The organism is Rubellimicrobium aerolatum, assembly GCF_017872975.1.
Taxonomy (GTDB): domain Bacteria; phylum Pseudomonadota; class Alphaproteobacteria; order Rhodobacterales; family Rhodobacteraceae; genus Rubellimicrobium; species Rubellimicrobium aerolatum.
Genome location: NZ_JAGGJP010000005.1, coordinates 162,808 through 254,161, shown reverse-complemented (window position 1 = coordinate 254,161; position 91,354 = coordinate 162,808). Strand labels below are relative to the sequence as shown.

Here is a 91,354-nt window from a genome sequence, read left to right as displayed (position 1 = left end):
GAGCTCACAGATCGGTCAGCGGCTCATGGCCCGCCCTGATCGGCAGACCCCCCGGGAGAGGCCAGCCGGGTGGTCCAGACTCGGGTAGCAGCTCATCGCCCAGCATCGCCCTAACGGCGCTTGGGCCAGGTTTCGGGCTCGGGCCCCCGGATGATGGAGCCAGCGCCATAGTCGGTGAACAATTCGATCAGCACGGCGTTGGGCAGGCGGCCGTCGAGGATCACCACCGCCTTCACCCCGGCCTCGATGGCGGCGAGTGCGGTCTCGACCTTGGGGATCATGCCGCCCTTGACGACGCCGCTCTCGATCATGCCGCGCAACCGTTCCGCGCCGAGCTGGGTCACGACCTCGCCGTTCTCGTCCTTGACGCCCGCCACGTCGGTCAGCAGGAGCAGCCGGTCGGCCTTGAGCGCGCCGGCGATGGCCCCGGCGGCGGTGTCGCCGTTGACGTTGAAGGTCTCGTTATCGGCCATGCCGGTCGCGACGGGGGCGACGACAGGGATGATCCCCGCCTCGTAGAGGTCGCGGAGCACCTGCACGTTCATCTCCACCGGGCGGCCGACGAAGCCCAACTCCGGGTCGTCGGCGACGCAGACCATCAGGTCGTCGTCCTTGCCCGACAGTCCCACCGCGCGCCCGCCGGCGTCGTTGATCGCCTGCACGATCCGCTTGTTGACGAGGCCCGAGAGGATCATCTCCACCACCTCGACGGTGGGCTTGTCGGTGACGCGCTTGCCGCGGACGAAGTGCGACTCGATTCCCAGCTTGTCGAGCATGGCGTTGATCATCGGCCCGCCGCCATGCACCACGACAGGATGGATGCCGACCATCCGCAGCAGGACCATGTCGCGGGCGAACTGGGCCATGGCCTCGTCGTCGCCCATGGCGTTGCCGCCGAACTTCACCACGACGACGGCATCGGCATATTTCTGGAGGTAGGGCAGGGCCTCGCTGAGCGTGCGGGCGGTGGCGATCCAGTCGCGCTTCATGGGGCTTGGTCCTCTGGCGTCAGCCGATCCCGGCGATGATGGCGCGGAGCGTGGCGATGCCGTCCCCGGTCTCCGAGGAGGTCAGCACCAGTTCCGGGAAGGCGGCGGGGTGCTTCTGGAGCGCGGCGCGCACCTGATCCAGCACCTTCTCGCGCTCGCGGGCGCCGATCTTGTCGGCCTTGGTCAGCACCGCCTGGAAGGTCACGGCCGACTTGTCGAGGAGGGACAGGATTTCCTCGTCCACCGACTTGATGCCGTGCCGCGCGTCGATCAGCACGAAGGCCCGGCGCAGCGTCGGACGGCCTTGGAGGTAGCTTTTCAGCAGCGCCTGCCACTTGGCGACGACGGCGATTGGCGCCTCGGCGTAGCCATAGCCGGGCAGGTCCACGAGATAGTGGCTCTCGCCGAGGGTGAAGTAGTTCACCTCCTGCGTCCGCCCCGGCGTGTTGGACGCCCGCGCCAGCGCCTTGCGGCCCGTCAACGCATTGATGAGGCTCGATTTGCCGACATTGGAGCGGCCCGCGAAGCAGACCTCGGCCCGGTCCGCCGGGGGCAGGCCCTGCATGGCGACGACGCCCTTGAGGAAGTCCACCGGCCCCGCGAACAGGAGCCGGCCGGCCTCCTGCGCGGCCTCGTCGGGGGGCGCGGCCTCGGGGAAGGGCAGGACCATCACTTGCCCTTGGGCGACGCGTCGGAGCCCGCGGCCTTGGGCGTCTTCCGCAGGATGTCCTTCATGTTGCCGAACACGTTGGGCGTCACGCCGTGGCTCCGCATGATGATGTACTGCTGCGCGAAGGTGATCGTGTTGTTCGCGATCCAGTAGAGCACGAGGCCCGACGCGAAGCCGCCCAGCGTGAACATGAAGATCCAGGGCATCCAGGCGAAGATCATCTTCTGCGTCGGGTCCGGCGGGGCGGGGTTCAGCCGCTGCTGGAGCCACATGGAGATGCCGAGAAGGATCGGCAGAACGCCCAGCGAGACGATGTAGAAGATCGATCCCGGCTCGGGCGTGGCCCAGGGCAGCAGCCCGAAGAGGTTCAGGATCGAGGACGGGTCGGGGGCCGACAGGTCACGGATCCAGCCGAAGAACGGCGCGTGCCGCAGCTCGATGGTGACGAAGATCACCTTGTAGAGCGAGAAGAAGATCGGGATCTGGATCAGCACCGGCAGGCAGCCCGCCGCCGGATTCACCTTGTTGTCCCGGTAGAGCTTCATCATCCCCTGCTGGAGCGCCATGCGGTCGTCGCCGGCCTTCTCCTTGAGCTTCTCCATCTCGGGCTGGAGTTCGCGCATCCGCGCCATCGAGGCGTAGGACTTCCAGGCCAGCGGCAGCACCAGCGCCTTGATGACCAGCGTCAGCGCGATGATGGCGACGCCCATGTTGCCCAGCAGCTCGTGCAGGTGGTGCAGGAGCCAGAACATCGGCTTGGTCAGGAAGAAGAACCAACCCCAGTCGATGGAGTCGACGAAGCGGTCCACGCCGCCCTGCTGGTAGGCGCGGATGGTCTCCCATTCCTTCGCGCCGGCGAAGACGCGGCTCTCGTTGGTGATGCTCTGCCCGGCCGCGACGGTCTGCGCCTCCTCGCGCGCCAGCGTCTGGAACACCTCGCCGCCCGGAAGGTAGCGCGCGACCGAGTCGAAGGGCGTGCCCGGCTCGGGGATCAGCGTGGTCATCCAGTACTTGTCGGTGAAGCCGATCCAGCCGTTCTGGGCGACCTCGATGGCCTCCTGGGCCGAGCCGTCGGCGGCCTGCTCCAGATCGGGCATGTCGGGGTAGTCGATCTCCTGCAGCTCGCCGTCCGACATCCGCACCACGCCCTCGTGGAGGATGTAGTTGCCGGGCACGTCCTCGCGGCCATCGCGGGCGATGAAGCTGTAGGGCGACAGCGTCGCGGCGGCCTCGCCGGTGTTGGCGACGGTGTCGGTGACCGTGAACATGAACTTGTCGTCCACGGCGATGACGCGCGTGAACAGGAGGTCCGCGCCATTGTCCCAGGTCAGGGTCACGGGCGAGTCGGGCGTCAGCGTGGCGACGGTCGGCTCGGCTTCGCCTTCGGCCGCCTCCGGGGCCGCCGCGCCTTCGGCCAGCGTCCACACGGTGTCGGGGCCGGGCACGGCGTCGGCCGAGAGCCCCGCGCCCGCCGACCAGCCGGCCACGACGTAGTAGGGGAAGGCCGAGCCCTGCGGCGTCAGCAGCTTGACGAGGTCGGGGCTGTCGAGCGTCACCCGGTAGCCCTTGAGCGACAGGTCGTCGAAGCGCGCGCCCTGAAGGGACAGGGAGCCCGTGACGGACGGCGTGTCGATGGCGATGCGCGGGGCCTGCGCCGCCGTGGCGACCGTCTCCTCGGCGGCATCGGCAGCGATGGCTCCGGCCTCGCCCGCGTCGGGAGCGGCCACGGATTCCGGCACGGTCTGGGAGGTCACCGACGCCGGATCGGGCGAGGGGGCCTGCTCGGGCGGCGGAAACAGCAGGAACCAGACCAGGATGACGACGAAGCTGAGCGCCGTCGCCAGGATGAGGTTCTTGTTCTGATCGTCCATGGGTGGTCCCCGCCGTGACACGCTTGGGGGCTTCAAGACTCGGGTGGGGGAAAGGTCAAGCGGTTTTCCCTGCGCGGCAGGGCCGCAGGACGCGTCCGCCCGCCCTAGCCCTCAGCGCAACAGGGGCGGGACGGAGCGCGGCTCCCCATCCGGTGCCAGACCCGTGAAGTCGAAGAGGTCGGGGTCGAGCAGATGCGACGGCCGCACAGTCGTCAGCGCCCGGAACATCTTGGTCCGTCGCCCCGGGCTCCGCCGCTCCCATTCGTCCAGCATCGCCTTGATCTGCACCCGCTGGAGCCCCTCCTGGCTGCCGCAGAGATCGCAGGGGATGATCGGGTAGCTCATCCCCTTCGCGAACCGCTCGCAATCCGCCTCGGCCGCATGGGCGAGGGGGCGCAGCACGAGGAGGTCGCCCTCCTCGTTCAGCAGCTTCGGCGGCATCGTGGCGAGCCGCCCGCCGTGGAAGAGGTTGAGGAAGAAGGTTTCGAGGATGTCGTCCCGGTGGTGCCCCAGCACGACCGCCGAGCATCCCTCCTCCCGTGCGATGCGATACAGGTTCCCGCGCCGCAACCGCGAGCACAGGGAGCAGTAGGTCTTGCCCTCCGGGATCTTGGAGGTGACGACCGAATAGGTGTCCTGATACTCGATCCGGTGCGGCACCCCCATGCGCTCCAGGAACGCCGGCAGCACCGTCGCCGGGAATCCCGGCTGCCCCTGGTCGAGGTTGCAGGCCAGCAGATCGACCGGCAGCAGCCCCCGCCATTGCAACTCGTGCAGGATGGCGAGAAGCGTGTAGCTGTCCTTGCCGCCCGACAGGCACACGAGCCAGCGCGCGCCGGGCGTCACCATGCCGTAGCGGTCGATGGCCTCTCGCACGTCCTGCACGAGGCGCTTCCGCAGCTTGCGGAACTCCGTGCTCTTGGGGGCTCCCGCGAACAGTGGGTGGATGTCGTCGGGGGCGTCGGCGTCGTCGAGCATGGCGATCTCCGGGGGACGGGACCGGTCCTAGACCTACTTGGGCACGTCGTCCACGCCCCAGCCGCCCCAGGGATGGCAGCGCCCGATCCGGCGTAGCGCCAGCCAGCCACCCCGCAGTGCGCCGTGACGCTCAAGCGCCTCCAGCGCATAGGCCGAGCAGGTGGGCGTGAACCGGCAGTTGTGCCCGACATGGGGGGACAGGAGCAGGCGATAGGCCCGTACGGGCAGCGCGAGGAGCCAAGCCCCAGGCGTCATGGCTCCGGATGCACGCGCGACAGCGCGCGCGACAGGTCGGACAGGAGCTGCGCGAAGGGCAGGGAGGCCGTGGCCTCGGGCCGGCCGATCAGCACATAGTCCCAGCCGGGCCGCCCGCCCTCGGACAGGACGGCGCGCGCCACCTCGCGCAGCCGGCGCTTGGCGCGGTTGCGGGCGACGGCGTTGCCGACCTTCTTGGAGCAGGTGAAGCCCACCCGCACCCCCTCGGCCTCGCCCTCGGCCCGCTGGCGGGCCTGGAGCGTGAAGCCGGGCGTGGAGGCGCGCAGGGCGGACGAGGCGCGCACGAAGTCGGCGCGCTTCGTGAGGACCCGCGCGGAACCGATCAGGCGCAGAGGACCTTGCGGCCGCGGGCGCGGCGGCGGTTCAGCACGGCGCGGCCATTCTTGGTGGCCATGCGGGCGCGGAAGCCGTGACGGGCCTTGCGGACGCGGTTCGAGGGTTGGAAGGTGCGTTTCATGTCGCGAACTCCTGCAGCGCGCGACAGGGCCTCCGGGACCCGCGCGCAATATCCGAAGCCCGTCCCATAGTGGCCGGTCCCCCCCGTGTCAACGCGCCCCGCGCGAACGCGGGACCCATGATCCCTTTGCGGGGTTGTGCCCGAACGGCCTACACGAAATCGCGAGGCCACCCTACATGGCGGAACGGAAGAACGAGGCCCGGGCCATGCTGAACTCCCTTTCCGGGAGATTCCTGATCCTGACGGCCGCCTTCGTCATGTTGGCGGAGGTGCTGATCTTCGTACCCTCCGTGGCCCGGTCGCGCGTGGACTACCTCGACCTGCGGCTCGAGGCCGCGCAGATCGCCTCCCTCGCGCTCCTCGCCGACGACTCCCTCGACGAATCGCTGGAGCGCGAGCTCCTGCGGAACGCCGGCGTCTACAACGTCGTCCTGCGCCGCAACGAGCTGCGCCAGCTCGCGCTCTCCTCACCCATCCCCGAGCCGATCCACGCCACCTATGACCTGCGCGAGGCGACGGCGGCCACCTTGATCCGCGACGCGCTGGCGACCCTGGCCGATCCCGAGGACCGCATCATCCGCGTCATCGGCAGCCCGGTGCAGGAGGGCGGCCTCCTCATCGAGATCACCCTTGACCAGGGCCCGCTGCGCCGCGCGATGATCGAGGACGGGTTGCGCGTGCTGGCGCTGTCGGCGGTCATCACCATCGTCACGGCGGCGCTCCTGTTCCTCGCGGTTCGCGTCCTCCTCCTGCGGCCCATCGACCGCGTGGTGGGCCATATGCGCGCCTACGCCGCCGCGCCCGAGGACGCGCGCCAGATCATCGACCCCACCGCCTCCGTGACCGAGCTGCGCGAGGCCGAGGAGGCGCTGCGCGGGATGCAGACCCAGCTCACCGGCGCGCTGCGGCAGCGGGCGCGGCTCGCGCAGCTCGGCAGCGCGGTGGCCAAGGTCAGCCACGACCTCCGCAACATCCTCGCCTCGGCCCAGCTCTTCGCCGACCGGCTGGAGGAGACCGAGGACCCGCTGGTGCGTCGCATGGCACCCAAGATCGTGGCCTCCCTGTCCCGCGCCATCTCCCTGTGCGAATCGACCCTCGCCTTCGGCCGCGTCGAGGAGCCGCCGCCCCGCCTGTCCCGCGTGCCGCTGGCCTCGGTGGTGGCCGAGGTCGTGGACGGGGAGCGGCTGGCGGCGGGGGACGCCGACATCTCCTTCTCGGAGAACATCCCCGCCGGAATGACGGTCCGCGCCGACGGCGAGCAGCTCTACCGGGTGATCCTCAACCTCGTCCGCAACGCCCGGCAAGCCATCACCGCGAGCGGCAAGCCGGGCGAGATCGGCCTGTCCGCCGAGGAGGACGACGAAGCCTGGTGGATCGTGGCCAGCGACACCGGCCCCGGCCTGCCCCCCAAGGCGCGCGAGCACCTGTTCCAGGCCTTCCAGGGGGGCGTCAGCAAGGGCGGCACCGGCCTGGGCCTCGCCATCGCCGACGAGATCGTGCGCGGCCACGGCGGCCGGCTGGAGCTGCGCCGCACCGGCCCCGGCGGCACCGAGTTCGCCATCCGCCTGCCCAAGGAGACGACCCGGCTGGCCCCCCTCTCGCGCCCGGACGAGACCGGAGGAGGGACCGACCCCGAGCCGCCGCTCGCCGGGCGCTACCAGGGCGGCACCGAGGCCGCCGAATGATCGGGGCTCCCGCCCGACCTTGCGGCCCGACCTTGCGGCAAGTGCGCCGCCCTCCTTGGAATGGCCCTTGCCAACCCCGGTGGCCACGGTTACATCGCCCTCACTCTGCCGCGCGCTGGTAGCTCAGTTGGATAGAGTACTTGACTACGAATCAAGGGGTCGGGGGTTCGAATCCTCCCCAGCGCGCCAGAGTCCTCCAGCAGATGAAGTTATCTTCAGGCATGGCCTTGACCTGATCCATCAAGGTCAGCCGCTCGGCTCCATGCCTACGCTCACCCGACCCCCCAAGGCCCTGAACGCTGCCTCGTCGCGGCCGACTTGAACGCCGCGTCTTGAATCAGGACGACGCTTCACCTGCCGCTTCCGCAGGCCCGCCTCCCACGCCAGATCGGCCTGCGACAGATCGCGGACGCGCAAGGCCCAGATCAGTTCGACCTTACGCGAGCGATAGGCGGAGCGGGACCGTAGGACGATGGCTGCTGCTCGGGCGGGGGATCGGCTCGCCGTGCGCCAGCCAGCCTGCCACGGCTACCGCGTTCTCCGCGTGGTGCAAGGCTTCGGCGACCATCCCTCCAAAGCTCGTGACCTCGGGAAGATCCGGGCAGGTGACCCGCAGAGTCCCGTCGTCCGGATCGAGCGCGATCGGATGGTGGATCCGGGACGCCGCGCCCTCAGCCCTCGGCCCTGACCTTCTCGCAGGTGGCGGTGATCTCGGACCCGCTCTCGATGCTCAGCGTCTCGTAGCGGATCGTGCCGGACAGCCGGGCCGAGGCGTGGATGCGGACCGCACCCCCGGCGATGTGGCCGGTGAAGGTGCCCTTCACGCCCACCGCTGCCGCCTGCACCTCGCCGTTGACGGTGCCGCGCTCCTCGATGACGACCGAATCCGCCATCACCCGCCCCTCGACCTGGCCCTGGATCTCCAGGAGCCCCGGCGCGCTGATGTCGCCCACGATCCGCGTCCCCGCGACGAGGTGCGACCGTCCGCCCTGCGCCCCGTAGCCCGCGCCCGGATTGGCGGCGGCGCCGCTGCTCATGGCCATGATCCAATCTCCCCTTCGGCCCCCGGGGCCGGCCTTCGCCGCATCAAGCCCAAGACGGGCCGGCGAGACAAGGGCCCCCGCGCCGAACGCCCCGACGCTGCGTCAGAACCGCACCGCCACTCCCGGCAGCCCCAGCGCCCGCACCAGCTCGCGCAGCTCCTGCCGCGCGGCGACGTTGGACATCGACAGGCTGCTGACGCCGATATCCTTCAGATCAAGGAGCGTGAGTCCCCGCGGGAACAGCTCCCGGAACACCACCCGTTCGGAGAACCCCGGCCCGACGCGGAACCCGATCCGCTTGGCGAGCCGCGCCAGCGCCGCCTCCATCCGCTGCTTGTTCAGCATCGCCTGGCTGCCCAGCCGGTTCCGCAGGACGATCCAGTCTATGGGCGCGAGCCCCGCCTGCGCCCGCAACTGCCGCGCGCTCCAGACCATCTCCGCATAGACCGACGGCCCCAGGATCTTCTCCCCGTCCGTGTCGATCCGCGCCAGGAGGTCGAAGTCCACGAAGCTGTCGTTCAGCGGCGTCACCAGCGTATCCGCCATCGAATGCGCCACCTGCGCGAGCCGGGTGTGGCTGCCGGGGCAGTCGATGACGATGAACTCCGACTCCGCCTCCAGCGCCGCCACGGCGCGGCCGAGGCGGAGATCCTGCGCGTTCTTGCCCTCCGGCACCTCCGCCTCGTCGATCTCCGGCAGGAGGAGGTCGCGCGGCGTCGGCAGGTCCAGCCCCTCCTTGGCCAGGAACCGCGTCCGGTTCTCAATGTAGCGCCCGAGCGAGCGCTGCCGGACATCGAGGTCGATGCACCCCACCCGATGCCCCATCCGCGCGAGCGCCGAGGCGACGTGCATGGCGACGGTGGACTTGCCCGCGCCGCCCTTCTCGTTGCCCACGACGATGATGTGCGCCACGGCTTCCCCCCTTGCATCCGGCAGCGGTATAATGGCGCAAGATGGCGAGGAAAAGGCGAGCGGTCCTTGACTCGGGGCCCGCCGAGGCCCATGTGCCACTCACCCGCCGGTCCTGCCGCGTGAGCAGGGCGCATCTTGATGCGCGAGATCGCCGGGCACAAGGTTCCCACCTTTCACGCAGGGGAAGCCGCGCCGTGACGGTCCCAGGGCAATGCCGCCCGGGGGTCAGCGCATCGGCTGCCACCCCTCGCTGCCCGGACCCCGCTGGGCCGGGACGGGGACCCATTCGGGCCTGCGGGCCCCTGACAGGACATCCATGCAATTCGACACGCTGGGGCTCTCGCCCCGCCTCATCACCGCCCTGAACGACCAGGGCATCACCGACCCAACGCCGATCCAGACCCAGGCCATCCCGCACGCCATGGCGGGCCGCGACGTCATGGGCCTCGCCCAGACCGGATCGGGCAAGACCGCCGCCTTCGGCCTGCCGATGCTCGACGCGCTCATGAAGAACGGCCGCAAGGCCGAGCCCAAGACCCCCCGCGCCCTGATCCTCGCCCCCACGCGGGAGCTCGCGCGGCAGATCCACGACACGCTCTCGGCCTTCGCCCAAGGGTCGCACCTCAAGCTCGCGCTCATCACCGGCGGGGTGGGCTTCACCCCGCAGATCGAGCGGATGTCCCGCGGCGTGGCGATCCTGGTGGCGACGCCCGGCCGCCTCGTGGATCTCCTCGACCGTCGTGCCGTGGACCTTTCCAAGACCGAGTTCCTGGTGCTGGACGAGGCCGACCAGATGCTCGACCTCGGCTTCATCCACTCGCTGCGCCGCATCGCCGGGCTCCTGCCCAAGCAGCGCCAGACCATGCTCTTCTCCGCCACCATGCCCAAGCTGATGGAGGAGATCGCCGGGGCCTTCCTGACCGATCCCGTCCGCGTGCAGGTCAACCCGCCCGGTCAGGCCGTCGCCAAGATCGACCAGTGGCTCCACTATGTCGCCAAGGGCGCCAAGACCGACCTGCTGATCGAGCTTCTCGACAAGCACCGGGACGAGCTCGCCATCGTCTTCGGCCGCACCAAGCACGGCAGCGACAAGCTCGCCAGGCAGCTCGAAGCCGCCGGTTACGCCGTCGCGGCGATCCACGGCAACAAGAGCCAGGGCCAGCGCGACCGCGCCATCGCCGCCTTCCGCGAGGGCGAGGTGCGGGTGCTGGTGGCGACCGACGTGGCGGCGCGGGGGCTCGACATCCCCGGCATCCGGCACGTCTACAACTACGACCTGCCCAACGTGCCCGAGAACTACGTCCACCGCATCGGCCGCACCGCGCGCGCCGGGGCGGACGGGACGGCGGTGGCCCTCTGCTCCCCCGACGAGATGGGCGAGCTCCGGGACATCGAAAAGGCGATGAAGGCCAAGATCCCCGTCGCCTCGGGCGCCCCGTGGGAGGGCGTGTCCGAGCCCGCCGCGCGTCCCGGCGCGAACCGGGGCGGCAAGCCGCGCCAAGGCCAGGGGCAAGGCCGTCCTGCGGGGCAGGGCCGTCCGGGCGGGCCGTCGGCCGGCCAGCAGCCTTCGCGCCGCCCGGCGCAGGTCGGAGCGCCCGGCGGCAAGCCCGCCGGCCAGAAGCCGCGCCGCCCGGCCGCCGCGCCGCGCCGCCGCACCACGGCAGCCTGAGCCGGCCGCCGCCGACCCACTGACCCACTCCAGCTGGCGCGGCCGCCCGCCGCCGCGCCAGCCCCTTCTTTGTGTCCCGGGCCGCCTGCGGACCGACGACCCCTGGACGGCCGCCAAGCCGTGACGAGGCCCGGGTCCGTTCACCCCGCCACGAGGCTTCACGCCGGTCGAGGCCCGGTCCGGGCGGTGATCGGCCCCCGTCCGCGCCGTCGCAGATCGACCCATCATGGGCGCAGGCTGCCAAGCCGAGGTTCCCGGTTCTTGTTGTCTCGCCTCCGGTCCCTTGACCGAGCAGAGCCGGGGCCGGGCGCTAGCGGTCTGTCCGCCCCTTCGCGCCCCGGTTACGGCAGCTCGTCAAAGCCCGTCGCTGGACAGCGCCGTCCCGCCCGCCCGCTCGTGCTCCCAGGCCGCCGGGCCGACGCTCCCGGTCCCCCGATCCTGTCACCAAGCAGGGAAGGGACTGGGCTTCACTCGCCTGTCCGGCCCTTCCCGCCACGATGCCAATGGCTCGCCGAAGCCAGCCGCCCGACGGTGGCCTCGCCGCCCGACCCATCGCGGCCCCAGGCCGCTGGGCCAAAGTCCCGGATTCTCCCTGTCTCGATCAGGACACCGAGCCGCGCAGAGGCCGAGGGTCACCAGCGCGATCGAGCTTCCGGTCCCGTCAGGAGTGGCGAAGCCCACCGCATAGTGCCTCGCCGGCCGACGCATCGCGGTGGCAGGCCGCTGCGCCGAAGCCCGTCGGCCTCCTCTCTCGCCCCGGCATGGAGAACGGAATCGGCCGAGGCTCGCCTGCCTGACCGGGACGTTGGCGCAATGCGCCCCGGTTACGGCAGCTTGGCAGGTCTCGCCGTCGGAGAATGAGGTTGCAGAGCCGCGCGCCCCGCCATGATGCCTGAAGCCGGCTGTCCAGTCGGGGCAGTGGCCGGCCGTCGTCACCGCAACCGATCCGGTCCGAAGCCAGCGGTCCCATCCAAGATCCGGCTGCGCTGGCACTGGACGGCGGCGACCCATGGGCGGCTTCCCGACACGCCCGAGGGCGGGTGCCGTCTGGGTCCGGCGACGACAGCCTGACATTGGCATGGCCGCGCCGCGAATCGGGCCAACAAGGCATCCCGGTCGTCTCAGGCCGGAGAGGGCGGCAGCCGCCGTCCGGGTTCACGACGTGCCTTGGCCCGCGTGTCGCCGGTCCGACCGGGCCCGCGGCGATCCCATCGAGGCGGCTATCCCCGAACCGTCTCCGTCCCTCGCCCCTCCACCCGCGTCGCCCCTGCCGGGCCGGGGAACCACGTCCGCCCCGCGTCACGCCACCGACCGCGCCGGGCCCTGGCACGGGGCCATGAGGTCCCCGAGCGCCATGGGCCGGCCGAGGTGATAGCCCTGCGCCAGGTCGCAGCCCAGCTCGCGCACGATCCGGAGGTCGTCCTCCGCCTCCACCCCCTCGCAGACCACCTCCAGCCCCAGTGCGTGGGCCAGCTCGATCATCGCGTTGAGCAGCGCCTGCCTCTCGATGCGGTCGTGCAGGTCGGCGACGTAGCTGCGGTCGATCTTCAGCGTGTCGAAGCCCATCTGCCGCAGGTAGCCGATCGAGGAGTAGCCGGTGCCGAAGTCGTCCAGCGCGATCGGGAAGCCGGCCGCCCGCAGTTCCTCCAGCCGCTCGGCCGCGAGGCGCGGGTCGTCCACCAGCACCCGCTCGGTCAGCTCCACCTCCAGGCGGCGCGGGTCGATGCCGCGCCGGCCAAGCTCGCCGATCAGGTCGGGCACGAAGGTCGGCGCGAGGAGCTGGAGCGGCGAGACGTTGAAGCAGGCCACCAGGTCGGCGTGCCGCTCCAGGTCGTCGCAGAGCAGCAGGAACAGCCGCCAGCCCAGGTCCACGATCAGGCCCGACTGCTCGGCCACGGCGATGAAGCGGTCGGGCCGCACCGGGCCGAGCTGGGGCGAGGTCCAGCGCGCCAGCGCCTCGGCCTTGGCGAGCCGCCCCGTCCGGGGGTCGCGGATCGGCTGGTAGACCAGCGACAGCTCGCCCGGGCGGTCCAGCGCCTCGCGCAGCGCCCGCTCCATGATGCGGGCCTCGCGGTCGGCGGTCTCGATCATGTCGCCGAAGGCGACCGGCCCGCGGTCGCGGTGCCGCTTGGCCTCGTACATGGCGAGGTCGGCGTGCCGCACCAGGTCCTCGGCGGTCGAGCCGGCCTTGCCCTGCACCGCGTAGCCCACCGAGGCCCCGATCCGCAGCCGGTGGCCCGGCACCTCCAGCGGCGACCGGAGCGCCGCGCCGACGGCGGCGGCGAGGTCGCGGGCGCGGGCCCCGGCGTCGGGGCCGTCGAGGATGAACACGAACTCGTCGCCGCCGACCCGGGCCAGGAGGCAGCCGGGGCCGGCCAGGTCGGACAGCCGCTCGCCCAGGTGGGCGATCACGGAGTCGCCGGCGGCGTGGCCGATGGCATCGTTGATCCGCTTGAACCCGTCCACGTCGAGGTAGAGGATCGCGCGCTCCCCCTCCCGCGCGGGGGTGGCCAGCGCTTCGTTGAAGGCGGTCCGGTTCATCAGGCCCGTCAGGGGGTCGGTCCGCGCCGCCAGGGCCGACCGCCGCTCGGCCGCGATCAGGTGATCGGCGCTGCGCCGCACCAGCGTCATGCCGACGGCCACCAGCCCCGCCGTCAGCGCCATCACCACCACGAGGAGCGGCAGCATCCGCCGCAGCAGGTCCGAGCCGGGATGCGGCGGCTCCCAGGAGATGAAGGCCACCGGCGCGCCCTGCGCGTCGAGAAGCGGCAGCGACGGCCGGTCCTGCGGGGGGCGGCGCACCAGGGCCACCTCGCTCAGCAGGAGGTCGTCGCGCATCGCGCCCACCGTCGCCGCGCCGATCCGCTGGCCCATGACGAGCCGCCCCAGCCGGTCGTCGGGCAGCACGCCGCCCCCACGCTCCGTCAGGTGCTCCACCCGCGCGGCGGCGAGCACGTAGAGATGCCCGGCGCTCCAGGCGAAGAACTCCGTCCCGTCGTAGGTGTCGAGCGGCACGAGCGCGAGCCGGCTTTCGGCGAGGCCGAGGAGCAGGGGGTCGAGCAGGCCCTCGCGCGGCTCGGCGGGGCCGCCGATGGTCCAGCCGAGGTCCCGCTCCAGCGGGCCGCCCCAGAGCATGGCGATCTGGAACGCCTCCCCGGCGATGGCGGTGGCGCCGATCTTGTCGCGCATCCAGTCGGTGTCGCCCGCCGTGACGTGGGTCGCCGTATCCTCCCACTTGGCGTAGTCGAGGGCGAGGAGCCGCGCCCGTTCCACCATGCCGTCGCGGGCGTCGAGGATCCGCGCCTCGGCCTGGCGGCGGGCCTGGTCGTCCAGCGCCCGCGTCATCCACAGCACCGAGCCGCTGACCGTCAGGACGAGGACCAGGATGGTCCCGACCATGACGGCCGCGATGCGGGCCGGAAGTCGATGAAGTCGCGGCATTCGTCCCCCCCCCTCGCATGGTCGGTTGCGTCCTTCCGCCCAGTCTGCCCGACAATGGTGAGGATTTCCTTAACGCCGCGCCGGAAAACGCGCCGGCCGATCCGGGGGTCGCAGGGGCCCGTAACGCGGAACGCCGCGCCCCGGGGGAGGGCGCGGCGTCCTGATGGCGTCGTCGGCGGAGGCCCAGGGCCCCCGGGGAGGGGCTCAGAAGCCCAGGCCGGCGTACTTGTTCTTGAACTTGGAGACGCGGCCGCCGGTGTCCATGAGGCGCGTGCCGCCGCCCGTCCAGGCGGGGTGGGACAGCGGGTCGATCTCCAGGTTCATCGTGTCGCCTTCCTTGCCCCAGGTGGTCTTCATCTGGATCATGGTGCCATCGGTCATGCGGACGTCGATGAGATGATATTCGGGATGGATGCCGGACCTCACTTGGAGTCCTCCTTCGCCTTGTAGTTGGTGACCTCGGCGATGCGGGCCGACTTGCCGCGACGATCGCGCAGGTAATAGAGCTTGGCGCGGCGGACCTTGCCGCGACGGACCACGGTGATCGAGTCGATGTTGGTGGAGTAGAGGGGGAACACCCGCTCCACGCCCTCGCCGAACGAGATCTTGCGGACGGTGAACGAGCCCGCGATCCCGGCGCCGTGCTTGCGGGCGATGCAGACGCCTTCGTACATCTGCACGCGCGAGCGGGTGCCTTCGGTCACCTTGTAGCCGACGCGGATGGTGTCGCCGGCCTTGAAGTCGGGAATGTCCTTCCCGAGGGAGGCGATCTGTTCCGCCTCCAGTTGCGCGATGAGGTCCATGGGACCCTCCTCTGGTTGCCCGGGGCGAACCCCCGGAGGTCTCTCGCGGCCTCAGAGCTCTCGGTCTTCCTCCGGGAGCCCCTGCGATGCAAGGTGGTCCCGCCAGAGATCAGGTCGCCGTTCCTTGGTCAGCCTTTCGGCCATCTCCTGCCGCCAGGAGGTGATTCGCGCGTGATGCCCCGACAGAAGCACTTCGGGGATCGCGCGCCCTTCCCAGACGGCCGGCTTCGTGTACTGCGGGTATTCCAGCAGGCCGGAGGAAAAGGATTCCTCCTCGGCCGAATGATGATTCCCGAGCACGCGGGGCATAAGCCTTACCGTCGCGTCGATCAAGGCCTGAGCCGCGATCTCGCCCCCGGTCAGGACGAAATCCCCGAGCGAGACCTCCTGGAGCCCGAAGCCCTCGATCAGCCGCTCGTCCACGCCCTCGAAGCGGCCGCAGAACAGGATCGCACCGTCGCGGCCCGCAAGGTCGCGGGCCATCGCCTGATCGAAGCGCCGCCCGCGCGGGGACAGCAGCAGGCGCGGCACGTCGCCCCGCGCGCGCGAGATCGCCTCCTCCAGCGCCCGCGCGCCCACGTCGGCGCGCAGCACCATGCCCGCGCCGCCGCCGGCGGGGGTGTCGTCCACGTTGCGGTGCCGCCCGTCGCCGAACTGCCGCAGGTCGATGGTCCGGAGCGCCCAGAGCCCCTCGCGCAGGGCCTTGCCGGTCAGCGACAGGCCCAGGACGCCGGGGAAGGCCTCGGGCAGCAGGGTGACGACCTGCGCGGTCCAGACGCCGGCCAGCTCCTCCTCGGCCATGAGGTCGCGGGGCGTGGCGGAGGGACGGATGGACTTGCGGCCGATGGCGCGGAAGGGGGTGTCGGACATGGGCCCGCCTCATAGGGCAGGGCGGGCCGGAAGGGAACCGCCGCCGGGAGCCGCGCGGTCAGGGCCCCGCGCCGGTCATCGGGCCGGGCTTGGACCGGTCGTTGCCGTCGGTGGGGTCGTCGTTGTCGTCGCGGTCGCCGAAGCTCTCGCTGCCATCGAAGCGGGTCTCGGGCTCGGCGGCCCGCCGCGGGGACGCCGCCGCCGAGTCGTCCGGCGAGTCGTCGGGCGCGGCAGGCTGGGACTGGGCGCCCGCCCCGGTGTCGGCCGGGCCAGTCCCGGAGCCAGTCCCGGAGCCAGTCCCGGAGCCAGCCCCGGAGCCAGTCCCTTGCCCCGCCGCCGTGCGGGGCCCGAACTCGCGCCGGAGCGTGTCCGCCACCTCCTCGACGATCCGGGTCACGCCGCGCACCGCCTCGCCGGCCGCGCCCGCGACCAGCGCGCCGATGTCGGCGACCCCCTCGGCGGGCTTGGCTGTCGGGCCGGACTCCTTCGGCCCATCCTGCCTCGCCTTGTCGTCCCCGGCCGGGGCGAAGCCGAACCGGGCCGCCTTGTCGCCCAGGGTCTTGCGGGCCAGCGCCATCCCGATGGCGAGCAGCGCCCCGGAGGCCATCTCGGCGGTCCGGGGGTTCGACAGGGCCTTGTTGACGGTCTTGCGGAGCCGCTTGGGCACCTTCACGTTGCCGATGCGCTTCGGCACGATCTTCCTGGCCCTCTGGCCCATCGTCCTCGTCCTTCCGGTCGTTGCCGGGACGAACGCGGGCCGTGGCCGGGCCGTTCCTAGAGCGCGCCCTCGGGCGGGTCGGCGACGATGCGCCGGGCGGCGAGGTCCACCAGCGGCACCGCCGCCAGGGTGAAGGGGATGAGCGCGGTGGCCCCGCCGGGCCGCGCGATCTCCAGGATGTCGCCCGCGCCGTGGTTCAGCACGGCCCGCACGGTGCCCAGCCGGTTGCCGCCCGCGTCATGGACCGGCAGCCCGATCAGGTCGGCGTGGTAGTATTCGTCGTCCGGCAGCGCGGGGAGCCGCGCCCGGTCGGCCAGCAGGGGCACGCCGCGCAGGGCGTCGGCCTCCTCCTTGGAGGCGATCCCCTCGACCCGGGCGATCAGCGCGCCCTGCGTCTGGCCCAGGATCTCGATGGACCCGAAGGCCCGCCCGTCCGGGGACCGGAGGGGCACGTAACCCGCGATGTCGGCGGGCTCGGCGCAGAAGCTTTTCAGGCGCACCTCGCCGCGGACCCCGAAGGCCCCGGCGAGGCTGCCCACGACGATCTTGTCGTCGCTCATGTCGCTGGCTTACTCGGTCGCCACGGCGCGGGCGGCCTTCTTCTCGGCGCGGTCCTTGGACGCCTTGCCCGGCTCGCCCTTCTGGGGGTTGCTGCGCTCGGTCCTGGGCAGGACGCCGGCGGCTTCCAGCATCCGCTGGACGCGGTCGGTGGGCTGCGCGCCCTGGGACAGCCAGTGCTGCACGCGCTCCAGGTTCATCTTCACGCGCTCCTCGCTGTCCTTGGGCAGGAGGGGGGCGTAGGTGCCCAGCTTCTCGATGAAGCGGCCGTCGCGGGGCATCCGCGCGTCGGCGGCGACGATCGAGTAGAAGGGGCGCTTCTTGGAGCCGCCGCGGGCGAGCCGGATCTTCATGGCCATGATGTCTGTTCCTTCAGCTTTGATGGCGTTCGTGGTGCTTGATGACTTCCTGGATGACGAAGGCCAGGAACTTCTGGGCGAACTCGGGATCGAGATCGGCCTTCTCGGACAATTCCACCAGGCGGGCGATCTGCTGCGCCTCCCGCGTGGGGTCCGAAGGGGGGAGCCCGTGGGCGGCCTTGAGTCGGCCCACGGCCTGCGTGTGCTTGAACCGCTCGGCGAGCGTGAAGACCAGGATCGCGTCGAGCCGGTCGATGCTCTCCCGGTGCTCGCGCAGGACCTGCGCGGCGCGGAGCGTGTCGTCCATCTGGTTCATCCTGCAAGCTCCGGCCGGGGATGGCGATAGACGGCGACGCCGTCGTCCGGCGTCCCCGCATAGGAGGCCTCGGCCTCCGGGTCGCGCCGGGCGCCCAGCCGTTCCGCGAGGCGCACCGAGCGCAGGTTCTCGGGATCGACGTAGCTCACGAGCGACGGGAGCCCCTGCGCCCAGGCCCAGTCGCGGGCCGCCGCGCAGGCCTCGGTGGCATAGCCCCGGCCCTCGGCCGCCGCGCGCAGGAAGAACCCCAGTTCCGGCTCGCGGTCCGACGGCTCCAGGTTGACGCCGGCAAAGCCCAGCACCTCGCCGCCCTCGCGCGCCTCCACGGCCCAGAAGCCGACGCCGCGCAGCATCCAGCCGCCGGCCGAGGCCGCCAGTTCCGTGAAGGCGTCGTTGCGGCTCATCGGCCCGTCCATCCACCGCGCGCGGTCGGTGCAGAGGATCTCGGCCCAGGCGTCCATGTCCGACAGGCGAGGCGCGCGCAGCCGCGTCCGCGCCGTCTCGAGGGTCGGCACGAGAGACGACAGATGCCGTGCGAGGGCCGCCGGCGCGCCGGGGAGGACCATCTCATGCGCCGCGATCACGACAGCTCCTCCGGCCGGGGGTGGCGGTAGACGAGGATGCGCTTGCCCGGCGCCTCGGGCGCGGCGGCCCCGGGGTCCAGCCGCGCGCCCAGCCGCTCGGCCAGCGCCGCCGACCGGGCGTTGCCCTCGGCGACGTAGCTCACCACCGTGTCCCAGCGCAGGTCGCGCCAGATATGCCCCAGCGCGCCCTCGGCCGCCTCGCGGGCGATGCCCCGGCCCTCGGCGCCCTCGTCCAGCACCATCCAGCCGATCTCGCGCTCGGGCCAGTCGGGCGGGTTCCAGGGGCCGACCAGCGCCACGGCGCGATCCTCGCCCCGCCGCGTCACCGCGAACATCCCGAAGCCGAAGATCTCCCAATGGCCCAGCTCCGCCGCGAAGGACCGGAACGCCTTGCCGAGGTTCCGATGGCTGCCGAACTCCTGCGCCCGCTCCGACATCATGAAGTCGCGGAACGGCTCCCAGTCGCCAGGGACGGGCTGGCGGAGCGTCAGCCGCTCGGTGTGGAGGACCGGCGCGCTCACGTCACCTCTTCCTCATCAGCCCCGACAGGCCCTGCGGCAGCCCGCCGCCCGCGCCGCCGAACGGGTTCTGGCCACCGAAGCCCTTGGGCAACTGCATCCCGCCCGGCATCTGCGGCATCTTCCCCGACTGCATGGCGGCCTGCGCGGCGGCGATCTCCTCGGGCGACGGGCCGGCCTTGCCGAACATCCGCTGGACGGCCTGCTTCAGCATCCCGCCCTTCCCCATGGCCCCGAGCTTCTTCATCATGTCGGCCATCTGCCGGTGCTGCTTGAGCAGCTTGTTCAGCTCCTGCACCTCCAGCCCCGCGCCCGCGGCGATCCGCTTCTTCCGCGACGCCTGGAGGAGGTCCGGGTTCGCCCGCTCCTTCCTGGTCATCGAGTTGATGAGGGCGATCTGCCGCCGGATCATGCGGTCGTCCAGCCCCGCCTCGGCGGCCTGCTTCTGCATCTTGCCCATGCCGGGCATCATGCCCATCACGGCCTCGACGCCGCCCATCTTCTGCATCTGCTCCAGCTGCATCCGCAGGTCGTTCATGTTGAAGAGTCCCTTCTGGAACCGCTTCATCATGCGCTCGGCCTGCTCGGCCTCGAAGGTCGCTTGGGCCCGCTCCACCAGCGCGACGATGTCGCCCATCCCGAGGATGCGCCCGGCGATCCGGCCGGGATCGAAGGTCTCCAGCGCGTCCAGCTTCTCGCCCAGGCCCACGAAGCGGATCGGCTTGCCGGTGACGGCGCGCATCGACAGCGCCGCGCCGCCGCGCCCATCGCCGTCCATCCGCGTCAGCACCACGCCCGACACGCCGATCTTGTCGTCGAACTCCTGCGCGACCTCGACCGCGACCTGCCCCGTGAGGCCGTCCACGACCAGCAGCGTCTCGCGCGGGCGCACCGCGTCGCGCACCTCGGCCGCCTGCCGGATCAGCGCCTCGTCGATGTGCAGCCGCCCGGCGGTGTCGAGCAGGTAGACGTCGTAGCCGCCCAGGGCCGCCTGCGTCCTGGCCCGCCGCGCGATCGCCACCGGGTCCTCGCCCGCGACGATCGGCAGGGTATCGACGCCGATCTGCGCGCCGAGGATGGCCAGTTGCTCCATCGCCGCCGGCCGGTTGGTGTCCAGGGACGCCATGAGGACCTTCTTGCCCTCGCGCTCCTTGAGCCGCTTGGCGAGCTTGGCCGTCGTCGTCGTCTTGCCGCCGCCCTGCAGGCCGACCATCAGGATCGGGGCCGGCGGGTTGTCGATCTTGAGGGAGCCCGCGTCCTCCTCGCCGCCCAGCACGCGCACCAGCTCGTCATGGACGATCTTGACGACCTGCTGCCCCGGCGTGACCGACTTGGTGACGGCCTGCCCCGTGGCCTTGCGCTCCACGGCCTTCACGAAGTCCCGCGCGACGGGCAGGCTCACGTCCGCTTCCAGAAGCGCCGTCCGCACCTCGCGCAGGGCGGTCTGCACGTCGGCCTCGCTCAGCGCGCCCTGGCGCGTCAGCCGGTCGAAGACTCCGCCCAGGCGGTCCGCGAGGTTCTCGAACATGGCCGTCCTCTCCTTCATGTCCCGCCCCGCAGATAGGCAGGCCCGCCCGAATTCCAAAACTCGCCGCGCGCGGCGAAATCCCCAACACCAGTCGCGCCCGTGGGCGCATCTGCGCTGACGGGCGGCGATCCCCCATGGATGGGGGACCGGACGACGCGAAGGTGTCCGGTGATCGGTGGCGGATACGCCCTCGCGGGGGCGGCGTCAAGCGGAACGCAGCCCATTGCCCCGGCCACCGTCCCTTGCCACAACCACCCCATGACGAGCTGGGACGAGATCCGCACCGCCTTCCAGGTCGCCCGCCTGGGCACCGTCTCGGCCGCCGCCGAGGCGCTGGGCGTCCACCACGCCACCGTGATCCGCCACGTGGACGCGCTCGAGTCCCGCCTCGGCGCCCGGCTGTTCCAGCGCCACGCGCGCGGCTACACCCCGACCGAGGCCGGGCGCGACCTCCTCCGCGTCGCCGAGGAGGCCGAGGACCGCTTCGCCCAGCTCGTGGGCCGCATCCGCGACCAGTCCGGCGGCGTCAGCGGCGAGCTGGTGGTCACCTCGCTGGCCGCCTTCTCGCCCTACCTCACGCCGCTCCTGACCGAGTTCCAGGCCGCCCATCCCGGCCTCGTCGTGCGCTACCTCGCCGACGGGCGGCTGTTCCGGCTCGAATACGGCGAGGCGCACGTCGCCATCCGCGCCGGCCTCGCGCCGCCCTCGCAGCCCGACAACGTCGTGCAGCCCCTCCTGCGGATGCGCTACGCCCTCGTCGCCGCGCCCGCCTACCTCGACCGCCACGGCACCCCCGCCACGCCCGAGGACCTCGCGCGCCACGCCTACGTGGGCCTCGACGCCCTCGACGGCCGGGCGCCCTTCAACCGCTGGCTGGCCGAGCTCGCCCCGCGCGAGCGGGTCATCTACCGCGTGGCCGAGGACGCCTCCCTGATCGAGGCCATCGCGGCGGGCGCGGGCCTGGGCTTCGTCTCCACCCTCGACCGCCGCGCCCGCCCGAACCTCGTCGAGGTGCTTCCGCCGCGCGAAGGCTGGGAGGTGCCGGTCTGGCTGGTGACCCACGTGGACCTGCACCGCACGCCCAAGGTCCAAGCCGTCCTGTCGCTGCTCAAGGAGCGCGCGAAGGCCTGGGACGCATGACATCCACCCAGGGCCCGACGCGGCCCCGCACCCTGCAAAGCCCGACGCGGCTCGGGCCGCAGGGGCAGGGCCACCTCGCCATGCTCCTCTTCTCGGCGCTGGTCGCGGGGTCCTTCTCGCTCGGCGCGCGGGTGGCCGACCTCGTGGACCCCGTCGCCTTTACGGCCCTGCGCTTTTGGGTCGCCGCACTGGTGATCGGCGCGGGCCTCGCGGCCACAGGCGGGCTCCGCCGCCCCCGCGCGCCCTGGCGGCAGGGGGTGCTGGGCGTCCTCTACGCGCTCTACTTCGTCCTGATGTTCGAGGGGCTGAAGACCGCGCCCCCCGTCGCGGCCTCCGCCGTGTTCACGCTGACCCCGCTGATGGCGGCGGGCTTCGGCTGGTGGCTCCTGCGGCAACGGTTCTCGGGCCGCATCGCCGCCGCGCTGGCGCTGGGCGCGGCGGGCGCGCTCTGGGTGATCTTCCGCGCCGACCTCCGGGCCCTCCTCGCGCTCGACCTCGGGCGGGGCGAGGCCATCTACTTCGTCGGCTGCGTCGCCCACGCGCTCTATACGCCGCTCGTCGCCCGCCTGAACCGGGGCGAGGGCGCGGCCGACTTCTCGCTCGGCGTCGTCCTCGCCGGCGCGCTCCTCCTGACCGTCCTGGGCTTCCCCCGCCTCCTCGCCACCGACTGGGCGGCGCTGCCTCCGCTCGTCTGGATCACGCTCCTCTACGTCGCGATCTTCGCCTCGGCGGCGACGATGGTCCTCCTCCAGTTCGCCGCCCTGCGCCTGCCCTCGTCCAAGGTCATGGCCTACACCTATCTCGTCCCCGCCTGGGTGCTGCTGTGGGAGGAGGCGCTGGGCGCCGGCGCCCCCGCCCCGCTGGTCCTCGTCGGCGTGGCGCTGACCGGGGCCGCGCTCCTCCTGCTCCTCCGCCCCGACCCGCACTAGGCCCCCTTGCCGCGCCGCCCGCGCGCCCGACCTTCCCCGGACAGGCAACCCCGGAGGCCCCCCTGTCCGACCTCGACTTCAGCTCCTGGCAGAGCCTCCTCATCACGCTGGCCAGCCTCGCCCTCGTCACCCTCGTCGGCGTGGGCCTGCGCCTCCTCGCCATGGTCGCCATCCAGCAGCGGCGCGAGCGGGCGAACCGCCAGATCAACGAACGGCTCCGCACGCTGATCGCCGCCTACAAGACGCTCGGCGGCTCCTTCACCGGCGACCTGTCGGTGGACCCCACCCACCTGCGCGACCTGCGCGGCCGGGCGCTGCCGCCCGAGCCCGGCGCGGAAGCGACCCCCGAGGCCGCCGAGCGCCGCCGCCGCATCCGCGACGCCGCCGAGGCCGCGCTCTCCGACATCATCCTGCTCGGGACCGCCGATCAGGTCCGCCTCGCCGCCCGCGCCGCGCGCGAGATGGCGGCGGGCCGCCCCGTCCACACCGCCGACCTCGTGGCGAGCTTGCGCGACTTCATCCGCGACACGCTCGACCTCGACCCGGTGCCCGACGACGCGCAGATCCCGGCGCAAGGCCCCGCCCGCCCCGCCCCCTCGGGCGGTGGCAAGGGCCGGGGCGAGGGCGGCGGTGGGGGAGGGGGCGGCGGAGGCGGCATGATGGGAATGGGGATGGGCGCCGGCGGGGCAGGGGACCACCGCGCCCCCGCCGCCGACGATCCCGACCCCACGCCCGCCCGCTAGGTCGTCATCGCACCCGCTTGGATCGGCGTAGGGCGGGCTTCAGCCCGCCATCTGCGACCGGCGCCCGAATGGCGGGCTGAAGCCCGCCCTACGCCCCCGCCTCCCCGTCCCGCAACTCCCCCTCCAGGAACCGCTCGAAGGCGTCGAGGTCCAGCGCCTCCATCATCCCGAAGCCCTGCATCCACACGCTCGCCTCGCGCAGCGCGTCCGGCTCCAGCTTGCACCAGGTGATCCGCCCGCGCTTCTCCTGCGCGATCAGCCCCGCCTCGGCCAGCACCTGCAAATGCCGCGACACCGCCGCCAGCGACACGGGGAACGCGCTCGCCACGTCCGACACCGCCATGTCGTCCTCCAGCAGCATCGACAGGATCGCCCGCCGCGTGGGATCGGCAAGCGCCGCGAAGACGGTGTCGAGCGTGGGGGCCATGCCCCGCCCTCGCCCGCCCGCCCGCCCGCCGTCAAGGCCCCGCCGTCAAAGCTCGACGGCCACGCTCAACCGATCCGTTGAACGACGCCCGCGCCGCCCCCGGCCGACGATTCCCGCGCCGCCCTATAAGGATCAACCACTTAGCCGCCCAGACGCCGCCTTGACACCCGCCCCCCCAGGCCCTAGCAGTCCCCGGACTTCCGAAGGGGGGCCGATGTCCGATCCCGACGACCGTTCCGAGCAGGCGCGCCTCGACGCGCTGGAGGAGCGGCTCGCCAAGGCGAGGCGCGAGCCCGAGAAATCCCACACGGAGTCGCACTATTCGCAGGCGAACCTCGCCTGGCGCATGGTGATCGAGCTTGTGGCCGGTCTGATGATCGGCGCCAGCATCGGATACGGCCTCGACACCCTCCTGGGGACGATGCCGATCTTCCTGGTGCTGTTCCTGTTCCTGGGCCTGGCGGCCGGCGTCAAGACGATGCTCCGCTCGGCCCGCGAGATGCAACTGAAGGGCGAGGCCGCCGCGGCCCGCGACAAGGAGGGCGAGGATGGAAGAAACGGCGCATGAGGCGGTGGGCCTGACCTTCCACCCCCTCGACCAGTTCCAGCTCACGCCCCTGTTCGGGACGGGCGGCGCGGACTACAACCCGTCGTTCTTCGCGCTCACCAACGCGACGCTCTGGATGGCGATCTCCGTCCTCGCGATCTTCCTGCTGTTCGTCCTCTCCACCGGCTCGCGCTCGGTCATCCCCGGCCGCGCCCAGTCGGTCGCCGAGCTGATCTATTCCTTCATCCGCAAGATGGTGGACGACGTGGCGGGCCACGACGCGGGCCGCTTCTTCCCGCTGATCCTGACGCTCTTCCTCTTCATCCTGTTCACGAACTTCTTCGGCCTGCTGCCGCTCTCGTTCACCGCGACCTCGCACATCGCGGTCACGGCGCTTCTCGGCTTCGGCGTGTTCCTGTTCGTGACGGTCCTGGGCTTCGTCCTGAACGGCAAGAAGTTCCTGGGCCTGTTCTGGATGACCGACGCGCCGCTGTTCCTGCGCCCGATCATCGCGGTGATCGAGCTCATCTCCTACTTCGTGCGCCCCGTCAGCCACTCCATCCGTCTCGCCGGCAACATCATGGCGGGCCACACGGTCATCAAGGTCTTCGCGGGCTTCGCGCAGGTGGCGGCGATCAGCCCCCTCGCGGTCCTCGGCGTCGCCGCCATCTACGGGATCGAGATCCTGGTGGCCGGCATCCAGGCCTACGTCTTCACCATCCTCACGTGCGTCTACCTCAAGGACGCGCTGCATCCGGGCCACTGACGGCTTCGGTTTAACCCTTCCCACTCAAGGAGAACGAAATGGAAGGCAATATCGGCGAACTCGGCCAGTTCATGGGCGCTGGCCTCGCGGCGATCGGCTCGGGCCTCGCGGCGATCGGGGTGGGCAACGTGGCCGCCAACTACCTCGGCGGCGCGCTCCGCAACCCGTCGGCCGCCGCCTCGCAGACCGCGACGCTCTTCATCGGCCTCGCCTTCGCCGAAGCCCTCGGCATCTTCGCCTTCCTCGTGGCGCTCCTGCTGCTGTTCGCGGTCTGATCCCCGTCCCTCAGTCCTGAACGGCGGCGGGGTCACGATCCCGCCGCCTTCGCTTGCGCCACGAGGAGTCACCGATGGAGCACGACGCCACAGCCGAGCTCACGCATGGCACGGCCGTCCCGACCGAGGGGCCGATCCCCCTCCTGCAGCCGGCCTATTTCGACAACCTGATCTTCTGGGCGGTGGTCGCGCTGGTCGCGATCTACTTCATCCTGTCCCGGATGGCCCTGCCGCGCATCGGCTCCACCCTCGCCACCCGCGAGGGGACGATCGCCAGCGACCTGTCCGCCGCCGAGGCGCTGCGCGCCCAGGCCCGCGACGCCCAGGCCGCCTATGACAAGGCCGTGGCCGAGGCCCGCGCCGAATCCAACCGCATCGCCCAGGCGACCCGCGACGCCATCAAGGCCGACCTCGACGCCGCGCTGGCCCAGGCCGACGCCCAGATCGAGGCCCGCGCCGCCGAAGGCGCCCGCGCCGTCGCCGAGATCCAGTCGCAGGCCCAGGGCTCCGTGGCCGAGGTCGCCCGCGACACCGCGCGCGAGATCCTGCGCGTCCTTGGCGGGCAGGTCGATGAAACCGCCGTGGACCGGGCCGTCTCCGCCCGCGTGGGAGGCTGACATGAGGAAGCTCGCGACCCTGGCGCTCACGCTCGCCGCCTCGCCCGCCTTCGCGGCGACGGAATACGGGTTCTTCTCGCTCCACAACACGAACTTCATCGTGCTGCTGGCCTTCCTGCTGGTCGTCGGGCTCCTGGTCTACTTCGGCGTGCCCGGAAAGCTGACGGCGCTCCTCGACCAGCGGGCCGACGGCATCCGCCGCGACCTCGCCGAGGCCCGCGCCCTGCGCGAGGAGGCCCAGACCCTCGTCGCCTCCTTCGACCGCAAGCGGCAGGAGATGGCCGCCCAGGCCGAGCGCATCGTGGCCGACGCCCGCGCGGAGGCCGAGCGCGCCGCCGCCCAGGCCCGCGCCGACGCCGCCCAGGCCGTCCAGCGCCGCATCGCCGGCGCGGAGGAGCAGATCGCCGCCGCCCAGGCCAAGGCCCTGCGCGAGGTGCGCGACCGCGCCATCACCGTCGCCATCGCCGCCGCCCAGGAGGTGCTGGCCCGGCAGATGACGCCCACGGACCGCGCCCGCCTCGTGGACCAGTCCATCGCCACCGTGGCCCAGCGCCTGAACTGACCGCCCCTCGGGGGCCAACGGAAAAGGGCCGCCGGGCGAACCGGCGGCCCTTCCTGTTTCCGCCCTCGCGCCGTCAGGCGTTGGGCGTGATGATGATCTCCACGCGCCGGTTCTGCTGGCGCCCCTCGGGGGTCAGGTTCGACGCGATGGGCGCGTCCTCGCCCCGCCCGACGATGTTGATGCGCCCGGGGTTGACGCCCGACCCGCGCAGCACCGCCGCCACCGCGCTCGCGCGCCGCTCCGACAGGTCCTGGTTGTAGGCGGCGTCGCCCGTGCTGTCGGTGTGCCCGACCACGTTCACCGTCGTCGCCGGATAGTTGTTGAGCGAGGTCGCCACCGCCCGCAGGTCGCCCTGCGACTGGAGCGACACCGAGGCCGAATCGGTCCCGAACAGGATGTCCTGCGGCAGCGTCACCACCAGCTGGCTCCCGGTGTTCGTCACCGTGCCCGACCCCAGTTGCGACCGCAGCTCGGCCTCCTGCCGGTCCAGCAGCGTGCCCACGCCGGCGCCCGCCGCGCCCAGCACCGCCGCGCCGATGGCGGCGTTGCGAACCCGCTCCTCCGGGTTGTCGCCGGTCAGCGCTCCGGCCAGCGCCCCCACGCCCGCGCCGATGGCGGCGGCGTTGCGCGTCTGGCTGACATCCTGCCCCGGCGCCGGGGCCTGGCAGGCCGCAAGGACCAGCACCGACCCGGCGGCGAGCGAAAGGGTGAGTCGTTGGAAAACCATGTCTTCGTTCCTTCAAGGCGGGCGCGGACGCGCCCCAGCCCGACCCGTCTGGCCGGGGCTCCACTGATAAGCGATAACGGCGCGGCGATAACTATGTTCCCGCCGCCTCGGCAGGGCTCCGCTCACCGGCCCGCTTCGCTTCCCGGCCCTCGGCCTGCCCCTCGGCCCTGGCCGACTCCCAGCCCAGCATGGCCCGCTTGACCGGCAGCCCCCAGCGGTAGCCGCCCAGCTCCCCCGTCCCCCGGATGGCGCGGTGGCAGGGGATCAGCCAGCCGACCGGGTTGCGCCCGACCGCCGTCCCCACCGCCCGCACCGCGCCCGGATGCCCGATGGCCCGCGCGATCTCGCCGTAGGTCGCGACCGACCCCTCGGGGATCGCCAGAAGCGCCTCCCAGACCTTGATCTGGAACGGCCCGCCCCTGACGTGCAGCGCCGCCCCCCGCCCGCCGAAGGCCCCATCGACCCACCCCGCCAGCGCCGCGCGGTCCTCCACCACCCGCGCCCCCGGCCAGCGTGCCCCCAGGTCCGCCCGCACCGCGTCCTCGCCCTGCTCCCCCGCGAACCCCAGCCCGCAGAGCCCCCGCCCGGTCCCCATCGCCACCACCGGCCCGAAGGGCGAATCGAACACGCCCGCCCGCAGCTCCACCCCCTCCGCGCCGCGCGCGAACTCCCCCGGAGTCATCGCCTCCCACCGCAGGAACAGGTCGTGCAGCCGCGACCCCCCCGACAGCCCCACGGCGTCCGCCACCTCCAGCACCGCCCGCCTTTCGCGCAGCAGCGCCTTCGCCCGCCCGAGCGCGAGGTGCTGCTGGTACCGCTTCGGCGACACCCCCGCCCAGGCCGAGAACACCCGCTGGAAATGCGCCCCGCTCATCCCCATCGCCGCCGCCAGCTCCTCCAGCGACAGCGGAGCCTCGGCCCCATCCATCAGCTCGATGGCCCGCCGCATCACGCCGTAATGGTAGCCCTGATCCATGATCCCCTCCGCGCCGGTCCCGAAAGGGTAGGGGACCACGCGCCCCGCCGCGACCCGGAACTTGCGGGAACCGCGCCGCCCCGCTAACCCCGCCCCATGTCCCGCCAACTCACCTACGCCGAGCAGGTCGAGGTCTTCACGCGCCTGCGCGACCTCGACCCCCATCCCAAGGGCGAGCTGGAGCACCTCAACGCCTTCACGCTCCTCGTCGCCGTCGCCCTTTCGGCGCAGGCCACCGACGCCAGCGTGAACAAGGCCACCCGCGACCTCTTCCCCCTCGCCGACACGCCGCAGAAGATGCTGGCCCTGGGCGAGGAGGGCCTGATCCCCTACATCAAGACGATCGGCCTTTACCGCAACAAGGCCAAGAACGTCATCCGCCTGTCCGAGCTCCTCGTCCAGACCTACGGCGGCGAGGTGCCCTCCTCCCGCGCCGCGCTCGAATCCCTCCCCGGCGTGGGGCGCAAGACGGCGAACGTCGTCCTCAACATGTGGTGGGGCTTCCCCTCCCAGCCCGTGGACACCCACGTCTTCCGCGTCGGCAACCGCACCGGCGTCGCCCTGGGCGCGGACGTGGTGGCCGTGGAACGCGCCCTGGAGAACCACGTCCCCGTGGAGTTCCAGAAGCTGTCCCACCACTGGCTGATCCTGCACGGCCGCTACACCTGCGTCGCCCGCAAGCCCAAGTGCCCCATCTGCCCGATCCGCGACCTGTGCACCTTTGAGGAGAAGACCCCCGCATGACCCGCTACCACGCCGTCGGCATCGGCAACGCCATCGTGGACGTCCTCACCCAGGCCGACGAGTCCTTCCTCGACCTCATGGGCATCCAGAAGGGCATCATGCAGCTCGTGGAGCGCGAGCGGGGCGAGATCCTCTACGCCGCCATGCGCGACCGCCGCCAGATCCCCGGCGGCTCCGTCGCCAACACCATCGCGGGCCTGGGCAACCTCGGGCTGAGGACCGCCTTCATCGGCCGGGTGAACGACGACGCGCTGGGCCGCTTCTACGCTGCCTCGCTGGCCGAGGAGGGCTCGGACTTCCCCAACCCGCCCGTCGCCGACGGCGACCTGCCCACCTCCCGCTCGATGATCTTCGTCTCCCCCGACGGCGAGCGGTCGATGAACACCTATCTCGGCATCTCCTCGGAACTCTCCCCCGCCGACGTGCCCGAACAGGTCGCCGCCAGCGCCGACATCCTGTTCCTCGAAGGCTACCTCTACGACAAGCCCACCGGAAAGCAGGCCTTCGAGACCGCCGCCCGCCTCACCCATCAGGGCGGCGGGCAGGCCGGCATCGCGCTCTCCGACCCCTTCTGCGTGGACCGCCACCGCGCCGACTTCCGCCGTCTCGTCCGCGACCTCGATTACGTCATCGGCAACCAGCACGAATGGGAATCGCTCTACCAGACCGACCTCGATGCCGCGCTCCGGCAGGCCGCCGCCGACTGCGGCCTGATCGTCTGCACCCGCTCCGGCGACGAGGTGATCCTCATCCGCGGCGAGGAGCGGACGACCGTCCCCGTCCGCCGCGTCACCCCCGTGGACGCCACCGGCGCGGGCGACCTCTTCGCCGCCGGTTTCCTCTACGGCCTCGCGACGGGGCAGGGGCTCGACGTGGCCGGCCGCATGGGCTGCGCCGCCGCCGCCGAGGTCATCTCCCACTTCGGCGCGCGCCCCGAGGCCGACCTCCGCGCGCTGTTCCGCGACGCCGGCCTCCTCTGATTCGCCCGTCTCGGGGGGGTGTTGCGCGAATCGGGGCCTGACCGTTCGTTGCTGTCACTCGCCGTCAACGCATCGCGGTGCATAACGTCCTCAAGACGCGCACCCGATGAACCCCCGAGAGGAGACCCCATGCAAGCCGGCCCCCACATGGCCCGAGAGATCGCCGAGGCCGCCCCCGCCTTCCGGGCGGCGGCGCTGCGCCCCGCGCCCGCCGTGCCCCCCTCCTGGCGGGCCGCCTACACCGTCGCGCGCGGCTCCTCCGACGCCGCCGCGCTGCTCCTCTGCCTCCTCTACCCCGTGGTCCACGCCGCCGCGCTGGCCCTCGGCCACGACCCCGACGCCCCCGAAACCCTGTCCAAGGTCACGCGCACCCGATGAGCCTCCAGCACACCGCGACCTGGCGCGAGATCCAGGGCCAGCCCGACCTCTGGGACGCCCTGTCCCGTAGCCCCGCCCTGCGCGACGCCCGCGACTGGATCGCCATGCTCGCCGCCAAGGAGGTCTGGCTCTGCGGCGCCGGCAGCTCGGCGCTGCTGGGCGAGATCGTGGCGACCGCCCTCGACGGCGTGATCCACCCGCGCCTGCGCGCCCTCCCCACGACCGACCTCGTGGCCCGCCCGCGCGCCTTTCTCCCCACCAAGGCGCTGGTGATCCAGTTCAGCCGCTCCGGCGACACCGCCGAGAGCGTCGCCACCCTCGACGCCCTCGACGCCCTGTCGCCCGAGACCGCGCGCCTCCACGTCACCTGCAACGCGGCGGGCACCCTCGCCACCCGCGCGCCCAAGACCCACCCCGACCCGCGCCTCCGCCCCGCCCCGTTCCACGTCCTGACCCTGCCCGAGGCCGCCCATGACGCGGGCTTCGCCATGACCGGCAGCTTCACGGCCATGCTCCTGACCGCGCTCGCGCTCCTCGCCCCCGAAGGCGCGCAGCCGATCCCCGAGCACGCGGCCCACCTCCGCCGCCTCCTTCCCCTCTACGAGGACGCCGCCCGCGCCGCCCGCACGCCCGAGCGTCTGGTCTTCCTCGGCACCGGCCCCCTCCAGCCCGCCGCCCGCGAATGCGCGCTCAAGGTCACGGAACTGACCGCCGGGATGATCCCCGCCGTCTGGGACACCCCCCTCGGCTTCCGCCACGGCCCCCGCGCGGCCTTGCGCGGCGCGGCCGACGTGGTGCTCCTGCGCTCCCCCGACCGCCATGCCGCCCTCTACGAGGACGACCTCGCCGCCGAGCTGCGCGCGACGCATCCCGAGACCCGCGTCCTCACCCTCGGCCCTGGCGGCGACCTCGACGTGCCCATGCCCGACGGCGCGGAATGGGGCGCGGCGCTGGTCGTGCCCTTCGCCCAGGTCCTTGCCGCCACCCTCGCCGACCGCCTCGGCCTCCCCGTGGACGACCCCTTCGCGGGCCAGGGCACGCTCACCCGCGTCGTCCAGGGCCTCCGCCTGCACAAGGTGAAACCGTGAGCCTCCTCCTCGACATCATCGCCCGCAACCGCGCCGGCGAGCCCGCCGCCATCCCCTCCGTCTGCTCCGCCCACCCCGAGGTGCTGGAGGCGTCCCTCCGCCTCGCGCGCCAGCTCGGCCGCCCGCTGGTGGTCGAGGCCACGTCCAACCAGGTGAACCAGGACGGCGGCTACACCGGCCAGCGCCCCGCCGACTTCGTGGCGACGGTCCACGGGATCGCCGACCGCGTGGGCCTCGACCGCGCGCAGGCCGTCTTGGGGGGCGACCACCTCGGGCCCCAGGCTTGGCGCCACCTCCCGCCCGCCGAGGCCATGGCCCGCGCCGAAACCATGATCCGCGCCTATGTCCGCGCGGGCTTCTCCAAGATCCACCTCGACTGCTCCGAAGGCTGCTTGGGCGAGCCCGCCCAGCTCCCCGACGCCGTGACCGTCCCCCGCGCCGCGACCCTCGCCCGTGCGGCGGTGGGGGAAGCCCCCGACCTCCTGTTCGTCGTCGGCACCGAGGTTCCGCCCCCCGGCGGCGCGCGGGCGGGCGAGCACGGCATCGTCCCCACCACGCCGCAGGCCGCCCGCGCCACGCTCGACGCCCACGTGGACGCCCTCCGGGGCCTCGGCCGCATCGGCGCCCTCGTCGTCCAGCCCGGCGTGGAGTTCGGCGCGTTGGAGGTCCACCGCCTTCCCCTGACCCGCGACCCCGGCCTCCGGCAGGCCGTCGCCCACCATGACGGCGTGGTGCTGGAGGCCCATTCCACCGACTACCAGCACGCGCAGGCCTTCCCCCGTCTCGCCGCCCTCGGCTTCGCCTTCCAGAAGGTCGGCCCCGCGCTCACCTTCGCGTGGCGCGAGGCGGTCTATGGCCTCGACGCCCTCGCGCGCCTCGCCGGATGGGACGCGGGCGACCTCCCCGGCACGATGGAGCGGCTGATGCTCGCCGACCCCCGCCACTGGCAGAAGCACCTCGACCCCTGGGCCGCCGACCTCCGCCTCCAGCGGCACACCTCCTACGCCGACCGCATCCGCTACTACTGGCCCCAGCCCGAGGCCCAGGCCGCCCTGTCGCGCCTCCGCGCGGCCTTCGAGGGCCGGACCCTCCCCGACCCCTTCCTCCTCCAGGCCTTCGCCCCCGCCACCCTCGACCGCGCCGAAGGGCTCTCCGACCTCCCCCGCGCGCAGGCCCTGATCCAGGCCTCCGTGCAGGAGGCGCTGGCCCCCTACCTCTTCGGCCCCGCATGACCTGGCTCGCCCCCGCCCGCCTCTTCGACGGCGAGCGCCTGCGCGAGAGCCTTGCCCTGCGCTTTGAGGAGGGCCGGGTGGCGGACCTCGCCCCCCTCGACGCGCGAATGAACGCCCACCCGCTCCCCGGCACCGTCACGCCCGGCTACGTGGACCTCCAGGTGAACGGCGGGGGAGGGGTGCTCCTCAACGCCGATCCCACCGTCGCGGGGATGGAGGCCATCGCGGCCGCGCATCGCCGTCTCGGCACCGTCGCCCTCCTCCCCACCGTCATCACCGACGCGCCCGAGGTGCTCGACCGCGCCGCCGAGGCCGCCCTCGCCGCCAAGGGGAAACCGGGCCTCCTCGGCCTCCACATCGAGGGGCCCCACATCGCCCCCGCCCGGCGCGGCACCCACGCCGCCCGCTTCATCCGCCCTCTGGACGACCGGACCCTGACCCTCGTCCGCCGCCTTCGCGAAGGCGGCGTCCCCGTCCTCCTCACCCTCGCCCCCGAGGCCACGACCCCCGGCCAGATCGCCGCCCTCGCCGCGATGGGCACCGTCGTCTCCCTCGGCCACTCCGACGCCACCGCCGCCCAGGCCCGCGCCGCCTTGGCCGAGGGCGCCCGCGCCGTCACCCACCTTTTCAACGCCATGTCGCCGCTGACCCACCGCGAGCCCGGCCTGGTCGGCGCGGCGCTGAACTCCACCGTCCCCGCCGGGATCATCGCCGACGGCCACCACGTCGCCTTCGAGGTCCTGGCCCTGGCGCTGCGCGCCCGCCTCGCCCCCGACCTCCTGTTCCTCGTCTCCGACGCCATGCCCACCGTCGGCGGCCCCGACCGCTTCCGCCTCTACGACATGGACCTCCACGTGCAGGACGGCCGCCTCCTCAACCCCGAGGGGAACCTCGCCGGCGCGCACACGACGATGGCCGAGGGCGTCGCCAACCTCGTCGCCCAGGCGGGCGTCCCGCCCGAGGCCGCGCTCCGCATGGCGGTCACGATCCCCGCCCGCCTGATCGGCCGCCCCGGCCTCGCGACCCTCGAAGGCCGGCCCGCCGCCGACCTCCTCCGCCTCGACGCCGCCCTCCGGCCCCTCGGCCCGCCCGGGGAAACCTTGGTGGACCTCGGGCCGCCGATCCAGTAAGCACGGGCCGTCCGCGCGCGGCGGGCGTCAACGGAGTGTTTCGGATGAAGATCGCGATCCTGGGCGGCGACGGCTTCGTGGGCTGGCCCACCTGCCTGCACCTGTCGAACGCGGGCCACGAGATCCACATCGTGGACAACCTCAGCCGCCGCTGGATCGACACCGAGCTCGGCGTCCAGTCGCTCACCCCCATGGACTCGATCCAGGAGCGCTGCCGCATCTGGCGCGAGGTGACGGGCCGCAGCCTGCGCTTCCACCTCCTCGACGTGGCCGACGAATACGAGCGGCTCAAGCAATGGCTCTCCGAGCACCGCCCCGAGGCCGTGATCCACTTCGCCGAGCAGCGGGCCGCGCCCTATTCGATGAAGACCGACCGCCACAAGGTCTACACGGTCAACAACAACGTCAACGCGACGCACAACGTCCTCGCCGCCCTGGTGGAAACGGGCATCGACGCCCACCTCGTCCACCTCGGGACCATGGGCGTCTACGGCTACTCCTCGGTCGGCGCCCCGATCCCCGAGGGCTATCTCGACATCGAGATCGACACGCCCACCGGCAAGAAGCCGCAGCAGATCCTCTACCCGACCCGTCCCGGCTCGGTCTACCACATGACCAAGAGCCTCGATCAGATCCTCTTCCAGTTCTACGCCCAGAACGACGGCCTGCGGATCACCGACCTGCACCAGGGCATCGTCTGGGGCACCCACACCGACCAGACCCGCCGCCACGACCAGCTCGTGAACCGCTTCGATTACGACGGCGACTACGGCACGGTGCTCAACCGCTTCCTGATCCAGGCCGCCATCGGCCACCCGCTGACCGTCCACGGCACCGGCGGCCAGACCCGCGCCTTCATCCACATCCAGGACTCGGTCCGCTGCATCGAGCTGGCGCTCGCCGACGCCCCCAGGCGCGGCGAGCGCGTCCGCATCTTCAACCAGATGACGGAAACCCACCGCGTCCGCGACCTGGCCGAGCTGGTGGCCCGCCTGACGGGCGCGAAGGTCGCTTACCTCCCCAACCCCCGCAAGGAGGCCGAGGAGAACGACCTCATCGTCCGCAACGACCAGTTCCTCGCCCTCGGCCTGAACCCCACGCGATTGGAGGACGGCCTTCTCGCCGAGGTGGTGGACGTGGCCCGCAAGTTCGCTCACCGCATCGACCGGAGCCGCGTCCCCGCCGTCTCCGCCTGGACCAAGGAGCTCGCCGCCCAGGTGGACCGCGACCCCGAGCGCAAGGCCCTGCGTCCCGCGTCGTGATCCCGGCCCGCTTCGCACCCGTCCTCTTCGGCCTGCTCCTGTCGGGGTTCATGTCGATGATCGTGTCCGGCATCGCCACGGCGCGGGCGCTCGGCCTCGCGCCGGGCTTCCTCGGCGGATGGGGGATCTCCTGGCTCACGAGCTGGGCCGTCGCCTTCCCGACCGTCCTCGTGGTGGCCCCGATCACCCGCGCCCTCGTGGCCCGGCTGACCGCGCCGCGATGACCACCCGCGCCTTCGTCACCCTCGTCACCAACGCCGACTTCGCCCTCGGCGCGGCGGCGCTCCTGCGCTCCCTCGCCCTCACCGGCACCACCGCCGACCGCGTGGTGATGCACACCGGCGGAGTCCCGCCTTCGTCGCTCGCCCCCCTCGCCGCGCGGGGGGCGCGGCTTGTGAAGGTGGACCTCCTCCCCACCTCCGCCGCCTTCAACGCCGCCCATGCCAAGGACCGCATCCACGGCCTGAACCCCTTCACCAAGGGCGAGAAGCCGCCCTTCCACACCCCCCTCGACAACTTCGCCAAGCTCCGTCTCTGGCAGCTCCCCTACGAGCGGGTCGTGTTCCTCGACGCCGACACCCTCGTCCTTCGCAACATCGATCGGCTCTTCGACTACCCCGAGCTCTGCGCCGCCCCCAACGTCTACGAGGGCCTCGCCGACTTCCACCGCATGAACTCCGGCGTCCTCACCGCGCGCCCCTCCGAGGCGACCTTCGACCGCCTGCTCGCGCAACTCGACGCCCCCAACGCCTTCTGGAAGCGCACCGACCAGACCTTCCTGCAAACGGCCTTCCCCGACTGGCACGGCCTCCCGGTGATCTACAACACGCTTCAATACGTCTGGCTCAACCTCCCCGCCCTCTGGGACTGGAGCGACCTCCACGTCCTCCACTACCAGTATGAAAAACCCTGGCAGGACCACGCCAAGGCCGACCGCCTCCGCCCCCTGATCGACCTCTGGCGCGCCCATGCCGGCGACGGCCCGGTGCCCGACCTTGCGACGCTGCCGGCCCCCGGATCCCACCATGCGTAAGGCGGGCTCCGTCCTGCCACGCCCCGCCGGACCGCCGCCCGGACGGCGCAAGCCCCGTCGCGCGAGGCCTCTGCCGTTCTTTGACCCCAAATATCCCGGGGGGAGCGCGCCAGCGCGGGGGGCAGCGCCCCCCTGCGACGCCCGCCCATGAGGATCGCCCTCACCGGCGCGACCGGCCTCGTCGGCCAGTTCCTCGCCGCCCGCGCCCTCGCGCAGGGCCACGCCCTCGTCGCCCTCGGCCGCGCCCCATCGCCCCACGGCGGCACCCACCGCCCCTGGCGGCTGGGCGAGCCCGCGCCGCTGGCCGATTGCGACGCCCTCATCCACGCCGCCTTCGCCCACGTCCCCGGCCGCTACCGGGGCGGCGAGGGCTCCGACCCCCAGGGCTTCCTCCGCCTCAACCTCGACGGCACCCTCCGCCTCTGGGAGGACGCGCGCGGCCTGCCCACCGTGTTCCTGTCCTCCCGCGCCGTCTACGACGGCCTCCCCCCCGGCACGACCCTGACCGAGGACCTCCCCCTCGCCCCCGACAGCCTCTACGGCCAGGCCAAGCTCGCCGCTGAGGCCGCCCTCCACGCCCAGGGCGGCGCCTCGCTCCGAGCCACCGGCGTCTACGGTCCCCCCGCGCCGGGCCAGCGTCCCAAATGGGCCGACCTCCTCGACGCCTTCGCTCGCGGCGATCCCCTCCCCCCCGCCTGCGGCACCGAGGTCCACGGCGACGACGTGGCCGCCGCCGCGCTCCTCCTCCTCGCCGCGCCGCCCGGCCCTTACAACTGCTCCGACCTCCTCCTCGACCGCCACGACCTCCTCGCCCGCTGGTCGAACCTGACCGGCATCCCCGGCCGCCTGCCGCCCCGCGCCGACCGTTTCCCCAACGTCATGGACTGTTCCCGCCTTCGCGCCCTCGGCTGGACCCCCGGCGGCGAGCCCGCCCTCGCCGCCACCCTCCGCGCCCTCGCCGCCTCCCGCCCAAGGGCCGCGCGCCCGGACTCCATTTCGTAGGCTGGGGCTCCCCCCCCCCACGCCCCGCCCGTGCGCCCGTCCCGGGCGGCGCAAGGTGCGTATTTGGGCCAAGTTGAGAGGGCATGGCTCATCGACCTGGCCCAAACACGCGGCGACGGTGGCGGCCGGGCGAGTCGGCCGGCCCGCTCGCCCCCGCCCTGATTCGCCGCCGCCCCTCCCTCGCCGGGGGCGTTGCGCGAACCGGGGGCTGAGCGTTCGTTGCTGTCAGGCGGCGTTAACGCCTGGCTGGCATTCTCTCCCGCACACACCAGCGGCCCCCGTCCGCACGGCCCGGCGCTCCCCAGGGGCGGAGACGCCGGCACCGACGGCGGGAGGCGGAAAGGAGAGACAAGGACGAAGGGACGCCCGTCCGCAAGGAGGGCTCGAACGAACGCGATGGGCCAGGAGCGGCCAGATACCCGGCCAGGGAGACCGAGGCGCCCCACGGGCGTTCTCCCTCGATGCCACTGAGACCCAGCCCGCTAAATAGCGGCCGGTGCTCCCGCTCGCGCGCCCCTGGTCCCCGCGAGCCCGGGAGTGAACCCGGAGGCTTCGCGGGGATTTAGTCTTTGTCGGACCCGCGGTCGCCGAACAGCCCGCGCAGCGCCCCGCCCAGGATGCCGGTCACGCTCGGCCCCTCGCGGCCCAGGAAGGGCAGGGGCCGGCAGACCTCGATCGCCGCGATGCCCACCCGCGCCGTCAGCGCGCCGTTCACCACTCCCTCGCCGAACCGCCGCGACAGCCGCGCCAGAACCGTTCCGCCCGCGACGCCATGGATCAGGTCGTCGCCCACCGCCACCGCTCCCGTCGCCACCAGATGCGTCATCACCCCCCGCACCAGCCGCCAGGACCCCAGCGTCCCCGACCGCCCGCCATAGACCTCGGCGATCCGCCGGATCATCCGCAGGTTCGACGCCAGCGCCGCCGCCACGTCGGCCAAGGGCAGCGGCACCACCGCCGTCACCGCCGCCACCTGCCGCGCCGCCCCCGCCACCTCCCGCTCCGCCGCCGCGTCGAGCGGCCCGAGCAGCTCCCGCTCGGCCAGCCGCAACAGCCCATCGGCGTCGAACACGTCCCCCTGCCGCTCCCGCAGCCGGTCCGAGGCCGCGCCCAGCCCCTCGCGCCCGGCATAGACCCGCAGCAGGTCCGCCGTCACCGTCCGCGCCTGGCTCAGGCTGCCCGAGGCCAGCGCCGCCACCGCCTCGCGCTGCACGTGGTCGATGCGCGCCAGCCGCCGGATCGCCAGCAACTCCCGCCCCGCGATGGCCAGCGCCACGACGCAGAGCCCCAGCAGCAGAGCCGAGGCGATCCCGCCCAGCACCGGGTGCCGCTCCAGGAGCGACGTGACCCAGTCCCAGGCCGCGACCGACAGCGCGAACAGGAGGAAGCTCCCCAGCAGCGACCAGAACCACGCCGCCAACCCCGACCGGGGCCGCGCCGCGATCCGCATCGCCCGCTCCATCGCCGGGACGGGCGTCCCGACCTCGGGCACCGGCGGCGCGGCCTCGGGGGCGGGCGGGGCGGCGTCCCCGACCTCGATCAGCACGGGGCCGCGCGGGCGGATGGGGTCGGTCAAGGGTCGGTCCTCCCGTCGCGGGTCACAGCCGGTCCCCGATCAGGAACTCGGCCGCCTTGTCGAGCCGGATATGTGGCGGCCCCTCGCCGGGCCGCAGCGTCAGCGGCGCGGGCGCGAACTCCCGCAGCTCGTAGCCCTGCAGCGGCCAGTCCTCGGCCCCCGCCCGCGCCGGGGCCAGCAGCCGCCCCGGGTCCTCCGGCAGGTCGCCCGGATGCTGCGCCACCTGCCGCCCCGTCCCGTCCAGCCGCCCGCGCACCACGTCCAGCATCTCGCCGCCGTGGCTCACGCGGTCCTCGACGGTGGTCCGCAGGCTGGCGATGGCCATGGCCGCCGTGTCGGCCCCGGCGAACTCGGCCCGGTCCCGCGCCTCGCGCAGCAGCGCCTCGGTCAGCGCGGCCAGCCGCGCGTGCTGGCCGTGGTGCAGGTGGTCGGCCTTGGTCGCGGCAAACAGGATGCGGTCGATCCGCTTCTGCCCCAGAAGCCGCGCGAGCCACGCGCTCGACCCCGGATTGAACACGCCCAGGATGTCCGCCATCGCCTCGCGCAGGTCCTCGAAGGCGCGCGGCCCCCGCGCCAAGGCTCCCAGCACGTCCACCAGCACCACCTGCCGGTCGATCCGCGCGAAATGCTCGCGGAAGAACGGCTTCACCACCAGCCGCTTGTAGGCCTCGAACCGCCGCTCGCTCTCGCGCCAGAGGCTCCGGCGCGGGGCGTCGGCCACGGGCGGCAGCGGCGCGAAGGTCAGCACCGGCGAGCCTTGGAGGTCGCCCGGCAGCAGGAACCGGCCTGGCGTGCAGTCCGAGAACCCCGCGTCCCGCGCCGCCTGGAGATGCGCGGCGTAGGCCTCGGCCAGCCCCCGGAGCGTCACCTCGTCGAAGCCCGCGCCCGGATCGAGCCGCCCGAGCCGCGCCAGGAACTCCTCGGCCCCCGGCCGGGTCCGCGCCTTGGCCAGCGCCCGCTCGGACCAGCTTGCGAAATCCTTGTCCAGCAGCCCGAGGTCGAGCAGCCACTCGCCCGGATAGTCCACGATGTCGAGATGCACCGTGCGCGGCCCCGACAAGCCGCCCAGCAGTCCCGACGGCGCGAGCCGCAGCGACAGCCGCAGCTCGGCCACCCGTCGCGTCCCCTCGGGCCAATGCGGCTCGGGCGCGGTCAGGGCGGCGAGGTGGTCCTCAAAGGCGAAGCGCGCCACCGCGTCGTCGGGCTGCGGCTGGAGCCAGGCGGCGAGGATGCGTTCGTCGGCCGCCGCCCGAAGCTGCGGCATCCGGCCCCGGTCCATCAGGTTCGCCACCAGCGAGGTGATGAACACGGTCTTGCCCGCCCGGCTCAGGCCGGTGACGCCCAGGCGGATCACCGGGTCCTGGAAGGGGGCGGCGACCGCCTCGGCCATGTTGCGCGTCGCGTTCCAGACGCTGTCCGTGACCGAGCCGATCATGCCGCTCCCCTTGCCGTCCCCGCCAACATAGGCGCGAAGCCCGGCGAGCGGTAGGGCAGGGCGGTCAGGCTCGGGGATGCGCCCGCTCGTAGACTTCCAGCAGCCGCCCGGCGTCCACCGCCGTGTAACCTTGGGTCGTGGAGAGCGAGGCGTGGCCCAGAAGCTCCTGGATCGCCCGCAGGTCGCCGCCCGCCGCGAGGAGGTGGGTGGCGAAGGAATGCCGCAGCGCGTGGGGCGTCGCCGTCGCGGGCAGGCCCAGCCGCGCCCGTGCGCGCTCCATGCAAAGCTGGACCACACGCGGCGACAGCCGCCCGCCCCGCACGCCCAGGAACAGCGGCCCGTCGCGCCCGATCGGATGGGGGCAGAGCCGCACGTAGTCGGCCACCGCCGCCCGCGCCACGGGCAGCACCGGCACCAGCCGCTCCTTGCCGCCCTTGCCCACGATCCGCAGGACCGGCGGCAGGTCGGCGTCCCTTCCGTTCAGCCCCAGCGCCTCCGAGATCCGCAGGCCCAGCCCATAAAGCAGCGTCGTCACCGCGAGGTCGCGGGCCGCGACCCAGGGCTCGGCGGCGTCCGTCTCCACGGCGTCCAGCATCGCCCGCGCGCCCTCGGGCGTGAGCGGCCGGGGCAGGCGGGCCTTGACGCGCGGCCCCCGCAGCGACAGCGCCGCCGAGAGGTCGAAGCCCTCACGCTCGGCCAGCCACCCGCAGAATCCCCGCACCGCCGAGAGCCTGCGCGCCAGCGACCGCGCCGAGAGGCCGCGCCCCCGCTCGTGCGCCATGAAGGCGCGCAGGTCGGGGATGGACAGCCGTTCCAGCATCGCCACCCCCGCCGTCCCGCCGTGATGCGCGGCGAGGAAGGCCAGGAACTCGGCCACGTCGGCGCGGTAGGCCTCGACGGTGCGTGCAGCCAGCCCCCGGCGGGCGCGGCCCTGGCCCAGCCAGTCCTCCAGCGCCGCCGAGAGCTGGGGCGCGATCATCCCAGCCAGCGCCGCAGCGCCCGCTCCACAACCGAGGCGAGGAAGGCCAGGAGGTCGGTGCCCTGGTGCGGCAGGAAGTGGCGCGGGTCGCGCGACCCCAGCGCCAGCAGCCCCACGTCCTCGCCCAGGTCGAGCCGCAGGCAGGCCTCGGACGCGATCCCGTCCTCGTAGACGGTGGACAGGCCCACGGGCCGCAGCACCACCGAGCGGGAGGGCGGGAAGCCGCCCGCGCGCAGGTAGGAGTCGACGAAGCCGCGCGGCTCCATGACCAGCGGGCTGTCCAGCCGCTCCACCCCGTCCTCCCCGTCCGCCTGGTCGGCCTCGATCACGAGCCGCAGCGAATCGACGCGGAGGAGCTGCTTCACGTCGCCGCCGAGGTCGCGCAGGAAGGTCTCGAACCGCGTGGGCTCCAGCAGGCGGATCACGGCGCGGTGGATCGTGGCGGTGCCCGACAGGTTGTCGTAGGCGGCCGCGATCACGCTGCGATGGGTGTCCTCCAGCCGGTCGAGCCGGGCCTCCAGCCGGTCCATCGCGATCCCGCGCAGGTCCACGACGTTCGGACCCATCGCCCGTTCGTTGGCCGCCACGAGGACGCGCATGATGTCCTTGTCGTCCAGCACCACGGCGGGGTCCGCGATGATGCGCTCGCGGACCTGCGGGTCCATGAGGGGGTTGCTGCTCATGCCTGTGACACTCTTTTCGTTGGTGTTCTCCCGGCACCCTATCAGCGCGCGCCGGCGCGGCCACCCCGGTCGCGGGGTCGGATGCGCGCGCCGCCCGAATCGTGGCGGGCGCGCATCCGCGAGGCCCTGGGGCGAGATCCCTTGCCCCTGTGGCGGAAATGGAACATATCAGGAACCACGGCCCCTGAAGGAACCGATCATGGCCAAGGCCCGCAAGGACAAGCGCCTCGCCCCCGTCGCCCTGCCGAACGGTCCCGAGATCGAAGGCGATCCCTTCGGACTCGACCTCCTTGACGCGCCCGGGTCGCGCGCGCTGGGCTCCGATCCCGAATCGCCGCTTGCCGAGGCTCCCGCGCCTCCGTCCTGGCGCATGGCCGAGCCCGCCTGGGAGGACCGATTCGCCCCCGGCGCCCGCGTCGGCATCCTGCCCCTGGGCGCGCTCGACCGGCTGCTCGACTACAAGGCGCCCGAAGGCGGCTGCGCGCCCGGCTCCTTCGTGGAGGTGCCGCTCGGCCCCCGCAAGATCGTCGGCATCGTCTGGGGGCCGGGCTCGGGCGAGGTGCCCGAGGCACGACTGCGCGCCGTCACGCGCATCCTCGACGCCCCGCCGCTCCGCGCGCCCATGCGCGAGTTCCTGGGCCGCGCCGCCGACTACACGCTGACGCCGCTTCCCGCGATGGTGCGCCTCGCCACCCGCGCGCCCGGATTGACCGAAGGGCAGGCGATGCACCACGTCTACCGCCTGGGCCCGCGCGAGGCCGGGCGGATGACCGACGCCCGCGCCCGCGTCCTCGCCGTCCTGCGCGACCTGCCGGAGAAGAGCTTCACCTTGGGCGAGCTCGCCAACAGGGCCGGGGTGGGGACGGCGGTGATCCGGGGCCTCGTGCAGCAGGGGGCCGTGCTGGAGGTGGAGGCCCCGCGCGACCGTCCCTATCCGGTGCTGGACCTCGGCGGCCCCGGCGTGGCGCTGACGCCGGACCAGATGCTCGCCGCCGCCGCGCTGCGGATCGGGGCCGAGGCGCGGACCTACAACACCACGCTTCTGAAGGGCGTGACCGGCTCGGGCAAGACCGAGGTCTACCTCGAAGCGGTCGCCGAGACGCTGCGGCAGGGTCGGCAGGCCCTCGTCCTCCTGCCCGAGATCGCGCTCACCGGGGCCTTCCTGTCGCGGGTCGAAGCCCGCTTCGGCGCACCCGCGGCCGAATGGCATTCCGGCATGACGCAGACCGAGCGGCGCCGGCTCTGGCGGCAGGCGGCCGAGGGGGGCGCGTCCCTCGTGGTCGGCGCGCGCTCGGCGCTGTTCCTGCCCTTCCGCGACCTTGGCCTCGTCGTCGTCGACGAGGAGCACGACACCTCCTACAAGCAGGAGGACGGCGTGCTCTACAACGCCCGCGACATGGCCGTGCTGCGCGCCTCCATCGAGAAGGCGCAGGTGATCCTCGCCTCGGCCACGCCCTGCCTGGAAAGCTGGCACAACGCCCAGACCGGGAAATACGCCCGCCTGACGCTGCCCGCGCGCGTGGGCCTCGCCGTGCTGCCGACGGTCAAGGCGGTCGATATGCGGCTGGAGGACGTGCCGCGCGGCAACTGGGTGTCCCCCACGCTCGCCACCGCCGTCGCGCAGCGGCTGGAGCGGGAGGAGCAGTCGCTCCTGTTCATCAACCGCCGGGGCTACGCGCCCGTCACGCTCTGCCGGTCCTGCGGCCACCAGCTCGGCTGCCCGCATTGCGACGCGCGGCTGGTGGAGCACCGCTTCATGCGCCGCCTGATGTGCCATCAATGCGGCGAGACCTTCCCCATCCCGGTCGCCTGCCCGGACTGCGGGGCCGAGGGCAAGCTCTCGCCCGTGGGGCCGGGGGTGGAGCGGCTGGCCGAGGAGGTGGCCTCCCTGTTCCCCACCGCCCGGACGGCGGTGCTGTCCTCGGACCTCTACGGCAGCGCGCGATCGCTCAAGGAGGCCATCGAGCAGATCGCCGACGGCGCGGCCGACATCGTGATCGGCACGCAGCTCGTGGCCAAGGGACACAACTTCCCCAAGCTGACGCTCGCCGGGGTGATCGACGCCGACCTCGGGCTCTACGGATCGGACCTGCGGGCGGCCGAACGGACCTTCGCGCTGATGCGGCAGGTCTCGGGCCGGGCGGGCCGGGCCGACGCGCCCGGCGAGGCGATGCTCCAGACCTACCAGCCGCACCACCCCGTCATCCAGGCGATCCTGAAGGGCGACGACGAGGGCTTCTGGCGGGCCGAGGCCGACGCGCGCCGCATGGCCGGGATGCCGCCCTATGCGCGGCTCTGCGGGATCGTCCTGTCCTCCGAGGACGCGCAGGAGGCCATGGACAAGGCCGTCGAGATGGCTCGCCACAAGGAGCCGCTCGCGAGGATCGGGGCCGAGGTCTGGGGCCCCGCCCCCGCTCCCATCGCCCGCGTGCGGGGCCGGCACCGCGTCCGGCTCCTGCTCAAGGCCGAACGGGGCTCGCCCTTCCAGGACGCCATCGCCCGCTGGGTCGCGCAGTTCCGCTTCCCGTCGGACCTGCGGCTCACCATCGACATCGACCCGCAAAGCTTCATGTGATGATCGAAGGGCAGGGAACCCTGGCCGAGCTCGCCTCGGCGCTGGGCGCGGGCGTGGCCGCGGCCTGGCTCATCCGGCGCTGGATGCGCCGGATGCTGCGCCTGCTGATCGTGGCGGCGCTGCTGGGCGGCGCGGGCTGGGCGGGCCTCGACTGGTCGGAGGCGGGCCGCGCGCTGACGGCGGCGCTTTCGGGCCTCTCCGTCGCGGCGGAGTGACCGGCCGCCCCTGACAGCGGGCCGTCCCCGCGCCTATATCCAAGGCGACGCATCAGGAGTCCTCCGCCATGTTCAGCCTCTTCCCCGACAAGACCCGCATGATCCCGCCCGAGGAGGCGCTGCCCGGCCGCGACCGCCCGATCCTCGCCTCCTCCGTCCACGCCGTCCTTGGCACCCCCATCGGACTCGACGTGCCCGAGGGGATGGAGGTCGCGGTTTTCGGCATGGGCTGCTTCTGGGGCGTGGAGCGGAAGTTCTGGACCCTGCCCGGCGTCCACTCGACCATGGTGGGCTACGCCGCCGGCTACACGCCGAACCCGACCTACGAGGAGGTCTGCACCGGCCGCACCGGACACAACGAGGTCGTGCGCGTGGTCTACGATCCCGAAGCCGTCTCCTACGAGGATCTGCTGAAGGTGTTCTGGGAGAACCACGACCCGACCCAGGGGATGCGCCAGGGCAACGACCGGGGCACCCAGTATCGTTCGGGCATCTACGCCTCCACCGAGGCGCAGCGCGAGGCGGCCGAGCGGACGAGGGCCGCCTACCAGGAGCGGCTGCGCGCGGCGGGCTACGGCGCGATCACGACCGAGATCGCCCCGGCCGGGCCCTTCTACCTCGCCGAGGACTACCACCAGCAGTATCTCCACAAGAACCCGCGCGGCTATTGCGGCATCGGCGGCACCGGCGTCACCTGCCCGGTGGGCGTCGCGGTCTGACGGGGCCGCCCGGCGCCGGGAGCCTTCGGCCCGCCGATGCGTTCGATGGACATGGAACCGGACGAATTCGACATCGGTGAGGCCGGGCGCCGTCCGACGCCGCGCAAGGCGGCGCTCGACGCGCTCGACCGGCTCCTGCGCGCCCACGCCGTCCTGGGCGGGCAGCGCCGGTCCGAGAGCCCCCATGGCGTCCTGCGCCCCGCCCGCGAGGAGGAGCTCGACCTGATCGAGGCCGTCTTCCTGCATTGCGGCGTGCCCCTGCCGGACACGCTGCGCGCGATCTACCGCCGGACGCTCGGGGTCGGGAACCCGGTCGCGGCGCTTCCGGTGCTGGCGGTCCCCTTCCTCCGCGCCGTCCTGCCGCCCGAGCCGGGCGACCCGGCCCCCGCCGTCGTCGGCCTGGAGGCCTTCGAGGCCGCGCTCGGACTCCTGCGCGACGAGACGGCGCTCGACCGACCGGCCGTCCTGGCGCTCGGCCACGCCGAGCTGGCGGGCCTCACGGTCAGCCGCAATGGGCTCTGGTCGCTCGCGGACTACAGGGGGCGGCGCGACCTCCCGCCGCCGGGGGACTTCGCCCTCGCCTTCGAGGCCGCCTTTCCCGCCTATGTCGATCAGGTCCTTCTCCTTTGGGCCAACGACCTCGCCGGGGCCGTCGCCCGGCCGCGCGACCTCGACCTCGGCCGGGGCGCCCGGATCGACGCGCTGCCCCAGTCCGTCCGGGAGGCGAGGGCGCTCCTCCTGTCCTCCCGGCCATCGGCCGCGAGGGACCGAAGCGACGTGCAGCCCCTTGACTCCGCCGGCCTCCTTCGCCTGACGCGCCGGGGCGAGGAGGGCGACGTGCCGCTGCCCCAGGAGGCCCTCGTCGCCGTGGTGGGCCTGCCCTACGGGGAGTTCCCCCGGCTCGCCGACCGGATCGGCCCCGGAACCCGGCTCCGCCTGCGCCCGGCCGACGACAACCCCCACGACGCGAACGCGGTCGAGGTCTGGCTGGACGGCGAGCGGCCCGCCCGCGTGGGCTTCGTGGAGCGCCGGTCGGCCCCCCGGCTCCGCACCCTGCCACAGGGCGCTCCGGCTTGGCGGCTGAAGGTCGTGGGCGCGTCCGGGCAGGCCCTCGCCTGCGCCCTGGAGCTGGTCCCGCCCCAGGGGAAGGCCCCCGCCGATCCCGAGGGGCGCGACGCGTCGCCCGCGTCCCCGGACCTGTTCTCGCGACCCGGGCCGCCCTCGGACGCCTGACGGATCGCTGGGCAGGTGGCTGGCCAGGAAGGCCGGGCCAGGAAGGCTAGGATCGACAGTCAGGATCAGGAGGGATTGGCTGGGGCGCTAGGATTCGAACCTAGGAATGGCGGTACCAAAAACCGCTGCCTTACCACTTGGCGACGCCCCATCCGTGCGGCGGGAGATACCCTCGGGCGCGGGGGGGTTCAAGCCCCCCGTACCGCATTTTTCAGACCCGGAGGGGGTCGGCCTTGGCCAGCCGGTCGAAGGCCATCAGCGAGGCCACGACCGCCCCCATCCGGTCCAGCGGGATCATGTTGGGCCCGTCCGAGGGCGCGCGGTCGGGGTCCTCGTGCGTCTCGATGAAGACGGCGGCGATGCCCAGCGACACGGCGGCGCGGGCGAGCACCGGCGCGAACTCCCGCTGGCCGCCCGACGACGTGCCTTGCCCGCCGGGCTGCTGGACCGCGTGCGTCGCGTCCATGACCACCGGATATCCCGTGCGCGCCATGGTCGGCAGCCCGCGCATGTCGGTGACCAGCGCGTTGTAGCCGAAGGAGACGCCCCGCTCGGTCAGCAGGATGCGGTCGTTGCCGGTGCTCGCGACCTTGGCGGCGACGTTGGCCATGTCCCACGGCGCGAGGAACTGGCCCTTCTTGACGTTGACCGCCGCGCCGGTCGCCCCGGCCGCCAGCAGCAGGTCGGTCTGGCGGCACAGGAAGGCCGGGATCTGGAGGATGTCCACCGCCTGCGCGGCGGGCGCGCAATGGTCGGCCCCATGCACGTCGGTCAGCGTCGGGCAGCCCACCGCGTCGCGCACGTCCGCGAGGATGCGAAGCCCCTCCTCCATCCCCAGCCCGCGCTGGCCCGACAGCGAGGTGCGGTTGGCCTTGTCGTAGCTCGCCTTGAACACGTAGGCCGCGCCGGCCTCGGCGCAGGCCCGCGCCATGGCCTCGGCGATCCGCAGGGCGTGGTCGCGCCCCTCGATCTGGCAGGGCCCGGCGATGACCGCTAGCGGGCGGTCGTTGCCGATCTCGATGTCGCGGACGCGGACGACTCGCTGCGCGGTCGGGGGCGGGGCTTGGGTCATGGGTCGTTCCTCCTTGGCCCCCGCGCTCTAGCCTGTCCCCGCCCCGGCGTCACGCCTGCCGCCGCACGCCCGTCATCCGCCCGACGACCCAGGCGATGGGCCCTGCCACCACGCTCAGCAGCGCGCCGAGCTTGGCGGCGTCCTGGATGGGATGCCCGGCGAGCGTGGCCTCGGGCGAGAAGGCGACCCCCGCCACGAAGAGCGCCACCGTGAAGCCGATGGCCGCCACGAAGCCCACCACCAGCACGTCGCGCATCTCCATGCCCTTCGGCAGCCCCAGCCGCAGCGTCCGCACCCCCAGCCACCCCGCGCCCAGGATGCCGATCGGCTTGCCGACCAGGAGGCCGATCAGCACGAGCCAGGTGGGCGCCCCGGCGGCGGCGAACTCCACCCCGGCGTTCAGGAGGCCGAAGAGGAAGAGCACGAACTCCACCGGCGTCTTGAGCGCGTGCTCGAAGCTGTTGAGCACGTCGCGCAGGTGCCGCTCGGCCTCGGCGAAGATGCCGAAGCCCCGGTCGGCGTGGGGCATCGCCGGGATGATCGGCAGGAGGCCCAGCGCCGGATGCACGCCCGCCTCCTGGAAGCCGAACCAGCTCAGGGCGCCGGCGGCGAGGTAGGGCCAGAACGACAGCCGGCGGCGCATCCAGGTGGCGCGCGGCTTGCGGGGGTCGGCGCCGTCCAGCGCGCGGGGCAGCCAGTTGAACAGCAGCCAGGCCCCGACCGCCGCGCCCAGCGACAGGAGCAGCCATTCGGGCGCGAGGTCGCCCTTGGGGTAGAAGACCGCGATGATGAGGAGCCCCAGCGCGTCGTCCACGATGGCGAGCAGCAGCAGGAACCGCACCGCCGGATGCCCCGCGCCGAAGATGATGCGGGCGACGATGTAGGAGAAGGCGATGTCCGTCGCCGTGGGCACCGCCCAGCCATGGGCCAGCGCGTCGTAGGTCTCGGAGCCGAGGGCGGCCGCGAGCAGGAGGTAGATCGCCACCGGCCCCGCCATGCCGCCCAGCGCCGACAGCACCGGCACCAGCGCCGACCGCCCCCGGAGCGAGCCGTCGCGCAGGATGATCGCCTCCCAGACCTCCTTGGCGGCGATGGCGAAGAAGAAGGCCATCAGCACGTCGTTCACGAGGTAGTGGAAGGTCAGCGTCCGGCTGGCGACGGAGCCGTCGGGCGCATAGATCGGTTCCCCGACCGGCGATCCCGCGAGGATCACCCAGTCCACGACGGCGTGGTAGCCGTGCGGGTCGAGGTTGGCCCACAGCAGCGCGAGGGCCGCGCCGGCGATCATGAGGAGCGAGTAGTTGGCGACGAAGGACCAGACGCGGTGCATGAAGTCTCCCTGGGCGGCGTCCGACCCAGTTAGGGGGGGTCTGGGGCTGGATCAAACGAAACCGCGACCGGCCCCTGGAATCGCGGAGCCGCCCGTGGCCCGCGCGGTGGGCGAAGGGCCCGTCTGGGACCGCATCGCCGCCTGCCGCCTCTGCGCGCCCCGCTTCGCCGCGACGGCCACCCGGCACGCGCCCCGGCCCGTGGTCTGGTTCCGGCCCGGCGCGCGGCTGCTGATCGCGTCGCAGGCGCCCGGCGCGCGGGCGCACGACTCGGGCACGCCCTTCCTCGACCCCTCGGGCGACCGCCTGCGCGACTGGATGGGGATCGGGCCCGAGGAGTTCTACGACCGCTCGCGCGTGGCGATCGTGCCGATGGGATTCTGCTTCCCGGGCTACGACGCCAAGGGCGGCGACATCCCGCCGCCCGCGATCTGCGCCGCGACGTGGCGCGCGGAGGCCATGGCCGCGCTGCCCGACATCCGGCTCACGCTGATTGTGGGCGGCACGGCGCAGGCCTGGCACCTGGGCAAGGGACCGGTCACGGAGCGGGTGCGGAACTGGCGCGCGCACGCGCCCGCGCGCTTCGTCCTGCCGCATCCGTCCTGGCGGAACACGGCCTGGCTCAAGAAGAACCCCTGGTTCGCCGAGGAGGTCTTGCCAGCCCTCCGCGCGCGGGTGCAGGAGGTGCTGCATGGCTGAGACCCCCCTGGCCCGCGCCGCCCGCCTCTTCCTCCTGCGCCCCGACGACGACGCGGCGCGGCTCCGACTCTACGAGGTCCTGTCGGGGGCCGAGCTGGTCCTTCCCCTCGCGGGGGAGGGAGAGGGCGACGACGTGACGCCCGAGACGATGCTGGCGGGCGGCGTCCCCCATGTCGTCGCGCACGACGCCATCGGCGCCGTCACCGGGGCCACGGCCACGCTGTCCGGCCTCGCCCTCGCGCAGATGCTGGACGGGCAGGGGGTCGGGCTGGCGCTGCGCCTGGGCGGTCTGGCCGAGCCGCTGCTCGTCGCGCCCGAATCGCTCGACTGGCTGGCGCGCAACCTCGCCGGGGGACCGGCCCGCGTGGAGGCGCGGCCCCTCGCGCTGCACCCGCCCAAGGGCCTGCCCGCCTCGCTCCTGACCACGCTCGACCGCCGCCTCGCCCAAGGGGAAGGGCTGGCCGACGCCGCCTGGCTCGCGGCGGTGGAGTGGTCGGACGGCTCGCGCGGGCATCTCCTGGCCTTCGTCGGCGCGCGGCCGGGGGCCGAGGAGCCGCTGGCCGCCGGCATCAACGCCGCCGTGGCGCTGTCGGGGGCCGAGGACGTGCGGCTCGACGTGACCTTCCTGGGCGAGGGCGACCCGGTGCTCGCCCGGCTGGCGCGCGTGGGGCTGCGCTTCGACCTGAAGGACCCGGCCGAGGCGGCCAAGGGCCCGCCGCGGCTGCGGTAGCAGGGGGGCGCTGCCCCCCTCGGCGCGTCGCGCCTCACCCCCCGGGATATTTGAAGCCAAAGAAGGGCAGGGCCTCAGTAGCCCGTCCGGCGGTCCACGAGATGGAGGAGCGGCTCGCCCGCCGCGCCGCGCCGGAGGTTCTCGGCGATCACGCGCGCGGCCGATTCGACCCGCGTCTCGGCGGCGATGTGGGGCGTGACCGTGACGCGCGGATGCGCCCAGAACGCATGATCGGGCGGCAGCGGCTCCTGCCGGAACACGTCGAGCGTGGCGTGGCCGACCTGGCCCCCGTCCAGCGCCGCCAGCAGCGCCGCGTCGTCGATCAGCGCGCCGCGCCCGGGATTGAGGAGGACGAAGCCACGCGCCGGCAAGGAAAGGCGGGCCGCGTCCATCAGGTTCTCCGTCTCGGGGGTCAGCGGCGTCAGCAGCACGACGATCTCGGCCCCCGCCAGCGCCTCGGGCAGCCCCTCGGGGCCGGACAGCGCGTGGGCGAGGCGCGGCTCGGCCCTCGGCCGCCGGCTCCATCCCGTGACCGGGAAGCCCAGCCCGGCCAGCGTCCGCGCGCAGGCCATCCCCAGCTCCCCCAGTCCCAGCACCGTCACGGGACGGTCGCGCGCGAGCTTCGGGGCGACGTGACGCCAGACGCCGTCCTGCCTCAGGACGTGCGCGTCGATCCCCAGGTGATGCCGCAGCGCGTGACCGGCGACCCATTCCGCCATGCCCTGCCGCAGCCCGTCATCGACCATCCGCGTCAGCGGCAGGTCGGCGGGCACCGTGCCCACGATCCGCTCCACCCCGGCCCAGAGGCTCAGGACGCCCTTCGCCCGCGAGAAGGCGGCGAAGTCCAGCGCCGGCCCGCCCGGGGCGTAGACGATCCAGTCCACCTCGCCGGGCGGGTGGTCGCGCGACAGCTCGGCCGCGACGCCCGCCTCGGCGAAGACGCGGGGCAGCGCCTCGGCGTAGCCCGGCCACAGCCGGTCGGGCGCGGCGAAGTGGACCCTAGCGGGGGCGATGGACATGGGCGCTCTGCACAAGGCCGAAGGCGATCAGCAGCACGAGGAGCTGCGAGCCGCCGTAGCTCACCAGCGGCAGCGGCACGCCCACCACCGGGGCCAGCCCCATCACCATCAGCATGTTGACCGCGAAGAGCAGGAAGAAGCTCACCCCGATCCCGGTGACGAGCAGCGACGAGAACCGGTCCCGGCACTGCATCGCCGCCGTGAACAGGAACAGCAGGATCAGCCCATACAGCGCCAGCAGCGTGATCGAGCCCAGGAACCCGAACTCCTCGGCCAGGGTGTTGAAGATGAAGTCGGTGTGCTTCTCGGGCAGGAAGTTCAGCCGCGACTGCGTGCCCTGCATGAAGCCCTTGCCGGTCCAGCCGCCCGAGCCCAGCGCGATCTTGGCCTGCGTGATGTTGTAGCCCGCGCCCAAGGGGTCCTGCGAGGGGTCGAGGAAGGTGTCGATCCGCCGGTACTGGTAGTCGTGGAGGAGCTGCCACGGCGTGCCCCGGCTCTCGAACACGGCAAAGACCGCGCCGCCGATGGAGCCGAACACCGCCGCGAAGTAGGCCCAGTGGACCCCCGCGCACCACATCACCGCGCCGCCCGTCCCCAGGATCAGCACCGCCGTCCCCAGGTTCGGCTGCGCCAGCACCAGCACCACCGGCGCCACGATCAGCAGCAGCGGCGGCGCCAGCCAGATCGGGTTCGACACCCGCCGCGCCGGCAGCCAGTCGTAGTAGGCGGCCAGCGCCATCACCAGCGTGACCTTGGCCACCTCCGAGGGCTGGAGCCGCAGCGGCCCGATGTCGATCCACCGCTGCGCGCCCATGCCGACGGTGCCCATGACCTCCACCAGCACCAGCAGGCCGATGGACACGAGGTAGGCCACGGCGGCGCTGCTCCGCCAGAACCAGATGGGCGTGACCGCCACGGCGATCATCAGGACGAAGCCCAGCCCGAACCGCTCGATCTGCGGGCCGGCCCAGAGGTCCATCCGCCCGCCCGAGATCGAGGCCAGCATGACGAAGCCCATGCAGGACACCGCCGTCACCAGCAGCACCAGCGGCCAGTTGAGGTAGAGCAGCTTCTTCAACCCCGAGGGGACGAACTTGACCTGATACTCCAGATAGCTCACGCGCGCTCCCCTTCAGGCCCGCCCGAGGGTCGGCGCGGGCCGGCCCTGCAGGAGGGCGCGGACGCGGGCCTGCATCTGCCCGGCCTCCTCGCGCTTGTCGGACGGATAGGCGTCGAGGGGCGGGAAGCCGCCATACAGCGCCTGCAAGGTCACGTCCCGCCCGATGGGCGCCGCCGTGGTGGACCCGCCGCTCCCGTGCTCCACCACCACCGACACGGCGAAGCGCGGGTTGTCGTAGGGCGCGAAGTCCACCCAGAGCGCATGGTCGCGCCGGTTCCACGGCAGGTCGGCGTTCGAGGTCACGCCCCGCGCCCGCTCCTCAGCGGTGATGCGGCGGACTTGGCTCGTGCCGGTCTTGCCCGCCATCTCGAACCCGGCCGCCGCGATGCGCGCCTTGTGGGCGGTGCCGCGCGCGTGGTTCACCACGTCGAACATCGAGGCCCGGACGCGGCGCAGCAGGTTCTCGTTGAGCCCGAGCGGCCCCCCCGCGCCCGAAGGCTGCTCCACCCCGTCGATGGCCCGGACCAGCCGGGGCGCCACCTCGCGCCCCGTCGCCACCCGCGCCGTCATCACCGCGAGCTGGAGCGGCGTCGCCAGCACGTAGCCCTGCCCGATCGAGGCGTTCACCGTGTCGCCCACCCGCCAGGCCTCGTCGTGGTGCGCGCGCTTCCAGTCGGCGTCGGGGGCGATCCCCTCGGCCACCGCCGACATCGGCACGTCGGGACGCACGCCCACGCCCATCCGCCGGGCCATGGCGGCGATGGCCTCGATGCCGACGCGCTGGCCGACCTCGTAGTAGTAGCAGTCGCAGGAATACTTCAGGCTGTCGTTGAAATCGACGTTGCCGTGCCCGCCGCGCTTCCAGCAGTGGAACCGGATGCCCGAGACCTCGGTGTAGCCGCCGCACCACACGGTGTCCTCGGGCGAGATGACCCCGGCCTCCAGCGCCGCCAGCGCCGTGACGATCTTGAAGGTCGATCCCGGCGGATAGGCCCCCTGCACCGCCTTGGCGGCCAGCGGGCGGTAGATGTTCTCGTTCAGCGCCGTCCAGTCGGGGACCGAGATGCCGCGCACGAACAGGTTCGGGTCGAAGGTCGGCGCGTTCCCCACCGCCAGCAGGTCGCCGCTCTCGCAGTCCATCACCACGCAGGCCGCGCTTTCCCCCGCCAGCCGCGCCTCGACATAGGACTGCAGCTCCGCGTCGAGGCTGAGCTGCACGTCGGCGCCCGGCGTGCCCTCGTCGCGGGACAGCTCGCGCATGACCCGCCCGACCGAGTTGACCTCGATGCGCTGCGTCCCGGCCTTGCCGCGCAGCAGGTCCTCCAGCTTGGCCTCCACGCCGGTCTTGCCGAACTGGAACTTGGGGATCTGGAACAGCGGGTCGGGGTCCTCCATCAGCCCCAGGTCGTAGTCGCTGACCGGGCCCACGTAGCCCACCACGTGCGCCGTGTCGGGGCCGCGCGGATAGCTGCGCGACAGCCCGACCTCGGCGGTGACGCCGGGCAGGGCGGGGGCGTTCGCCGTCACCCGCGCCACGTCGTCCCAGGACACCCGGTCCCGCACCGTCACCGGCACGAAGGACGCCACCCGCTCCATCTCGGCCAGCGTCGCCTCGATGGTCCCGGCGTCCAGCGGCATCACGGCGGCCAGCCGGGCCAGCGCCTCGCGCGGCTCTCCGGCGGCCTCGCGGACGATGACGATGCGATAGACCGGCTCGTTGGTGGCCAGCGCCACGCCGTTGCGGTCGAAGATCAGCCCGCGCCCGGGCGGGATCAGCCGCATGTTGACGCGGTTCTCCTCGGCCAGCAGCGCGAACTCGTCCGCCTGATCGACCTGGAGCTGCTTCATCCGCCAGCCCAGCACCCCCATCAGCCCGAGCTGCGCCGTCCCCAGCAGCGCCGCGCGCCGCGTCATGCGCGGCCAGACCTCCGAGCCCTCGTTGCGCGCGTTCCTCATAGCCGGTGCCCCAATGCGTCCACCTCGCCCTGCGCGGGGCGGCGGAGCCCCAGCGCCACGTGCGCCACCCCGGCGATCGCCGGATAGAGCGCCACCGTCAGTATCACCTGGATCAGCGTCAGCCCCAAGGGCGGCTGCGGCGTCATCACCACCGCGAGGACCGCCCGGTTGGCGAGGCCCACCGCCGCGATCCCCGTTCCGACCGCCAGCCACTCGCCCAGGAACGACCCCTTCCGCAGCCGGAGGGAGCGGCGGCGCAGGCCTTCCGTCATCAGCAGCACCAGAGCGGCATACAATCCGGGCGGCCGCTGGAACAGGAAATCGGCCAGCAGGAACACCCCCAGCACCACCAGCACCGGCAGCGTGTCGGGCCGCCGCGCCGCCCAGGCCCCCGTGACCGCCAGCAGGATGTCGGGCGTCGCATAGGGGCGCGGCACCGTGTTCAGCGGCAGCAGCGGCGCCGCGATCAGCACGAAGGCCAGCACCAGATAGGTGACGCGCCCCGGCCAGGCGCCGCGCCCCTCAGTCACCGACCGTCCCCTCGGGCGGCGTCGCGGGCGTCGTCGTTCCGGCCAGCAGCCCCGTGGGCGGCAGCGGCGGGCCAAAGACCTCCCGCTCCTCGGGCCGGGGCGCGATCCCGGCCGTGGGCACGATCAGCCCGCCCGGATCGGCGATCGACTCCACCAGCGGGCTCCGCAGCACGCGCACGAACTCCAGTTGCTCGTAATCCGCCGCCAGCCGCAGGCGCAGCCGCCCGTCCGTCCCCTGCGCCACCCGCCCGACCAGCAGCCCCGCCGGGAACAGCGCCCCGTCCCCCGCCGTCACCGCGCGGTCGCCGGGGCGCACCGCGTCGGGGTCCTCCAGGAAGTCCAGCAGCGGATACAGCGAGTTGTCCCCCGTCAGGATCGCCTTCTGCCCCGACGGCTCCAGCGTGACCGGGATGCGGCTCGACGTGTCGGTGAGCAGGATCACCCGGCTCGTCCGCTGCCCCACGCCCGAGACGCGCCCCACGAGGCCCATCCCGTCCATCGTCGGCCAGCCGTCGATGATCCCGTCGTGCCCGCCGACGTTGAGAAGCACCGACTGCCGGAAGGGGCTCCCCGAATCCGCCATCACCGTTCCCGTGACATAGGTGAGCGCCGGGTCGAGCGAGACGTTGTTGAGGTCGCGGAGCTTGGCGTTCTCCTGCTCCAGCCGCAGCGCCGCCTCGCGCCAGACGGTCATCTGCCGCAGCTCGCGCCGCAGCTCCAGGTTCTGCTGGTGGATGCGCTCGTAGCTCCGCACGTCCCCCGCCAGCCGCGCCAGCCCCGTCACCGGCGCGAGCATCCAGTCGAGCCGGGGCACCACCTCGTCCACGACCTCCGCGCGCAGTCGCTCCACGCGCGGCGAATCGATCCGCCACACGAGGAACAGCCCCAGGCAGGCCAGCACCAAAAGCCCCACCAGCAGGCGGCGCAGCGGCCTCGTGAACTCCTCGCCCCGGTCGCGATCCCTGGCCATGGCGGCGGCCCTCCGGCCCGTCAGCTGTCGTAGTCGATGACGTGGCGGAGCTGCTTCTCGTATTCCAGCGCCTTGCCGGTCCCCAGCGCCACGCAGTTGAGGCTCTCGTCCGCAACCGAGATGGCCAGCCCCGTCTGCTCGCGCAGCGCGAGGTCCAGCTCGCCCAGCAGCGCGCCGCCCCCGGTCAGCATCACGCCCCGGTCCACGATGTCGGCGGCGAGGTCCGGCGGCGTCGCCTCCAGCGCGCTCATCACCGCCTCGCAGATCTGCTGCACCGGCTCGGCCAGCGCCTCGGCGATCTGCGCCTGGGAGATCTCCGTCTCCTTCGGCACGCCGTTCAGCAGGTCGCGCCCCCGGATCATCATGGTCTGCCCGCGCCCGTCGTCGGGCATCCGCGCCGTGCCGATGGAGGTCTTGATCCGCTCGGCCGTGCTCTCGCCCACCAGCAGGTTGTGCTGGCGGCGCAGGTAGCTGATGATCGCTTCGTCCATGCGGTCGCCGCCGACGCGCACGCTGCGCGCATACACGATGTCCCCCAGCGACAGGACCGCGACCTCGGTGGTGCCGCCGCCGATGTCCACGACCATGTTGCCGGTCGGATCGGTGATCGGCATCCCCGCCCCGATGGCCGCCGCGATGGGCTCGGCGATCAGCCCCGCCCGCCGCGCGCCGGCCGACAGGACCGACTGCCGGATCGCCCGCTTCTCCACCGGCGTCGCGCCATGCGGCACGCAGACGATGATCTTGGGCTTGGAGAACCCCGACCGCCGATGCACCTTGCGGATGAAGTGCTTGATCATCTCCTCGGCCACGTCGAAGTCGGCGATGACCCCCTCGCGCATCGGCCGGATCGCCTCGATCGACCCCGGCGTGCGCCCCAGCATCAGCTTGGCGTCTTCGCCGACCGCGAGCACCTTCTTCACCCCGTCCTTGACGTGGTAGGCCACCACCGAGGGCTCCGACAGCACGATGCCCCGGCCCTTGACGTAGACGAGCGTGTTCGCCGTCCCCAGGTCGATCGCCATGTCGGACGAGAAAAGGCTACCCAAGCCGAACATGGCCGCTCCGTTCCAGATTCCAAATGTCCCTTGGACCCGCGCCAGGTTCGCGCCTGCCGGGCCGCCGCGCTTATAGGCTTACGCCACGAAGGGCGAAAGGGCGCATCACGGCCCCGTGCGGCGCAATTCCGCCGCAGCGCGCCCCCCGTTACGCCCCCGTCACGCTCCCGGCCGGCCAGACCAGCTCGAACCGCTCGAACACCGTCGCGATGTCGTCGGAGAAGGCGAAGCCCTCCCGCTCCGCCTGCCGACGAAAGAACCGCCGGTGCCCGTCCAGCCAGTCGTCGCGCGTCCGCTCGCCCTCGCCCTCGTCCCAGGCGAAGGCCTCGTCCACCGACGACAGCGGCCCCACCCGCACCTCGACCGTGCGGATCACGGCCAGCGGGCGGCCGTCGCCCCCCAGCACGACCAAATGGCCGCCGGGGCGGGGCAGGGCGGTCCCGTCCGCCTCGAAGTCGCGCAGCAGCCCCGCCGTCGCCCGCTTCGGCCCGTGCAGGACCAGCAGCCCCAGCTCCTCGGCCATCTCCGGCGAATCGCCGAAGGCGAAGACGTCCGGCTCCTCGTCGCCAGGCCCCGGACGGGCGGCCCGACAGGCCGCCCAGAAGGCCCTCGCCTCCGGGCTCACCCGGCGTCCCGGTAGCTCACCGTCTTGGTGTCCTCGCCCGGCGCCGACTTCGCGCGCCGCACGATCAGGCGGTTGATCGCGTTGATGTAGGCCTTCGCGCTCGCCACCACGGTGTCGGTGTCCGCCGACTGCCCGGTGCTGATGCGCCCCTGCTCCTCCAGCCGGACGCTCACGGTCGCCTGCGCGTCCGTTCCTTCCGTCACGGCGGCCACCTGATAGACCTGCAACCGCGCCCCGTGCGGATACAGCGCCTTCACCGCGTTGAAGGTCGCGTCCACCGGCCCGTCGCCCGTCGCCGTGGCGCTGCGCTCCTGCCCGTCGATCTCCAGCACGATGTCGGCCTTCTGCGGCCCGTCGGTCCCGCAGATCACCCGCAGGTGCTTGAGCTTGATATGGTCCTCCGCCGCCTCGTTCTGCACGACCAGCGCGATCAGGTCCTCGTCCCAGACCTCCTTCTTGCGGTCCGCCAGATCCTTGAACCGCACGAACACGTCGTTGAGCTGGTTGTCGGCCAACTCGAACCCGAGGTCCTTCAGCTTGGCCCGCAGCGCCGCCCGCCCCGAATGCTTGCCCATCACGAGGTTGGTGTCGTTCAGCCCCACGTCCTGCGGGCGCATGATCTCGAAGGTCTCGGCGTTCTTGAGCATCCCGTCCTGATGGATGCCCGATTCGTGCGCGAAGGCGTTCTTGCCGACGATGGCCTTGTTGAACTGCACCGGGAAGCCGCTGACCGTGGCGACCCGGCGCGAGATGTTCATGATCCTCGTCGTGTCGATGCCCGTGCGATACGGCATGATGTCGTGGCGCACCTTCAGCGCCATGACGACCTCCTCCAGCGCGGTGTTCCCCGCCCGCTCGCCCAGGCCGTTGATCGTGCACTCGATCTGCCGCGCCCCGGCCTCCACGGCGGCCAGCGCGTTCGCCGTCGCCATGCCGAGGTCGTTGTGGCAATGCGTGGCGAAGATGATGCCGTCCGCGCCCGGCACCCGCTCCAGCAGCATCGCGATCAGCGCCGCGCTCTCGCGGGGGGCGGTGTAGCCCACCGTGTCGGGGATGTTGATGGTCGTCGCGCCCGCGCGAATCGCGATCTCCACCACCCGGCACAGATAGTCATGCTCGGTCCGCGTCGCGTCCATGGGCGACCACTGCACGTCCTCGCAGAGGTTGCGCGCGTGCGTCACCGTCTCGTGGATGCGCTCGGCCATCTGGTCCATGTCCAGGTTGGGAATCGCGCGGTGCAGCGGCGAGGTGCCGATGAAGGTGTGGATGCGCGGCCGCCTCGCGTGGCGCACCGCCTCCCAGCAGCGGTCGATGTCGCGCAGGTTGGCGCGCGCCAGCCCGCAGACGCTGGCGTTCTTCGTCGCGCGGGCGATCTCGCTCACCGCGCGGAAGTCGCCCTCGGACGCGATGGGGAACCCCGCCTCGATGATGTCCACGCCCATCTCGTCCAGAAGCTGGGCGATCTCCAGCTTCTCCTCGTGGGTCATGGTCGCGCCGGGCGACTGCTCCCCGTCGCGGAGCGTGGTGTCGAAGATGCGGACGCGGTCGGTCGGCTGGGCGGTGGTCTGGGACATGACGTGCTGATCCTTCTGGGGGTTTCTCCTGCTCCGGCGCGGTGATCCCCTCCGAGCGGCGCGCCGGACCGGCCCGCTCAGAGGCGGCTAAGCAGGAGGAGGAGGGCGCGCGGCGTCATGGGCGGGGACCATAACGGCGTTCCGTCGCGGGGAAAAGAGGGCACCGCCCGCCGCGTCCCCGGCCGCGTCCCCGGCCGCCGCCTAGCCCCCCTTGCCGATGGGTCGGCACGGCCTCCGCCCCGCAGGGTGGGGCTCCACCCCGCCGCGCGCCGGCGGCCCCCCGCGCCCGCGCCGCCCTCTCAACTTGGCCCAAATACGCAAGCCCCGCCTCCGCCCGCGCCGCGCGCTGGTGGGATGGAGCCCCGCCCACGCCAGCGGAGCCGCCGCTTCCCGGCCCCCCGATCCCTAAAATGCCACGCAACACGCAACGCCCGTTGCTGTCAGGCCCCGTTAACGCCCGCGTGCGATTCTCCCTCCCACGCGGCCCGGAGTCCCTCGCGACCTCCGCGCCCCCCTGAGGCCCGCCCACGCGGCCTCCCCCCGCGCCGGAGGTCCCCTCGCCCCCGGCCGGTCTGTTTGACAGCGCGACGGGCCGCTGGCCCAAACGCCACCTGGGCGAGAGGTCCCAGCCGCCGGCGCGTCGTGCACGCGCCTCCCGTGGGCCGGGCAGTCAATCCGGCACCACGGCCCCCATCCCCGCCGGCGCGCGCCAGAACAGCCGCGCCGGCCGGGCATGGGACTCGCATCCGCTCAGCCCTCCCCGCCCTCCGGCGGATAGGCATGGACCCGCCCCGCGTGGTCCTCGACCAGATGCCCCCCCGGCCTGTCCGGGTCCGGCACCGCAAAGGACGGCCCCAGCGGCACCTTCCCGTGCCCCCCCGGCAGGTCGAGCACGTAGCTCGGCTGGCACAGCCCCGACACCCGCCCCCGCAGCGCCCGCAGGATCGCCTGCCCCTCGGCGATGGGCAGCCGGAAGCCCGACGTGCCGGGCGCGAGGTCCGGGTGGTGCAGGTAATACGGCTTCACCCGCGCCTCGACCATCGCCCGCAGCAGCGCCTCCAGCGCCGCCGCGCTGTCGTTCACCCCCCGCAGCAGCACCGTCTGCCCCAGCATCGGCACCCCCGCATCCACCAGCCGCGCGCAGGCCGCCCGCGCCTCGGGCGTCATCTCGCGGGCGTGGTTGGCGTGCAGCGCGACGAACACCGCGAGGTCGGGGCTCGCCCGCAGGGCCGCCGCCATCTCGGCCGTCACCCGCTCGGGCGCGACCGACGGCACGCGGGAATGGAACCGCACCACCCGCACATGGGGGATCGCGCCCAGCCGCTCCACGATCTCCCGCAGCCGCCGGGGCGACAGCATCAAGGGGTCGCCCCCCGTCACCACCACCTCCCAGACCTCCGGCCGCCCGGCGACATAGGCCAGCGCCGCCTCGGTCTCCTCGGGCGAAAGCTGCCCCAGCCCCTCGGGCCCGACCATCTCGCGCCGGAAGCAGAACCGGCAGTAGACCGGGCAGACGTGCAGCGGCTTCAGCAGCACCCGGTCGGGGTAGCGGTGCACGATCCCCGGCACCGGGCTGTGCGCCCCGTCGCCGATGGGATCGGCCCGCTCCTCCGCCGTGGCCTCCAGCTCGGACGGATCGGGCACGAACTGCCGGGCGATCGGGTCGGCGGGGTCATCCAGCGCCACGAGGTCCGCCATCGCCGGCGTGATCGCGACGGCATAGCGCGCCGCCACCGCCTCCAGCCCCGCCCGCGCCGCTTCGGGAACCAGCCCCGCCTCGACGAGAGCGCGGGGGCTGCGGATCGTGTCGCGGGTCATGCGGTCGGGTCCTTCGCGCCGGGCCGGGCGCGGGACGGCCCCGCGCGCCGGTCGCCCGCACTAGAGGCTCGGGCGATCCAAGGCAAGCCGGGGCCAAGGCAAGCCGGGGCCAAGGCAAGCCGGGGCCAGGGCAAGCCGGGGCCAGGGCCCGCCGCCCCCGGCATGGCGGCCATGCGTTGAACTCCCCGGTTCGATGTGAAACACCGGGGACTCGACGGCGCGGGCCACCGGCCTAGCTGCGGCCCTCGTTTCCCCATCCGCGACCCCACCCGTTCCCCGTTTCCACCCGCCCGGACCTTCGATGACCCAGCCGCATCCGCACCTGGGGGCGCTCTCCCGCCCCGAGTTCGTCGCCCTGATCGCCGCGATCATGTCGCTCAACGCCCTCGCCATCGACGTGATGCTGCCGGCGCTGCCGCACATGGCCGAGGCGCTGGGCATCGCGAACGCCAACGACCGGCAATACGTCGTGTCCGTCTACATGCTGGGCTTCGGCGTGGGCCAGCTCCTCGTCGGGCCGCTGTCCGACCGCTTCGGCCGCCGGATGCCGCTGCTCCTCGGGATCGGCCTCTACATCGCCGCCGCCCTGGCCGCCGCCGCCGCGCCCAGCTTCGGGATGCTGCTGGCGATGCGCCTCGTGCAGGGCCTCGGCGCCGCCTCGACCCGCGTCATCGCCGTCGCCGTCGTGCGCGACCGCTTCTCGGGCAGCGCCATGGCCGAGGTCATGTCGCTCGCCTTCATGGTCTTCATGGTCATCCCCGTCGTCGCCCCCTCCATCGGCGAGGTCCTGCTGGCCTTCGCGCCATGGCAGAGCATCTTCCTGTTCATGGGCGTCCTCGCGCTGGCCTTCGGCGGCTGGGCCTTCCTGCGCCTCCCCGAGACGCTGGCCCCCGCCCAACGCCGGCCGCTCACGGCGGCCTCGATCTTCGGCGGCTTCCGCATCGTGGTCTCGAACCGCGCCGCCTTCTGGTATGCGATGGCGGGCACCTGCACCTTCGGGGCGCTGTTCGGCTTCATCAGCACGGCGCAGCAGATCTACGTGGACATCTACGGCCTGGGCGTGTGGTTCCCGGCGGCCTTCGCCTTCGTGGCGGGCCTCATGGCGGTGTCGTCCTTCCTCAACTCGCGCATCGTGCGGCGCTGGGGGATGCGGAACATCTCGCACCTCGCCATCCTCGCCTTCACCGGCCTCAGCGGCCTCCTCCTCCTCGCCAGCGTCGCGCTCGACGGCCACCCGCCGCTCTGGCTGTTCCTGGGGCTCCTGTCCGGCGTCATGTTCATGTTCGGCTGGGCGGCGTCCAACATGAACTCGCTCTCGCTCCAGCCCTTGGGCGCGGTGGCGGGCACGGCCTCGTCGGTCTTCGGCTTCATCCAGACCCTGGGCGGCGCGCTGATGGGCGGCTTCGTCGGCCAGCAGTTCGACGGAACCGTGATCCCCACGGCGGCGGGCTACTTCGTCCTGGGCGCGCTGGCGGTCGTCTGCGTCCTCATCGCGGAGCGCGGCCGGATGTTCGCCGCCGCCGAGGACGCCGCCCTGGCCTGAGCCCCGACGCGCCTACTCGATGACCTCGGCCGGATCGACGCCCCAAAGCGCCGCCTTGGGGGCCCAGCCGCCATAGCCGCCGGCGGTGATCCGGCACCAGTCCGGCTCGCAGGACTCCAGCCGCGCCACCACGTTCGCCTCCAGCAGCGCCACCCCCGGCGCGCCCTCGTCGGGCTTGGCGCGCAGCGGCATCCGGTCCTCGGTGACAAGGACCGTCCGCGTCCCCGACAGCAGCGAATAGTGCACCCAGCCGCCCTGGCCGTCCCGGTCCTCGACCCGCCGCCAATGGCCGTATTCGGCGGTGATCCGCAGCGGCATGTCCTCGCGCACGAACACCCAGTCGATGCGCTGGTCCAGCGCCGGGCCGCGCCGGGCGTTGCCCTCGTCGGTCTTGAGAGACACGTAGCGCGGCAGCGGCAGGCTGGTCTCCGACCCCACGGTCGGCGGCGTCGGCACGACCGGCGCGGGCGGCTGCGCGACGGGGACGACCGCCTCCTCGGGGGCGGGGGGGCTCAGGGTGGCCGGCCGCGCCAGCGGGCGCACCTGCGCCCCCACCGGTCCCGCGCAAAGCGCCAGGACCGCCAACCCGAGGCGAAGTCCGCGCCGCTTCCCCATGCCGCCCCCGAATGCCATGAAACCTCCCGGCGGCCCCGGCCGCGCGGTGATCCGTTGATGCCACGTCCGCACCCGCGCCGGTAGGCCGGGCCTCCCCGAACGCCCGCCGAGTGTGGTCGCGGGGCGACTCCGCCCCCGTTGACAACCTCCCCCGCAAGGCCCTCCCTGTCCCGGCAGGGAAGGGGAACGGCATGGACCTGGAGCTTCGCGACAAGGTGGTGGTGGTCACGGGCGGCGCGTCGGGCATCGGCGCGGCGGTGTCCGAGGTGCTGGCCGACGAAGGGGCCGTCCCCGTCATCCTCGCCCGCCGCCCGCCCGAGGACGCCTTCCTCGCCCGGCTCGCCGCCCGCAGCGCCCGCTCGGGCTGGGTCCGCGCCGACCTGTCCCGCGACGAGGACTGCGCCCGCGCCGCCGAGGAGGTCCGCGCCCGCTGGGGCCGCGTGGACGGGCTGGTGAACAACGCCGGCGCGAACGACCGCGTGGGCCTCGCCGAAGGGCCGGCCGCCTTCCGCCGCAGCCTCGACGCCAACCTCGTGCACTACTACACGCTGCTCCACCTGCTGCTCCCCGACCTCAAGGCGGCACGAGGCGCGGTGGTCAACGTCAGTTCCAAGACGGCCGTCACGGGGCAGGGGGGCACCTCGGCCTACGTGGCCGCCAAGGCCGCGCAACTCGGCCTCACCCGCGAATGGGCCGCCGACCTCGCGCCCTTCGGCATCCGCGTCAACGCCGTGGTCCCGGCCGAGGTGATGACGCCTCTCTACCGCCGCCTTCTCGACGCCCAGCCGGACCCCCGCGCCGAGGAGGCGCGCATCGCCGACCGCATCCCGCTCGGCCACCGCATGACCACCCCGCGCGAGATCGCGGACAGCGTGGCCTTCCTGCTCTCGGCGCGGGCCGGCCACACCACGGGCCAGTGGATCTTTCCCGACGGGGGCTACACGCACCTGGACCGCGCGCTGCCCTGACCGGCCGCGCGCCTCAGGGGATCAGCACCGTCGATCCGGTCGTTTCCCGCGCCTCCAGCGCGCGGTGCGCCTCGGCCACCTCGTCCAGCCGGAACCGCTGCCCCACCTGGGCCGTCACCTCGCCCGCCACCACCTTGCCGAACAGGTCCGCCGCCATCGCCCGGCAGGCCTCCGGGTCGGCGATGTGGGTGAACAGCGTCGGCCGCGTGATCTTGAGCGACCCGCGCGACGCCAGCGCCATCAGGTCCACCGGCGGCACCTTGCCGCTGGCGTTCCCGAACGAGATCATCATGCCGAGCGGCCGCAGGCTGTCGAGCGAGGCCTCGAAGGTGTCGCGCCCCACGCCGTCCATCACCACGTCCACGCCGCGCCCGCCCGTCAGCCGCCGCACCTCGGCGGCGATGTCGGGCACGGCCCGCGTGTCGATGGCGTGGATGGCCCCATGCTCCAGCGCCCGCGCGCATTTCTCGGGGCCACCCGCCACGGCGATGACGCGGATGCCTTCGGACCGCGCCCATTGGCAGGCCAGCAGCCCCACGCCCCCGGCGGCGGCGTGCAGCAGCACGGTGTCGCCCGACGCGATCGGCACCGTGCGGCGGAACAGGAACTGCACCGTCAGGCCCTTGAGCATGATCGCCGCCGCGTCCTCGAAGGCGATCCCCTCGGGCAGAGGCACCACGGCCCCGGCGGGCATCACCCGCGCCTCGGCATAGGCGCCGGACGGCCCGCCGCCATAGGCCGCGCGGTCGCCGGCCTTCAGGTGCGTGACGCCCTCGCCCACCGCCTCGACGATCCCCGCCCCCTCCTGTCCCAGGGCGGCCGGCAGCGGCATCGCGTAGAGCCCCGACCGCTGATACACGTCGATGAAGTTGAGCCCGACCGCGTGGTGGCGGATGCGGACCTCGCCGGGGCCGGGCTCGCCCAGCGGGCGGTCCTCCAGCATCATCACCTCGGGGCCGCCATGCTGGCGGATGACGACGGTGCGGGCTGTGGCGGTCATGCGGTCTTCCTCGCTGGTCCGGGGGTCAGCCTAGCCCCAACCCTCGGGCCTGTGAACAGCCCGCGAACATCGGCGGAACCTTGCCCGCGACGCGGCGTTGAATGGGCAAATGCCTGTTTCCGAAAGGAGAACCCAATGCTCGGATGGGCCGTCACCTTCCTCGTCATCGCCCTGATCGCCGCGCTCTTCGGCTTCGGGGGCATCGCCTCCGCCTCGGCCGGGATCGCGCAGATCATCTTCTTCGTGTTCATCGCGCTGTTCGTGGTCGCGATGATCGCGCGCGCCGTGCGGGGCCGCCCCCCCGTTTGATCGGGCCGGTCTGACGCTGGCGGGGCCCCCCGTCGCGGGGGGCCTTCGTCACCGATAGACCTGATCCTCGCCGGGGAAGGCGCGGGAGCGCACCTCCTCGGCGTAGGCCTTCACGGCCTCCTCGATCATCGCCCCGAGCTGGCCATAGACCTTGACGAACTTCGGCGGCCGGTTGGGGTTGAGCCCCAGCATGTCCTCCAGCACCAGGATCTGCCCGTCGCAGGCCGCCGAGGCGCCGATGCCGATGGTCGGGATCGCCACCTGCCCGGTGATGCGGGCGGCGAGAGGCTCCACCATCCCCTCCAGCACCACGGCGAAGGCCCCGGCCTCGGCCACGACGCGGGCGTCCTCCTCGTGAAGGGGCCAGGTCTCCTCGTCCCGCCCCTGCGTCTTGAACCCGCCCATGACGTGGCTCGACTGCGGCGTCAGCCCGATATGCGCCATGACGGGGATGCCCCGCTCCGTCAGGAAGCGGATCGTCTCGCCCATGCGGGCGCCGCCCTCCAGCTTCACGGCCCCGCACTGGGTTTCCTTCATGATGTGCGCGGCGTTGCGGAAGGCCATGGCCGGGCTTTCCTCGTAGGTGCCGAAGGGCATGTCCACGACCACCAGCGCCCGTTTCGTGCCGCGCACCACCGCCCGCCCGTGCATCACCATGAGGTCGAGCGGCACGCCCACCGTCGACTCCATCCCGTGCATCACCATGCCGAGGCTGTCGCCCACCAGGATGAAGTCGGCGTAGCGGTCCACGATGGCCGCCGTATGGGCGTGGTAGCTGGTCAGCGAGACGATGGGCTCGCCGCCCTTGCGGGCGCGGATCTGCGGCACCGTGATGCGGCGGACGGGGGCTTGGGTGCTCATCGGGGCTCCTGGGGCTGGGTCTCGCGCGGGAGGGTCGGCAGGGCGCCCGCGCGCCGTGGCGGACCGGCGGCTGGGCGGATGGGAGCGGCGGTCCTTGCGCCTCCCCCGCATCCGACCTCGCGCCGGCCGATGGGGAGACGACGATAGACCTCGCCACGGCGGGCCGGGACACAGGGGAAGGCAAGGACAGGCCGCGCGGTCATCGCGGCCCCTCCGGCCCGACCTCGCGCTGGTCGATCAGCAGCACGCCCCCGACCTCGGCCGAAAGCATGATGCCCGCGCGGCGGGTCAGGTGGCGCACGACGGGCGTGAACCGCTCGGCGTCCACGATGTCGAGACCCTTCAGCGTCGCGCGCGGCTCCTCCGCGACCGTGGCGCGGATCGCCTCGGCCATGCGCTCCACCGTCGCGCCCTCCGCCGCCAGCGCCTCGGCGCGGTCGAGCGCGCGGGACAGCACGAGCGCCGCCTCCCGCGCCTCGGGGTCCAGCCGCACGTTGCGCGACGACATGGCGAGGCCGTCCGCCTCGCGCAGCGTCGGCACGCCGACGATCTCGACGGGCAGGTGCAGGTCGCGCACCATCCGCCGGATGACCGCGAGCTGCTGGTAGTCCTTCTCCCCGAACAGCGCGACATCCGGCTGCACGATGTTGAGGAGCTTGCAGACCACCGTCGCCACACCCCGGAAATGGCCGGGCCGCACCGCGCCGTGGAAGAGGCCCGACAGCCGCACCGTCTCCACTACCGTCTCGTCGCCTTCCGGATACATCTCGGCGACCGGGGGCAGGAACAGCGCGTCCACGCCGGCCTCCTCCAGCATCGCCCGGTCGGCGTCCAGCGTGCGGGGATAGGTTTCCAAGTCCCTGGGATCGCCGAACTGCGTCGGGTTCACGAAGATCGAGGCCACCACCCGGTCAGCCCGCCGCCGCGCCTCCGCCACCAGCGCCATGTGCCCGGCATGGAGCGCGCCCATGGTCGGCACCAGCGCCACGCGCCCCGAGGCTTGGCCCGTCCCATGGCCCGCCCAGCCTCGGCGGAGCGTCCGCATCGCGGCGACGGTCTCGCAGGTCTCCATGGCGTCCCCCCCCTCGCGCCTTTGTCTTAGGAGCGCGGAACGGAGGCGGCAAGGCCGGCCCTAGTTCAGCAGCAGATACCGCCGGTTCAGCGGCTGGATCGGCCGGGCGTCGTTGGGAAACACCGTCGCGAAGGCCGCGACCACCTGATCGGACACCGCCACCGGCTGCGTCATCACCGTCCACGTCACCGACTCCGTGCAGGGCGGCGTCGTCAGCGAGCCTTCGTAGCGGTAAAATCCCCCCTCCGTCGGCAGGAGGCTCGACGGGTCGGCGGCGCCCGCCGGGGCCTCGCCCTCCACGGCGGGGGCGACCTGGAACAGCGCGTCGAGCAGCCCCGGCCCGCCGCCGCCCGTCAGCATCACCCCGATCACCGCCAACGCCCCATCCTCGGCCTTGTGGACGAAATGCACCTCCATGTCGCTGTGGGCGGCGTCCACCGCGTGCTCGGACGGGTGGTGGAAGTGGAACTGCGCCAACTCGTAGCGCCGGTTGCCGATCTCCAGCCCGCCCCCCTCGCTCCCCTCGGCGAGGTTGAACTGGATCGTGTGGCCGTTGTTGACGGCCACCCAGCTCGCCCCCGGCGCCCAGTCGCGGCGGAGCGCGCCCACCTCGCCCTTGATGGCGCCGGCGAGGTCGATGGGGGATTGCTGCGTGCCGGTCGCGCAGGCCGCGTTGGCGGGATCGAGCGAGGCCCAGGCCTCGGGCCCGGTCTCGCCCTCGTAGCTCCAGTGCGCGCCGTCATGCGCCGCCCCCTCGGCCAGGAGGGGCGCGGGCGCGAGGAGGAGCGCCAGGATGGCGGCGGGGCGGGACAGCGGCATGACTCGGGGCCTCCTTGGGGACGGGTGGGTGCGGTGACGACGGCCATCCTTCCCTGGAATCCCTAAGAAACCGTTGACGGATCAAATCCGCGTCGGTTTCGCGCGCCAAGGGGTCGCCCCCCTCTCGCGCGCGCCGGCCGCTTGCGCCATGGTGCTTTCCGCGAACGGACAGGGGACAGACGGCCATGGCGACGCTCAAGACCGAGGTGAAGGCTCTCGTGGTAGGGGGCGGGGCGGTGGGGGCCGGCATCGCCTATCATCTCGCTAAGCGCGGCTGGGACACGATGCTGCTGGAGCGCGACGAACTGACGGCGGGATCGACCTGGCACGCCGCCGGTCTCCTGCCGCTCTTCAACATGGGTTACGCCACCACCCACATCCACAAGTATTCCGTGGACTTCTACAAGTCGCTGGAAGCCGAGACCGGCCTCGATGCCGGCTTCTTCGTCGTGGGCAACCTCCGCATGGCCCAAACCGACGCGCGGATGGACGAGTACAGGCTCTACTCCACCACCGCCGAGACGGCGAACGTGGAGCACGAGTTCCTGACGCCGGCGCAGATCGCCGACCGCTGGCCGCTGGTGCGGACCGAGGACCTGAAGGGCGCGCTGTTCCACCCGCAGGACGGCTACATCAACCCCGCCGACGTGACGATGGCGATGGCCAAGGGCGCCCGCCAGCGCGGCGTCACCATCGAGCGCAAGTGGCAGGTGGACGGCTATCACTGGGCCGGTGACCACTGGCAGGTGACCGTGACGCGCATGGAGGACCGGGGCGGCAACCTGGTCGCGACCGACGACCGCGAGGTGATCCGCGCCGAGCACGTCGTCACCGCCACCGGCAACCACGCCCAGCGCACGGCGCGGCTCCTGGGCCTCCGCATCCCCGCGATCCCGGTCGAGCACCAGTATATCGTCACCGAGCAGGACCCCGCCCTCGTCCAGTGGCGCTCGACCAACCCGCAGCACCCCGTCCTGCGCGACGCCGACGCCAAGTGGTACGTCCGCGAGGAGCGCGGCGGCTGGATCCTCGGCCCCTACGAGCGCAACGCCCCCGCGCGCTTCGAATACGGCGTGCCCGAGGGCTTCCGCGCCGACCTCTTCCCGCTCGACCTCGACCGGATCGAGACGGAATACATGTCGATGATCCACCGCATCCCGTCCTCCGAGACGGTGGGCCTCAAGGACGACTACAACGGCCCGATCTGCTACACGCCCGACGGCAACCCGCTGGTCGGCCCCGCGCCGGGCCTGCGCAACATGTGGCTCGCCGAGGGATTCTCCTTCGGCATCACCGCCGCCGGGGGGACGGGGCACTACCTCGCCCAGATGATGGTGGACGGGGAGGCCGAGATCGACATGGCCTCGCTCGACCCCAAGCGGTTCGGCGGCTGGATGACCACCGAATACGCCGCCCGCAAGAACGAGGAAGCCTACGAGCACGTCTTCATCCTCCACCACCCCGACGAGGAGCGGCCCGCCTGCCGCCCCCTGCGCACCTCGCCCGCCTACGACCGGCAGAAGGCGCGGGGGGCCCAGTTCGGGCAAGTGAACGGTTGGGAGCGGCCGATCTATTTCGGCCCGCTGGACGCGCCCGAGGGCTTCGACCACGACACCCGCAGCTTCCGGCGCGGCGGCTGGTGGCAGTATGCGGTCGATGAGGCCAAGGCGATCCGCGAGCGGGTCGGCCTGATCGACGCCACCGCCTTCGCCAAGCATCGCGTCAAGGGGCCGGGGGCCACGGCCTTCCTCGACTGGTTCACGACGAACAGGCTGCCCAAGGTGGGCCGCATCAACCTGACCTACGCGCTGACCGACGCGGGCACCACGCGCACCGAATACACCATCGTGCGCCTCGCCGAGGACGACTACTATCTGGTGAGCGCCGGGGCCTGGGCCGACTACGACGGCGACTTCCTCCGCAAGTCGGTCGAGGACATGGAGCCGACCTTCGGCCGCATCGAGGTGCAGGACGTCACGACCCAATGGGGCGTCTTCGCCCTCGCGGGTCCCAACTCCCGCGCGCTCCTCAACAGCGTCATCAAGGACGCCGACCCTGCCACCGCGCTCTCGAACAGGCGCTTCCCCTGGCTGTCCTCGCGCCGGATCGAGCTGGGCATGGTCCCGGTGCAGGCGATCCGCGTGGCCTACACCGGCGAGCTCGGCTGGGAGCTGCACCACCCGATCGAGATGCAGAACCACCTCTTCGACCTCCTGATGAAGGCCGGGGAGGCGCATGGCCTGTCGCTGGTCGGCGCCCGCGCCCAGAACTGGCTCCGGCAGGAAAAGAGCTACCGCGCCTTCGGCAACGAACTGGGCCGCGACGCGACGCCCTTGGAGGCGGACCTCCCCCGCTTCGTGGACATGACCAAGGACTTCCGGGGCAAAGCCGCGATGCAGGCGCTGGGGGTGCGGTCCAAGTGCGTGACCGTGCTGATCGACGGCCCGGCCGACGCCGATCCTTGGGGCCGCGAGGCGCTGTATGCCGAGGATGGGACCAAGGCGGGCCGCCTCACCTCGGGCGGCTACTCGGTGGCCTTCGGGCGCAGCATCGGCATGGGCTACGTCCGGCCCGAGCTGGCCGTGCCGGGTACGCGGCTCAAGGTGCGGATGTTCCGAGAACTGTTCGATGCGGTCGTGACCGAGGACAGCCCCTACGACCCGCAGAACGCGCGCATACGGGCGGACGGCTGAGGGACAGGGCGACCGGCCCGACCGGGATCGCCCCTGTCCGTCGTCGCAGGCGTATTTGGGCCAAGTTGAAAGGCATGGCTCATCAACTTGGCCCAAATACGCACGTCTCGCCCGCAGCCGACAGCTTCTCCATCGACCTGATGGCCCGCCCGCGCTCCGTGGCCGCCGCGCCGCATCGGCCCGCCTCGCTTCCATCCGTCTGTTGGACGCCCCTCCGGCCCGGCCTATCTCGGCGGTGAACCCGGACCCCGAAGGACCCGCCGCATGATCCGCCCCGCCGTCGCCCTCCTCGCGCTCCTGCCGCTGCCCGCGCTCGCCCAAACCCCCGACGCCACCGGCCCGCGCCTCGCCTTCACGCTCGGCGCGGGGATCGCCGCGACCCCCGGCTACTTCGGCTCCGACGAGGCCGAGCCCGGCCCCGACTTCACCTTCTCCGCCGGATTCCTCCGCTTCGGCAGCCGGTCCTTCGGCCGCGAGGACCCCTATGCCACAGCCGAGGGGTGGGATTTCCGGGGCTCCTTCCGCTACGTCCACGAGCGGTCGGGCGACGACTACGAGGAGCTGGAGGGCCTCGACGACATCGACGGCGCCATCGAGATCGGCGGCGGCGTTTCCTACGCCCGGTCGTGGTGGGAGGTGCTGGCCGTCGCGCGCTACGGCGTCACCGGCCATGAATCCTGGGTGGGCGAGGTCGGCATGGACCTGATCTCCCGCCCGACCGACCGGCTGACCCTACGGGCCGGGCCGCGCCTGCTCCTTGGCACCGACGACTACGCCGCGACCTATTTCGGCGTCTCGGATGCCGAGTCGGCGGCGAGCGGGCTCGCGGCCTACGACGCCTCGGGGGGGCTGCTGACCTCGGGCGTCCGGGCCTCCGCGAGCTACCGCCTCGCCGGCGCCTGGGGCCTGACGGGCGAGGTCCGCTACGAGCGCCTCGTGGGCGACGCGGCCTCCAGCCCGATCACCGCCGAGGACGACCAGTATTCCGCGAGCCTCCTCGTGACGCGGCGGTTCACCGTGCGGTTCTGAAGCGGGCGGGCCGTTCGGCCGCCGCCTTCCACCGGGGTAGGGTGCGCTTCAGCGCACCTTCATGGATTACGTCCTGACGATGGTGCGCTGAAGCGCACCCTACGGCTCCTCCCTGTCAGCCCCCCTTCGGCAGATACGGGATCGCCCCCGCGAGGTCGGTGTCGTCGATGACCACGAAGCGGCTGTCGCTCCCCGCCTGCCGCGCCTCGGCAAAGGGGGCGTAGTCGGGATCGGCCGCGAAGGCCTCGGCCGCCTCGACGCTCGGGAACTGGATCAGCGCGATCAGCGTCGCGTCCGGGTCCGCGCCCTCCAGCACACGGATGTTGCCGCTGCGGGACAGGTAGCGCCCGCCGTGCCGGGCCGCGAGGTCGTGGACCTTCGCGGCGTAGTCGGGGACCCAGGCGGAGTCGGTCACCTTGACCTGGGCGATCAGGAATGCGGGCATCGGCGGGTTCCTCCCTTGCGGCCTCTCGGAGCCGTTCGGGACCAGCCTAGCGCGGGAGGGTCGGCGTTGCACCCGGCCTTTGGTCGGGCCGCGCCGGGGATGTCGGGCTCCAGTGATGCGTAGGGCGGGCTTCAGCCCGCCACCTCCCGCGCTTGCGAGGTGAAGCCCGACCTACGGCGCTGCCCGAAACCCTTCCGTAAGGTGCGTGGTTCCGGGGCCGCAGGCCCTGGGGCACGCACCATTCGCCGCCGGGCCGCCTCACACCAGCCGCGCCGCCTCCACCGCCGCCTTCACGAACCCCGCGAACAACGGATGCGGCTCGAAGGGCTTGGACTTCAGCTCCGGGTGGAACTGCACGCCGATGAACCAGGGATGGTCCTTCCATTCCACGATCTCCGGCAGCCGCCCGTCCGGGCTCATGCCCGAGAAGCAGAGCCCCACGTCCTCCAGCTTCTCCCGGAACGCCGTGTCCACCTCGTAGCGGTGCCGGTGCCGCTCCTCGATGCGCGTCGCGCCATACACGTCCGACACCAGCGACCCCGGCGTCAGGTGCGCCGTGTAGGCCCCGAGCCGCATCGTCCCGCCCTTGTCGTCCGTCACCTTGCGCTCGACGACATGGTTGCCCTGCACCCACTCGCGCAGGTGATAGACGACCGGCGTGAACCGCTTCCGCCCCGCCTCGTGGTCGAACTCCTCGGAGCCCGCATCCTCCACCTTGGCCACGTTCCGCGACGCCTCGATGACCGCGAGCTGCATCCCCAGGCAGATGCCCATATACGGGACCTTGTGCTCGCGCGCGAACCGCGCCGCCGCGATCATCCCTTCCGTCCCCCGCTCCCCGAAGCCGCCGGGCACGAGGATCGCGTCGAAGTCCTCCAGATACGGCGCCGGGTCCTCGCGCTCGAAAAGCTCGCTCGACACCCACTCCGCCTTCACCCGCACCCGGTTCGCCATCCCGCCGTGGGTCAGCGCCTCGGCGATGCTCTTGTACGCGTCCTCCAGCTGCGTGTATTTCCCCACGACGGCGACCTTCACCTCGCCCTCGGGGTTCTCCATCCGGTCCATGACGTCGGTCCAGCGGCTCAGGTTCGGCTTGGGCGCGGGCGAGATGCCGAAGGCGTCCAGCACCGCTTGGTCCAGGCCTTCCTTGTGGTAGGCCAGCGGCGCCTGATAGATCGACTTCAGGTCGTAGGCGGCGATCACCGCCTCCTTCCGCACGTTGCAGAACAGCGCGATCTTCTCCCGCTCCCGCTCGGGGATCGGATGCTCGCTCCGGCACACCAGCACGTCGGGCGCGAGGCCGATGCTCTGCAGCTCCTTGACGCTGTGCTGCGTGGGCTTGGTCTTCAGCTCCCCGGACGCGGCGAGGTAGGGCAGCAGCGTCAGGTGCATCAGGATGCACTGCCCGCGCGGGCGCTCGTGGGTGAACTGCCGGATCGCCTCGAAGAACGGCAGCCCCTCGATGTCGCCGACCGTGCCGCCGATCTCGCACAGCATGAAATCGACCTCGTCCTCGCCCACGGCCAGGAAGTCCTTGATCTCGTTGGTGACGTGCGGGATCACCTGGATCGTCTTGCCCAAGTAGTCGCCCCGCCGCTCCTTCTCCAGCACCGTCGAATAGATCCGACCCGAGGACACCGAATCCGTCCGCCGCGCCGCGACGCCGGTGAACCGCTCGTAGTGGCCGAGGTCGAGGTCCGTCTCCGCGCCGTCGTCGGTGACGAAGACCTCCCCGTGCTCGAACGGGCTCATCGTGCCGGGATCGACGTTCAGGTAGGGGTCGAGCTTGCGCAGCCGAACCGTGTAGCCGCGCGCCTGGAGCAGCGCCCCCAGCGCCGCCGAGGCCAACCCCTTGCCGAGCGAGGAGACCACGCCGCCGGTGATAAAAATGTAGCGCGCCATGCGAACCCCCGTGGAATCGGCAAATGGAATACGGACCAGCGCGCCTGGGCACGCGCCGCCACGGGATTTCCCCTTAGCCCGAAGCGCCCCGCCCGCGCAACAGGCCCGAACCCTTCAGCCTGTCAGTCGCCCGAGGGCACCAGCGGCGCATCCGTCGCCGCGCCGCCCGCCGGGGGTGGCAGGAGGTCGCCGCCGCCCAGGCCGCCGGGCAGGGCGGGCGCGGCGTCCTCGTCCTCCGTCGCGGCGGACCCGCGAGCGTTGATCTGGTCCACCACCGACGACCCGGCCGAGCGTTCCGCCGCGAGGATGGTCAGCACCACCGACATCGCCATGAAAGCCCCGCCGATGATCCAGGTGGCCCGGCCCAGCGCCGTCGCCGCCGCGCGGCCGGTCATCACGCCGCCCCCGCCCATGCCGAGCCCGCCCCCCTCGGAGCGCTGGAGCAGCACCACCCCGATCAGCGCGACGGCGAGGATCAGGAGGATCACGAGGGCGACGGTTTCCATGGACGCTTTTCCCAAGGGGCGGAACGCGGCGCTTCTAAAGGCAGCCGCGCCCCGCCGCAAGGGCGCGGGTGGACCCGGCGCCGCGACACCGGTCCCGCGACACTGGCCGCCATCGCGCGGGAGGCCGAGGGCGGGCCGCTCGCCTTCGCGCCGGCGGCGCTCCTGCGCGGCCCGACCCACTGCCTCGTCCGGCGGCTCGCCGGCTGACCGGCTCCCGGCGGGGCGGGACCGCCGCCGGCCCCGCCGTTCGCTTGCCTTCAACTTGGCCCAAATACGCAAGCGCCCGTTCCACCCGCGCCGCCCTGTCCGGTCCGGGCGTAGGGTGGGGTTCCACCCCACCATCCCCGGTGCCGCCAAGCCGAGCGGTCGCAGGGTGGAGTGGAATCCCACCCGCGTCCCGCCCCCGCTTCCCCCCCGCCGGTCCCGTCGCTATAGGGAGCGGGGTTTGAAGGGAAGGACCAGGCCATGGCCAACGTCGTCGTCGTCGGCGCTCAGTGGGGCGACGAAGGAAAGGGCAAGATCGTCGACTGGCTGTCGGAGCGCGCCGATATCATCGCCCGCTTCCAGGGCGGCCACAACGCCGGCCACACCCTGGTCATCGGCAACCAGGTCTACAAGCTGTCGCTCCTTCCCTCGGGGATCGTGCGCGGCAAGCTGTCGGTCATCGGCAACGGCGTGGTCCTCGACCCCTGGGCGCTCCTGGAGGAGATCGCGCGGCTGGAAGGGCAGGGGGTGACGATCACCCCCGACAACCTCCTGATCGCCGAGAACGCTCCCCTCATCCTGCCGCTGCACGGCGAGCTCGACCGCGCCCGCGAAAGCTCCACCGCCGTCGCCAAGATCGGCACCACCGGGCGCGGCATCGGCCCCGCCTACGAGGACAAGGTCGGCCGCCGCGCCGTCCGCGTCGCCGACCTCTTCGACCCCGCCACGCTGTCCACCCGGATCGAGCGGCTGCTCACCCACCACAACGCGCTCCGCCGCGGCCTCGGGCTCCCCGAGGTGGACGCCCGGGACCTGCGCGCCCGGCTCGACGCGGTGGCGCCCCTGATCCGCCCCTACGCCGCCCCGGTCTGGAAGGTGCTGAACGAGGCCCGCCGCGCCGGCAAGCGCATCCTCTTCGAGGGCGCGCAGGGCTCGCTCCTCGACGTGGACTTCGGCACCTACCCCTACGTCACCTCCTCGACCACGCTGGCCGGGCAGGCGGCGACGGGCACCGGCCTCGGCCCCTCCGCCACCGGCTTCGTCCTGGGCATCGTCAAGGCCTACACGACCCGCGTCGGCGAAGGCCCCTTCGCGGCGGAACTGCACGACGAGATCGGAGAGCACCTGAGAACCGTCGGCCACGAGAAGGGCACCGTCACCGGCCGCAACCGCCGCTGCGGCTGGTTCGACGCGGTGCTGGTGCGCCAGACCTGCGCGCTCTCGGGCGTGAACGGCATCGCACTGACCAAGATGGACGTGCTCGACGGCCTGCCCGAGCTGAAGATCTGCGTGGCCTACGACCTCGACGGCGAGCGTCTCGACCACCTCCCCACCGCATCGGACGCGCAGGCGCGCTGCAAGCCCATCTATGAAACCATCGAGGGCTGGAACGCCTCCACCGCCGGCGCGCGCTCCTGGGCCGACCTCCCCGCGCAGGCGATCAAGTACGTCCGCCGCATCGAGGAGCTGATCCAGTGCCCCGTCGCCCTCGTCTCCACGAGCCCCGAGCGCGACGACACCATCCTCGTCACCGACCCCTTCGCGGACTGATCCCATGGCCCTGAGCTACCGCGCGCGGCGGATCTGGTCCCTGGTGATCCTGCTGGTGGGGCTGCCGGCCTACGTCGTCGTGGCGGTCACGGTCATCAACCTCTTCGACCGCCCACCCTTCTGGCTGGAGCTGCTCATCTACGTCGCCCTCGGCATCGCCTGGGCGCTGCCCTTCAAGGCGGTGTTCCGAGGCGTCGGCCGCGAGGACCCCGCCCGCCCGGCGACGCCGCCCCACTCAAAGATCCCCGCGCCGACCACGCCGCCTGACGAACGGCACGAGCCCTGACCCGTTATCCGGATCGCTGGAGCGGAAGGACCGCGCCGATATGCTCGCTTTCGGCCCGTCGAACCTTCGCGCACAGGCCTCGATGAGGAGCGGCACTCAAGCGATGCACTCTGCGGACGGGGCGTGCCGCCTGCAGGTCAGTTCCGCCATGGCCGCCTCCGCGACCCCGAGGATGCCATTGACCCACTCGTGCACTCAAGCGCACTTATGCCGCAGTGCCGTCGGTCGCGGCGCGGCAAATGCTTGACCTTCCATCCTCGACCGGAAAACTGGACATCACGGGCAGTAGGCATGAAGATATGAGAAAGATACTTGATTCGCGCGTCAAAGAAGCTTTCAATCAATCGGATTTCGCAGGGGCTCTTGAGTACATCAAGGTCAGCGACCTCGACATGCTTGTCGAGCCCTCCGAAATCCGGCTGGTCGCGCTGACTCTGATCGCGAACGATCACGTCGTCCGAGGCCTAGATGTTCTGAATAAGGCGGGTGATCGAAATCCAAAGCTTCTAGCCCAAAGTCGTAATCTTGCGCATCTTCTGGGAGAGCCCGATAGCGTCATCGCCTGCTGCAATAAATTCGCCGGCATGGGCCAAGACGACGCGAAGAATGCTCAATTCAGGTGGATGAGCCTTGTTGCGCGCGGCTCGCTGGACGAAGCGGAAGCGTTTGCACATGCAGAGGCCACCAAGCCGGACCGGGAGTACTTCAAGAAATTCATCTGGTATCATCAGCAAGGTGATCTGCTCAAAAAGCGATGCCCTTCGCTGCACGAAGCTTGGATGCAGTGCCTCTTCGAACGTCAGGAAGAGCACGTCATCGACGATGAGTGCATTGGCCTGGATATCGACATCATCCAGTATTGGAGCCAAGGCATGCCTCCCGAGGATGTCCAGATGGTGTTCAACCGTCTGGCTTATCTGGTCCAAAGCCAAAATCTCGGTCGCCAGAAGCTATTCGACAAGGCGTCTGCTCGCGAGTGGATCGAAACGCACGCGCAGGAATATCTCGCCTGCTTCGATGGTGCCTTCCATTATGCGATGGAGTCCGACATCTTCCGAATTGCCTATGCGTCAAGGCTCCCGGTCATCTACGTCGACATCGATTGTTGGCCGCTGCGGCAGTTCGCTCGGACCATCTCCCATGTTGTCAGAAGCGGATCGACCCTGCTCTACTTGCGATCGTATCGCCCTTGGGTGTTGAACGGCTTCTTCGTGTCATTCCCGCACAACCCGTTCATCAGACTGCTGCACTCGCAAACCGCCGCTTTGGATTTCTCTGCCATGCCGAAGGACAACATCACCATCGAGAGAACCTTCGGCCCGACCCGGTTCAACAACGTCCTCGAGGAGTTGCTGGGCGGTGAAGCCCATCCCATCTCTAGGCCGATGCACGACGTCGCTGGTCTCAGCCGCCTGTCGCGGGCCGGTGACGACATCTACTTCGCGTCCGAGAGCGCTTGTCTCAGTGTCCGGCCGCCGTTCCCGCTGGGGTACAAAGCCACAGAGAGCAACTGGAAGACGACAAAGGTTGTCTGATCCGGCGGGATCCCGATCCAAGCCATGGATCCAGTCCGGCCGGCGGCATAGCGATTCGGCCTCCTTTTTAGACGAGCGGCTGCGAGGCTGATCCAGCGCCGCTCGTCGGCTCCTGGCCCGTAAAAGGACTGCGGTCCCTTGTCCGCTCTATGTCCGAAATCGGGCGAGGGCCGAACTCGGCAGGGTCGCTTTGGAGCGCTGGCCCTGCAGGGAGACGCGGGTCGGTGTGACGGCAGCGGGCCGGATCACGTCCACCTACCTCGATCCACTTGACCCTCAGCGCCGCTCGGGCGGGCCGGGCGCGCGGCCCACCGCCTCGCGCAGGTCGTCGCGGAAGGGCTCGGCCCAGCCGCCCTCGGGCGGGGGGGCGACGGCCCGAGCCGGGTCCGGGGCCGCGCGCCGCCCCAGGCTGGCGAAGGCCGCCTTGAGCCGGGCCAGCGCCTCGCGGCGGCGCCGCGCCTCGGGGGCGGCGAGGTGGCGGTCCGCCTCCGACAGGATGCGCGCCAGCACGGCCTCGTCGGGGCCAGTCCCCGACCCCTCGTCGCGCGGCTGGTCCGTCCGAGCGCCGGAGAGGGTGGTCCGGTCGCCCGGGGGCCGCGCGGCCGGGTTGCCCGCCGGGGCGGCGGCCGATCCGGGCGGCGCGGCCTCGGCCACGCGCACGCTCCGCGCCAGCTCCAGGATGCGCCGCAACGCGCCGACCTCGACGGGGGCGCCGCCGGCCTCCCGCTCCTCCAGCGCGCGCAGATAGCTGGAAATCGCGGCCATCGCCTCGACCGGGTCGTCGAATCCCTCCAAGGTGCAGGTCAGGTCCCCAATCTCGATCCGGAGATCCCCGTTGGACGTGCCCATTCCGCCGCTCGCTGTCCCATCGCCGCTCATGACTCCGGTCCTAGCACCCATTCCTTCCCGGAACCTTGCCGCTTCAGGGAAAGCGCAAGGCCCTTTCATGGCCCTTTTCGGGCAGCGCCGCCGCCCGCCGCACAATCCCCGGCAATGAGGGCCATCGTCCGTTCCCCGGCTCCGGTGACCCTGCTGGGTGGGGCCCCCGCCTCCTCCGCCCAACTGGTCGAGGCCCTCCGCCTCGCCCCCACCCTCGTCGCCGCCGATGGCGGGGCCGACACCGCCCTGGCGCTGGGCCTGACCCCGGCGGCGGTGATCGGCGACATGGACAGCCTCTCGCCCGAGGCGGCCGGCGCCTTCGCCGCCGTCCTCCACCGCATCGACGAGCAGGAAACCACCGATTTCGACAAGGCGCTGACCCGCATCGACGCGCCTGCCCTCCTCGCGCTCGGCTTCGCGGGCGGGCGGATCGACCACGAACTGGCGGCGCTCCACAGCCTTTGCCTTCGCGTCGACCGCCCCTGCCTCCTCCTCGGCCCCGAGACGCTGGCCTTCCACGCCCCGCCCGAGCTGCGGCTCGACCTGCCCGCCGGCACGCTCGTCTCGCTCTTCCCGCTGACGGACCTGCGCGTCGCCTCCGAGGGGCTGCTCTGGCCCACCGACCACCTCCTCCTCGGGCCGCTCCGGCGGATCGGCACCTCCAACGCGGCGCGGGGCGGCCCGCTGCGCCTGCGGCCCTCCGCGCCGGGGCTGCTGGTCATCCTGCCGCCCGCGGCGGTGGGCCCGGCGCTCGACGCGCTGCGCGCCGCGCCGCGCTGGCCCGCCCCGCCGCCCGCGTGACGCCGGAGGCACCGCGCCGAGGGCCGGCGGCGGGCCATGCGTGGTTGGGCCAATTCGAGAGGGCGGGACGGGGCCAGCCTGCCGCATGGCACCCGGCCCGGCACCGTGCTAGGGCCGGGGCCGCGTCACGACCGACAAGGGACCCGCCCATGCGCCACCACCTCCACGCCGCGCTCCTCGCGCTTCTCCTGCCAGCCGCGCCGGCCCTGGCCGGCGACATCGGCATCCACGACCCCTATGCCTTGGCCACCACGCCGCAGGCGACCACCGGCTCGGCCTACATGATGATCCACAACCACGGCGACGCGGGCGACCGCCTGCTCGGCGCCTCCTCCCCCGCCGCCGAGCGGGTGGAGCTCCACGAGAGCCGCGAGGAGGACGGCGTCATGCGGATGACCCCCGTCGAGGGCGGCCTGCCCATCCCCGCCGACGGCGAGCTGGAGCTGCGACGCGGCGGCGTCCACCTGATGCTGATGGGCCTGACCCGGCCCTTCGCCGACGGCGACGTGATCGAGGTCACGCTCACCTTCGAGCGCACGGGCGACATGACCTTCCGCGTTCCCGTGGACCTCGACCGCCTAACCGGCGACGCCCCCGCTCAGGGCGGCCACGGCCACGGCCACGCCGAGCCGATGGAGTCCCACGGCAACTGACAACCTGGACGGTCCTCACGCGGACGTGTCGCTATTCGGGAAACTCTTTGTTTCCTAATACGTAACTCCCAGCGGAGCGAGCCGTTCTCGCCCGCAACAGGGAGTTCACCATGCCGTCACGACTGATCGCCGCCAGCGTCACCCTGGCCAGCCTCGGGCTGGCCGGAGCCGCCGGCGCCGCCACCACCGGCCTCGGCTACGCGCTGGGCGACAACGGGGCCACGCTGGTCACCATCGGCGACCTCGCCGACCCGACGAGCCTGTCCGGCATCGCCCTGTCCACGGCGGACGGCCTCGACCTTGCGCTGAGCGAGCTGACCGCCCGGCCCAGCACCGGCGGCCTTTACGGCTACAGCAGCGCGACGAACGGCTACTACCTCGTGGACCCGGCGACCGGCGTCGCCACCGAGCAGGCGATCGGGCCGGGGATCAACGAGGGCGCGGGCGCGGGCTTCGACTTCAACAACGTCATCGACGCGGCGCGGCTGGTGACGACCAACGACGACAACTTCGTCTTCGACCCCAAGGCGGTGCCGGCCACGCTGACCCAGGCCACCGACCTGTTCTATGTCGCGGGCGACCCCAACGAGGGCGCGAACCCCTCCGTCTTCGCCAACGCCTACACCAACGCCGTCCCCAACGCCTCGGCCAACGTCCAGTATGTGCTGGACAGCGGAACGGATTCTCTGGCGCTCCTCGGCAACAACGCGGGCACGCTGACCACCGTCAGCCGGCTCTTCCTCGACGGCACGGCGCTGGACTTCTCGGCGGTGGGCGGCCTCGATATCCTGTCGCTGGCTGAGGGCGACAACACCGCCTACGCGCTCCTGAGCCTCGGCGGAGCGCAATCGCTCTACAGCTTCCTGCTGCCCGGCGCGGGCGGGCGGGCCGACCTGAACTTCCTCGGGTCCCTGGGCACGACCTACGGCTCGCTCACCGGCCTCGCGGTCGCCAGCGCCCCCGCGCCGGTGCCGCTGCCGGCGGCGGGGCTCCTGCTCGGCGGGGCGCTCCTCGGGCTCGGCGCCCTGCGCGCCCGCCGCGTCCGCGCCTGACGACCGGCGGGGCGTCCCTCCGGGGGCGCCCCGCTCAGCCGCAGATGGCGGCGGCGCGGTCGGCGAAGGCGCGGTAGCGCTCCCAGAAGGCCTCGTCCCCAGGGCGGTCCGAGGTGCGGACCTGCTGCGCGGCGTCGGGTTCGGTGAAGAACTGCGCCGCCCTCTTCTGGTCCGACCCCGAAAGCGACTGGTTCGCCACCCCCTGCACGCAGGAGCAGAGCCGCGCGCTCGCCGCGTCGCGCCCGCCGGCCATGCAGGCGCGGCCGATGTCGCCCGACACCCGGCCGCCGCAGCTTCCCAGCACCACCAGCGCGCCCAGCGCCACGCCCAGCCCGAATCGCCGCCCGATCATCCGCACGCCCCGCCTCGTTTCTTCTTGCCCGTCCGACATATTGACGGCCCCCGGAGCGGAGCGCAATTCAGGGCGACACGGCGTCCAGCATCCCCCACCTCGTAGGGTGGGGTTCCACCCCACTGGCGACCGTTCCGCTGGGCGTGTCACCGTCGGACCGCCTCCCCACGCCACGCCGTCACCGGCCCCCCTCCCGAAGGCCCGACGCTCACTTGTCGCGCAGCCAGTCGAGGACCGGCTGCACCTGCTCCCGGCTCTCGCGCACGTGCGCCTGCAACTCCTCCATGGTCGCGTAGCGGTGCCCCAGGTCCTCCAGGGGCCGTTTCGCCGGGACCAGATAGACCACCACCGTCCCGCCCTTCAGGATCGCCACCGGCTCCCCCCATGGTGGCGTCGAGCACCCTCTCGGGGTCGCGCAGGTCATCCATCTCGACGCTCAGGCTGACTCGGATCTCGGCCATGACGGCCTCCCGTGGTGGCTGCGACAACATACACCCGAGGCCGTGCCCCTCAAGCTCCCGTGCGCCCCGCGCCCCTTCCTTGACGCACCGGGGAATCGCCCCCATAGCGTCCCGCATGACCGAGCTTTCCCGCATCCGCAACTTCTCGATCGTGGCTCATATCGACCACGGCAAATCCACCCTCGCCGACCGGCTGATCCAGTCCACCGGGACGGTCGCCGACCGCGACATGAAGGAGCAGCTCCTCGACTCCATGGACATCGAGCGCGAGCGCGGGATCACCATCAAGGCGAACTCGGTCCGCATCGACTACAAGGCGAACGACGGGCAGGACTACGTCCTGAACCTCATCGACACCCCCGGCCACGTGGACTTCGCCTACGAGGTCAGCCGCTCCATGCGCGCGGTCGAAGGCTCGCTCCTCATCGTGGACGCGAGCCAGGGCGTCGAGGCGCAGACCCTCGCCAACGTCTACCACGCGCTCGACGCCGGGCACGAGATCGTCCCTGTCCTCAACAAGATCGACCTTCCGGCGGCCGAGCCCGACCGCGTGAAGGCCCAGATCGAGGACGTGATCGGCCTTGACGCCTCCGACGCCGTGCTCATCTCCGCCAAGTCCGGCCTCGGCATCCCCGACGTGCTCGAGGCCATCGTCCACCGCCTCCCCGCGCCCAAGGGCGACCGCACGGCCCCCCTCAAGGCGATGCTGGTGGACTCGTGGTACGATCCCTACCTCGGCGTCGTCGTCATGGTCCGCGTCATGGACGGCGTCCTGCGCAAGGGCGACCGCATCCGCATGATGCAGACCAACGCCGTCTACTCCGTGGACACCCTCGCCGTCCTGCGCCCGCAGATGGTCGCCATCCCGGAGTTGGGCCCCGGCGAGATCGGCGTCCTTACCGCGCAGATCAAGCAGGTCCGCGACACCCGTGTCGGCGACACCATCACCACCGAGCGCAAGGGCGCGACCGAGGCCCTTCCCGGCTTCAAGCCCGCGCAGCCCGTGGTCTTCTGCGGCCTCTTCCCCGTCGACGCCGCCGACTTCGAGGACCTCCGCGACGCTATCGAGAAGCTTGCCCTCAACGACGCGAGCTTCTCCTACGAGATGGAGACATCCGCCGCCCTCGGCTTCGGCTTCCGCTGCGGCTTCCTCGGCCTCCTCCACCTCGAAGTCATCCGCGACCGGCTGGAGCGCGAATACGACATCGACCTCATCACCACCGCGCCTTCCGTGGTCTACCACCTCTACATGCGCGACGGCACGGTGAAGGACCTGCACAACCCCGCCGACATGCCCGACCTGACGCTGGTGGATCACCTGGAGGAGCCGCGCATCAAGGCCACGATCCTCGTCCCCGACGAGTACCTGGGCGACGTGCTCAAGCTCTGCCAGGACCGCCGGGGCATCCAAGCCGACCTGTCCTATGCGGGCAGCCGCGCCATGGTCGTCTACGACCTCCCCCTCAACGAGGTGGTGTTCGACTTCTACGACCGGCTCAAGTCCGTCACCAAGGGCTACGCCAGCTTCGACTACACGATCACCGGCTACCGCGAGGACGCGCTGGTGAAGATGCAGGTCCTCGTCAACGACGAACCGGTGGACGCCCTGTCGATGATGGTCCACCGCGACCGGGCCGAGATGCGGGGCCGCGCGATGGTCGAGAAGCTCAAGGACCTGATCCCCCGCCACATGTTCAAGATCCCGATCCAGGCGGCGATTGGAGGCAAGGTCATCGCCCGCGAGACGCTGTCGGCGCTGCGGAAGGACGTGACCGCCAAGTGCTATGGGGGGGACGCGACGCGGAAGCGGAAGCTGCTGGACAAGCAGAAGGCCGGGAAGAAGAAGATGAGGCAGTTCGGCAAGGTGGATATTCCCCAGGAGGCGTTCATCTCGGCGCTGAAGATGGATGGGTAAGGTATCTCCTTCTGCATGGGCGCAGATTTGATTGAACGCCAGCGCCGAGCCTTAATCCAAGCGACAGAACTTCTATGGGAGAATGTTGAGCAGAGTGTCTGGTGGGGTTTTCCTGGGACGTTAAGCGAAACCGATAAGGTCAAGCGAAAAATCCGGGTTCAGTATGATCATTATCATCCAGTGCTTGTGGCTTTGCAAACCTCGTTTTCAGGAACGATTGTTGAACTTGAGCAGAGCGACGTTCAGAACGTGCTTCAATATGGAGCCGCTCGTCGAATAGGCTCAATCTATGAAGCCGTCAATTCCTTTTGCTCAACCGTTTACCCGGATCGCGAACAGCCATTGCAGGTCGATGAAAGCAGAAGGCTGAGCGACAGCTTGCTCTTAATCTATGTTCATATGATGGGAGTATTCGATGCGTTCGCAATCGCTTTGCATCGAATGTCTGGAGCAGATATGGCAACGGCAGAACGGAATTCGGATCTTTTGAAGGCTTCTTTTCGAAAGCAGACAGGACTGGCCTCTCTTGAAAACTTCTTTCTAATAAATGATCGATGGTTTCGAAGGGTGAAGGATGTTATGAGAAACCGCTATGTTCATAGAGTTCCACCTTACATTCCTCCTTCGGTATTTACTCCAGAGGACGCGGACACTTATGCCCAACTTGAGAGGTCGATGTGGAGTGCCATATCGTCCGGCGATGTAAGTAAAGTTGATGAATACCGCGCTCAACAGAGCAGCCTTGGGAAGTTCTTCCCCTATATTACTTTCATTGACTCCAATGAGCATGTCCCCCTCCTGCCGACTGTTCTCGACGATGTTTTCAGATTTCAGGTTGTTTGCTTAACGGTATTCGAAAGTATTATCCCGCGTTTGGCATTTCGGACGCAAAGGTAGGGTGCGCTTCAGCAATCGTAGGGCAGCAAGACGTAGAGTGGGTAGTTCCGCGCCTCCGGCGCGGGTTCACCCACCATCGACGCCCGACGCCGGCACGCCGACCTGAAGCTCCGGCCCCCCCGGTGGGTGAACCTCCGCTTCACGGAGAACTACCAACCCTACATCCGCATCCACCCCGCCGCGCCCGGTCGCCCGTCGCGATGGAACGAAGACCACGGCCAGTCCTCCGGCCTTTCCACGAACCCGTGCTTCACCGGGTTCATCCAGCAATACCGGACGCACGCCGCAAGATCGTCCTCCCCCCGGACGTGGTGCTCCCAATACCGGCGTTGCCAGATCCCCTTCTCGCCCTTCGCGACCTTGCTGGCCGAACGACGCTCCGACGCGGGCAACCCCGCGTGAACCGCGCCTTGATCGCCCCCCATCGCACCGCATGGTCGCTGTCCCCCTCCGGCAGCGTCCACACGCAATGCAGGTGATCCGGCAGCCAGCGTAGGGTGGGGTTCCACCGCACCACGCGACACCGTTGAGCTTGGCCATCTCGATCAGGGCATAGACGATGGCCGCGGCGCGGCCGCCCACCTCTGAGCCGACGAAGAGGTAGTTCTCCCGGCCGAGAGCGACGGCGCGCATACCGCGCTCGGCGCTCGCCGTTGTCCTCGGACCGATGGTGGACACGGCTCGCTGTTGTCCGGTTCCAGGATGTCGTGCTCGAGGCAGGGCCTGAGCCGCGTCATCCTGGCCAGCGCAGGGCGGTTGGCCGTGGCGAGCGGGCTCTTGCCGGAGAGGGTGGGGATCTGAGCTGCGAGCCAGGGCTCGAGGTCCTTGAGGATCTGCTTGATCCTGGCCTGCCGGATGGCGACCCGCCGCTCGGGCGGCGAGCCCCAGGCCTCCGCCTCGACGCCGTAGAGCTGAGCGATTCGCCGGATGGCCTTCTCGGGGATATGGACGCGGCCAAGGCCGACGTGCTGGCCTACATGGCCTTTCCCAGCCAGCACCGGACCAAGCTGCACTTCACCAACCCACTCGAGCGCCTGAACAAGGAGGTGAAACGACGCGCCGACGTCGTGGGGATCTTCCCCAACGAAGACAGCATCACCCGCATCATCGGCGCCGTGCTCCTCGAAGCCAACGACGAGTGGCAGCTCCAACACCGCTACATGCAGATCGAGGGAATGGTGGAACTCGTCACACCGCAACTCGAGGAGATGACCACACCCCTGCCTACACCCTAGGCCGAGTGACCCATGGCCACCCAGTCCTACACTCGAAACTACACCTCGCTGACGGACGCTGTCCCCGCCACCCGCACTCCGGGCTGAAGATGCGCTCGCCTCGCGAGTTCATCGCCGCCCAAACCGCAACCGCCTGAGTGTCCGGTGAAACGAGGGCCAGTTCAGGTGGGTGGATGTGGTCGGTGACTTCGGGCCGGCTCTTGATCAGCACGACGCTGCCATCCTGCGGGTTGCGGGCGAGGATGTCGGCCCAGAGCCCGTCCACCGGCGCCTCGCGCCCGGTGAGCTCCAGGGGGATACGGATGGCTTCGGCCAGATGGTCGAGGTTGTCGGCGGGCCAGGGGGTGAAGACGTGCTCCTCGTGCGACCGCGCCTCGCGCGGAGGGAGGTCTTGAAGGCGGGCGAAGGTGATGACGGTCATGCGGTGGTGCCTTGCGCTGGCGATGCCTCGGTTCTGGCCTTAGGCTTCGGGAAGCCGCCTTTCCGGCCGTCGACGTGCTCGAAAAGGCCGGGCTCCACCCTCTGTCCGATCGGGTCGAGCACGGATTTCATGCCCTCGTGCTGGCCGAGCCTGGCGCTGGGGACGATGTCGGGGTCGCCCGCCGCGAGGACGATGGGGCCTGCCGCCTCGGCATCATGGAGGCGATGTCGAGCCCGATCCGCAGGATCGCCATGGCGACCGCCCTGGGCTCGGCCATGTCGATGCCGGGCTTCGGGAAGGGCAGGCGCGTGGGGAAGACATCGCCTCGGCCTTGGGCGCGTCCTTGACGTCTCGCCCACCCTTGGCCTCGACCACGGGCGTCACGAAGATCGAGGCGAATGACGAAGTCGAGTCGGTAGCGGTGCGGCTCGCCCTCCTCAGGATAGGGGACCTCGAAGCCGAAGTCGTGGTTCTTGGCGCAGGCCACGACGCGGGGGTGGTTCGCGATGACCTGGGCCAGATTGCCCTCCCAGCTCGAGCCGTCGACGATCCAGTCGACGTACGAGCGGTCGGGGTCCCCCCTCTGCTTCAACTCGCGCCACTAGCGGAACCGCGCCGGCGCGAGCTCGGCCGCGAGGCCGGGGCCGAGCGTCGGCGCGGCGCCGCCCGCCAGCTCGGCCAAATGCCGGCTCGCCGCGCAGGCGGTCTGGAAGCCGTAGCCGCCCTGGCCCGCGCACCAGAGGAACGAGGGCTCCAGCGTGTCGGGGCCGAGCACGAGCCGGCGGTCGGGTGCGAAGGTCCGCAGCCCCGCCCAGGAGGCGAGGAGGCGCTCGACCTCCCAGGCGACATGGGCCTCGAACCGCGCGAGGCCCTCGGCCAGCACCAGGTCGTCGGCCCAGGCGTCGTGGGGCTCGGCCGGATCCTCCTCGGCCGGCGAGACGAGCAGCGCGCCGGCATCGGGCTTCATGTAGAAGGACTCGCCCGCGCCGACGACCATGGGCCAGCGCGACGGGTTCGAGGGGGCGGGGATGCGCGCCATGGAGCGGCGGAACGGCCGCAGCTCCAGCGGCGGCAGGCCCGCCAGCGCCGCGATCCGGTCGGCCCAGGGGCCGGCGGCGTTCACGATCACCCGCGCCTCGTGATCCTCTCCGGCGGCGGCGACCCAGCCCGACGCGGCGCGGCGGATCGCGGTCACGGGCGCGCGGGTCAGGACGCGCGCGCCGTTCGCCTTGGCCTCGCGCAGGAAGCCCTGCAGCAGCCGGTCGGTGTCGAGGTCCAGCGTGTCGGCCTGCACGGCGGCCCGCGCAACGGCGGGGCCAAGGATCGGCAGCCGTTCCCGCGCGGCGTCGAGCGGGACCTCCTCCATCTCCATCTGCCGAAGGTCGGCCTCGAAGGCGGCGTTCTCCTCGGGCCGCGCCACGACCATGAGGCCCCGGGGCGCGAGGACACCGCGGGCCTCCAGCTCCGCCCGGCTCGCGCGGTTGAGCGCGACGGTGGAAGGCGCGCCGTAGGTGCCCTCGAAAACGGCGGCCGAGCGGGAGGAGGCGTGGTGCGCGAGGCGGTCCTCGGCTTCCAGCAGGATGACGGAGCCGAGCCTGGACAGCCGCGCGGCGGCGGACACCCCGGCGATGCCGCCGCCGATGACGAGGAAGTCGGTCATGTGATGAGCCTGCAATGCGACGGGCGGCCCAGGGCCGCCCGGAGAGGGTCGGGGGTCCGGCTGCGCCGGCCCCCCGGGGGCGGTTCCGGCTCAGGCCGGGATCTCGCCCGTGATGCCCTCGACGTAGAAGTTGAGGCCCTTCAGCTCCTCGTCGGTGGCGACCTGCCCCTCGGCGAGCCACGGCGTGCCGTCCTGCCTGTTCAGCGGGCCGGTGAAGGGATGGTAGGACTTGTCGCCGATGGCGGCGGCCAGCGCCTCGGCCTCGGCCTTGACCTCGGCGGGGACGGCCTCGGTGATCTCGCCGATCAGGACCTCGCCCTCGCCGATGCCGCCCCAGAAGGACTGCGACTCCCAGGTCCCGTCCAGCGCCGCCTGGATGCGCTGGATGTAGTAGGGCCCCCAGTTGTCGATGATGGAGGAGATGCGCGGCGTGGGCTTGAAGGCCGCCATGTCGGACGCCTGCCCGAAGGTGAAGACGTTCCCGGCCTCCTGCGCGGCGGCCTGCGGCGCGGTGGAGTCGGTGTGCTGGAGGATGACGTCCACGCCCTGCTCGATCATGGCCTTGGCGGCGTCGGCCTCCTTGGCGGGGTCGAACCAGGTGTAGGCCCAGATCACCACCATTTCCACGTCCGGGTTCACCTTGCGGGCGTGGATGAAGCTGCTGTTGATGCCTTGGATGACCTCGGGGATCGGGAAGGAGCCGATGTAGCCGATCTTGTTGGTCTGGGTCATGCGGCCGGCGATGGTGCCGATGACCGCGCGCCCCTCGTAGAAGCGGGCGTCGTAGGTGGCGAGGTTCGGGGCGGTCTTGTAGCCGGTCGCGTGCTCGAACTTCACGTCGGGGAACTGGGCGGCGACGTTGGCGGTCGGGTCCATGAAGCCGAAGGAGGTCGTGAAGATCAGCTGGCAGCCCGAAAGGACCATCTGGGTGATGGCGCGTTCGGCGTCGGCGCCCTCGGGGACGCTTTCCTGGAAGATCGTCTCGATGGCGTCGCCGAAATGCTCCTGCGCGGCGAGGCGGCCCTGGTCGTGCTGGAAGGTCCAGCCGCCGTCGCCCACCGGGCCGACGTAGATGAAGCCCACCTTGAGCGGGGCGTCCTGCGCGCGGACCGGGACGCCCAGCACCGCGAGCGTCGCCGCCGTCGCGCCGGAGGCGAGAAGCGTCCGTCTGTTCAGTTTCATCCGTAGGAACTCCCTTGTTGGATGGGCCGCGCCTCAGCGCGAGGCGTGGAAGGGTTGCCCGAGCGAGCCCGGCGCGGCGAGACGCGCCCGGCCCCGGCCGGAGGAGATCAGCACCAGCACGAGGATGGTGACGAGGTAGGGGGTCATCGACAGCACCTCGACCGGGATCGGCGCGTTCGCCGCTTGGAGGTTGAGCTGGAGGACCGAGATGCCGCCGAAGAGCCACGCGCCCAGAAGGAGTCGGAGCGGCCGCCAGGAGGCGAAGACGACGATGGCGAGCGCGATCCAGCCCGCGCCGGCGGTGATGCCCTCGGTCCATTGCGGGACGCGGACGAGGCTCAGGTAGGCGCCGCCGAGGCCCGCGCAGGCCCCGCCGAAGGCGATGGCGAGGAGCCGCAGGCGCAGGACCTTGTAGCCCAGCGCGTGGGCGGCGTCGTGGTTCTCGCCGACCGCGCGGAGCACGAGGCCGGCGCGCGCGCGGTGAAGGAACCACCAGACGCCGCCTACGAGGGCGAGCGCGAGGTAGACCACCGGGTCGTGCCGGAACAGGATCGGCCCCAGCACGGGGATGCCGGACAGGAGCGGGATATCCAGCTCCGGCATCGGGGGGGCGCGGACCCCGTTGTAGGGCTGCCCGGCGAGCGAGGCCAGGCCGAGGCCGAAGAGCGTGAGCGCGAGGCCGGTGGCGACCTGATTCGACCGCAGCCAGAGCACGAGCACCGCGAAGAGGAGCGACAGCGCCGCGCCCCCCGCCGCCGCGCCGACGAAGCCCAGCAGCGCCGAGCCGGTGGCGACCGCCGTGGCGAAGCCCGCGATGGCGCCGGTGATCATCATGCCCTCGACGCCGAGGTTGAGGACGCCCGCCCGCTCCACCACAAGCTCGCCCAAGGCGGCGAGGAGGATGGGGGTGGCGGCGACCATCAGCGAGGCCAGCAGCAGGACGGGCGAGATGCTGGTCAGGTCCATCAGCGCGCCCCTTCGACCGGCTTGGCGGTCGCGACGATCACGGGGGACGCGCCCTTCCAGCGCAGGCGGAACTGGGTCAGCACGTCCATGGCGAGCAGGAAGAACAGCAGCATCCCCTGGAAGAGCTGCACCGCCGCCCCCGGCAGGCCGAGCTGGGTCTGCGCCATCTCGCCGCCGATGTAGGTGAGCGCCATGAGCAGCCCGGCGAGGAGGATGCCCAAGGGGTGCAGCCGCCCGAGGAAGGCGACGATGATCGCCGTGAAGCCGTAGCCCACGCCGAAGTCGATGCCGATCTGCCCCGCCGGCCCCGTCACCTCGAACACCCCGGCGAGGCCCGCGAGGCCGCCCGAGATCGCCATGCAGGCCAGCACGAGGCGCGAGGGCGAGACGCCGGCGAAGGCGGCGGCGCGGGGGGCCTGCCCCGCAAGGCGCACCGCGAAGCCGAAGGCGTGGCGGGCGAGGAGGACGTAGGCCCCGACCACCGCCACCCCCGCCGCGACCACGCCCCAGTGGAGGCCGGTGCCGGTCAGCAGTTCCAGGTTGGCGGATGACGGCCATTGCGACAGGTTGCGCGAACCGGGGAAGCCCATCCCCTCGGGGTTTTGAAGCGGGCCCAGCGCCGCATAGGCCAGGAGGTTCGTCGCCACGTAGACGAGCATGAGCGAGACGAGGATCTCGTTGGTGCCGAAGCGCACCTTGAGGAGCGCCGGGATCAGCGCCCAGGCCATGCCGCCGAGCGCCCCGGCCGCGACCATCAGCGGGAAGATCAGGCGCGACTCGGACGGATAGAGCGCGAGGCCCGCCGCCGCGCCGGTCAGCGCGCCG

Annotated in this window: 95 protein-coding genes, 2 tRNA genes and 1 pseudogene (1 of these 98 cut by a window edge); 41 read left to right on the top strand and 57 right to left on the bottom strand. The window is 72.0% G+C overall.

Features of this window, described 5'->3' with window-relative positions; all coding sequences use genetic code 11:
• Window positions 1–110 precede the first annotated feature (110 nt).
• The 7 genes from argB to rpmH all read right to left on the bottom strand — a co-directional run bounded on the left by argB (window position 111) and on the right by rpmH (window position 5,241).
• Window positions 111–989 (bottom strand): acetylglutamate kinase, encoded by an 879-nt coding sequence (argB, locus tag J2Z33_RS08445; RefSeq protein ID WP_209839842.1) that lies wholly within the window; start codon window positions 987–989, stop codon window positions 111–113.
• Between the two features lie 19 nt (window positions 990–1,008).
• Window positions 1,009–1,659 carry a ribosome biogenesis GTP-binding protein YihA/YsxC gene (gene yihA, locus J2Z33_RS08440; protein ID WP_209839840.1) on the bottom strand — a complete coding sequence of 217 codons (651 nt, stop codon included), beginning with the start codon at window positions 1,657–1,659 and terminating at the stop codon, window positions 1,009–1,011.
• Entirely contained in the window at window positions 1,659–3,530 is a 1,872-nt protein-coding gene (gene yidC / locus J2Z33_RS08435) for a membrane protein insertase YidC (RefSeq protein ID WP_209839839.1), read from the bottom strand. The genes yihA and yidC overlap by 1 nt, the downstream gene beginning before the upstream one ends.
• 111 nt (window positions 3,531–3,641) lie before the next feature.
• On the bottom strand, window positions 3,642–4,508 hold the full coding sequence (gene ttcA / locus J2Z33_RS08430) for a tRNA 2-thiocytidine(32) synthetase TtcA (RefSeq protein WP_209839837.1): 867 nt from the start codon (window positions 4,506–4,508) through the stop codon (window positions 3,642–3,644).
• A gap of 33 nt (window positions 4,509–4,541) precedes the next feature.
• A complete protein-coding gene (gene yidD / locus J2Z33_RS08425) occupies window positions 4,542–4,763 on the bottom strand; it encodes a membrane protein insertion efficiency factor YidD (RefSeq protein WP_209839835.1) in 222 nt (73 codons plus the stop codon).
• The gene (gene rnpA / locus J2Z33_RS08420; protein ID WP_209839867.1) at window positions 4,760–5,116 is read right to left on the bottom strand and encodes a ribonuclease P protein component; all 357 of its coding nucleotides are present in this window, start codon (window positions 5,114–5,116) and stop codon (window positions 4,760–4,762) included. Before rnpA ends, yidD begins: the two co-directional genes overlap by 4 nt.
• Window positions 5,107–5,241: a 50S ribosomal protein L34 gene (rpmH, locus tag J2Z33_RS08415; protein ID WP_037277473.1), complete on the bottom strand. Its 135-nt coding sequence runs from the start codon at window positions 5,239–5,241 to the stop codon at window positions 5,107–5,109. The genes rnpA and rpmH overlap by 10 nt, the downstream gene beginning before the upstream one ends.
• A 206-nt stretch (window positions 5,242–5,447) precedes the next feature.
• Between rpmH and J2Z33_RS08410 the strand changes: the two genes are divergently transcribed.
• Window positions 5,448–6,926 (top strand): sensor histidine kinase, encoded by a 1,479-nt coding sequence (locus J2Z33_RS08410; protein WP_209839832.1) that lies wholly within the window; start codon window positions 5,448–5,450, stop codon window positions 6,924–6,926.
• A 112-nt stretch (window positions 6,927–7,038) separates the two neighbouring features.
• A tRNA-Arg gene (locus tag J2Z33_RS08405) sits at window positions 7,039–7,115 on the top strand.
• A gap of 482 nt (window positions 7,116–7,597) precedes the next feature.
• Here the strand turns inward: J2Z33_RS08405 and J2Z33_RS08400 are convergent.
• The gene (locus J2Z33_RS08400) at window positions 7,598–7,969 is read right to left on the bottom strand and encodes a bactofilin family protein (protein WP_209839830.1); all 372 of its coding nucleotides are present in this window, start codon (window positions 7,967–7,969) and stop codon (window positions 7,598–7,600) included.
• 102 nt (window positions 7,970–8,071) lie between these two features.
• A complete protein-coding gene (locus J2Z33_RS08395) occupies window positions 8,072–8,881 on the bottom strand; it encodes a division plane positioning ATPase MipZ (protein ID WP_209839828.1) in 810 nt (269 codons plus the stop codon).
• Window positions 8,882–9,197: 316 nt separating this feature from the next.
• On the opposite strand from J2Z33_RS08395, the gene J2Z33_RS08390 reads away from it, so the two are divergent.
• Window positions 9,198–10,550 (top strand): DEAD/DEAH box helicase, encoded by a 1,353-nt coding sequence (locus J2Z33_RS08390; protein ID WP_209839825.1) that lies wholly within the window; start codon window positions 9,198–9,200, stop codon window positions 10,548–10,550.
• A gap of 1,299 nt (window positions 10,551–11,849) precedes the next feature.
• Here J2Z33_RS08390 and J2Z33_RS08385 read toward each other — a convergent pair.
• The 11 genes from J2Z33_RS08385 to ffh form a co-directional block, all read right to left on the bottom strand.
• Complete coding sequence (locus J2Z33_RS08385) at window positions 11,850–13,991, bottom strand: putative bifunctional diguanylate cyclase/phosphodiesterase (RefSeq protein ID WP_209839823.1); 2,142 nt, start codon at window positions 13,989–13,991, stop codon at window positions 11,850–11,852.
• Window positions 13,992–14,195: 204 nt separating this feature from the next.
• A complete protein-coding gene (rpmE, locus tag J2Z33_RS08380; protein WP_209839821.1) occupies window positions 14,196–14,417 on the bottom strand; it encodes a 50S ribosomal protein L31 in 222 nt (73 codons plus the stop codon).
• A complete protein-coding gene (rplS, locus tag J2Z33_RS08375; protein WP_209839818.1) occupies window positions 14,414–14,794 on the bottom strand; it encodes a 50S ribosomal protein L19 in 381 nt (126 codons plus the stop codon). Before rplS ends, rpmE begins: the two co-directional genes overlap by 4 nt.
• A 51-nt stretch (window positions 14,795–14,845) precedes the next feature.
• The gene (gene trmD, locus J2Z33_RS08370) at window positions 14,846–15,664 is read right to left on the bottom strand and encodes a tRNA (guanosine(37)-N1)-methyltransferase TrmD (protein WP_209839816.1); all 819 of its coding nucleotides are present in this window, start codon (window positions 15,662–15,664) and stop codon (window positions 14,846–14,848) included.
• Window positions 15,665–15,722: 58 nt separating this feature from the next.
• The gene (locus J2Z33_RS08365) at window positions 15,723–16,382 is read right to left on the bottom strand and encodes a hypothetical protein (protein WP_209839813.1); all 660 of its coding nucleotides are present in this window, start codon (window positions 16,380–16,382) and stop codon (window positions 15,723–15,725) included.
• A 56-nt stretch (window positions 16,383–16,438) separates the two neighbouring features.
• Complete coding sequence (gene rimM, locus J2Z33_RS08360; protein WP_209839811.1) at window positions 16,439–16,942, bottom strand: ribosome maturation factor RimM; 504 nt, start codon at window positions 16,940–16,942, stop codon at window positions 16,439–16,441.
• A gap of 9 nt (window positions 16,943–16,951) precedes the next feature.
• A complete protein-coding gene (gene rpsP / locus J2Z33_RS08355) occupies window positions 16,952–17,299 on the bottom strand; it encodes a 30S ribosomal protein S16 (protein WP_209839809.1) in 348 nt (115 codons plus the stop codon).
• A 13-nt stretch (window positions 17,300–17,312) separates the two neighbouring features.
• Window positions 17,313–17,606, bottom strand: coding sequence for a chorismate mutase (locus tag J2Z33_RS08350; RefSeq protein ID WP_209839808.1), 294 nt, complete (start codon window positions 17,604–17,606; stop codon window positions 17,313–17,315).
• Window positions 17,607–17,611: 5 nt separating this feature from the next.
• Window positions 17,612–18,199, bottom strand: a complete 588-nt coding sequence (locus J2Z33_RS08345) for a GNAT family N-acetyltransferase (protein WP_342454151.1) — start codon at window positions 18,197–18,199, stop codon at window positions 17,612–17,614.
• Window positions 18,196–18,720: a GNAT family N-acetyltransferase gene (locus tag J2Z33_RS08340; protein ID WP_209839806.1), complete on the bottom strand. Its 525-nt coding sequence runs from the start codon at window positions 18,718–18,720 to the stop codon at window positions 18,196–18,198. The genes J2Z33_RS08345 and J2Z33_RS08340 overlap by 4 nt, the downstream gene beginning before the upstream one ends.
• A 1-nt stretch (window position 18,721) precedes the next feature.
• A complete protein-coding gene (gene ffh, locus J2Z33_RS08335; RefSeq protein ID WP_209839804.1) occupies window positions 18,722–20,245 on the bottom strand; it encodes a signal recognition particle protein in 1,524 nt (507 codons plus the stop codon).
• 258 nt (window positions 20,246–20,503) lie between these two features.
• Here ffh and J2Z33_RS08330 point away from each other — a divergent pair, with 258 nt between their 5' ends.
• From J2Z33_RS08330 to J2Z33_RS08320, 3 genes are all read left to right on the top strand, one after another.
• Window positions 20,504–21,385 carry a LysR family transcriptional regulator gene (locus J2Z33_RS08330; protein ID WP_209839802.1) on the top strand — a complete coding sequence of 294 codons (882 nt, stop codon included), beginning with the start codon at window positions 20,504–20,506 and terminating at the stop codon, window positions 21,383–21,385.
• Between the two features lie 80 nt (window positions 21,386–21,465).
• Window positions 21,466–22,314 (top strand): DMT family transporter, encoded by an 849-nt coding sequence (locus J2Z33_RS08325; protein ID WP_245218714.1) that lies wholly within the window; start codon window positions 21,466–21,468, stop codon window positions 22,312–22,314.
• 140 nt (window positions 22,315–22,454) lie between these two features.
• A complete protein-coding gene (locus J2Z33_RS08320) occupies window positions 22,455–23,057 on the top strand; it encodes a hypothetical protein (RefSeq protein WP_342454150.1) in 603 nt (200 codons plus the stop codon).
• A gap of 88 nt (window positions 23,058–23,145) precedes the next feature.
• On the opposite strand, the gene J2Z33_RS08315 is transcribed toward J2Z33_RS08320, so the two are convergent.
• Window positions 23,146–23,484: an ArsR/SmtB family transcription factor gene (locus J2Z33_RS08315; protein WP_209839798.1), complete on the bottom strand. Its 339-nt coding sequence runs from the start codon at window positions 23,482–23,484 to the stop codon at window positions 23,146–23,148.
• A 214-nt stretch (window positions 23,485–23,698) separates the two neighbouring features.
• On the opposite strand from J2Z33_RS08315, the gene J2Z33_RS08310 reads away from it, so the two are divergent.
• The 5 genes from J2Z33_RS08310 to J2Z33_RS08290 all read left to right on the top strand — a co-directional run bounded on the left by J2Z33_RS08310 (window position 23,699) and on the right by J2Z33_RS08290 (window position 26,251).
• Window positions 23,699–24,052: an AtpZ/AtpI family protein gene (locus J2Z33_RS08310; protein ID WP_209839796.1), complete on the top strand. Its 354-nt coding sequence runs from the start codon at window positions 23,699–23,701 to the stop codon at window positions 24,050–24,052.
• Window positions 24,033–24,797 (top strand): F0F1 ATP synthase subunit A, encoded by a 765-nt coding sequence (locus J2Z33_RS08305; RefSeq protein WP_209839794.1) that lies wholly within the window; start codon window positions 24,033–24,035, stop codon window positions 24,795–24,797. The genes J2Z33_RS08310 and J2Z33_RS08305 overlap by 20 nt, the downstream gene beginning before the upstream one ends.
• A gap of 38 nt (window positions 24,798–24,835) precedes the next feature.
• Window positions 24,836–25,072, top strand: a complete 237-nt coding sequence (locus J2Z33_RS08300; protein ID WP_209839791.1) for a F0F1 ATP synthase subunit C — start codon at window positions 24,836–24,838, stop codon at window positions 25,070–25,072.
• 74 nt (window positions 25,073–25,146) lie between these two features.
• Window positions 25,147–25,689, top strand: a complete 543-nt coding sequence (locus tag J2Z33_RS08295; protein WP_209839789.1) for a F0F1 ATP synthase subunit B' — start codon at window positions 25,147–25,149, stop codon at window positions 25,687–25,689.
• Window position 25,690: 1 nt separating this feature from the next.
• On the top strand, window positions 25,691–26,251 hold the full coding sequence (locus tag J2Z33_RS08290) for a F0F1 ATP synthase subunit B family protein (RefSeq protein WP_209839788.1): 561 nt from the start codon (window positions 25,691–25,693) through the stop codon (window positions 26,249–26,251).
• A gap of 73 nt (window positions 26,252–26,324) precedes the next feature.
• On the opposite strand, the gene J2Z33_RS08285 is transcribed toward J2Z33_RS08290, so the two are convergent.
• Window positions 26,325–26,978 carry a YiaD family glycine zipper/OmpA-like lipoprotein gene (locus tag J2Z33_RS08285; RefSeq protein WP_209839786.1) on the bottom strand — a complete coding sequence of 218 codons (654 nt, stop codon included), beginning with the start codon at window positions 26,976–26,978 and terminating at the stop codon, window positions 26,325–26,327.
• A 91-nt stretch (window positions 26,979–27,069) separates the two neighbouring features.
• Complete coding sequence (locus J2Z33_RS08280; protein WP_209839784.1) at window positions 27,070–27,954, bottom strand: methylated-DNA--[protein]-cysteine S-methyltransferase; 885 nt, start codon at window positions 27,952–27,954, stop codon at window positions 27,070–27,072.
• A gap of 96 nt (window positions 27,955–28,050) precedes the next feature.
• Here J2Z33_RS08280 and nth point away from each other — a divergent pair, with 96 nt between their 5' ends.
• The 10 genes from nth to J2Z33_RS08235 all read left to right on the top strand — a co-directional run bounded on the left by nth (window position 28,051) and on the right by J2Z33_RS08235 (window position 36,803).
• Entirely contained in the window at window positions 28,051–28,698 is a 648-nt protein-coding gene (gene nth, locus J2Z33_RS08275) for an endonuclease III (protein ID WP_209839782.1), read from the top strand.
• The gene (locus J2Z33_RS08270; protein WP_209839779.1) at window positions 28,695–29,678 is read left to right on the top strand and encodes an adenosine kinase; all 984 of its coding nucleotides are present in this window, start codon (window positions 28,695–28,697) and stop codon (window positions 29,676–29,678) included. The genes nth and J2Z33_RS08270 overlap by 4 nt, the downstream gene beginning before the upstream one ends.
• A 129-nt stretch (window positions 29,679–29,807) precedes the next feature.
• The gene (locus J2Z33_RS08265; protein ID WP_209839777.1) at window positions 29,808–30,056 is read left to right on the top strand and encodes a hypothetical protein; all 249 of its coding nucleotides are present in this window, start codon (window positions 29,808–29,810) and stop codon (window positions 30,054–30,056) included.
• Window positions 30,053–31,144 carry an SIS domain-containing protein gene (locus J2Z33_RS18290; protein ID WP_245218694.1) on the top strand — a complete coding sequence of 364 codons (1,092 nt, stop codon included), beginning with the start codon at window positions 30,053–30,055 and terminating at the stop codon, window positions 31,142–31,144. The genes J2Z33_RS08265 and J2Z33_RS18290 overlap by 4 nt, the downstream gene beginning before the upstream one ends.
• The gene (locus J2Z33_RS08260) at window positions 31,141–32,376 is read left to right on the top strand and encodes a class II D-tagatose-bisphosphate aldolase non-catalytic subunit (RefSeq protein ID WP_342454149.1); all 1,236 of its coding nucleotides are present in this window, start codon (window positions 31,141–31,143) and stop codon (window positions 32,374–32,376) included. The genes J2Z33_RS18290 and J2Z33_RS08260 overlap by 4 nt, the downstream gene beginning before the upstream one ends.
• On the top strand, window positions 32,373–33,506 hold the full coding sequence (locus J2Z33_RS08255; RefSeq protein ID WP_209839773.1) for an N-acetylglucosamine-6-phosphate deacetylase: 1,134 nt from the start codon (window positions 32,373–32,375) through the stop codon (window positions 33,504–33,506). The genes J2Z33_RS08260 and J2Z33_RS08255 overlap by 4 nt, the downstream gene beginning before the upstream one ends.
• Before the next feature lie 44 nt (window positions 33,507–33,550).
• On the top strand, window positions 33,551–34,768 hold the full coding sequence (locus J2Z33_RS08250; RefSeq protein ID WP_209839771.1) for an NAD-dependent epimerase/dehydratase family protein: 1,218 nt from the start codon (window positions 33,551–33,553) through the stop codon (window positions 34,766–34,768).
• Entirely contained in the window at window positions 34,765–34,992 is a 228-nt protein-coding gene (locus J2Z33_RS08245; RefSeq protein WP_209839769.1) for a DUF2798 domain-containing protein, read from the top strand. The genes J2Z33_RS08250 and J2Z33_RS08245 overlap by 4 nt, the downstream gene beginning before the upstream one ends.
• Complete coding sequence (locus J2Z33_RS08240) at window positions 34,989–35,801, top strand: glycosyltransferase (protein WP_209839767.1); 813 nt, start codon at window positions 34,989–34,991, stop codon at window positions 35,799–35,801. The genes J2Z33_RS08245 and J2Z33_RS08240 overlap by 4 nt, the downstream gene beginning before the upstream one ends.
• A 147-nt stretch (window positions 35,802–35,948) precedes the next feature.
• Window positions 35,949–36,803: an NAD-dependent epimerase/dehydratase family protein gene (locus J2Z33_RS08235; RefSeq protein ID WP_209839765.1), complete on the top strand. Its 855-nt coding sequence runs from the start codon at window positions 35,949–35,951 to the stop codon at window positions 36,801–36,803.
• Window positions 36,804–37,365: 562 nt separating this feature from the next.
• Here the strand turns inward: J2Z33_RS08235 and J2Z33_RS08230 are convergent.
• The 4 genes from J2Z33_RS08230 to J2Z33_RS08215 all read right to left on the bottom strand — a co-directional run bounded on the left by J2Z33_RS08230 (window position 37,366) and on the right by J2Z33_RS08215 (window position 41,476).
• Window positions 37,366–38,379, bottom strand: coding sequence for a YcjF family protein (locus J2Z33_RS08230; RefSeq protein WP_209839763.1), 1,014 nt, complete (start codon window positions 38,377–38,379; stop codon window positions 37,366–37,368).
• A 22-nt stretch (window positions 38,380–38,401) separates the two neighbouring features.
• On the bottom strand, window positions 38,402–39,814 hold the full coding sequence (locus J2Z33_RS08225) for a YcjX family GTP-binding protein (RefSeq protein ID WP_209839761.1): 1,413 nt from the start codon (window positions 39,812–39,814) through the stop codon (window positions 38,402–38,404).
• A gap of 64 nt (window positions 39,815–39,878) precedes the next feature.
• Window positions 39,879–40,793 (bottom strand): tyrosine recombinase XerC, encoded by a 915-nt coding sequence (locus J2Z33_RS08220; RefSeq protein ID WP_209839760.1) that lies wholly within the window; start codon window positions 40,791–40,793, stop codon window positions 39,879–39,881.
• Window positions 40,790–41,476, bottom strand: coding sequence for a DUF484 family protein (locus J2Z33_RS08215; protein ID WP_209839758.1), 687 nt, complete (start codon window positions 41,474–41,476; stop codon window positions 40,790–40,792). Before J2Z33_RS08215 ends, J2Z33_RS08220 begins: the two co-directional genes overlap by 4 nt.
• Window positions 41,477–41,846: 370 nt before the next feature.
• Here J2Z33_RS08215 and J2Z33_RS08210 point away from each other — a divergent pair, with 370 nt between their 5' ends.
• From J2Z33_RS08210 to J2Z33_RS08195, 4 genes are all read left to right on the top strand, one after another.
• On the top strand, window positions 41,847–44,051 hold the full coding sequence (locus J2Z33_RS08210; protein ID WP_209839863.1) for a primosomal protein N': 2,205 nt from the start codon (window positions 41,847–41,849) through the stop codon (window positions 44,049–44,051).
• On the top strand, window positions 44,051–44,266 hold the full coding sequence (locus tag J2Z33_RS08205) for a hypothetical protein (RefSeq protein WP_209839756.1): 216 nt from the start codon (window positions 44,051–44,053) through the stop codon (window positions 44,264–44,266). The genes J2Z33_RS08210 and J2Z33_RS08205 overlap by 1 nt, the downstream gene beginning before the upstream one ends.
• Window positions 44,267–44,334: 68 nt before the next feature.
• Window positions 44,335–44,985, top strand: a complete 651-nt coding sequence (gene msrA / locus J2Z33_RS08200; protein ID WP_209839754.1) for a peptide-methionine (S)-S-oxide reductase MsrA — start codon at window positions 44,335–44,337, stop codon at window positions 44,983–44,985.
• A gap of 45 nt (window positions 44,986–45,030) precedes the next feature.
• Window positions 45,031–46,218, top strand: a complete 1,188-nt coding sequence (locus J2Z33_RS08195) for an HIRAN domain-containing protein (RefSeq protein WP_209839752.1) — start codon at window positions 45,031–45,033, stop codon at window positions 46,216–46,218.
• A 76-nt stretch (window positions 46,219–46,294) separates the two neighbouring features.
• Here J2Z33_RS08195 and J2Z33_RS08190 read toward each other — a convergent pair.
• The 3 genes from J2Z33_RS08190 to J2Z33_RS08180 all read right to left on the bottom strand — a co-directional run bounded on the left by J2Z33_RS08190 (window position 46,295) and on the right by J2Z33_RS08180 (window position 48,620).
• Window positions 46,295–46,369: transfer RNA gene (locus J2Z33_RS08190), tRNA-Gln, on the bottom strand.
• 60 nt (window positions 46,370–46,429) lie between these two features.
• Window positions 46,430–47,290, bottom strand: coding sequence for a 3-deoxy-8-phosphooctulonate synthase (kdsA, locus tag J2Z33_RS08185; RefSeq protein ID WP_209839750.1), 861 nt, complete (start codon window positions 47,288–47,290; stop codon window positions 46,430–46,432).
• A gap of 49 nt (window positions 47,291–47,339) precedes the next feature.
• Complete coding sequence (locus J2Z33_RS08180) at window positions 47,340–48,620, bottom strand: Na+/H+ antiporter NhaA (protein ID WP_209839748.1); 1,281 nt, start codon at window positions 48,618–48,620, stop codon at window positions 47,340–47,342.
• Window positions 48,621–48,714: 94 nt separating this feature from the next.
• Between J2Z33_RS08180 and J2Z33_RS08175 the strand changes: the two genes are divergently transcribed.
• Both J2Z33_RS08175 and J2Z33_RS08170 read left to right on the top strand, forming a co-directional pair.
• Complete coding sequence (locus J2Z33_RS08175; RefSeq protein ID WP_342454148.1) at window positions 48,715–49,317, top strand: uracil-DNA glycosylase family protein; 603 nt, start codon at window positions 48,715–48,717, stop codon at window positions 49,315–49,317.
• Window positions 49,310–50,047: an SseB family protein gene (locus J2Z33_RS08170; RefSeq protein WP_209839743.1), complete on the top strand. Its 738-nt coding sequence runs from the start codon at window positions 49,310–49,312 to the stop codon at window positions 50,045–50,047. Before J2Z33_RS08175 ends, J2Z33_RS08170 begins: the two co-directional genes overlap by 8 nt.
• A gap of 74 nt (window positions 50,048–50,121) precedes the next feature.
• Here the strand turns inward: J2Z33_RS08170 and J2Z33_RS08165 are convergent, their stop codons facing one another.
• The 9 genes from J2Z33_RS08165 to J2Z33_RS08125 form a co-directional block, all read right to left on the bottom strand.
• On the bottom strand, window positions 50,122–51,066 hold the full coding sequence (locus J2Z33_RS08165) for a 2-hydroxyacid dehydrogenase (RefSeq protein WP_209839741.1): 945 nt from the start codon (window positions 51,064–51,066) through the stop codon (window positions 50,122–50,124).
• Window positions 51,047–52,186, bottom strand: coding sequence for a rod shape-determining protein RodA (gene rodA / locus J2Z33_RS08160; RefSeq protein WP_209839739.1), 1,140 nt, complete (start codon window positions 52,184–52,186; stop codon window positions 51,047–51,049). Before rodA ends, J2Z33_RS08165 begins: the two co-directional genes overlap by 20 nt.
• A gap of 12 nt (window positions 52,187–52,198) precedes the next feature.
• The gene (gene mrdA / locus J2Z33_RS08155) at window positions 52,199–54,142 is read right to left on the bottom strand and encodes a penicillin-binding protein 2 (RefSeq protein WP_209839737.1); all 1,944 of its coding nucleotides are present in this window, start codon (window positions 54,140–54,142) and stop codon (window positions 52,199–52,201) included.
• Window positions 54,139–54,672: a rod shape-determining protein MreD gene (locus tag J2Z33_RS08150; protein ID WP_209839736.1), complete on the bottom strand. Its 534-nt coding sequence runs from the start codon at window positions 54,670–54,672 to the stop codon at window positions 54,139–54,141. The genes mrdA and J2Z33_RS08150 overlap by 4 nt, the downstream gene beginning before the upstream one ends.
• Window positions 54,665–55,642, bottom strand: a complete 978-nt coding sequence (gene mreC, locus J2Z33_RS08145) for a rod shape-determining protein MreC (protein WP_209839733.1) — start codon at window positions 55,640–55,642, stop codon at window positions 54,665–54,667. The genes J2Z33_RS08150 and mreC overlap by 8 nt, the downstream gene beginning before the upstream one ends.
• A gap of 20 nt (window positions 55,643–55,662) precedes the next feature.
• Entirely contained in the window at window positions 55,663–56,700 is a 1,038-nt protein-coding gene (locus J2Z33_RS08140) for a rod shape-determining protein (RefSeq protein ID WP_209839731.1), read from the bottom strand.
• A 148-nt stretch (window positions 56,701–56,848) separates the two neighbouring features.
• Window positions 56,849–57,325: an ASCH domain-containing protein gene (locus J2Z33_RS08135; protein WP_209839730.1), complete on the bottom strand. Its 477-nt coding sequence runs from the start codon at window positions 57,323–57,325 to the stop codon at window positions 56,849–56,851.
• A complete protein-coding gene (locus J2Z33_RS08130) occupies window positions 57,322–58,899 on the bottom strand; it encodes a 2-isopropylmalate synthase (RefSeq protein WP_209839728.1) in 1,578 nt (525 codons plus the stop codon). Before J2Z33_RS08130 ends, J2Z33_RS08135 begins: the two co-directional genes overlap by 4 nt.
• 750 nt (window positions 58,900–59,649) lie before the next feature.
• Window positions 59,650–60,717, bottom strand: coding sequence for a lysine-2,3-aminomutase-like protein (locus J2Z33_RS08125; RefSeq protein WP_209839726.1), 1,068 nt, complete (start codon window positions 60,715–60,717; stop codon window positions 59,650–59,652).
• 301 nt (window positions 60,718–61,018) lie between these two features.
• Here J2Z33_RS08125 and J2Z33_RS08120 point away from each other — a divergent pair, with 301 nt between their 5' ends.
• The gene (locus J2Z33_RS08120; protein WP_209839724.1) at window positions 61,019–62,260 is read left to right on the top strand and encodes a multidrug effflux MFS transporter; all 1,242 of its coding nucleotides are present in this window, start codon (window positions 61,019–61,021) and stop codon (window positions 62,258–62,260) included.
• A 12-nt stretch (window positions 62,261–62,272) separates the two neighbouring features.
• Here the strand turns inward: J2Z33_RS08120 and J2Z33_RS08115 are convergent, their stop codons facing one another.
• Complete coding sequence (locus J2Z33_RS08115; RefSeq protein ID WP_245218693.1) at window positions 62,273–62,893, bottom strand: SH3 domain-containing protein; 621 nt, start codon at window positions 62,891–62,893, stop codon at window positions 62,273–62,275.
• A 173-nt stretch (window positions 62,894–63,066) separates the two neighbouring features.
• On the opposite strand from J2Z33_RS08115, the gene J2Z33_RS08110 reads away from it, so the two are divergent.
• Complete coding sequence (locus J2Z33_RS08110; RefSeq protein ID WP_209839722.1) at window positions 63,067–63,843, top strand: L-fucose dehydrogenase; 777 nt, start codon at window positions 63,067–63,069, stop codon at window positions 63,841–63,843.
• A gap of 13 nt (window positions 63,844–63,856) precedes the next feature.
• On the opposite strand, the gene J2Z33_RS08105 is transcribed toward J2Z33_RS08110, so the two are convergent.
• Window positions 63,857–64,843: a quinone oxidoreductase family protein gene (locus tag J2Z33_RS08105; RefSeq protein WP_209839720.1), complete on the bottom strand. Its 987-nt coding sequence runs from the start codon at window positions 64,841–64,843 to the stop codon at window positions 63,857–63,859.
• Window positions 64,844–64,978: 135 nt separating this feature from the next.
• On the opposite strand from J2Z33_RS08105, the gene J2Z33_RS08100 reads away from it, so the two are divergent.
• On the top strand, window positions 64,979–65,152 hold the full coding sequence (locus J2Z33_RS08100; RefSeq protein WP_209839718.1) for a DUF1328 domain-containing protein: 174 nt from the start codon (window positions 64,979–64,981) through the stop codon (window positions 65,150–65,152).
• Window positions 65,153–65,200: 48 nt separating this feature from the next.
• Here J2Z33_RS08100 and panB read toward each other — a convergent pair whose 3' ends face one another.
• The 3 genes from panB to J2Z33_RS08085 all read right to left on the bottom strand — a co-directional run bounded on the left by panB (window position 65,201) and on the right by J2Z33_RS08085 (window position 67,904).
• On the bottom strand, window positions 65,201–66,013 hold the full coding sequence (gene panB / locus J2Z33_RS08095; RefSeq protein WP_209839716.1) for a 3-methyl-2-oxobutanoate hydroxymethyltransferase: 813 nt from the start codon (window positions 66,011–66,013) through the stop codon (window positions 65,201–65,203).
• A gap of 199 nt (window positions 66,014–66,212) precedes the next feature.
• The gene (panC, locus tag J2Z33_RS08090; protein WP_209839714.1) at window positions 66,213–67,085 is read right to left on the bottom strand and encodes a pantoate--beta-alanine ligase; all 873 of its coding nucleotides are present in this window, start codon (window positions 67,083–67,085) and stop codon (window positions 66,213–66,215) included.
• A gap of 60 nt (window positions 67,086–67,145) precedes the next feature.
• The gene (locus tag J2Z33_RS08085; protein WP_209839712.1) at window positions 67,146–67,904 is read right to left on the bottom strand and encodes a carbonic anhydrase; all 759 of its coding nucleotides are present in this window, start codon (window positions 67,902–67,904) and stop codon (window positions 67,146–67,148) included.
• Window positions 67,905–68,089: 185 nt separating this feature from the next.
• Here J2Z33_RS08085 and J2Z33_RS08080 point away from each other — a divergent pair, with 185 nt between their 5' ends.
• Both J2Z33_RS08080 and J2Z33_RS08075 read left to right on the top strand, forming a co-directional pair.
• Window positions 68,090–70,597 carry a GcvT family protein gene (locus J2Z33_RS08080; RefSeq protein WP_209839710.1) on the top strand — a complete coding sequence of 836 codons (2,508 nt, stop codon included), beginning with the start codon at window positions 68,090–68,092 and terminating at the stop codon, window positions 70,595–70,597.
• Between the two features lie 264 nt (window positions 70,598–70,861).
• Window positions 70,862–71,626 carry a MipA/OmpV family protein gene (locus J2Z33_RS08075; protein ID WP_209839708.1) on the top strand — a complete coding sequence of 255 codons (765 nt, stop codon included), beginning with the start codon at window positions 70,862–70,864 and terminating at the stop codon, window positions 71,624–71,626.
• 115 nt (window positions 71,627–71,741) lie between these two features.
• Here J2Z33_RS08075 and J2Z33_RS08070 read toward each other — a convergent pair whose 3' ends face one another.
• The 3 genes from J2Z33_RS08070 to secG form a co-directional block, all read right to left on the bottom strand.
• Window positions 71,742–72,071 (bottom strand): DUF1330 domain-containing protein, encoded by a 330-nt coding sequence (locus J2Z33_RS08070; protein WP_209839706.1) that lies wholly within the window; start codon window positions 72,069–72,071, stop codon window positions 71,742–71,744.
• A 258-nt stretch (window positions 72,072–72,329) separates the two neighbouring features.
• Window positions 72,330–73,973, bottom strand: a complete 1,644-nt coding sequence (locus J2Z33_RS08065; RefSeq protein ID WP_209839704.1) for a CTP synthase — start codon at window positions 73,971–73,973, stop codon at window positions 72,330–72,332.
• A 122-nt stretch (window positions 73,974–74,095) separates the two neighbouring features.
• Complete coding sequence (gene secG / locus J2Z33_RS08060) at window positions 74,096–74,479, bottom strand: preprotein translocase subunit SecG (protein ID WP_209839702.1); 384 nt, start codon at window positions 74,477–74,479, stop codon at window positions 74,096–74,098.
• Window positions 74,480–74,944: 465 nt separating this feature from the next.
• On the opposite strand from secG, the gene J2Z33_RS08055 reads away from it, so the two are divergent.
• The 3 genes from J2Z33_RS08055 to J2Z33_RS08045 all read left to right on the top strand — a co-directional run bounded on the left by J2Z33_RS08055 (window position 74,945) and on the right by J2Z33_RS08045 (window position 78,055).
• On the top strand, window positions 74,945–76,234 hold the full coding sequence (locus J2Z33_RS08055; RefSeq protein ID WP_209839700.1) for an adenylosuccinate synthase: 1,290 nt from the start codon (window positions 74,945–74,947) through the stop codon (window positions 76,232–76,234).
• Between the two features lie 4 nt (window positions 76,235–76,238).
• Window positions 76,239–76,520 carry a DUF2842 domain-containing protein gene (locus J2Z33_RS08050; RefSeq protein WP_209839698.1) on the top strand — a complete coding sequence of 94 codons (282 nt, stop codon included), beginning with the start codon at window positions 76,239–76,241 and terminating at the stop codon, window positions 76,518–76,520.
• Window positions 76,521–76,759: 239 nt separating this feature from the next.
• Window positions 76,760–78,055: a glycosyltransferase family 32 protein gene (locus J2Z33_RS08045; protein WP_209839696.1), complete on the top strand. Its 1,296-nt coding sequence runs from the start codon at window positions 76,760–76,762 to the stop codon at window positions 78,053–78,055.
• Window positions 78,056–78,331: 276 nt separating this feature from the next.
• On the opposite strand, the gene J2Z33_RS08040 is transcribed toward J2Z33_RS08045, so the two are convergent.
• Entirely contained in the window at window positions 78,332–78,904 is a 573-nt protein-coding gene (locus J2Z33_RS08040) for a hypothetical protein (protein WP_209839695.1), read from the bottom strand.
• Window positions 78,905–79,048: 144 nt separating this feature from the next.
• Between J2Z33_RS08040 and J2Z33_RS08035 the strand changes: the two genes are divergently transcribed.
• From J2Z33_RS08035 to J2Z33_RS08025, 3 genes are all read left to right on the top strand, one after another.
• Window positions 79,049–79,735 (top strand): thiamine diphosphokinase, encoded by a 687-nt coding sequence (locus tag J2Z33_RS08035; RefSeq protein WP_209839693.1) that lies wholly within the window; start codon window positions 79,049–79,051, stop codon window positions 79,733–79,735.
• A 149-nt stretch (window positions 79,736–79,884) separates the two neighbouring features.
• On the top strand, window positions 79,885–80,388 hold the full coding sequence (locus tag J2Z33_RS08030) for a copper chaperone PCu(A)C (protein ID WP_209839691.1): 504 nt from the start codon (window positions 79,885–79,887) through the stop codon (window positions 80,386–80,388).
• A gap of 110 nt (window positions 80,389–80,498) precedes the next feature.
• On the top strand, window positions 80,499–81,440 hold the full coding sequence (locus J2Z33_RS08025) for a DUF4394 domain-containing protein (protein WP_209839689.1): 942 nt from the start codon (window positions 80,499–80,501) through the stop codon (window positions 81,438–81,440).
• A gap of 34 nt (window positions 81,441–81,474) precedes the next feature.
• Here the strand turns inward: J2Z33_RS08025 and J2Z33_RS08020 are convergent, their stop codons facing one another.
• Both J2Z33_RS08020 and J2Z33_RS08015 read right to left on the bottom strand, forming a co-directional pair.
• On the bottom strand, window positions 81,475–81,792 hold the full coding sequence (locus tag J2Z33_RS08020; RefSeq protein ID WP_209839861.1) for an arginine transporter: 318 nt from the start codon (window positions 81,790–81,792) through the stop codon (window positions 81,475–81,477).
• A 208-nt stretch (window positions 81,793–82,000) separates the two neighbouring features.
• Window positions 82,001–82,165 carry a hypothetical protein gene (locus J2Z33_RS08015; protein ID WP_209839687.1) on the bottom strand — a complete coding sequence of 55 codons (165 nt, stop codon included), beginning with the start codon at window positions 82,163–82,165 and terminating at the stop codon, window positions 82,001–82,003.
• A 203-nt stretch (window positions 82,166–82,368) separates the two neighbouring features.
• Here J2Z33_RS08015 and lepA point away from each other — a divergent pair, with 203 nt between their 5' ends.
• Both lepA and J2Z33_RS08005 read left to right on the top strand, forming a co-directional pair.
• Window positions 82,369–84,168 carry a translation elongation factor 4 gene (gene lepA / locus J2Z33_RS08010; protein ID WP_209839685.1) on the top strand — a complete coding sequence of 600 codons (1,800 nt, stop codon included), beginning with the start codon at window positions 82,369–82,371 and terminating at the stop codon, window positions 84,166–84,168.
• Between the two features lie 15 nt (window positions 84,169–84,183).
• Window positions 84,184–85,065, top strand: a complete 882-nt coding sequence (locus J2Z33_RS08005; protein ID WP_209839683.1) for a hypothetical protein — start codon at window positions 84,184–84,186, stop codon at window positions 85,063–85,065.
• Window positions 85,066–85,610: 545 nt separating this feature from the next.
• Here J2Z33_RS08005 and J2Z33_RS08000 read toward each other — a convergent pair.
• Window positions 85,611–86,063, bottom strand: coding sequence for an IS66 family transposase (locus J2Z33_RS08000; protein ID WP_209839681.1), 453 nt, complete (start codon window positions 86,061–86,063; stop codon window positions 85,611–85,613).
• Here J2Z33_RS08000 and J2Z33_RS07995 point away from each other — a divergent pair.
• Window positions 86,010–86,300: pseudogene (locus J2Z33_RS07995) on the top strand (transposase); the annotation flags it as partial. The gene J2Z33_RS08000 and the pseudogene J2Z33_RS07995 overlap by 54 nt on opposite strands.
• On the opposite strand, the gene J2Z33_RS07990 reads toward J2Z33_RS07995, so the two are convergent.
• The 6 genes from J2Z33_RS07990 to J2Z33_RS07965 form a co-directional block, all read right to left on the bottom strand.
• A complete protein-coding gene (locus tag J2Z33_RS07990; RefSeq protein WP_209839868.1) occupies window positions 86,290–86,721 on the bottom strand; it encodes a hypothetical protein in 432 nt (143 codons plus the stop codon). The pseudogene J2Z33_RS07995 and the gene J2Z33_RS07990 overlap by 11 nt on opposite strands.
• Window positions 86,722–86,848: 127 nt before the next feature.
• Entirely contained in the window at window positions 86,849–87,313 is a 465-nt protein-coding gene (locus J2Z33_RS07985) for a hypothetical protein (protein WP_209839679.1), read from the bottom strand.
• A gap of 9 nt (window positions 87,314–87,322) precedes the next feature.
• Window positions 87,323–88,381, bottom strand: a complete 1,059-nt coding sequence (locus tag J2Z33_RS07980) for an NAD(P)/FAD-dependent oxidoreductase (protein ID WP_209839677.1) — start codon at window positions 88,379–88,381, stop codon at window positions 87,323–87,325.
• Between the two features lie 90 nt (window positions 88,382–88,471).
• Window positions 88,472–89,557, bottom strand: a complete 1,086-nt coding sequence (locus tag J2Z33_RS07975) for a BMP family ABC transporter substrate-binding protein (protein ID WP_209839860.1) — start codon at window positions 89,555–89,557, stop codon at window positions 88,472–88,474.
• Window positions 89,558–89,596: 39 nt separating this feature from the next.
• Window positions 89,597–90,529 carry an ABC transporter permease gene (locus J2Z33_RS07970; protein ID WP_209839675.1) on the bottom strand — a complete coding sequence of 311 codons (933 nt, stop codon included), beginning with the start codon at window positions 90,527–90,529 and terminating at the stop codon, window positions 89,597–89,599.
• Window positions 90,529–91,354 carry the 3' portion of an ABC transporter permease gene (locus J2Z33_RS07965; RefSeq protein ID WP_209839673.1) on the bottom strand. 293 nt of this gene lie beyond the right edge of the window, so 826 of the gene's 1,119 nt are visible here — the last part of the coding sequence; the start codon falls outside the window, past its right edge; the stop codon is at window positions 90,529–90,531. Before J2Z33_RS07965 ends, J2Z33_RS07970 begins: the two co-directional genes overlap by 1 nt.

Excerpts from the sequence above, each read along its gene's own strand:
- J2Z33_RS08040 (WP_209839695.1), bottom strand. The coding sequence starts at position 78,904 with ATGGGCACGTCCAACGGGGATCTCCGGATCGAGATTGGGGACCTGACC.
- J2Z33_RS08235 (WP_209839765.1), top strand. The coding sequence starts at position 35,949 with ATGAGGATCGCCCTCACCGGCGCGACCGGCCTCGTCGGCCAGTTCCTC.
- J2Z33_RS08050 (WP_209839698.1), top strand. The coding sequence starts at position 76,239 with ATGGCCCTGAGCTACCGCGCGCGGCGGATCTGGTCCCTGGTGATCCTG.
- J2Z33_RS08410 (WP_209839832.1), top strand. The coding sequence starts at position 5,448 with ATGCTGAACTCCCTTTCCGGGAGATTCCTGATCCTGACGGCCGCCTTC.
- panB (WP_209839716.1), bottom strand. The coding sequence starts at position 66,013 with ATGAGCACCCAAGCCCCCGTCCGCCGCATCACGGTGCCGCAGATCCGC.
- J2Z33_RS08140 (WP_209839731.1), bottom strand. The coding sequence starts at position 56,700 with ATGTTCGGCTTGGGTAGCCTTTTCTCGTCCGACATGGCGATCGACCTG.
- lepA (WP_209839685.1), top strand. The coding sequence starts at position 82,369 with ATGACCGAGCTTTCCCGCATCCGCAACTTCTCGATCGTGGCTCATATC.
- J2Z33_RS08085 (WP_209839712.1), bottom strand. The coding sequence starts at position 67,904 with ATGCCGCTGTCCCGCCCCGCCGCCATCCTGGCGCTCCTCCTCGCGCCC.
- J2Z33_RS08220 (WP_209839760.1), bottom strand. The coding sequence starts at position 40,793 with ATGATCGCGCCCCAGCTCTCGGCGGCGCTGGAGGACTGGCTGGGCCAG.
- rpmH (WP_037277473.1), bottom strand. The coding sequence starts at position 5,241 with ATGAAACGCACCTTCCAACCCTCGAACCGCGTCCGCAAGGCCCGTCAC.
- J2Z33_RS08295 (WP_209839789.1), top strand. The coding sequence starts at position 25,147 with ATGGAGCACGACGCCACAGCCGAGCTCACGCATGGCACGGCCGTCCCG.
- J2Z33_RS08400 (WP_209839830.1), bottom strand. The coding sequence starts at position 7,969 with ATGGCCATGAGCAGCGGCGCCGCCGCCAATCCGGGCGCGGGCTACGGG.
- J2Z33_RS08065 (WP_209839704.1), bottom strand. The coding sequence starts at position 73,973 with ATGGCGCGCTACATTTTTATCACCGGCGGCGTGGTCTCCTCGCTCGGC.
- J2Z33_RS08205 (WP_209839756.1), top strand. The coding sequence starts at position 44,051 with ATGATCGAAGGGCAGGGAACCCTGGCCGAGCTCGCCTCGGCGCTGGGC.
- J2Z33_RS08365 (WP_209839813.1), bottom strand. The coding sequence starts at position 16,382 with ATGGGCCAGAGGGCCAGGAAGATCGTGCCGAAGCGCATCGGCAACGTG.
- J2Z33_RS08305 (WP_209839794.1), top strand. The coding sequence starts at position 24,033 with ATGGAAGAAACGGCGCATGAGGCGGTGGGCCTGACCTTCCACCCCCTC.
- J2Z33_RS08005 (WP_209839683.1), top strand. The coding sequence starts at position 84,184 with ATGGGCGCAGATTTGATTGAACGCCAGCGCCGAGCCTTAATCCAAGCG.
- J2Z33_RS08280 (WP_209839784.1), bottom strand. The coding sequence starts at position 27,954 with ATGGATCAGGGCTACCATTACGGCGTGATGCGGCGGGCCATCGAGCTG.
- J2Z33_RS08270 (WP_209839779.1), top strand. The coding sequence starts at position 28,695 with ATGACCCGCTACCACGCCGTCGGCATCGGCAACGCCATCGTGGACGTC.
- J2Z33_RS07980 (WP_209839677.1), bottom strand. The coding sequence starts at position 88,381 with ATGACCGACTTCCTCGTCATCGGCGGCGGCATCGCCGGGGTGTCCGCC.
- secG (WP_209839702.1), bottom strand. The coding sequence starts at position 74,479 with ATGGAAACCGTCGCCCTCGTGATCCTCCTGATCCTCGCCGTCGCGCTG.
- J2Z33_RS08210 (WP_209839863.1), top strand. The coding sequence starts at position 41,847 with ATGGCCGAGCCCGCCTGGGAGGACCGATTCGCCCCCGGCGCCCGCGTC.
- yidC (WP_209839839.1), bottom strand. The coding sequence starts at position 3,530 with ATGGACGATCAGAACAAGAACCTCATCCTGGCGACGGCGCTCAGCTTC.
- J2Z33_RS08165 (WP_209839741.1), bottom strand. The coding sequence starts at position 51,066 with ATGTCCATCGCCCCCGCTAGGGTCCACTTCGCCGCGCCCGACCGGCTG.
- J2Z33_RS08240 (WP_209839767.1), top strand. The coding sequence starts at position 34,989 with ATGACCACCCGCGCCTTCGTCACCCTCGTCACCAACGCCGACTTCGCC.
- msrA (WP_209839754.1), top strand. The coding sequence starts at position 44,335 with ATGTTCAGCCTCTTCCCCGACAAGACCCGCATGATCCCGCCCGAGGAG.
- J2Z33_RS07990 (WP_209839868.1), bottom strand. The coding sequence starts at position 86,721 with ATGACCGTCATCACCTTCGCCCGCCTTCAAGACCTCCCTCCGCGCGAG.
- J2Z33_RS08170 (WP_209839743.1), top strand. The coding sequence starts at position 49,310 with ATGGCTGAGACCCCCCTGGCCCGCGCCGCCCGCCTCTTCCTCCTGCGC.
- J2Z33_RS08315 (WP_209839798.1), bottom strand. The coding sequence starts at position 23,484 with ATGGCCCCCACGCTCGACACCGTCTTCGCGGCGCTTGCCGATCCCACG.
- kdsA (WP_209839750.1), bottom strand. The coding sequence starts at position 47,290 with ATGACCCAAGCCCCGCCCCCGACCGCGCAGCGAGTCGTCCGCGTCCGC.
- argB (WP_209839842.1), bottom strand. The coding sequence starts at position 989 with ATGAAGCGCGACTGGATCGCCACCGCCCGCACGCTCAGCGAGGCCCTG.
- J2Z33_RS08350 (WP_209839808.1), bottom strand. The coding sequence starts at position 17,606 with ATGGACGACACGCTCCGCGCCGCGCAGGTCCTGCGCGAGCACCGGGAG.
- J2Z33_RS08225 (WP_209839761.1), bottom strand. The coding sequence starts at position 39,814 with ATGATCGGCTCGGTCACGGACAGCGTCTGGAACGCGACGCGCAACATG.
- nth (WP_209839782.1), top strand. The coding sequence starts at position 28,051 with ATGTCCCGCCAACTCACCTACGCCGAGCAGGTCGAGGTCTTCACGCGC.
- mreC (WP_209839733.1), bottom strand. The coding sequence starts at position 55,642 with ATGGCCAGGGATCGCGACCGGGGCGAGGAGTTCACGAGGCCGCTGCGC.
- J2Z33_RS08255 (WP_209839773.1), top strand. The coding sequence starts at position 32,373 with ATGACCTGGCTCGCCCCCGCCCGCCTCTTCGACGGCGAGCGCCTGCGC.
- J2Z33_RS08195 (WP_209839752.1), top strand. The coding sequence starts at position 45,031 with ATGGACATGGAACCGGACGAATTCGACATCGGTGAGGCCGGGCGCCGT.
- J2Z33_RS08100 (WP_209839718.1), top strand. The coding sequence starts at position 64,979 with ATGCTCGGATGGGCCGTCACCTTCCTCGTCATCGCCCTGATCGCCGCG.
- J2Z33_RS08125 (WP_209839726.1), bottom strand. The coding sequence starts at position 60,717 with ATGACCCGCGACACGATCCGCAGCCCCCGCGCTCTCGTCGAGGCGGGG.
- J2Z33_RS08180 (WP_209839748.1), bottom strand. The coding sequence starts at position 48,620 with ATGCACCGCGTCTGGTCCTTCGTCGCCAACTACTCGCTCCTCATGATC.
- J2Z33_RS08120 (WP_209839724.1), top strand. The coding sequence starts at position 61,019 with ATGACCCAGCCGCATCCGCACCTGGGGGCGCTCTCCCGCCCCGAGTTC.
- J2Z33_RS08045 (WP_209839696.1), top strand. The coding sequence starts at position 76,760 with ATGCTTGACCTTCCATCCTCGACCGGAAAACTGGACATCACGGGCAGT.
- J2Z33_RS08055 (WP_209839700.1), top strand. The coding sequence starts at position 74,945 with ATGGCCAACGTCGTCGTCGTCGGCGCTCAGTGGGGCGACGAAGGAAAG.
- J2Z33_RS08310 (WP_209839796.1), top strand. The coding sequence starts at position 23,699 with ATGTCCGATCCCGACGACCGTTCCGAGCAGGCGCGCCTCGACGCGCTG.
- J2Z33_RS08250 (WP_209839771.1), top strand. The coding sequence starts at position 33,551 with ATGAAGATCGCGATCCTGGGCGGCGACGGCTTCGTGGGCTGGCCCACC.
- J2Z33_RS08290 (WP_209839788.1), top strand. The coding sequence starts at position 25,691 with ATGAGGAAGCTCGCGACCCTGGCGCTCACGCTCGCCGCCTCGCCCGCC.
- J2Z33_RS08390 (WP_209839825.1), top strand. The coding sequence starts at position 9,198 with ATGCAATTCGACACGCTGGGGCTCTCGCCCCGCCTCATCACCGCCCTG.
- J2Z33_RS08030 (WP_209839691.1), top strand. The coding sequence starts at position 79,885 with ATGCGCCACCACCTCCACGCCGCGCTCCTCGCGCTTCTCCTGCCAGCC.
- J2Z33_RS08130 (WP_209839728.1), bottom strand. The coding sequence starts at position 58,899 with ATGTCCCAGACCACCGCCCAGCCGACCGACCGCGTCCGCATCTTCGAC.
- trmD (WP_209839816.1), bottom strand. The coding sequence starts at position 15,664 with ATGTCCGACACCCCCTTCCGCGCCATCGGCCGCAAGTCCATCCGTCCC.
- J2Z33_RS08020 (WP_209839861.1), bottom strand. The coding sequence starts at position 81,792 with ATGATCGGGCGGCGATTCGGGCTGGGCGTGGCGCTGGGCGCGCTGGTG.
- J2Z33_RS07970 (WP_209839675.1), bottom strand. The coding sequence starts at position 90,529 with ATGGACCTGACCAGCATCTCGCCCGTCCTGCTGCTGGCCTCGCTGATG.
- J2Z33_RS08215 (WP_209839758.1), bottom strand. The coding sequence starts at position 41,476 with ATGAGCAGCAACCCCCTCATGGACCCGCAGGTCCGCGAGCGCATCATC.
- yidD (WP_209839835.1), bottom strand. The coding sequence starts at position 4,763 with ATGACGCCTGGGGCTTGGCTCCTCGCGCTGCCCGTACGGGCCTATCGC.
- J2Z33_RS08075 (WP_209839708.1), top strand. The coding sequence starts at position 70,862 with ATGATCCGCCCCGCCGTCGCCCTCCTCGCGCTCCTGCCGCTGCCCGCG.
- J2Z33_RS08300 (WP_209839791.1), top strand. The coding sequence starts at position 24,836 with ATGGAAGGCAATATCGGCGAACTCGGCCAGTTCATGGGCGCTGGCCTC.
- ffh (WP_209839804.1), bottom strand. The coding sequence starts at position 20,245 with ATGTTCGAGAACCTCGCGGACCGCCTGGGCGGAGTCTTCGACCGGCTG.
- J2Z33_RS08115 (WP_245218693.1), bottom strand. The coding sequence starts at position 62,893 with ATGGCATTCGGGGGCGGCATGGGGAAGCGGCGCGGACTTCGCCTCGGG.
- J2Z33_RS08105 (WP_209839720.1), bottom strand. The coding sequence starts at position 64,843 with ATGACCGCCACAGCCCGCACCGTCGTCATCCGCCAGCATGGCGGCCCC.
- rimM (WP_209839811.1), bottom strand. The coding sequence starts at position 16,942 with ATGAGCGACGACAAGATCGTCGTGGGCAGCCTCGCCGGGGCCTTCGGG.
- J2Z33_RS08385 (WP_209839823.1), bottom strand. The coding sequence starts at position 13,991 with ATGCCGCGACTTCATCGACTTCCGGCCCGCATCGCGGCCGTCATGGTC.
- ttcA (WP_209839837.1), bottom strand. The coding sequence starts at position 4,508 with ATGCTCGACGACGCCGACGCCCCCGACGACATCCACCCACTGTTCGCG.
- J2Z33_RS08080 (WP_209839710.1), top strand. The coding sequence starts at position 68,090 with ATGGCGACGCTCAAGACCGAGGTGAAGGCTCTCGTGGTAGGGGGCGGG.
- J2Z33_RS08035 (WP_209839693.1), top strand. The coding sequence starts at position 79,049 with ATGAGGGCCATCGTCCGTTCCCCGGCTCCGGTGACCCTGCTGGGTGGG.
- yihA (WP_209839840.1), bottom strand. The coding sequence starts at position 1,659 with ATGGTCCTGCCCTTCCCCGAGGCCGCGCCCCCCGACGAGGCCGCGCAG.
- rpsP (WP_209839809.1), bottom strand. The coding sequence starts at position 17,299 with ATGGCCATGAAGATCCGGCTCGCCCGCGGCGGCTCCAAGAAGCGCCCC.
- J2Z33_RS08325 (WP_245218714.1), top strand. The coding sequence starts at position 21,466 with ATGCTCCTCTTCTCGGCGCTGGTCGCGGGGTCCTTCTCGCTCGGCGCG.
- J2Z33_RS08330 (WP_209839802.1), top strand. The coding sequence starts at position 20,504 with ATGACGAGCTGGGACGAGATCCGCACCGCCTTCCAGGTCGCCCGCCTG.
- J2Z33_RS08025 (WP_209839689.1), top strand. The coding sequence starts at position 80,499 with ATGCCGTCACGACTGATCGCCGCCAGCGTCACCCTGGCCAGCCTCGGG.
- panC (WP_209839714.1), bottom strand. The coding sequence starts at position 67,085 with ATGGAGACCTGCGAGACCGTCGCCGCGATGCGGACGCTCCGCCGAGGC.
- J2Z33_RS08265 (WP_209839777.1), top strand. The coding sequence starts at position 29,808 with ATGCAAGCCGGCCCCCACATGGCCCGAGAGATCGCCGAGGCCGCCCCC.
- J2Z33_RS08070 (WP_209839706.1), bottom strand. The coding sequence starts at position 72,071 with ATGCCCGCATTCCTGATCGCCCAGGTCAAGGTGACCGACTCCGCCTGG.
- J2Z33_RS08285 (WP_209839786.1), bottom strand. The coding sequence starts at position 26,978 with ATGGTTTTCCAACGACTCACCCTTTCGCTCGCCGCCGGGTCGGTGCTG.
- J2Z33_RS08110 (WP_209839722.1), top strand. The coding sequence starts at position 63,067 with ATGGACCTGGAGCTTCGCGACAAGGTGGTGGTGGTCACGGGCGGCGCG.
- J2Z33_RS18290 (WP_245218694.1), top strand. The coding sequence starts at position 30,053 with ATGAGCCTCCAGCACACCGCGACCTGGCGCGAGATCCAGGGCCAGCCC.
- rplS (WP_209839818.1), bottom strand. The coding sequence starts at position 14,794 with ATGGACCTCATCGCGCAACTGGAGGCGGAACAGATCGCCTCCCTCGGG.
- mrdA (WP_209839737.1), bottom strand. The coding sequence starts at position 54,142 with ATGAGGAACGCGCGCAACGAGGGCTCGGAGGTCTGGCCGCGCATGACG.